Raw genomic sequence first — 115343 nt, forward strand, 5'->3', positions numbered from 1 at the left:
GCGATCACATCAATGACCGCCGCGCCGACGACCATCACCGGCTGACGCGAGGTTAATTCAGGCAGCAGCGTGTGTAATCGAGCGTCGCTCATACCGCCTCCCGTTGTTGACGATATTTCGCCAGCGCTGTGGCATAGCGGTTGAAATCAAGCTGATTTACCGCATCCAGTTCCGCCTTTAATGCAGGATCGATAGCGTTAACGCCATGCAACGCGCCGCAAATCGCCGTCGCCATAGCGCCGATGGTGTCTGTGTCGCCGCCAAGGTTAGCGCACAGGACGGCGCAGCGATTCGGGTCGGTTTGTGCCAGTTCAACCAGCGCAATGGCGCACGGAACGGACTCAATAGTGCTGGTACCTGCGCCAACGACCTGGTAAAGCTGTTCGCTGGCGGATTCGGTGCCGTCGGCATTGCGCACAATTTTCAGCGCAATCTCCAGCCGCGCCGCCAGTGAGGCGCTGAACGTAGTGATGCGTTTTTGCTGTGCATGTCGCGCAATTGAAGGCAGGGAATCAACAATCGCTGACCAGCTTTCTCCGTCAATGGCACGAGAAATCGCCCATGCGATGACTACCGCGCCTGCAACCGCCAGATCGGATTTATGGGTCGGGCTGGACGCCAGCGCTACATCATCAATAAAGGAATCAACATCACGCGCCGGAAGCAAACAACCTAATGGCGAGACGCGCATCGCTGCGCCGTTGGTCACGCCGTTGTTTTCCAGTTCAGCAACGGGTTTACCGTCGCGAATGGCGTTAAGCGCAATCTTCGAGGTCGGACCTAGTACGTTTTTGTTAAAGGCGTCGAAACGCAGCGCCCAGTCGAGAATATTACGCCCAATCAGATCCGGATCGATCTTGCCTTCACGTTCCAGTAACGCATCCGCCAGACACAGCGCCATCGAGGTATCGTCGGTGAATTCGGCGCGGTTAAAATAACAGGCCGCGTTATTCTCCTTTGGTCCAGGAAGAAAACGGTCAATCCAGCCAAAGTGTGCTTTAACGCGGCTGCGTGGCCAAAGCTCGGAGGGCATCCCCATCGCATCCCCTAACGCCTGCCCATAAAGAGCACCGAGAATACGTTCTGTTTTCATTTAACTTCCCCTTGTGTCAACGCAATATCGCGATCATCGACCTTGATAGCCGTAATTTCGTTGTCGGATTCGCGGAAAAAAATCATGAACAGCACGGCGATAATGGCAATCATCACCGCGCCGAAAGTCCACATCCCGGACCAGTTGAAAGTCAGTCCGTTTACCGGTTCCTGATAAGCGAACATCTTTTCCATCATCACACCGCCAAGACGATAGCCGAGCAAACTGCCGAAGCCCTGGCAGCAGAGCGTGATCAGCCCCTGCGCAGCGGTACGCATATGCACGGGGGCTTTTTTATCGACATAGATGTAAGCGGTAACGTAGTAAAAATCGTAACTTACGCCGTGAAGCAAAATACCGAGGAACAGTAACGCGTAGGTGAAATATTCATCCGCACTACCGTAAATAAAGAAGCCATAGCGGATCGCAGCGGTGACCAGACCAAGCAATAATACCTTTTTGATACCAAAGCGTTTAGTGAAAAACGGCAATGCCAGCATAAAGAAGATTTCAGAGAACTGGCCGAGCGTCATCCAGCCGGTGGCGTTTTTCATGCCAACTTCGGTCAGATAACCGTTGGCAAAGATGTAATAGAACGCTAGTGGCATCGCAAACAGGAATGAACAGAAGAAAAAGACGAGGAAGTTTTTATCGCGCAGCAGGATCAGCGCATCCAGGCCGAGCATGACTTTAATATCCATTTTGCCGGTGCTTTTTGGTGGCGTGTCGGGCAGGAAAAACGCAAACACACCGAGCAGAGCAGAACTTCCGGCGGTAATCAGCAGCGGGATGTTAGTCGGTGAGATATCGGCATACCCCAGTATTTGCGGCAAGAAACCACATGCCAGACCGGAGGCAATCCAGCCGATAGTGCCCATCACACGAATGCGCGGGAAATCACGCTCAACATCCGGCACGTTGGCAAAAGCGATGCTGTTAGTCAGCGCAATGGTCGGCATATAGGTTAGCGAGTAGGCCAGCAGTAACGGGAAGAACCCGGCAAAAGTGGTCTGTTGCGCAGCGAAATACATCAGCAGCGCGCCTGCGAACATCAATACCGCCAGCACTTTCTGCGCCGAGAAAAAGCGGTCAGTGATGGAGCCAACCAGAATTGGCGACAGGATCGCCGCAATGGCGGTACAGGCATACGACCAGCCAATTTCTCCGGCACTAAAACCGCTTTTACTTAACCACAACCACAATGGCACAAACCACGCGCCCCAGATAAACCATTCAACAAACATCATGAACGACAGCTTTGCTGTTGTTTTCATCTTTTAATTCCTTCATGACAGGTAATGTAAGGTACGCGATGACAATACCACTTAATAATACCTTTTAAATACCTTTGCGGTGAAAACTTGACCGCGCTAACATTTTTTCTGATGAATCGAGCCAACAGAAAACGCTGAAAAAACATCCAAAAGATGGAAAAACTCGCCCGTAACGACCAGGATTATGATTGCCCGCAAAAGGCGGGCCAGGAAAATCCATAGCCGATATCCAATCGGAATTTACGGGAGCATAGTAATGACAGATATTGCGCAGTTGCTTGGCAAAGACGCCGACAACCTTTTACAGCACCGTTGTATGACTATTCCTTCTGACCAGCTTTATCTCCCCGGACATGACTACGTAGACCGCGTGATGATTGACAATAATCGCCCGCCTGCGGTGTTACGTAATATGCAGACGTTGTACAACACCGGGCGTCTGGCTGGCACAGGATATCTTTCTATTCTGCCGGTTGACCAGGGCGTTGAGCACTCTGCCGGAGCTTCATTTGCTGCTAACCCGCTCTACTTTGACCCGAAAAACATTGTTGAACTGGCGATCGAAGCGGGCTGTAACTGTGTGGCGTCAACTTACGGCGTGCTGGCGTCGGTATCGCGGCGTTATGCGCATCGCATTCCATTCCTCGTCAAACTTAATCACAACGAGACGCTAAGTTACCCGAATACCTACGATCAAACACTGTATGCCAGCGTGGAGCAGGCGTTCAACATGGGCGCGGTTGCGGTTGGTGCGACTATCTATTTTGGCTCGGAAGAGTCACGTCGCCAGATTGAAGAAATTTCTGCGGCTTTTGAACGTGCGCACGAGCTGGGCATGGTGACAGTGCTGTGGGCCTATTTGCGTAACTCCGCCTTTAAGAAAGATGGCGTTGATTACCATGTTTCCGCCGACCTGACTGGTCAGGCGAACCATCTGGCGGCGACCATTGGCGCGGACATCGTCAAACAGAAAATGGCGGAAAATAACGGCGGTTATAAAGCGATTAATTACGGTTATACCGACGATCGCGTGTACAGCAAGTTAACCAGCGAAAACCCGATTGATCTGGTGCGTTATCAGTTAGCTAACTGCTATATGGGCCGGGCTGGGTTGATAAACTCCGGCGGTGCTGCGGGCGGTGAAACTGACCTCAGTGATGCAGTGCGTACTGCGGTTATCAACAAACGCGCTGGCGGAATGGGGCTGATTCTTGGACGTAAAGCGTTCAAGAAATCGATGGCTGACGGCGTGAAACTGATTAACGCCGTGCAGGACGTTTATCTCGATAGCAAAATTACTATCGCCTGATACGCCTTATACGAACAACACCACCCCGTAGGACGGATAAGGCGTTTACGCTGCATCCGGCAACCTATGCCTGATGCGACGCTGAAGCGTCTTATCATGCCTACATAGCACTGCCACGTATGTTTACACCGCATCCGGCATAAAAACACGCGCACTTTGCTACGGCTTCCCTATCGGGAGGCCGTTTTTTTGCCTTTCACTCCTCGAACAATTTTCATATTGTCGTTTTTGTGATCGTTATCTCGATATTTAAAAACAAATAATTTCATTATATTTTGAAATCGAAAACAAACGACAGGATATGAAAATGTACGTGGTATCGACAAAGCAGATGCTGAACAACGCACAGCGCGGCGGTTATGCGGTTCCGGCATTCAATATTCACAATCTCGAAACGATGCAAGTGGTGGTAGAAACCGCTGCCAACCTGCATGCGCCGGTCATCATCGCCGGAACGCCTGGCACATTTACTCATGCTGGTACAGAAAATCTGTTGGCGCTGGTCAGCGCGATGGCGAAGCAATATCACCATCCACTGGCAATTCATCTCGACCATCACACGAAATTTGACGATATCGCTCAGAAGGTTCGTTCTGGCGTGCGCTCAGTCATGATTGACGCCTCGCATTTGCCTTTTGCGCAAAATATTTCACGGGTCAAAGAGGTGGTGGATTTTTGCCATCGCTTTGATGTCAGCGTCGAGGCGGAGCTGGGGCAACTTGGCGGCCAGGAAGATGATGTGCAAGTCAATGAAGCCGATGCGTTGTACACCAACCCCGCTCAGGCGCGTGAATTTGCCGAGGCAACCGGAATTGATTCCCTGGCGGTCGCCATCGGCACGGCTCATGGGATGTATGCCAGCGCACCGGCGCTTGATTTTTCTAGACTGGAGAACATTCGCCAGTGGGTGAACTTACCGCTGGTGCTGCATGGCGCGTCAGGGTTATCGACTAAGGATATTCAGCAAACCATCAAACTGGGGATATGCAAAATCAACGTTGCAACGGAGCTGAAAAATGCCTTCTCGCAGGCGTTAAAAAATTACCTGACCGAGCACCCTGAAGCGACCGATCCCCGGGATTATTTGCAGTCGGCTAAATCCGCAATGCGCGATGTGGTGAGCAAAGTGATTGCCGATTGTGGCTGCGAGGGCAGGGCATAACGCACCTGCCATTTAACAAGGAAAAAACATGAAAACGTTAATTGCCCGGCATAAAGCTGGTGAACATATCGGCATATGTTCAGTCTGTTCTGCCCATCCGTTGGTTATCGAAGCGGCGCTGGCATTTGATCGCAACAGCACGCGCAAAGTGCTGATTGAAGCAACGTCAAACCAGGTCAATCAATTTGGCGGTTATACCGGAATGACACCGGCAGACTTTCGCGAATTTGTTTTTACGATTGCCGATAAAGTTGGGTTTGCACGCGAACGCATTATTCTCGGCGGCGATCATCTGGGGCCAAACTGCTGGCAGCAAGAAAATGCGGATGCGGCGATGGAAAAATCCGTCGAGCTGGTAAAGGAATATGTTCGTGCCGGCTTCAGTAAAATTCATCTTGATGCGTCAATGTCCTGCGCGGGGGATCCCATACCGTTAGCACCAGAAACGGTTGCGGAACGAGCTGCTGTGCTTTGCTTTGCTGCGGAAAGTGTGGCGACAGATTGCCAGCGTGAGCAACTGAGCTATGTCATTGGCACCGAAGTTCCGGTTCCGGGCGGTGAGGCCAGCGCCATTCAGTCAGTACACATCACCCATGTTGAAGATGCCGCCAATACTTTACGTACGCATCAAAAGGCCTTTATTGCCCGTGGGCTGACAGAGGCGTTAACACGTGTGATTGCCATCGTGGTGCAGCCGGGTGTGGAATTTGATCACAGCAATATTATCCATTATCAGCCGCAGGAAGCGCAGCCGCTGGCGCAATGGATAGAAAACACCCGAATGGTTTATGAAGCACATTCTACCGATTACCAGACCCGGACGGCTTATTGGGAATTAGTCCGCGATCACTTTGCAATATTGAAAGTCGGTCCCGCATTAACCTTTGCTTTACGCGAGGCGATATTTGCACTGGCACAAATTGAGCAGGAACTTATCGCCCCTGAAAATCGCAGCGGTTGCCTGGCGGTAATTGAAGAAGTGATGCTCGACGAACCGCAATACTGGAAAAAATATTATCTTACGGGTTTTAACGATTCATTACTGGATATTCGTTACAGCCTGTCGGATCGTATTCGTTATTACTGGCCGCATAGTCGGATTAAAAATAGCGTCGATACGATGATGGTGAATCTTGAAGGCGTGGACATCCCACTGGGCATGATTAGTCAGTATCTTCCCAAACAATTTGAACGCATTCAGTCCGGGGAATTATCAGCAATACCGCATCAGCTGATTATGGATAAAATTTATGATGTTTTGCGCGCCTATCGCTACGGCTGTGCGGAATAAGGACGGTATATGACTAACCTGTTTGTTCGTAGCGGAATTTCTTTTGTCGATCGTAGCGAAGTTTTAACCCATATCGGTAATGAGATGCTCGCCAAAGGTGTGGTTCATGATACCTGGCCACAGGCATTAATTGCCAGAGAAGCAGAATTCCCTATCGGGATAATGCTTGAGCAGCACGCTATTGCAATACCGCATTGTGAGGCGATTCATGCTAAGTCGTCAGCCATTTATCTGTTAAGGCCAACAAATAAAGGGTGATGCTGCCAACTTACTGATTTAGTGTATGATGGTGTTTTTGAGGTGCTCCAGTGGCTTCTGTTTCTATCAGCTGTCCCTCCTGTTCAGCTACTGACGGGGTGGTGCGTAACGGCAAAAGCACCGCCGGACATCAGCGCTATCTCTGCTCTCACTGCCGTAAAACATGGCAACTGCAGTTCACTTACACCGCTTCTCAACCCGGTACGCACCAGAAAATCATTGATATGGCCATGAATGGCGTTGGATGCCGGGCAACAGCCCGCATTATGGGCGTTGGCCTCAACACGATTTTACGTCACTTAAAAAACTCAGGCCGCAGTCGGTAACCTCGCGCATACAGCCGGGCAGTGACGTCATCGTCTGCGCGGAAATGGACGAACAGTGGGGCTATGTCGGGGCTAAATCGCGCCAGCGCTGGCTGTTTTACGCGTATGACAGGCTCCGGAAGACGGTTGTTGCGCACGTATTCGGTGAACGCACTATGGCGACGCTGGGGCGTCTTATGAGCCTGCTGTCACCCTTTGACGTGGTGATATGGATGACGGATGGCTGGCCGCTGTATGAATCCCGCCTGAAGGGAAAGCTGCACGTAATCAGCAAGCGATATACGCAGCGAATTGAGCGGCATAACCTGAATCTGAGGCAGCACCTGGCACGGCTGGGACGGAAGTCGCTGTCGTTCTCAAAATCGGTGGAGCTGCATGACAAAGTCATCGGGCATTATCTGAACATAAAACACTATCAATAAGTTGGAGTCATTACCCGCTGTCGCGCTGGGAGCAAAGAGTGTGACGGCGATCGACATTAGTTCAGAAAAACTGGCACTGGCAAAATCTTTCGGTGCGATGCAAACATTTAACAGTAGCGAAATGAGCGCGCCGCAAATGCAGAGCGTTTTACGCGAACTGCGCTTTAATCAGCTTATCCTCGAGACGGCTGGCGTACCGCAAACTGTCGAACTGGCGGTAGAGATTGCCGGTCCTCATGCCCAACTGGCGCTGGTGGGCACGTTGCATCAGGATCTGCATTTAACATCGGCAACGTTTGGCAAAATATTGCGTAAAGAGCTGACGGTTATCGGCAGTTGGATGAACTACTCCAGCCCTTGGCCGGGGCAGGAGTGGGAAACGGCGAGCCGGTTGCTGACAGAACGTAAGTTAAGCCTGGAGCCATTAATCGCTCACCGTGGAAGCTTTGAAAGCTTCGCCCAGGCGGTGCGTGACATCGCTCGTAATGCTATGCCGGGCAAAGTGTTGCTCATTCCCTGAAACCGCGGGCCAGCGTGATGCTGGCCCGGTATTGTGCAAAACAGATCATTCACCAATGGTCCCCCTTCGTTTACACTAGCCACAATTGAATATGGGTAAATGACGATGAATTCATTCGAGCGAAGGAATAAGATCATCCAATTAGTGAATGAACAGGGAACCGTGCTTGTTCAGGATCTGGCGGGAGTATTTGCTGCCTCGGAAGCGACAATCCGTGCCGATTTGCGCTTTCTCGAACAAAAAGGCGTGGTTACGCGCTTTCATGGCGGTGCGGCGAAAATAATGTCTGGTAATAGTGAAACCGAGACCCAGGAAGTCGGGTTTAAAGAGCGATTTCAGCTCGCCAGCGCGCCAAAAAACAGAATAGCGCAGGCGGCAGTCAAAATGATCCACGAAGGGATGACCGTTATTCTCGACAGCGGAAGTACGACAATGCTTATCGCCGAAGGATTAATGACCGCCAAAAATATCACGGTGATTACCAACAGTCTCCCGGCAGCGTTTGCCCTTTCCGAAAATAAAGACATTACTCTGGTCGTCTGTGGTGGCACGGTCCGCCATAAAACGCGCTCGATGCATGGTTCCATTGCCGAGCGTTCATTACAGGATATTAATGCCGATTTAATGTTTGTCGGTGCTGATGGTATTGATGCGGTTAATGGTATTACGACCTTTAATGAAGGTTATTCTATTAGCGGTGCGATGGTCACAGCCGCTAATAAAGTGATTGCCGTTCTCGATTCATCGAAATTTAACCGTCGCGGTTTTAATCAGGTACTACCAATCGAAAAAATTGACATTATTATTACCGATGATGCTGTGTCAGAGGTGGATAAACTGGCATTGCAGAAGACGCGGGTAAAATTAATTACGGTGTAGTATTGTTCTGTATGCCGGATAAGGTGTTTACACCGCATCCGGCATTACGGATTCTCCCTGGTTCAAGAGAGAATAGTTTGATTAACGCAACAGTGGACAATCTGGTGGTAATCGACAACGCAACGCTGCCGGAAGTATTTCAATATGAAAATTTTGCCCACTCAACGGTTCGCCATCAAGATTAAAGGTGATGTCGTGTGGTGCCTGAATATCAAACCACGACGAAGCGCCTTCGATAATATTCGGGTTATCTTCGTCAGATTTTAAGGTTGATACGAGAGCCGGAAGTATTTCATCGCCGGTAAAAATGCGCAGTTGCAGCAAGCCATCGTTAATTAACGCGTTCGGACACAATTGCTGACCGCCACCGGCCTGACGCCCGTTACCAATACCAATGACCAGGGCGTCACCTTGCCAGTGAAAGTTTTCACCGCGGATTTCACAACGGTCCGGTTGCAGAGTATCCATACGCATTAAGCCATGAATGATGTAAGAGACGCTACCCAGCGCGGCTTTTAATTTTTCCGGCGTTTCTGTGGTAATACGCGTCCCAAATCCGCCTGTCGCCATATTAATAAAACAGGTTTGTTTGTTGACCTGCGCCATATCTATCGCAATGGCGTCACCGGCAATTGCCAGTTTCAGCGCCTTATCCAGTGCCTCAGGAATCCCTACACTGGTGGCAAAATCATTGGCGGTTCCTAATGGCAAAATTCCCAGCGCGGGTATGTCATCCCCCTCACACTGAATCAACGCCGTAGAAACTTCATTAATGGTGCCATCGCCACCACCGGCAATCACCGTTGCGACGCCCAACTTCCGGGCCTCCTCTACATATCGTGCGGCATCGCCTTTCTCCCAGGTGACCCGCACATGGATCGTCATTCCTTCCTCACGCAACAGCATAATTGCTTCGCGCAAGGGTAGATTGTCAGTACTTTTGCCATTAAGAATCAGTAAGCTGGCGGGAAATTCTGCCATGATCGTATGTGCCTTTATGATTGGTCTGTAGATAGTGTAGAGCAGAAAACAAAAGGTGGAGTCAGAACAGGATGAAAGTCGGAGGATAAAAAGTCAGTTCAAGTATGGAGGATTCAGTGGTTACCACCAGGAGCTTGCAATGGGGACAGCGAATACTAACGGCTGCCACCGATAAATTTCAAAAAAGAGCATATACCTAATATTCAACTAAACAGTGGCATCTTCAATATAATATATTAAAGCCCCCATGGAGTTACCCTGAAGGGCCTCAATGTCCGTAATTCCTACTTATGTAGGAAATGTTGTACAGAACATTTATTATAATCCTATTCAATTATAATAATCATGCCATTATTATATTTAAACACTAGAGAGTGTCGTTGGTATTTAATGGGGGAAGGTGAGATGAAAAAGATAGCTGCTATATCATTAATTAGTATTTTTATTATGTCTGGTTGTGCTGTGCATAATGATGAGACAAGTATCGGTAAATTTGGTCTTGCATATAAAAGTAATATTCAGCGTAAACTCGATAACCAATACTACACCGAAGCCGAAGCTTCTTTAGCCAGGGGTAGAATATCTGGTGCAGAAAATATAGTAAAAAATGATGCAACTCATTTCTGTGTTACTCAGGGCAAAAAAATGCAAATAGTTGAGCTGAAGACAGAAGGTGTAGGATTACATGGTGTCGCTCGTCTGACATTCAAATGTGGAGAGTGAGAATATTTTTTGGTAAGCGTCAAATATGCGCGTTCTGGCTGTGCGTAGCCGGAACCTGTGGGAGCACGATGCCGATAAGTGAAAGGCATCGTGCTATGAAGGAGGATTCTATCGATGTGGTCAATGGAAGACGGTTACCAGAGATAGGGCTTATGCATAAAAAAATAAGCCCGTGTAAGGGAGATTACACAGGCTAAGGAGGTGGTTCCTGGTACAGCTAGCATTTTATGGGTTATGTTTTTCAGCGAAACGGATGATAACCTTAATAAATGCAGCTGTATGTGATCGGTTTCTAAGAATTTTCCATCCGGGAAAAATAATCGAAATTAATCACTTACCGTGTGGGTTACGCGTGGTTTCCCCGGAGAAATTACGCATCAGCAGAGCGTAATTGAGCTCAAGATCCTGCGGGACCGGGAGCCACACAGTATAACCATCGCCTGGTGCGACCGGCATCGCTTCACCTTTGGCGTTTTCCATGTGCTCAAGGGTAAAGTTAATGTTGCCTTGCGGCGTCATCAGCTCAAGGCTGTCGCCAACGGAGAATTTATTTTTCACCGCTACCGCCGCGAGGTCCCCCTTGCGCTCACCGGTAAACTCACCAACAAACTGCTGGCGGTCAGAAACTGAATAACCGTATTCGTAGTTCTGATAATCGTCGTGAGTATGACGACGCAGGAAACCTTCGGTATAGCCACGATGCGCCAGACCTTCCAGAGTTTCCAGCAGGCTGGTATCGAACGGTTTGCCCGCAGCGGCGTCATCGATAGCTTTACGGTAAACCTGTGCGGTGCGTGCGCAATAGTAGAAAGATTTAGTACGGCCTTCGATTTTCAGCGAATGCACGCCCATTTTGGTCAGGCGTTCTACATGGGCGATGGCGCGCAGATCTTTCGAGTTCATGATGTAAGTGCCGTGCTCATCTTCAAACGCGGTCATATACTCGCCCGGACGCTGGGCTTCTTCGATCATAAACACTTTGTCGGTTGGCGCGCCGATACCCAGCGTCGGCTCAACATTTTGCACCGGAATCGGCTCGTACTTGTGTACGATGTTGCCAACGTCATCTTCTTTCCCTTCCTGGACGTTGTACTCCCAGCGGCAGGCGTTGGTGCAGGTACCCTGGTTCGGATCGCGCTTGTTGATATAGCCAGAGAGCAGGCAGCGACCGGAGTAGGCCATGCACAGTGCGCCGTGAACGAAGATCTCGATCTCCATATCCGGCACCTGATTGCGGATCTCTTCAATCTCTTCCAGCGACAGCTCGCGAGAGAGGATCACGCGGGTCAGGCCCATTTGCTGCCAGAATTTCACCGTCGCCCAGTTTACGGCGTTAGCCTGCACCGAGAGGTGGATCGGCATTTCAGGGAAGTGCTCACGCACCAGCATAATCAGCCCTGGATCGGACATAATCAGCGCATCCGGCCCCATTTCCACCACCGGTTTCAGGTCACGGATAAAGGTTTTCAGCTTGGCGTTGTGCGGTGCAATGTTGACCACGACATAAAACTTTTTCCCCAGCGCGTGGGCTTCATTGATGCCGAGCTGAAGATTTTCGTGGTTGAATTCGTTGTTGCGCACACGCAGGGAGTAACGCGGCTGGCCCGCATAAACAGCATCTGCGCCATAAGCGAAAGCGTAACGCATATTTTTCAGCGTTCCCGCCGGGGAAAGGAGTTCCGGTTTAAACATAATTCTCTCGTTCTGATGACAGGTCAGATCCGCTTCACCTGATGAAGCGGTTAGGGGAGTGCCCCCACTTTAAGGGCGGGCATTGTAGCGCTGTGGGGGGATCTGGTAAAGCGCCGGACGCCAACAACCCACGCCCGGCATCGTAATTACGTATTGTCTTTCACCGTCTGGCTTGTGCCATTGGCTTTAACGGAGGCAATTCCGGTTTCACGAGATTGCGCGGTGGCGTACATCTGGCTGGAGCCGATAATTTGATGATTAGCGGCTTTCAGATTGAAATAGAATTTGCCGTTACTTGCCGTTTTTTTCTCATAGCGTTCTTCTTGCGGGCTGTTGCTACGCACCGACGCGATGCCCTTTTCCGCAGAGGCTTTTGAGGTATAAAGCTCGCTGGTGAGGATAGTCTCACCATTGCCCGCTTTTAGCACAAACCGGAACTGATTATCACTGCTCTTACTGAGTTCAAACCAACCAGCCATAATGACTCCTTGATTGAAATTGTGTATCGAAAACAGCATCTAAAGGTGCTGTTTACCGATTAAAGTATGAGCGATTTTCTGATGCCTGCCAGGGCGGAGAGATAATGTCAGTTTGCTGACCATGCGTGGGATAATGTTGCCGGATCTGGTCTGAACGCCATCTCCGGCTAACAAAATAATGTCGCTAAAACTAAACGATGCGGCAGGCGTCGGCTTCCCAGCGGTAACCGACGCCATAAACGGCGCGGATAAATGACTGTTCGGCGTCGAGAGATTCCAGCTTGCGGCGCAGGTTTTTAATGTGGCTGTCGATGGTGCGGTCGGTTACTACGCGGTAGTCGTCATAAAGATGATTGAGCAATTGCTCGCGGGAGAACACTTTTCCTGGTTCGTGAGAGAGCGTTTTCAGCAGACGAAATTCCGCAGGCGTCAGGTCAAGCATTTTACCGCGCCATGAAGCCTGAAAACGACCTTCGTCGATAATCAACGGGCTTTCAGCATCCTGTTGCTGCAACTCGCGCTGCGGTTTGCAACGGCGCAAAATGGTTTTGACGCGCGCTACCACTTCCCGTGGGCTGTACGGCTTACAGATATAATCATCTGCGCCAATCTCCAGCCCCAGCAGGCGATCGATCTCTTCGATTTTTGCCGTCACCATCACGATCGGAATGTCAGAAAAACGACGAATTTCCCGGCACAGCGTCAGGCCATCGGTGCCAGGGAGCATCAGATCTAACAGGATCAGATCCGGTGGTGTCTGGCGCACATACGGCAGTACCTGATCGCCGTGGCTGATAAGCGTCGGCGCATAGCTCGCAGCACGCAGATAATCAATGAGCAACTGCCCCAGCTTCGGTTCATCTTCCACGATCAAAATACGCGGTGTGTTTTCGTCGATTGGTAACTCGGTCATACTTCTCTCTGTAAATCCCGTTCCAGCGGTAACTCTACTGTAATGCTTACCCCGCCAAAAGGCGAATGGGCAGCAATAATGCGACCATTATGTGCTTCAACAATGTTCAGGCAAATCGCCAGCCCCAGCCCGGAACCGCCGCTGGCACGGTTGCGGGAACCTTCGGTGCGATAAAAACGTTCAAACAATTTTTGTAGCTGATCGTCACTGACACCTGGCGCACTGTCGGCAAAGGTCAGGCGCACCGTTTTGTCGCGCTGCCCGGCAGAGATTTGCAGGCTGCCGCCGCTGTCAGTGTAGCGCAGGCTGTTTTCCAGTAAGTTATTGAATAACTGCATTAAACGGTCGCGATCGCCAAATACGGTAATACTGTCTGGCAGGGAAAATTGCAGTTTCAGGCCACGACTGGCGAATCGTTCGCGAAATGCGCCGCCCGCCACTTCCAGCAGTGGGATCAAATCTACCGGTGCTTTTTGATAGGCGAGAGCGCCTTCATCAGACATCGACAACTGATGGAGATCGTCAACCAGTTTGGTCAGTGTACCGACCTCCGCCTGTAAAGACGCCACCGTCTCCGGCGTGAATTTACGCACGCCATCCTGAATGGCTTCCAGTTCACCGCGCAGCACCGCTAATGGCGTACGCAGTTCGTGAGAAATATCGGCCATAAAATCGCGCCGCATTTGCTGGTTTTTCTCCAGTGTGCTGGCAAGCTGGTTGAAGTCTTGCGCCAGTTTGCCCAGTTCATCTTCACTGGTGGGCGTTACGCGGGTAGTGAAATCGCCCGCCGCCAGTTTGTGCGTGCCATCGACAAGTCGTTTTACCGGTGCCAGTAAACCGCGCGCCAGCAGAAAAGTGGCAAGTGCCGCGAGTAACGTTGCCAGGGCGACAATCAACCAGCTGGTTTGCCGCTGTTGTTTATCGAAATTGATATCAGTATTGCGCGTTAACCGCTCAACGGGGGAGGCGATCACCGCGCCAACTTCCGCACCGTTGACCAGAATGGGTCGCCGTGTACCGTCAGGTGGAATCGGCGCTCGCGGACCAACCAGCACTTTGTTGTTTTGATCAACCACCCAGAACTGGGTACGCCAGCCGTGCGGTGGCATACCCGGGCCGGGTTTATCTTCCGAATTATCGTGTTCAAATGAACGCAGGATCTGAAAGACAAAGCGATCATTGTTGCGCAGGAAGCGCCAGTTGCCATGCTGCGCATACTGCTCGCCAAGCGCATCACTTAACAGTTGTAATCGCTGTTCATTACCATGCTTGATGTAATCAATAAAGCCACGCTCAAAACTGATACGCACCGCCCAGTGCATACTGATCAGCAAGACAATGCAGGTGGCGAAAATCGCCAGAAACAGTTTGCCGGTAATACCGGGTCGCCAGAACTTCATTGCGCGCTCCTTTTTCGCCGCGAAATAGCTACATTTTGATGCGTATCGTTCGGCACTCTGGCAAAGATGAACGCCGGAAGGGCGATGATCAACGCCATGCTAAGCCAGGTGTACATAAAGACGGTTTGTGTGGTGCCGCTGTCGACGCTGACATGCTGTGAACCAAAAAGTCCCAGCAACAGCCCGGCGATAGTGACGCCGATACTCATCGACAATTGCATAATCATCGACAGCAGGCTGTTGCCGCTGCTCGCCAGATTGTCCGGGAGATCTTTCAGCGTCAGGGTGTTCATGGAGGAGAAACGCGTCGAGTTGACCATCCCTTGTAAAAACAGGACGAACGGCAAAACGTAGTACCAGCCCAGCAGGGCGGTAGTCATAAACAACAGGGTGACCAGCGACAGACCCAGCGTGGTCGCTACCAGTACCCGACGATAACCAAAGCGATTCACCACCTGTACCACAATTCGCTTCATTCCCATGCTGCCAAGCACCATCGGGATCATCATCAGTCCGGCATGAAACGGCGAGAAACCGAGGCCAATTTGCAGGAAAACCGGTGTCATAAAGGGCAACATGCCACTGCCAATACGTCCGGCAAAGCTCCCCGCCAGGCCCAGCGAAAAGGTACGAGTACGGAACAGTTTCAGACTGAACAGGGCACGGTTGTTATTTCTGGCGTGCAGCAGATAAAGCACCAGTGCCACCACGCCAACTGCGACCAGGCCTGCAATCGTCAGCGGCGATAAACCTGTACCTTTACTGCCGTCCAGCGCCAGGGTTAATACCGCCATGCCAACCGCCAGCAATAAAAATCCGGAGAGATCAAAGCGCCGCGTCTGCATGGTGTAGTTCGGCATTAACAGCAATGTGGCGATCGCACCGATAATCCCCACCGGAATGTTGATCAAAAAGATCCAGTGCCACGATGCGTACTCCACCAGCAGACCGCCGAGCGCCGGACCGAGCAGCGGACCGACCTGACCGGGTAACGTGACAAAGGTCATCGCCGCCATATATTGCTCGCGCGGTACGATTTTCATCACCGTCAATCTGCCGACCGGCACCATCATCGCGCCGCCAACGCCCTGTAACGCGCGTGCCAGCAACAGTTCGTTCAGCGTGCCGGAAAGCGCGCAAAACAGTGAACCGAGAGTAAACAGCACGATGGCGGTAAAGAAAATATTGCGCACGCCGACTTTGTCCGCCAGCCAGCCGCTGGCGGGCAGCATCACCGCCACGGTCAGCACATAAGAGACAATGACCATGTGCATATGCAACGGACTTTCCCCGAGGCTTTGCGCCATTGAGGGAAGGGCGGTGTTTACGATGGTGGTGTCCAGCGACTGCATAAAGAAGCCGAAAGCCACAATCCACAATTGCCAACGGGTGCTGTCGGGAAGATCTGTCATTTACTCGGTTACCGTTTGTTTAGGTTTACGCGAAAAACGCAGCCGCAGACGGTCGAAAAAGAGATACACCACCGGCGTGGTATACAGCGTAAGGAGCTGGCTCATTACCAGTCCGCCGACAATGGTGATCCCCAGGGGTTGCCGCAGCTCCGAGCCGTCGCCGCCCGACAATACCAGCGGCAGCGCACCAAACAGCGCCGCCAGGGTAGTCATCATAATCGGGCGAAAACGCAGCAGACAGGCCTGGAAAATAGCTTCCTGCGGCGTCAGGTTACCGTGCCGTTGGGCTTCAAGCGCAAAATCGACCATCATAATGGCGTTTTTCTTCACGATGCCGATTAATAGCATGATCCCTATCAGGGCGATTAGGCTGAACGGGGCATTGAACAGCTCCAGCGCCAACAGCGCTCCAACGCCCGCCGAGGGCAGGGTGGAGAGAATCGTCAGCGGATGTACGTAACTCTCGTAAAGGATACCCAGCACGATATACACCGTGGCGATGGCGGCGATAATCAGGATCACCTGCGAGTTCATCGTCTCCTGGAACACCTGCGCCGTGCCGGCAAAACTGCCGCGCACCGTCGAAGGCACACCAAGCTGGGTCATTGCGCGATCGATCGCCGCACTGGCGTCCGAGAGCGATTTTCCGGTCGGCAGGTTAAACGAAATGGTCGAGGCCGCCGATAATCCCTGATGATTCACCGATAGTGGGGCATTCGCCGGTTGCCATTTAGCGAAATACGACAGCGGGATCGCTTTGCCTTCGTTATTGATAACGAACATTTTTTCCAGCGCACTGATGTCCTGGGTATAGCGCGGATCCACTTCCATCACCACTTTATACTGGTTCATCGGCTGGTAAATGGTCGAGATTTGCCGCTGACCGAAGGCGTTATTTAACAGACTGTTGGCGGCTTGTACGTCGATTCCCAGCCGTGCCATGGTGTCGCGGTCGTAAACCAGATTCATCTCCGCGCCGTTATCCTGCTGATCGGAGTTCACGTCCGCCAGTTCCGGCAACGTCGCCAGTTTTTTGCGGATTTTCGGCTCCCATTCTCGCAGTGCCGCCAGGTCGTCGGATAACAACGTGTACTGGTAGCTGGCGTTCGACTGACGCCCACCAACGCGAATATCCTGTACCGCCATCAGGAACAGATTCGCCCCCGGTTCTTTCGCCAGTTTTACGCGCAGACGGTCGATAATTTGCTGCGCCGTTTCGCTGCGTTCGTCGCGTGGCTTGAGGGTGATAAACATCATCCCGCTGTTCACTCGCGAACCGCCTGTAAAGCCGGTGACATTATCCACTGCCGGATCGTCACGGATAATTTTCATGAAATCCTGCAACTTACCGCGCATCGCCTGAAACGAAATACTCTGATCCGCCTGAATCCCGCCCATCAACACGCCAGTGTCCTGCTCCGGGAAGAAGGTTTTCGGGATCGAGATATACAGCCAGATATTCAGCGCAATGGTGCCAAGCAGCACCACGCCCACCAGACGGGTATGATTGAGCACCCATTTCAGTGACTTGCCGTAGCCTTGTTGCAGGGCTACCAACATGCGACCAAAACCACGCAGTCGCTTTTGCTCGCGCGGCTTGCTGGCTTTCAGCATCCAGCCACACATCATTGGCGTTAATGTCAGAGAAACCAGCAACGATATACCAATGGCGACAGAAAGCGTCACGGCAAATTCGCGTAACAGTCGGCCCGGCAATCCGCCCATCAACAGCAGCGGCAGGAACACCGCCACCAGTGACAGACTCATCGACAGCACCGTAAAACCGACTTCGCGAGTACCTTGCAGTGCGGCTTGCAACGGTTTCATTCCCGCTTCCAGATGACGTGCAATGTTTTCCAGCACCACGATGGCGTCATCCACCACGAAACCAGTAGCGATGGTGAGCGCCATTAACGAAAGGTTATTGAGACTGAATCCGCACAGGTACATCGCCGCAAACGTACCAATCAGCGAAACCGGCACCGAAACGGCGGGAATAATAGTGGCGCGACCCGAGCGCAGGAATAAAAACACCACCAGAATCACCAGCGCCACCGAGATAATCAGCGTTTGCTCGACTTCTTCCAGCGAGGCGCGAATGGTGGGGGAGCGATCCTGGGCAATTTGCAGATCAATCGCCGCCGGAATGGTTTCCTGCAACTCCGGTAATTTTGCCCGGATGCTGTCAACCGTCTGGATAATATTGGCTTCCGGCAGTTTGCGGATCATCAGTAAAATAGCCGGTTTGGCGTTGGTCATCCCGGCGTTGCGCACATCCTGCACTGAGTCGGTCACCGTCGCCACATCGCCCAGACGAACCGCGCCGCCGTTGTTGTAGTGAATAATCAACGGCTGATATTCAGCGGCGGTTTTTAGCTCATCATTGGTCTGGATCTGCCAGCGGTGAGTGCCATCTTCCAGCGCGCCCTGCGGTTTACGCACGTTGGCATTGCTGACGGCGGTGCGTACGTCGTCCAGCGACACGCCCTGATTAAACAGCGCCTGCGGATTCAGCCCGACGCGTACGGCGGGCAGTGAGCTGCCTCCGACATCGACATCACCAACACCGTCGATTTGCGAAATCGTCGGAGCCAGCTGCGTCGAGGCGAAATCGTACAGTTCACCCTGCGAATAAGTATCGGACGTCAGCGTGAGGATCATAATTGGCGCATCCGACGGGTTCGCTTTGCGATAGGTCGGGCGGCTGGGCATCCCACTGGGCAGCAAACTTTGTGCAGCGTTGATCGCCGCCTGCACATCACGCGCTGCGCCGTTGATATCCCGGTCAAAATCAAACTGCAAAATAATACGCGTGCTGCCGAGCGAACTGCTGGAGGTCATTTCACTGACTCCGGCAATGCGCCCAAGTGAGCGCTCCAGCGGCGTGGCAACGGAAGACGCCATTGTTTCTGGTGACGCACCGGGCAGCGAGGCGCTGACGATAATCACCGGAAAATCGACCTGCGGCAGCGGGGCGACCGGCAGCATACGGAAGCCCAGTATGCCGCACAGGGTAATGGCAACCGACAGTAAAATCGTCGCCACCGGGCGGTAAATGAAGAGGGCAAAAAACTTCACTTACGCCTCCTCTTCATGACGGGCAAAGCGGCTTTTGGTCCACAATGCCAGGCGGTCGAACAGCAAATAAATCACCGGCGTGGTAAACAGCGTCAGCACCTGGCTGACAATCAGACCGCCGACCATGCCGATACCTAACGGACGACGCAGTTCCGCGCCGACCCCGGTACTCAACATCAGCGGCAGCGCGCCAAGCAGAGCCGCCAGAGTGGTCATCAGGATCGGACGAAAACGCAACAGACAAGCCTGGTAGATTGCCTCGCGCGGCGACATGCCTTGCTCGCGCTCAGCAGCCAGCGCGAAGTCGATCATCATGATGGCGTTCTTCTTCACGATACCGATCAGCAAAATAATGCCGATAATCGCAATCACATCCAGTTCGCTACCGGCAATCATTAACGCCAGCAGGGCGCCAACACCTGCCGTGGGTAGCGTCGAGAGAATGGTGATCGGGTGAATAAAGCTCTCGTACAGAATGCCGAGCACGATATACATCGCCACCACCGCCGCGACAATCAGCCAGACAGTGCTGCCCAGCGCCGACTGGAAGGCGAGGGTGCTGCCCTGGAACTGCGTGGTGATATCCACCGGCAGATTCAGCGTCTTTTCGGTGTCCATAATCGCCTGCACCGCATCGCCCAGCGAATAGTTATCTGGCACGTTAAAAGAGATGGTCGTTACCGGGAACTGATCCAGATGGTTGATGGAAAGCGGCGCAAAACGCTGTTCAACTTTGGCAATTGAGCTTAACGGCACCACGCCGCCGTCGCTGCTGGTCAGGCGAATGGTATCTAGCGCCGCAAGCCCTGGGGTATTTTCGGTGTTGTGCTCCAGCACCACGCGATACTGGTTGGCCTGAGTATAAATAGTGGAAATCAGCCGCTGACCAAACGCGTTGTACAGGGCGTTATCGACATCCGCCATGCTGATCCCCAGACGGCTGGCGCTGTCGCGATCAACATTGACATACGCCACCAGCCCTTTGTCCTGCCAGTCGCTGGAGACATCAGAAAGCTGTGGCAGTTGCTGGAGTTTTTCCATCAACTGTGGCACCCAGGTACTGAGCGCATCCAGTGACGTGGCCTGCAAGGTAAACTGGTACTGGGTGCGGCTGACCTGAGTATCAATAGTCAGATCCTGCGTTGGTTGCAGGAAGAGATCGACGCCCGGCACTTTATCTACCGCCGTTTGCAGACGGGCGATGACTTTTTGCACCCGATCATCACGTTCATCCAACGGTTTGAGGTTGATTTGTAAACGTGCACTGTTCAGCGACGGGTTAGTGCCATCAACGCCAACAAATGAGGTCAGGCTTTGCACTGCCGGATCCTGCAAAATCACGTCCGCGACCTGGCGTTGTCGCTGGGCCATATTGGCAAAGGAGCTGGATTGCGGTGCCTGCAAAGTGCCCTGAATAATGCCATTGTCCTGTACCGGGAAGAAACCTTTCGGAATGAACACCCACAGCAGCACGCTAAGCAGCAGCGTGCTGAGTGCCACGCTTAAGGTCAGCCACGGATGATTCAGCACTTTCGCCAGTCCACGACCATAGGCGGCGATTATCCTGTCGAACATTTTTTCCGAGGCACGGGAGAAGCGGTTCTGTTTACGCAACGACTCCTGGCTGAGCATCCGCGCGCACATCATCGGTGTCAGGGTCAGCGACACCACCGCTGAGATCAAAATCGCTACCGCCAGGGTAATAGCAAATTCTCGGAACAGTCGCCCGACGATATCGCCCATAAACAGCAGTGGGATCAACACCGCAATCAGTGAGAAGGTCAGCGAGATAATGGTAAAGCCGATTTCACCTGCGCCCTTGAGCGCCGCCGCCAACGGTTTTTCGCCTTTTTCGATATAGCGGGAAATGTTTTCGATCACCACGATGGCGTCATCGACCACGAACCCGGTGGCGATAGTTAACGCCATCAGCGTCAGGTTATTGATTGAAAAATCGAGAAACACCATAACCGCGAAAGTGCCGATTAACGACAGCGGTACAGCAACACCGGGAATGATGGTCGCCGGAATATTGCGCAAAAACAGGTAGATAATCATGACTACCAGCGCGATAGCCATCATCAATTCAAACTGAGTATCATCGACGGATGCGCGGATATTGGTGGTGCGATCGGAAAGCACTGTCACCTTCACCGATTTCGGCAGACTCTCAGTGAGCTGTGGCAGCATCTGCCGAATGCTGTCGGCGGTGGAGATAATGTTAGCACCGGGCTGGCGCTGAACATTCATCACAATGGCCTGTTCTTTGTTCGCCCACGCGCCGAGCCAGCTGTTTTCTGCACCTTGCTCTACAGTTGCGACATCGCCCAGACGAATTGGCGCGCCGTTCTGGTAGGCGATGATTAGCTGGCGATACTCTTCGGCGGATTGCATCTGGTCGTTCGCGGAAAGCGTGACCGCACGGGAAGGGCCGTCGAGGCTACCTTTTGCCGAGTTAACGTTAGCGCCGGTAATGGCGGTGCGCACGGTTTCGCTGGTCAGGCCGAGGGCGGCAATCGCCTGAGCGTTAAGTTTGACGCGAACAGCCGGACGCTGACCGCCGGAAAGCGTCACCAGGCCGACGCCGGAAATCTGCGAGATTTTCTGCGCGACGCGGGTTTCCACCATATCTTCCACTTGCGTCATCGGCATGGCGGTTGAGGTGACGGCGAGCGTCATGATCGGCGGATCTGCCGGGTTCACTTTGCTGTAAACCGGCGGGTTAGGCAGATCGCTCGGCAACAAGTTGGTCGCAGCGTTAATCGCGGCCTGCACTTCCTGCTCGGCGACATCGAGCGGTAATGTTAGCTGGAACTGCAAAGTGATAACTGACGCACCGCCGGAACTTTGCGACGACATCTGTTTCAGGCCAGACATCTGCCCGAACTGGCGTTCTAGCGGCGCGGTAACGGCAGAGGTCATGACATCCGGGCTGGCACCTGGGTAGAGCGTGACCACCTGAATGGTCGGATAGTCCACTTCCGGCAGCGCCGAAACGGGCAGGGCGCGATAACCGATAATCCCGGCGAGTAAGATCGCCACCATCAGCAGCGTGGTGGCCACAGGACGCATAATAAACAGGCGCGACGGGCCGCCTGTGCTGCTCGGGGGTAACACCTGCATCAGGAGCGTGCTCCTTTTTTCGCGTATTCGCGGCTGGTGGCTTTCTCTTCCGGAGTAGTGGCGCTCTGGGCTTCCACCACTTCCACTTTCGCCCCTTCGGTCAGGCGATCAATGCCGTCTGTCACCACGCGATCGCCCGCAGAAATACCTGCACGGATCACCACTTTCTGACTGTCCTGAATGCCCGGCGTCACCAGATGTTTGCTGACCTTGTTTTCGCTATTCAGCACCCAGACAAAATGGCCTTCATTGCCCATTTGCAGGGCGGCTGTTGGGATCACTACGGCGTTTTGTTCGGTGTCGACTAACATGCGCGCGTTAACAAACTGATTGGGAAACAGCGCATCATCCTGATTATTAAAGCGTGCTTTCACTTTAATCGTACCGGTAGTGGCATCGATTTGGTTATCTAGACTTAACAGCGTGCCTTCACTTAATTTCTTCGAGTTGGTGCGATCCCAGGCTTCTACCACCAGCGGTTTTCCGGCTTTCTGCGCCTGCACTACGGTAGCGATATCGCTTTCCGGCAGGGTAAAGACTAAATCGATAGGATGCGTCTGGGTGATCACCACGATCCCGGTGGTATCACCACTGGAGATTTGGTTACCAACATCAACCTGCTTGAGACCAACGCGACCATCGACTGGTGCGGTAATCCGGCTCCAGTCGAGTTGCAGCTGCGCGCTGGCAACGCTTGCTTCATCAGCCTTAATGGTGCCTTCGGTTTCACTGACCAGCGCCTGTTGGGCATCCAGCTCCTGGCGGGAAACGAGATTGGTTTTTGCCAGTTGTTGATAACGCGCCAGGTCACGGCGGGCGTTGGCAAGCGTGGCTTTATCTTTTGCCAGTTGGCCCTGGGCTTGTGCTAATGCAACTTTGAACTGGCTGGGGTCAATTTCTGCCAGTAAATCGCCTGCTTTGACCTGCTGGCCTTCCTGGAAATGTAACGCTATCAGTTGGCCGTCCACGCGGCTGCGCACCGTAACGGTATTAGCGGCGGTAATGGTGCCAAGCCCGGTGAGGTAACGCGGAACTGCCTGTTCTACGGCGGTCGCCGCCTGAACCGGGGCTAATGGGCCGGAACGCATACCACGTCGACCACCCGCTGGCGATTGCTGCGCTTGTTTCGTCGCCCCTGGGGCTGCACTCCGGGAGTCATTGCGGCCTTGCCAGAACCAGAATGCGGCGATGGCGGCGATAACCACCACGATTACGATTACCCAACGGGATTTATAACTACCTTTCATCGTTAAGAGTTTCTCTTCCTGAAACGTTTCGCGGAATGATACTAGTGTAGCCAGCCAATAAGGGAGAAAAATGGAGGAATTATGAAACACTGTCTGGAATCGTCTGAATGACGGGCACATTTGCGAGCACGCATCCAGTAATAACACAGGAAACTATTTTATCTACGCGTTAGCGATAGACTGCTTGCATGGCGAAAGGAGGTAAGCCGACGATTTCAGCGGGACGCTGAAACGGGAAAGCCCCTCCCGAGGAAGGGGCCATAAATAAGGAAAGGGTCATGATGAAGCTACTCATCATCGTGGTGCTCTTAGTCATAAGCTTCCCCGCTTACTAAGACTACCAGGGCGGGGGAAACCCCGCTCTACCCTCACTCCTGAAAGTATGCCTTCACGATAAGATTGTCAATCCGCAGGCTTTGTAGTCTGCGATCCTGCCAGCAAATATTCTTTGCGAGTCGTTACGCAATAATCACAGAGGAAACTATTTTATTCACGCGTTAGCGATAGACTGCATTCAGGGCGAAAGGAGGTAAGCCGATGATTTCAGCGGGACGCTGAAACGGGAAAGCCTCTCCCGGAGAAGAGGGCTTTTAATAAGGAAAGGGTTATGATGAAGCACGTCATCATACTGGTGATACTCTTAGTGATTAGCTTCCAGGCTTACTAAGAACACCAGGGGGAGGGGGAAACCTCTCCCTAACCCTCACTCCTGAAATTATGTCACTCCGCCCTTAGTGTCAATCGACGGCTCTCCGTTCTTGCGAGGCGAATAGCAAAATTTTCTGCGCCGCCGGGCCTAATTCTGAAAGTTTCTTCGTTTGCTCTTATTTCATTATTGCAGTCGGTATGATACCGGACCTCGATAATTCTCTAAGAAAGGATTTCTTATGAGCGAACAAATCACGTTTGCCACCAGCGATTTTGCCAGTAACCCGGAACCACGTTGCCCCTGCATTTTGCTGCTGGATGTTTCTGGTTCTATGAACGGTAGACCTATTAATGAACTTAACGCCGGATTGGTTACCTTTCGTGATGAACTGCTTGCTGATCCGCTGGCTTTAAAAAGAGTGGAACTCGGCATTGTGACGTTCGGCCCGGTGCATGTGGAACAACCCTTTACCAGCGCCGCTAATTTTTTTCCGCCCATCCTGTTTGCCCAGGGCGATACACCAATGGGTGCGGCCATTACCAAAGCCCTGGATATGGTAGAGGAGCGGAAACGTGAGTATCGTGCAAATGGTATTTCGTATTATCGCCCGTGGATTTTCCTGATTACCGATGGTGCACCAACCGATGAGTGGCAGGCTGCAGCCAACAAAGTGTTTCTGGGGGAAGAAGATAAAAGGTTTGCTTTCTTTTCCATCGGTGTTCAGGGGGCGGATATGAAGACGCTGGCACAAATTAGCGTTCGTCAGCCTTTGCCTCTGCAAGGATTACAATTCCGTGAACTGTTTAGCTGGTTATCCAGTTCGCTGCGTTCGGTTTCCCGCTCCACGCCGGGAACGGAAGTTGTGCTGGAAGCGCCAAAAGGCTGGACGTCAGTGTGAGCTGGCGTCTGGTCTATGCATCAACCGTTGGAACGTCGCACATCAGCGCGGACTTGCCTTGTCAGGATGCCTGCCAGATGCAGATTGCCTGGTTAAATGACCAGCAGCCATTATTGTCGGTATTTGTCGCTGATGGCGCAGGCAGTGTCTCGCAGGGTGGCGAAGGCGCGATGCTCGCCGTCAATGAAGCGATGGCTTATATGTCGCAAAAAGTGCAGGGCGGGGAATTGGGGCTTAATGATGTCCTCGCCACAAATATGGTACTGACCATTCGTCAACGACTTTTTGCCGAGGCGGAAGCCAAAGAATTAGCGGTTCGCGATTTTGCCTGCACATTTCTGGGACTGATTTCATCGCCTGACGGCACCTTGATTATGCAGATTGGCGATGGCGGCGTGGTGGTAGATTTGGGTCACGGTCTGCAATTGCCTCTCACGCCGATGGCGGGTGAATATGCCAACATGACGCACTTCATTACCGACGAAGATGCCGTTTCCAGACTGGAAACTTTCACCAGCACTGGGCGTGCGCACAAAGTTGCAGCATTTACGGATGGTATCCAGCGACTGGCGTTAAATATGCTGGATAATTCTCCTCATGTGCCTTTCTTTACCCCGTTTTTCAATGGACTGGCGGCAGCAACGCAGGAACAACTCGATTTATTACCTGAATTGTTAAAGCAGTTTTTGTCCAGCCCGGCGGTAAACGAGCGTACGGATGATGATAAAACGTTGGCACTGGCGCTGTGGGCAGAGTGAGTTTCTCATGGCGGTTGAAGACAACAATTCAACCGCCAGTTTAAACAATAAATATAACGGCTGATTAGCGAACTAATTTTGCTCTTAGCTCGTCGGCTTCTTCTTTTGGATAGGTGACCAATAAAGGATCAATGGTATAACCGCCGTAAATTTTATCCCCGCGCGTATACATCCAGTCTGAAATATCTTCTTTCTTGATTTTCCACTCCTGGCCATATTCTACGTTTGTAACAATACCAGGGTCATTGCTGATTACGCCAATAAACATGCCGTTAGAATAAGTGACATCCGTAAGCCAGAAATGCTCGGTTCTTCCGTGATCGGTTATCGGGGCTTTGACTGCGAAAGTATCGGCATCTTTTTTATTCATAACCTCGATGAATTTATCGGTTTCTTTCCGCGCATGTTTAATCGCGTCAGACATCGCTTGTTTATCATAACCTCCCGTCACTAACGTATCCGAAACTTCACTAAAGCCCGCGGTAGTAAAAAATAGCAGACTCAACATAAGTAATATCTTTTTCATTTTTTCTCCAGAATCCCTTTGTAGTCAAAGTTAGCAAAAACCTGTGGAAGTTAATCATTATCAGGCCGAAATTGAATTGTATCCTGATAAAATTGCATTATCATTTTTATTCTTGAGTGGGTTTTCCCCATATGGAAATAATTTTAATGGTTAGTTGTTATTATTCATTGAAATATAATATAACTACCCGCGAAATATTATGAAAACAAATATAAAAGTATTTACATCGACAGGTGAATTGACCACTCTTGGCCGTGAACTGGGCAAAGGTGGTGAAGGCGCGGTTTATGATATCGAGGAGTTTGTCGATAGCGTCGCCAAGATTTATCACACGCCGCCACCCGCCTTAAAACAGGACAAACTTGCCTTTATGGCTGCGACAGCTGACGCGCAGTTGTTGAATTATGTCGCCTGGCCGCAGGCAACGCTTCACGGTGGACGAGGCGGAAAAGTTATCGGTTTTATGATGCCAAAAGTTTCTGGTAAAGAACCGATTCATATGATCTATAGCCCGGCACATCGTCGCCAGAGTTACCCTCATTGTGCGTGGGATTTTCTACTCTATGTTGCGCGCAATATTGCTTCATCTTTTGCTACGGTTCACGAGCACGGGCACGTCGTGGGTGACGTAAACCAGAACAGTTTTATGGTAGGTCGCGACAGCAAAGTGGTACTGATTGATAGCGACTCCTTTCAAATTAACGCCAATGGCACACTGCATTTATGCGAAGTCGGCGTGTCGCATTTTACGCCGCCAGAGCTACAAACCTTGCCATCATTTGTCGGTTTTGAACGCACAGAAAATCACGATAATTTTGGCCTTGCGTTGCTAATTTTTCACGTCTTGTTTGGTGGGCGGCATCCTTATTCTGGTGTGCCGCTTATCTCTGATGCGGGTAATGCGCTGGAGACGGATATTACCCATTTCCGTTATGCCTACGCGTCAGATAATCAGCGACGTGGTTTAAAACCGCCGCCACGATCTATTCCGCTATCGATGTTACCGAGTGATGTTGAAGCCATGTTTCAGCAGGCATTCACGGAAAGTGGCGTGGCAACCGGGCGTCCGACGGCTAAAGCGTGGGTAGCGGCACTGGACTCTCTACGCCAACAGTTAAAGAAATGTATCGTTTCAGCAATGCATGTTTACCCCGCTCATTTGACTGACTGCCCGTGGTGTGCGCTGGATAATCAAGGTGTTATCTATTTTATTGATCTCGGCGAAGAGGTCATTACCACCGGCGGGAATTTTGTGCTGGCGAAAGTCTGGGCGATGGTGATGGCGTCAGTAGCACCGCCAGCATTGCAACTGCCATTACCCGATCATTTCCAACCGACTGGCAGGCCGCTTCCTTTAGGCCTGTTACGGCGCGAATACATCATTCTGCTTGAGATCGCACTGTCAGCATTATCGCTGCTGCTTTGCGGCCTTCAGGCAGAACCGCGTTATATTATTTTGGTTCCTGTGCTGGCGGCTATCTGGATTATTGGCAGTCTGACAAGCAAAGCGTACAAAGCAGAAGTTCAGCAACGCCGTGAGGCATTTAATCGTGCGAAAATGGACTATGACCATTTAGTCCGCCAGATCCAGCAGGTAGGCGGCCTGGAAGGTTTTATCGCCAAACGGACGATGCTCGAAAAAATGAAGGACGAAATTCTCGGGTTACCGGAAGAAGAGAAACGCGCTCTGGCAGCACTTCATGACACTGCAAGGGAACGGCAGAAGCAGAAGTTTCTGGAGGGATTTTTTATTGATGTTGCCTCTATTCCCGGCGTTGGCCCTGCGCGTAAAGCGGCGTTACGGTCTTTTGGTATTGAAACAGCCGCAGATGTTACCCGTCGTGGCGTTAAGCAAGTGAAAGGGTTTGGCGACCATCTGACCCAGGCGGTTATCGACTGGAAAGCGAGCTGTGAACGCCGTTTTGTGTTCAGGCCGAATGAAGCGATAACGCCAGCAGACAGACAAGCGGTAATGGCGAAAATGACCGCCAAACGACATCGGCTGGAATCGGCGTTGACAGTCGGCGCGACAGAGTTGCAGCGATTCCGCCTTCATGCTCCAGCACGGACCATGCCGTTGATGGAACCGTTACGTCAGGCAGCAGAAAAACTGGCTCAGGCGCAGGCAGATTTAAGCCGCTGCTGAGCCATTTTTCAATTAACGAAACACCACTTCCGCCCAGCGTGCCAGCCCGGCGGTGACGGAGCCAAAGTCATCGCCGCCTGCAATCGGAATGCCCGGCAACTGTTCTGCCAGCGCTTTTTTAATCAGCGGAGAACGGGCGCTACCGCCGGTCAGGTAGATAACGTCCGGTTTTTCCTGGGCGTTATCCAGGGCCAGTTGCACCTGTTCCAGAATCCGCGTCAGTGGCTGGCTGAGGGCGCTTTCCAGCCCTCGCTGGCTAATCAGCGTAGCCAGTTCATTGCTGATAAACGGCAGTGAGGCGCGGGTTTCCGCTACGCTTGAAAGAGCAATTTTGCACTCTTCTGCGCTACGCACCAGGCGATAGCTTAAACGCTGACGCCAGACTTTCTGTAACAGGGCCACTTTTTCCGGTTCGCGGGCATCGCGTACCAGATCGTTAAGCAGACGACCGTTGGCACTACTGTAGAAATCACTCTGCGCAGGTACGTCGTTGATGGCAACCGCATTCCACCACGGCAGGATCGGCAGGGCGATGCCTTTTTCGGTTTCGCCACCCATACCCAGCAGTGGCATCAGGTTTTTAAACGCCAGGGCGATATCCAGATCGTTACCGCCAATACGACAACCACTGTGACCCAGCAGGCTGGCTTCACGATCGAGACGCGAACGCCACTGCGGCCCCATCAGCAGCAATGAACAGTCAGTCGTACCACCGCCGATATCCACCACCAGCACCCGTTTTTCTTCCTGCAAGGTGGCTTCGTAATCCAGCCCAGCCGCGACCGGCTCGTACTGGAATACCACGTCCCTGAATCCGGCACGCTTCGCCGCGCGTTCCAGAATCCCTTGCGCCTGGGCGTTTGCTTCATCGCCGCCCAGCCCCTGGAAGTTGATCGGGCGACCAATCACCGCCTGAGTAATCGCTTCTGGCAGCTGCGCCTGCGCCTGCTGGCGAATGTGCAACATCATTGCGCAGACCAGATCCTCAAACAGCGCTACCTGCTGCGGTTTTAAGCCGCTGGCACCGAGGAACGATTTTGGTGATTTCACAAACCACACTTCTTGTGGATCATCAATGTACTGTGCCAGTGAGGAAAGACCGAACTGCACGCTTTTCGCCGTAACATCGATATCTTCTTCGCGGTTATAACGAATCGCCCGACGTAACAGCGCCTGCGTTTCATCGTCGTCTGCCGGAACATCATGATGGCGGTACAGCCATTCACTTACTGCTTCACGCGTTGGCGCGCAAAGCATTGAAGGCAGCAGCGTGCTGTCGTTTTCCATTTTCAGTAATTGCGGTTTACCGTCACGCATGACCGCCACTGAACAGTTTGCTGTACCGTAATCAAAACCAATAAACACGAATTAATCCCCATGCCGGTGAAGAAGGGGCGTGACTTTAGCGAAATGTTGCCGTCGCGACAACCGGAATATGAAAGCAAAGCGTAGCGTCTGAATAACGTTTATGCTGAAAGCGGATGAATAAGGAGATGCGATGTATACCCTGAACTGGCAGCCGCCGTATGACTGGTCGTGGATGTTGGGATTTCTCGCCGCCCGTGCAGTGAGTGGTGTGGAAACGGTCGCTGACGATTATTATGCCCGTAGTCTGGCGGTGGGCGAATATCGCGGCGTGGTGACTGCTATTCCGGATATGGCCCGTCATACTCTGCACATAAATTTAAGTGCAGGTTTAGAACCTGTTGCCGCTGAGTGTCTGGCGAAAATGAGCCGCCTGCTTGATCTGCAATGTAACCCGCAGATTGTTAACGGTGCGTTGGGCAAGTTAGGCGCGGCGCGGCCCGGATTGCGTTTACCCGGCTGTGTTGATGCTTTTGAGCAGGGTGTGCGGGCGATTTTAGGCCAACTGGTGAGCGTGGCGATGGCGGCAAAATTGACTGCCAAAGTGGTACAGCTTTATGGCGAACGGCTGGATGATTTTCCGGAGTATATCTGCTTCCCGACGCCTCAGCGGCTGGCAGCAGCCGACCCGCAGGCATTAAAAGCGTTAGGTATGCCGTTGAAACGGGCAGAGGCGCTGATTCATCTGGCAAATGCGGCGCTGGAGGGCACCTTACCAATGACAATACCGGGCGATGTGGAGCAGGCGATGAAAACGCTGCAAACTTTTCCGGGTATCGGGCGCTGGACGGCGAATTATTTTGCTTTGCGTGGCTGGCAGGCGAAAGATGTTTTCCTGCCGGATGATTATCTGATTAAACAGCGATTTCCGGGAATGACACCGGCGCAAATCCGCCGTTATGCCGAGCGCTGGAAGCCCTGGCGTTCTTATGCGCTGTTGCATATCTGGTATACGGAAGGCTGGCAACCAGACGAAGCATGACGTTGGTCGCCGGATGCGGTGCGAGCGCCTTATCCGGCCTGGGGAATGAGCGATTTGTAGGCATGATAAGACGCGTTAGCGTCGCATCAGGCGATGGGGAAGCACGCCTCAGTTAATCGCGAAATAACTACTATTCACCAGCAAATCCAGCGGTTGGGCATCGGCAATCACCTCACCATAAATCAGATCGACGCCGATGCCAGAAAGCGTATCCATCACTAAGGGTAAAACGACTGGCCCGGCGATGGTTTTCATCCCGAGTCGCTGAGCGTGCCCCTGAATAATCGTAATCAGCATCTCATCCATCAAATTACCCTGCACGTTGGCGCATAACTCACCATCAAGTAGCAGGTAATCTGCCATATTCGCTTTCAGCGAGTTGAAGATTTGCAGATCGCGGCCCACCTGGCTGAGCACTATCCGACATCCCGCCAGCCGCAGTTTTTGCACGCTTTCTGCGTGATCTAAAATCGCTTCAGCCGGAATAATCAGATGTAATAACCGTGGTGGTAGAGGGCTATTTTCCAGCTGCTCAAGCAGATCATTCACCAGCGTGGCGCTACTCAAACCGGCAACGGAAAGGGGGAGGGCGATGCTTATGCCTTTACTGGCAACCGCTTTTGCGGCCTGCTGGAAAAATTCGTGGAATACCCGGCGGTCAAGAGCATGGCTAAGCGCCGGATCGCTGAAGCTACGACGAAATGTTTGTTCATCAATAATCTCGCCTTCGCAACTCCAGAGCTTAAGTGAAATCAGCCACAAATTACGCGCTTCCGGGATCCGTGGCGAAGCGACACCGTGGGCGAGCATCATCAACTGATTCTCTTTAATCATCCGCCACTGTTCATCAAGCGACATCGCCGCCCGTTCGCTATGTGCGGCAGCTTGCTGCGGTTCGTAAACCGTCACCCGGCCCCGGCCACCATTTTTGGAGGCATAACAGGCGATATCAGCCTGCGACATCACTTCTGCCGCCTGATGATTGTTGTCATCGATCAAGGTAATCCCGGCGCTGGCACCTACCCGATGTACCCGGCCTTCCCATATAAAGTGATAGTCATTCACAGCACTGATAATACGTGTAGCGATAAAACGAGCGCTTTCAACATTGCAGTCTGGCAGCAGCAGACCAAATTCATCACCGCCGAGCCGCGCCAGCACGTCACTGGAGCGCAGCATACTCAGCATCAACGACGCCAGTTCGCGCAGCAAAGCGTCGCCCGCCGCATGCCCGGCGCTGTCATTCACCGCTTTAAAGCGATCAAGATCGATAAACACCAGGGCATGTCGCTGATGTGTACTGTTTACCGTTTGCAGCAGGATACGCAGTTGTTTCTCAAAACTGGCGCGGTTGGCGAGATGCGTCAGTGCATCATGGGAGGCGCTGTAGCTCAGCTGGCGCAGCATTTTGCGTGATTCGGTAACGTCCTGAATCACCAGAACCGAACCAATATTGCTGCCGTCCAGAGTACTTAACGGCGTAATACTGTAATGCACGTCGTAACTGCCGCCGCTCCGACAGTGCAACACCACATCTTGCTCGATCGCGGAATGTGAGGTGTCGGCACTGTAAATGTTCTCCATTAATGGTCCGTTGTCGCCAAAAGTAATATGCAACACCGTCAGGAGCGGAACACCTAACGCTTCTTCCTGCGTCCAGCCGCTCATCTTCTCCGCCACTGGATTCATAAAGGTAATTTTCATCGCCATATCAATACAGACCACGGCTTCACCGATGGAATCAAGCGTAATGTGCAGGCGCTCTTTTTCCTGAAACAATGCCTCGTTAAGCTGTTTCACTTCGGTCATATCCATATTGATGCCGAGGAGACGTTCGACTTCGCCTTCTTTATTCAGTACCCGGTTGGCGAGGGCGCGGATATGGCGAATACCGTCTTTTACGGTAATGCGAAATTCCAGTTTAAAGGGCGAGCGTGATTGCAACGAATCACGAATCACTTTTTCGGCATGCTGGCGATCTTCCGGCAGCACGCACTCGTACCACACCTGCCAGTTCGGTTTGATATGTGGAGGAATTTCATACAGCTCGAACATCCGCTTATCCCAGCTAAAAATATTCGGCTTCAACTCCCACTCCCAGATGCCAATCCCGCCCGCTTCGTTAGCCAGAGTGATGCGCTCCATCAGTTGCTGATTGACCTGTTCGGTGCGTTTTAGCTCGTTAATGTCTTCAATCTGAGCGATAAAATAGAGCGGCGTGCCATCCGTGTGGCGCACCAGTGAGACGGCAAGCAACGCCCAGACAACATCGCCATTGCGGTTGTAGTAGCGTTTTTCCATTGAATAGGTGTTTATTTCACCGCTTATCAGCTTTTCAACCTGTTGGAGATCTTTATTGAGATCCTCCGGCCAGGTCAGTTGCTGAAAGGTGAGTCCGCGCAGCTCTTCCTGACTGTACCCGAGAAACTGGCAGAGCGCTTTGTTGGTTTGCAGCCATTGTCCCTCGGTGCCCACTAACGCCATACCGATAGCGGAATATTCCATCGCGTTCCGAAAGTGGGTTTCGCTTTCGGAAATGTGTTTGCGTTCCGCACGAAAGGCATACATCACCATGGTCATGATGTTGGCGGGCAGCAGGATCAGCAAAAACGGTAGCCACGGCATATGGCTCATCAGGTACGTACGCGGCGTAGCAAGCAGGGAGGGATCCGCGGCCATCATCAGCGACACCATCATCACCGTGGTAAGGAAGATCAAAAAGGCTTCCATTCGTGGCAGACGCACGGCGCTCCACATCAACAGCACAATAATGAAAGTAAAAGGCCACGGCAGATACAGCATCGAAAGCCAGCTTAACGTCAGTGTGATGGCTAACGTGAGCAGCGACTCAAAAAGCAACCGTGGGTTGCGATGGCGCAGCAGATAGTGTGGTTTAAATAACAATCCCAGCGGCACCAGTGCCAGAGCGCCGATGGATTCTGACAGTACCCATATCAAAAATGCCCTGAGAGGATCGTCTCCGGGCGTCAGCAGGACAACCAGAACACCCCCCAACAGAGGCGGAACAATGGCGCTGCCGAGTGCCAGACGCAGCCAGTCAGCCAGATTTTGCAAGGGGTTATACCACGGCAGCAATTTACGTAGCAGCACTGCCCCGACCACGGCTTCAACAATATTGATGGTCGTCCAGGTCATGTTCAGCGAGCTGGTGGAAAAAAGCAGGATGGATGCGGCGATATTTCCCAGCGAACAGCTCAGCGCAATTCCCGGCCACATGCGCCCGGCATGGCGATAAAACGCCACCATCATGATGGACGTCGGGAACCACAGTGGGGCGAGTTGGGTGCCAAACTGCGAAAGCTCAAGCGAGAAAAGGGTAAAGATAAACGAGACTAAACCTAAACTGACCAGGTGAAGCAGCGGGTGGGGCAGGGCAATTAATACATGCTGTGATTGTTTGCTCATTACCGCTTTATCCGCAAGACCTGGTCGCCAGTATTCGTTTCTGTGTTTATGCTAGTACAAAAGTTTTACATTTTATATGCGAATTGCTCATAAAGTGACGTAAAGGCGGATAATTTGCGCAACTGCGTATAACATTTTTTACCTTACATAAAACTGATCAACGTAATTTGCCCCCGGGAATTCTTTGTCAACAATTAACTCTGAGCGCGCGGCAACGCTATTCGACTGGTATCAGACGGATGAAATCCCTATAATTGCCGCGTTTGGCGCTTCGTCGCCCCCTTCCTAACATCCAGGTTAATCAGGTCGCTAAATATATGACTGATCAGTCTCATCAGTGCGTCATTATCGGTATCGCTGGCGCATCGGCTTCCGGCAAGAGTCTTATTGCCAGTACCCTTTATCGTGAATTGCGTGAGCAAGTCGGTGATGAACACATCGGCGTAATTCCCGAAGACTGCTATTACAAAGATCAAAGCCATCTGTCGATGGAAGAACGCGTTAAGACCAACTACGACCATCCCAGCGCGATGGATCACAGTCTGCTGCTTGAGCATTTACAAGCGTTGAAACGCGGCTCGGCAATTGACCTGCCGGTTTACAGCTATGTTGAACATACGCGTATGAAAGAAACGGTGACGGTTGAGCCGAAGAAGGTCATCATTCTCGAAGGCATTTTGTTGCTGACGGATGCGCGTTTGCGTGACGAACTTAACTTCTCCATTTTCGTTGATACCCCGCTGGATATCTGCCTGATGCGCCGCATCAAGCGTGACGTTAACGAGCGTGGGCGTTCAATGGATTCAGTGATGGCGCAATATCAAAAAACCGTGCGCCCGATGTTCCTGCAATTCATTGAGCCTTCTAAACAATATGCGGACATTATCGTGCCGCGCGGCGGGAAAAACCGCATCGCGATCGATATATTGAAAGCGAAAATAAGTCAGTTCTTTGAATAAGCTTGATAAATTGTGTACCGTTCAGTGATAACCTGGTATGCCCTTGACGTAATTGGCGTTAAGGGAGTGATGCGCGAAAGGAGAAAATGCCATGCGTCTGTGTGACCGAGATATTGAAGCCTGGCTTGATGAAGGCCGTTTGTCGATCAACCCACGTCCGCCAGTGGAGCGTATTAACGGCGCGACGGTGGATGTACGCCTGGGCAATAAATTTCGTACCTTCCGTGGTCACACGGCAGCGTTTATCGATCTGAGCGGTCCCAAAGATGAAGTGAGCGCCGCGCTTGACCGCGTGATGAGCGATGAGATCGTTCTCGACGAGGGCGAGGCGTTCTATCTTCACCCAGGAGAGCTGGCGCTGGCGGTGACGCTGGAGTCGGTGACGCTGCCAGCCGATCTGGTGGGCTGGCTGGACGGGCGTTCCTCACTGGCGCGTCTGGGGCTGATGGTGCACGTCACCGCGCACCGCATCGATCCGGGCTGGTCTGGTTGCATTGTGCTGGAGTTCTACAACTCCGGTAAGCTGCCGCTGGCGCTGCGTCCGGGCATGTTAATTGGTGCGCTGAGCTTTGAGCCGCTTTCCGGCCCGGCGGCGCGACCTTACAACCGCCGTGAAGATGCGAAATATCGCAACCAGCAGGGCGCGGTAGCCAGCCGAATCGATAAAGACTAATTCAGGCCCATTGAGGATACCATGAGACGATTTCTGACGACGCTGATGATACTCCTGGTCGTGCTGGTGGCCGGGTTATCTGCGTTAGTGTTGCTGGTGAATCCGAATGATTTCCGCGACTATATGGTCAAGCAAGTTGCTGCACGTAGCGGTTATCAATTGCAGCTCGACGGGCCACTGCGTTGGCACGTCTGGCCGCAGCTTAGTATCCTCTCCGGGCGAATGTCTCTCACCGCCCAGGGCGCAAGCCAGCCACTGGTTCGCGCCGACAACATGCGTCTGGACGTGGCGCTTTTACCACTACTGAGTCATCAACTGAGCGTTAAGCAGGTGATGCTAAAAGGGGCAGTGATCCAACTGACGCCGCAGACGGAAGCGGTGCGCAGTGAAGACGCTCCGGTTGCACCGCGCGACAATACCTTGCCGGATCTGTCAGACGATCGCGGATGGTCGTTTGATATATCCAGTCTTAAGGTGGCGGACAGCGTGCTGGTGTTCCAGCATGAAGATGACGAGCAGGTGACAATCCGCAATATTCGCCTGCAAATGGAACAAGATCCCCAACATCGTGGTTCATTTGAGTTCTCCGGGCGGGTTAATCGCGATCAGCGCGATCTCACGATATCCCTTAACGGTACGGTAGATGCTTCTGATTATCCGCATGATTTAACGGCGGCTATTGAACAAATTAACTGGCAGTTGCAGGGTGCCGATTTACCAAAACAAGGTATTCAGGGGCAGGGGAGTTTCCAGGCCCAGTGGCAGGAGTCACATAAACGCCTTTCATTTAACCAAATTAGTTTGACCGCCAATGATAGTACGCTAAGCGGGCAAGCACAGGTTACGCTGACAGAGAAACCGGAATGGCAGCTGAGGCTGCAATTCCCGCAACTGAATCTTGACAACCTCATCCCGCTTAATGAAACCGCGAATGGTGAAAACGGTGCCGCGCAGCAGGGGCAGAGCCAATCAACGTTGCCGCGCCCGGTCATTTCTTCGCGTATTGATGAACCGGCCTATCAGGGACTGCAAGGCTTTACGGCTGATATTTTGTTGCAGGCCAGTAACGTGCGCTGGCGCGGAATGAATTTTACAGATGTTGCCACGCAAATGACCAACAAGTCGGGTTTGCTGGAAATTACTCAACTGCAGGGCAAACTTAACGGTGGACAGGTTTCACTGCCGGGCACGCTGGACGCGACATCAATAAATCCGCGGATAAACTTCCAGCCACGGCTGGAAAACGTTGAGATTGGTACCATTCTGAAGGCGTTTAACTATCCGATTTCGTTGACCGGAAAAATGTCACTGGCTGGTGATTTCTCCGGTGCTGACATAGATGCCGACGCATTCCGCCACAACTGGCAAGGACAGGCACATGTCGAAATGACCGACACGCGCATGGAAGGGATGAACTTCCAGCAGATGATTCAGCAAGCGGTAGAGCGTAATGGCGGTGATGTGAAGGCCGCTGAAAACTTTGATAACGTGACGCGGCTTGACCGCTTTACCACCGATTTGACGTTGAAGGATGGCGTCGTGACGTTAAACGACATGCAAGGTCAATCGCCTGTGCTGGCGCTGACAGGGGAAGGCATGTTGAATCTGGCAGATCAAACCTGCGACACCCAGTTTGATATTCGGGTCGTGGGTGGCTGGAACGGGGAAAGCAAACTGATTGATTTCCTGAAAGAAACGCCAGTACCGCTGCGGGTTTATGGCAACTGGCAGCAACTCAATTACAGCCTGCAAGTGGATCAGTTACTGCGCAAACATCTACAGGACGAAGCGAAACGTCGCCTGAATGACTGGGCCGAGCGGAATAAAGATTCCCGTAATGGCAAAGATGTGAAGAAGTTGCTGGAGAAGATGTAGGTTACCAGGTGACCAGTCCTGTAGGCCTGATAAGACGCGTAAAGCGTCGCATCAGGCGTTCGTGGCGGCATCATTATATTCTGAATATGTAAGATCGAAGGCTGTTCCGTTCACTTGATGTTCCTCGCTACTATGGAACGCTCAAGCCGGTGAACGTGCCAGGGTGGCTCAATCTCCACCACCCTGGCAACCCGGGCTCCCGGCGGTAAATCGCCGATGGCGCGGTTCCCTCATCTTATTCCTTTCGGCTATTGGGTAAAATGACCGATACCATCACACCTCGTACTCCATCTCGCCATCCTTACGCAGCGGTATAATCTGCACCTTCTGCACGCGATGGCTTTCTACCTGCAACGTTTTAAGCAAATAATCCCCCACCTGAACTTCTTCGCCAGGTTTTGGAATACGCTGCAAATACTCCATCAACAGCCCGGCAATGGTGTGATATTCACGTTTTTCATCCAGCGGCAGCGGCACATATTGCACCAGATCCTCCAGCGGCATATGACCATTCGCCGTCCAGGAACCGTCCGCATTCTTCTGAATATCATGGCGGGCGTCGATCTCTTCCACTTCGTTCGGTAAGTTACCGGCAATGGTTTCAGTGACGTCACTTAATGTCACAATCCCTTCCACCGAGCCAAACTCATCCACCACAAAAGCAAAGTGCGTGCGGGCATTACGGAACTGCTCCAGGGCAGGTAACAACGGCAAGGTTTCCGGGAACACCAGCGGCTGGCGAATCAACACCCGCAGGTTGAGCGGTTCGCCGCGCAGAGACTGTTGTAGCAGGTCGATAACGTGAACAACACCGAGCAAATCTTCTGCGTCATCACCGTCGGTAACCACCAGCCGCGTATGCTGATTTCGCTCCAGCAACTGGCGGATTTCTTCTTCCGGCGCGTTGAGATCGATATGCTCAATATCGTGGCGCGACGTCATAATGCTGCTGACGGTACGCTGGTTAAGATTAAGTACCCGCTCAATCATCCGCCGTTCCTGCGGATTAAAGATCTGCTGGTTACCATGATCCACCAGCATGGACGCGGTTTCGGCGTCCAGTTCCGCATCTTCTTTTTGCCCGCTAAGCAGGCGCATTACCGCTTCGGTAGTCCGCTGGCGCAGCGTCTGGTTAGCGGAAAGAAAACGTCGCCGGTTAAAGATAGCCAACTGATTGAGCGCCTCGATCATCACCGAGAAACCAATGGCAGCGTACAGGTAGCCTTTCGGAATGACGAAGCCGAAACCTTCTGCCACCAGGCTAAAGCCAATCATCAACAGGAAGCTTAAGCAGAGAATAACGATCGTCGGGTGACTGTTAACAAATTGCGTTAACGGCTTGCTGGCCATCAACATCAGGCTGATAGCGATAACCACGGCGGCCATCATGACCAGTAAATGGTCGACCATCCCGACGGCGGTAATCACTGAGTCGAGTGAGAAAATGGCGTCCAGTACCACAATTTGCGTCACCACGCCCCAGAACTTCGCACCTTTGCGTTGTGTGGGATTATTGCTGTCTTTCCCTTCCAGCCGTTCGTTCAGCTCCATCGTGGCTTTGAACAACAGGAAGAAACCACCAAACAGCATGATTAAGTCGCGGGCGCTAAAGGTAAACGAGCGGAAGCTGAACAGCGGTTGAGTCAGGGTGACCAGCCAGGAGATTGACGCCAGCAGTAACAGGCGCATTAACATTGCCAGCAGCAGCCCGGTAACCCGTGCGCGGTCACGCTGCTTCGGCGGTAGTTTTTCGGCGAGGATGGCAATAAAGACCAGGTTATCAATGCCGAGGACCAGTTCGATCACAATCAGCGTGATTAACCCGGCCCAGATAGACGGATCGGCAATCCATTCCATAGTAAGTACAAAACCTATTCGTTGTATGACAAATGTCACAATTCGATCATGGATAAATCGGGGCAAAAATGCAATGTTGCAGCACTATTTATCTCATATTATTTGAGGGTAATAACCTCACATTATCCCTGAATTAAAAGTGGTAATAATAAAACATTATTTAAGAAATATCGCATGTGGAGACACTATATTAAATATTGTCAACCTAAAGAAACTCCTAAAAACCATATTGAATGACACTTAATATAATTCTTAAAAATAGCCAATTACCGAATTGTTATCTTGCCTGCTATTCCGTTAGCTGTAACACTTCCTCCTGCATTATTGGAAAGCCAATATTCAATTACCATAATGTCACCTTATATTCGGAAGTTAATTTCCGTAATAACCCTTTCTCATCAACGACTGCATGCTGAGAGGGTGTGAAAAATTAAACTAAATCAGTGTATTGGTAGCTAAAAAGCCAGGGGCGGTAGCGTGTCTGGATGCCTGAAAGACCAGTCTGAATTATTCTGTCAATAGCCTGCGGATGAAATCAATTTTTTTAGGACTGATGCCAGTTAAATTTTTATTCAATTAACTGCAAGGTAAATGTGCATGGCGACATTGCTATTAATAGTGCACAGGATAATTACTCTGCCAAAGTGATAAATAAACAATGATGAAATCCAAAATGAAATTGATGCCATTATTGGTGTCAGTAACCTTGATAAGCGGTTGCACAGTACTTCCGGGCAGCAATATGTCGACGATGGGCAAAGACGTCATCAAACAGCAGGACGCTGATTTCGATCTCGACAAAATGGTGAATGTTTATCCGCTGACCCCGCGCCTGATTGACCAATTACGCCCACGCCCGAATGTAGCGCGCCCCAATATGACGCTGGAAAGTGAGATCGCGAATTACCAGTATCGCGTCGGGCCGGGGGACGTTCTTAATGTCACCGTCTGGGATCACCCGGAACTCACCACGCCAGCCGGTCAGTACCGCAGCTCCAGCGACACCGGCAACTGGGTACAGCCTGACGGCACTATGTTTTACCCGTATATCGGCAAGGTCCACGTAGTCGGGAAAACGCTCGCTGAAATCCGCAGTGATATTACCGGGCGCTTAGCGACGTACATCGCTGACCCGCAGGTGGACGTTAATATCGCCGCCTTCCGCTCACAAAAGGCCTATATCTCCGGTCAGGTGAATAAATCCGGTCAACAGGCGATCACCAACGTGCCACTGACTATTCTCGACGCCATCAACGCCGCAGGTGGCCTGACCGACACCGCTGACTGGCGCAACGTGGTGCTAACACACAATGGTCGTGAAGAGCGCATTTCTTTGCAGGCGCTGATGCAAAACGGCGACCTCAACCAGAATCGCCTGCTTTACCCCGGCGATATTCTCTACGTGCCACGTAATGATGATCTGAAAGTATTTGTGATGGGTGAAGTGAAGAAACAGAGCACCCTGAAAATGGACTTTAGCGGCATGACCCTGACTGAAGCCCTGGGCAATGCTGAAGGCATTGACATGACCACCTCCAACGCCAGCGGCATCTTTGTCATTCGTCCGCTGAAAGGCGAGGGCGGGCGTAACGGCAAGATTGCCAATATCTACCAGCTGGATATGTCCGATGCCACGTCGCTGGTGATGGCGACAGAATTCCGCCTGCAACCTTATGACGTGGTGTATGTCACCACCGCCCCGGTTTCCCGCTGGAACCGTCTGATCAATCAGTTGCTGCCAACTATTAGCGGTGTCCGTTACATGACGGATACAGCCAGCGACATTCATAACTGGTAATCGTCATGTTTAACAACATCTTAGTTGTCTGTGTCGGCAATATTTGCCGTTCCCCGACGGCGGAACGCTTACTGCAACGTTATCACCCGGAGCTGAAAGTGGAGTCCGCTGGACTCGGCGCGCTGGTCGGTAAGGGCGCTGATCCTACCGCTATCAGCGTCGCCGCAGAACATCAACTGTCTCTGGAAGGTCACTGTGCCCGTCAAATCAGCCGCCGTCTGTGTCGCAACTACGACCTGATTTTGACCATGGAAAAGCGCCATATCGAACGCTTATGCGAGATGGCACCGGAGATGCGCGGCAAAGTGATGCTGTTTGGTCACTGGGATAACGAATGTGAAATCCCCGATCCGTATCGCAAAAGCCGGGAAACGTTTGCAGCGGTGTACACATTACTTGAACGGTCTGCCCGCCAGTGGGCGCAGGCATTGAACGCAGAGCAGGTATAAGAATGACAGAAAAAGTAAAACAACATGCCGCTCCGGTAACGGGCAGTGATGAAATCGATATTGGTCGCCTGGTCGGCACCGTCATTGAAGCGCGCTGGTGGGTGATTGGCATCACCACCGTATTCGCCCTCTGTGCCGTGGTTTACACCTTCTTCGCCACGCCGATTTATAGTGCCGACGCACTGGTACAAATCGAGCAAAACAGCGGCAATTCGTTAGTGCAGGACATTGGTTCGGCATTAGCCAACAAACCGCCTGCATCGGACGCCGAGATCCAGTTGATTCGTTCGCGTCTGGTGCTTGGTAAAACGGTGGACGATCTCGACCTCGATATTGCAGTGAGCAAAAACACGTTCCCGATTTTCGGTGCGGGCTGGGATCGCCTGATGGGACGTCAGAACGAGACGGTGAAAGTGACCACCTTTAACCGCCCGAAAGAGATGGCGGATCAGGTGTTTACGCTTAATGTGCTGGACAACAAAAACTACACCCTGAGCAGCGACGGCGGCTTTAGCGCCCGGGGGCAAGCGGGCCAGATGCTGAAAAAAGAAGGCGTCACGCTGATGGTTGAAGCCATTCACGCCAGCCCGGGCAGTGAGTTTACCGTCACCAAATACTCCACGCTGGGGATGATCAACCAACTGCAAAACAGCCTGACGGTAACGGAGAACGGCAAAGACGCTGGCGTTTTGAGCCTGACTTATACCGGTGAAGAGCGTGAACAGATCCGCGACATTCTTAACAGCATCGCCCGTAACTATCAGGAACAAAATATTGAGCGCAAATCGGCGGAAGCGTCGAAAAGCCTCGCCTTCCTCGCGCAACAGTTACCGGAAGTACGTAGCCGCTTGGATGTTGCCGAAAACAAACTGAATGCCTTCCGTCAGGATAAAGATTCTGTTGATCTGCCGCTGGAAGCAAAAGCGGTGCTCGATTCGATGGTGAACATCGATGCGCAGTTGAACGAACTGACCTTTAAAGAGGCGGAAATCTCCAAGCTGTACACCAAAGTTCACCCGGCGTACCGCACGCTGCTGGAGAAACGTCAGGCGCTGGAAGACGAAAAAGCCAAACTTAACGGTCGCGTAACGGCGATGCCGAAAACCCAGCAGGAGATTGTCCGTCTGACCCGCGATGTCGAGTCTGGTCAGCAGGTCTATATGCAACTGCTGAATAAAGAGCAGGAGCTGAAAATCACCGAGGCCAGCACCGTCGGCGATGTGCGCATTGTTGACCCGGCAATCACTCAGCCTGGCGTGCTGAAACCGAAGAAAGGGCTGATTATCCTCGGCGCGATTATCCTTGGCCTGATGCTTTCTATCGTGGGTGTGCTGCTGCGCTCGTTGTTTAATCGCGGCATTGAAAGCCCGCAAGTACTGGAAGAACACGGTATTAGCGTCTATGCCAGCATCCCGCTGTCGGAATGGCAGAAAGCGCGTGATAGCGTCAAAACCATCAAAGGGATTAAACGCTATAAACAGAGCCAGCTACTGGCGGTGGGGAATCCAACCGATCTGGCGATTGAAGCCATCCGTAGTCTGCGTACCAGTTTGCACTTCGCGATGATGCAGGCACAGAACAATGTGTTGATGATGACCGGGGTTAGCCCGTCAATTGGTAAAACCTTTGTCTGCGCCAACCTGGCGGCAGTGATCAGCCAGACCAATAAACGCGTGTTGTTGATCGACTGCGATATGCGCAAAGGCTACACCCACGAGCTGTTGGGCACTAATAACGTTAATGGCCTGTCGGAAATTCTGATTGGTCAGGGCGATATTACTACCGCTGCTAAACCGACCTCTATTGCCAAATTTGACCTGATCCCGCGCGGTCAGGTGCCGCCAAATCCTTCTGAACTGTTGATGAGCGAACGCTTTGCCGAACTGGTGAACTGGGCGAGTAAAAACTATGACCTGGTGTTGATTGATACGCCGCCGATTCTGGCAGTGACCGATGCGGCAATTGTTGGTCGTCATGTCGGAACCACGTTAATGGTGGCGCGTTATGCGGTCAACACATTGAAAGAAGTGGAAACCAGTCTGAGCCGCTTTGAGCAAAACGGTATTCCGGTGAAAGGGGTGATTCTGAACTCCATCTTCCGCCGCGCCAGCGCGTATCAGGATTATGGCTATTACGAATACGAATATAAGTCGGATGCGAAATAACGACGCCTGCATTCGCACCGCCCCGTAGGCCGGATAAGGCGTTCACGCCGCATCCGGCAAGCAAACCAGCTCATAAGCCGGGAGAACAACCTATGAAAGACAATCCGCTGATCTCAATCTATATGCCGACCTGGAACCGCCAACAACTGGCGATTCGGGCAATAAAATCGGTTTTGCGCCAGGACTACAGCAACTGGGAGATGATCATCGTGGATGATTGCTCCACCTCCTGGGAACAACTGCAACAGTACGTCACCGCCCTCAACGATCCGCGTATCACTTACATTCACAACGACATTAACAGCGGGGCGTGCGCGGTACGTAACCAGGCGATTATGCTGGCGCAAGGGGAATATATCACCGGGATTGATGACGATGACGAATGGACACCCAACCGTCTGAGCGTCTTCCTCGCCCATAAACAGCAACTGGTCACACACGCCTTTTTGTACGCTAACGACTACGTTTGCCAGGGCGAAGTCTATTCCCAACCGGCAAGCTTGCCGCTGTATCCCAAATCGCCGTATTCACGCCGCCTGTTCTACAAACGCAATATCATTGGCAACCAGGTCTTTACCTGGGCATGGCGTTTCAAAGAGTGTTTGTTCGATACCGAACTGAAAGCGGCACAGGATTACGACATCTTCCTGCGGATGGTGGTGGAGTACGGCGAACCGTGGAAAGTAGAAGAGGCGACGCAGATCCTGCATATCAATCACGGTGAAATGCAGATCACCTCGTCACCGAAAAAATTCTCCGGGTACTTCCACTTTTACCGCAAGCACAAAGACAAATTCGACCGCGCCAGCAAAAAATATCAGCTGTTTACCCTCTACCAGATCCGCAATAAACGTATGACCTGGCGCACTTTGCTGACGCTGCTGTCGGTGCGTAACGGCAAACGTCTGGCTGATGGTATTCGGGGGCGCTAAAGATGCTGGAAGATCTGCGCGCCAACAGCTGGAGTTTACGCCCGTGCTGCATGGTTCTTGCCTATCGTGTTGCTCATTTTTGTTCGGTGTGGCGCAAAAAGAACGTCCTCAACAATCTGTGGGCGGCCCCGCTGCTGGTGCTGTATCGCATTATCACCGAATGCTTTTTCGGTTATGAAATCCAGGCTGCCGCGACCATTGGCCGCCGCTTTACTATCCATCACGGTTACGCCGTCGTGATCAATAAAAACGTGGTAGCGGGGGATGATTTTACCATTCGCCACGGCGTCACTATCGGCAATCGTGGTGCCGATAACATGGCATGTCCACACATTGGCAACGGCGTCGAACTCGGTGCCAACGTCATTATTCTTGGTGATATCACGCTTGGTAACAACGTCACCGTGGGCGCGGGCAGCGTGGTGCTCGACTCTGTCCCGGACAACGCGCTGGTGGTGGGAGAAAAAGCGCGAGTGAAGGTAATTAAATGAATATTTTGCAATTTAATGTGCGACTGGCGGAAGGCGGGGCAGCAGGTGTGGCGTTAGATCTCCACCAGCGTGCGCTGCAACAGGGGCTGGCGTCACATTTTGTCTACGGTTACGGCAAAGGCGGCAAAGAGAGCGTCAGCCATCAGAACTATCCGCAGGTCATCAAACATACGCCGCGGATGACCGCGATGGCGAATATTGCTCTGTTTCGTCTGTTTAATCGCGATCTGTTTGGCAATTTCAATGAGTTATATCGCACCATTACTCGCACAGCGGGTCCGGTGGTCCTGCATTTTCATGTGCTGCACAGCTACTGGCTAAATCTTAAGAGCGTGGTGCGCTTTTGCGAAAAAGTGAAAAACCATAAACCGGAGGTCACTCTGGTCTGGACGCTGCACGACCACTGGAGTGTTACCGGACGCTGCGCCTTTACCGACGGTTGCGAAGGCTGGAAAACAGGCTGCCAGAAATGCCCGACCTTAAATAACTATCCGCCGGTGAAGATTGATCGCGCACACCAACTGGTGGCGGGCAAACGCCAGTTATTCCGTGAGATGCTGGCGCTGGGCTGTCAGTTTATTTCCCCCAGCCAGCATGTGGCTGACGCTTTCAATAGCCTGTACGGTCCAGGGCGTTGCCGGATTATCAATAATGGCATTGATATGGCAACTGAAGCGATTCTGGCGGACTTGCCTCCGGTGCGCGAAACCCAGGGCAAGCCGAAAATCGCGGTGGTGGCGCATGATCTGCGTTACGACGGCAAAACTAACCAGCAACTGGTACGCGAGATGATGGCGCTGGGCGACAAAATTGAACTGCATACCTTTGGTAAGTTCTCGCCGTTCACCGCTGGCAACGTGGTTAATCACGGCTTTGAAACCGACAAACGTAAGCTGATGAGCGCGCTCAATCAGATGGATGCGCTGGTATTCAGTTCTCGCGTCGATAACTACCCGCTGATTTTGTGTGAGGCGCTATCGATTGGCGTGCCGGTGATTGCCACCCATAGCGATGCGGCGCGGGAAGTGTTGCAAAAATCCGGCGGTAAAACCGTCAGCGAAGAAGAGGTGCTGCAACTGGTGCAGTTAAGCAAACCGGAAATCGCGCAGGCGATATTTGGTACCACGCTGGCTGAGTTCAGCCAACGCAGCCGCGCCGCCTACAGTGGACAACAGATGCTGGAGGAGTATGTCAACTTCTATCAGAATCTGTAGCTACCTGTTGCTGCCGCTGATTTATCTGCTGGTTAACGTCAAAATCGCCCAGCTTGGCGAAAGTTTCCCCATCACCATCGTCACTTTTTTACCTGTCTTGTTACTGCTGTTTTTAGAACGCATCAGCGTTAAAAAATTGATGATTGCCTTAGGGATTGGCGCGGGACTCACGGCGTTTAACTATCTGTTTGGTCAGTCGCTGGATGCCAGTAAATACGTCACTTCAACTATGCTGTTTGTCTATATTGTGATCATTATTGGCATGGTGTGGAGTATTCGTTTTAAAACAATTTCGCCACACAACCATCGCAAGATATTACGTTTCTTTTATCTGGTGGTCGGGCTGGTGGTGGCGCTGGCGGCGGTGGAGATGGCACAAATTATCCTCACCGGTGGCAGCAGTATTATGGAGTCGATTTCGAAATATCTGATTTACAGCAACAGCTATGTGCTGAATTTCATTAAATTCGGCGGCAAGCGCACGACAGCACTTTATTTCGAACCGGCATTTTTCGCTCTGGCATTAATCTCAATTTGGCTCAGCATCAAACAGTTTGGTATCAAAACGCCTAAAACAGATGCTATGATTCTCGCAGGGATAATATTATCCGGATCGTTTTCAGGGGTTATGACCTTTATCCTGTTTTATTTGCTGGAGTGGGCATTTCAATATCTGAATAAAGAGGCGATTAAGAAAAAGTTACCGTTAGCATTGATTTCTCTGGCTGTATTCCTGGTTGGTGTGGTAATCGCGTTTCCTTATATTTCCACCCGTCTGGGCGATTTAGGTAAGGAAGGATCGTCGTCATATTATCGTATTGTCGGTCCGCTGGTGATGGTCGGTTATTCTTTGACCCATATTGACGGTGTAGTCAGATTTGGCTCACTTTATGAATATGTCGCATCATTCGGAATATTTAACGGTGCGGATGTCGGAAAAACCATAGACAATGGTTTGTATCTGCTGATTATTTATTTTTCCTGGTTCGCGGTGTTTTTATCGCTGTGGTACATGGGGAAAGTGATAAAAATGATGATCAACGCTTTTGGTGATAACCGCAATTTTCGCGTGCAATTATATCTTTTTACTCCGGTTTCGCTGTTTTTTACCGGTTCGATATTTAGCCCGGAATATGCATTTTTAATCGTCTGTCCGTTTATTTTGCGAAAAGCGTTAAATATTACGAGGTAAGAATAAGAACATGTTGCTTAGCATAATCACTGTCGCGTTTCGTAACCTCGAAGGGATAGTCAAAACACATGCCTCGCTGGCGCATCTGGCGCAGGCGGACGATATCAGCTTCGAATGGATTGTTGTCGATGGCGGTTCCAACGACGGTACCCGTGAGTATCTGGAGAATCTCAATAGTATCTATAACCTACGCTTTGTCAGCGAGCCAGATAACGGTATCTACGACGCCATGAACAAGGGCATTGCGATGGCACAAGGCAAGTTCGCGTTGTTTCTCAACTCGGGCGATATTTTTCATCAGGATGCCGCAAATTTTGTTCGTAAGTTAAAAATGCAAAAAGATAACGTGATGATCACCGGCGATGCGCTGCTGGATTTTGGCGACGGGCATAAAATTAAGCGTAGTGCTAAACCGGGTTGGTATATTTATCACAGCCTGCCCGCCAGCCATCAGGCGATATTTTTCCCGGTATCCGGTTTGAAAAAATGGCGTTATGACCTGGAATATAAAGTTTCTTCTGATTACGCGCTGGCAGCTAAAATGTATAAAGCAGGTTATGCATTTAAAAAACTCAATGGCCTGGTGTCTGAATTTTCTATGGGTGGGGTATCAACCACCAATAATATGGAATTGTGTGCTGACGCCAAAAAAGTCCAACGGCAAATATTACATGTGCCTGGCTTCTGGGCAGAATTATCCTGGCATTTACGCCAGCGTACTACCTCAAAGACGAAAGCCTTATATAACAAAAGCTGAATATACTCGTCATACTTCAAGTTGCATGTGCTGCGGATGCGTTCGTTCACCCCAGTCACTTACTTATGTAAGCTCCTGGGGATTCACTCTCTTGCCGCCTTCCTGCAACTCGAATTATTTAGAGTACATAAGGAAAACCAATGCAAGATTTAAGCGGTTTCTCGGTGCCGAAAGGGTTCCGGGGCGGCAACGCTATTAAAGTGCAATTATGGTGGGCAGTACAGGCAACAATATTTGCCTGGTCGCCACAAGTATTGTATCGCTGGCGGGCTTTTTTATTACGTTTATTCGGAGCAAAAATAGGAAAAAACGTAGTTATTCGTCCGTCAGTAAAAATTACCTATCCGTGGAAATTAACCTTAGGTGATTACGCGTGGGTCGGCGATGACGTCAATTTATATACCCTCGGTGAAATAACCATTGGCGCACATTCGGTGATATCGCAAAAAAGTTATTTATGCACCGGTAGCCACGACCATGCAAGTCAACATTTCACCATTAACGCCACGCCTATTGTGATTGGCGAGAAATGCTGGCTGGCAACCGATGTCTTTGTTGCCCCAGGCGTCACAATCGGCGACGGCACCGTCGTGGGTGCACGAAGCAGTGTTTTTAAATCGCTTCCGGCAAATGTGGTTTGCCGGGGGAATCCCGCAGTGGTGATACGCGAACGCGTTGAAACTGAATAAATTCAAAAATACAGAGGAATAATACATGTCAAAAGTCGCTCTCATCACCGGTGTAACCGGACAAGACGGTTCTTACCTGGCAGAGTTTCTGCTGGAAAAAGGTTACGAGGTGCATGGTATTAAGCGTCGCGCATCGTCATTCAACACCGAGCGCGTGGATCACATTTATCAGGATCCGCACACCTGCAACCCGAAATTCCATCTGCATTATGGCGACCTGAGTGATACCTCTAACCTGACGCGCATTTTGCGTGAAGTACAGCCGGATGAAGTGTACAACCTGGGCGCAATGAGCCACGTTGCGGTCTCTTTTGAGTCACCAGAATATACCGCTGACGTCGACGCGATGGGTACGCTGCGCCTGCTGGAGGCGATCCGCTTCCTCGGTCTGGAAAAGAAAACTCGTTTCTATCAGGCTTCCACCTCTGAACTGTATGGTCTGGTGCAGGAAATTCCGCAGAAAGAGACCACGCCGTTCTACCCGCGATCTCCGTATGCGGTCGCCAAACTGTACGCCTACTGGATCACCGTTAACTACCGTGAATCCTACGGCATGTACGCCTGTAACGGAATTCTCTTCAACCATGAATCCCCGCGCCGCGGCGAAACCTTCGTTACCCGCAAAATCACCCGCGCAATCGCCAACATCGCCCAGGGGCTGGAGTCGTGCCTGTACCTCGGCAATATGGATTCCCTGCGTGACTGGGGCCACGCCAAAGACTACGTAAAAATGCAGTGGATGATGCTGCAACAGGAACAGCCGGAAGATTTCGTTATCGCGACCGGAGTTCAGTACTCCGTGCGTCAGTTCGTGGAAATGGCGGCAGCACAGCTGGGCATCAAACTGCGCTTTGAAGGCACGGGCGTTGAAGAGAAGGGCATTGTGGTTTCCGTCACCGGGCATGACGCGCCGGGCGTTAAACCGGGTGATGTGATTATCGCTGTTGACCCGCGTTACTTCCGTCCGGCAGAAGTTGAAACGCTGCTCGGCGACCCGACCAAAGCGCACGAAAAACTGGGCTGGAAACCGGAAATCACCCTCAGAGAGATGGTGTCTGAAATGGTGGCTAATGACCTCGAAGCGGCGAAAAAACACTCTCTGCTGAAATCTCACGGCTACGACGTGGCGATCGCGCTGGAGTCATAAGCATGAGTAAACAACGCATTTTTATTGCTGGCCATCGCGGAATGGTCGGTTCCGCCATCAGGCGACAGCTCGAACAGCGCGGTGATGTGGAGCTGGTATTACGCACCCGCGATGAACTGAACCTGCTGGACAGCCGCGCCGTGCATGATTTCTTTGCCAGCGAAAGCATTGACCAGGTCTATCTGGCGGCGGCGAAAGTGGGCGGCATTGTTGCCAACAACACCTATCCGGCGGATTTCATCTACCAGAACATGATGATTGAGAGCAACATCATTCACGCCGCGCATCAGAACGACGTGAACAAACTGCTGTTTCTCGGATCGTCCTGCATCTACCCGAAACTGGCAAAACAGCCGATGGCAGAAAGCGAGTTGTTGCAGGGCACGCTGGAGCCGACTAACGAGCCTTATGCTATTGCCAAAATCGCCGGGATCAAACTGTGCGAATCATACAATCGCCAGTATGGACGCGATTACCGCTCAGTCATGCCGACCAACCTGTATGGCCCGCATGACAACTTCCACCCGAGTAATTCGCATGTGATCCCTGCATTGCTGCGTCGCTTCCACGAGGCGACGGCACAGAATGCACCGGACGTGGTGGTGTGGGGTAGCGGTACACCGATGCGTGAATTCCTGCACGTCGATGATATGGCGGCGGCGAGCATTCATGTCATGGAGCTGGCGCATGAAGTCTGGCTGGAGAACACCCAGCCGATGCTGTCGCACATTAACGTCGGCACGGGCGTTGACTGCACTATCCGCGAGCTGGCGCAAACCATCGCCAAAGTGGTGGGTTACAAAGGTCGGGTGGTTTTTGATGCCAGCAAGCCGGATGGTACGCCGCGCAAACTGCTGGATGTGACGCGCCTGCATCAGCTTGGCTGGTATCACGAAATCTCACTGGAAGCGGGGCTTGCCAGCACTTACCAGTGGTTCCTTGAGAATCAAGACCGCTTTCGGGGGTAATGATGTTTTTACGTCAGGAAGACTTTGCCACGGTAGTGCGCTCCACTCCGCTTGTCTCTCTCGACTTTATTATCGAGAACAGTCGCGGCGAGTTTCTGCTTGGTAAAAGAACCAACCGCCCGGCGCAGGGTTACTGGTTTGTGCCGGGAGGGCGCGTGCAGAAAGATGAAACGCTGGAAGCCGCATTTGAGCGGCTGACGATGGCGGAACTGGGGCTGCGTCTGCCGATAACAGCAGGCCAGTTCTACGGTGTCTGGCAGCACTTTTATGACGATAACTTCTCCGGCAAGGATTTCACCACTCACTATGTGGTGCTCGGTTTTCGCTTCAGAGTAGCGGAAGAAGAGCTGTTACTGCCGGATGAGCAGCATGACGATTACCGCTGGCTGACGCCGGACGCACTGCTCGCCAGTGACAATGTTCACGCTAACAGCCGCGCCTATTTTCTCGCTGAGAAGCGTGCCGGAGTACCCGGATTATGAAAATACTGGTCTACGGCATTAACTACTCGCCGGAGTTAACCGGCATCGGCAAATACACCGGAGAGATGGTGGAATGGCTGGCGGCACAAGGTCATGAGGTGCGGGTTATTACCGCACCGCCTTACTACCCGCAATGGCAGGTGGGCGAGAACTATTCCGCCTGGCGGTACAAACGAGAAGAGGGGGCCGCCACGGTGTGGCGCTGCCCGCTGTACGTGCCAAAACAGCCGAGCACCCTGAAACGCCTGTTACATCTCGGCAGTTTTGCCGTCAGCAGTTTCTTTCCTCTGATGGCGCAACGTCGCTGGAAGCCGGATCGCATTATCGGCGTGGTGCCAACGCTGTTTTGCACGCCGGGAATGCGCCTGCTGGCGAAACTCTCTGGTGCGCGTACCGTGCTGCATATTCAGGATTACGAAGTAGATGCCATGCTGGGGCTGGGCCTTGCCGGAAAAGGCAAAGGCGGCAAAGTGGCACAGCTGGCGACGGCGTTCGAACGTAGCGGACTGCATAACGTCGATAACGTCTCCACGATTTCGCGTTCGATGATGAATAAAGCCATCGATAAAGGCGTGGCGGCGGAAAACGTCATCTTCTTCCCCAACTGGTCGGAAATTGCCCGTTTTCAGCATATTGCAGATGCCGATGTTGATGCCCTTCGTAACCAGCTTGGCCTGCCGGATAACAAAAAAATCATTCTTTACTCCGGCAATATTGGTGAAAAGCAGGGGCTGGAAAACGTTATTGAAGCTGCCGATCTCCTGCGCGATGAACCGCTGATTTTTGCCATTGTCGGGCAGGGCGGCGGCAAAGCGCGGCTGGAAAAAATGGCGCAACAGCGTGGTCTGCGCAACATGCAATTTTTTCCGCTGCAATCGTATGACGCTTTACCCGCACTGCTGAAGATGGGCGATTGCCATCTGGTGGTGCAAAAACGCGGCGCGGCAGATGCCGTATTGCCGTCGAAACTGACCAATATTCTGGCGGTAGGCGGTAACGCGGTGATTACTGCAGAAGCCCACACAGAACTGGGACAGCTTTGCGAAACCTTTCCGGGCATTGCGGTTTGCGTTGAACCGGAATCGGTCGAGGCGCTGGTGGCGGGGATCCGTCAGGCGCTCCTGCTGCCCAAACACAACACGGTGGCACGTGAATATGCCGAACGCACACTCGATAAAGAGAACGTGTTACGTCAATTTATAAATGATATTCGGGGATAATTATGGCGCAGTCGAAACTCTATCCAGTTGTGATGGCAGGTGGCTCTGGTAGCCGCTTATGGCCGCTTTCCCGCGTACTTTACCCCAAGCAGTTTTTATGCCTGAAAGGCGATCTCACCATGCTGCAAACCACCATCTGCCGCCTGAACGGCGTGGAGTGCGAAAGCCCAGTGGTGATTTGCAATGAGCAGCACCGCTTTATTGTCGCGGAACAGCTGCGTCAACTGAACAAACTTACCGAGAACATTATTCTCGAACCGGCAGGGCGAAACACGGCACCTGCCATTGCGCTGGCGGCGCTGGCGGCAACACGTCATAGCCCGGAGAGCGACCCGTTAATGCTGGTATTGGCGGCGGATCATGTGATTGCCGATGAAGACGCGTTCCGTGCCGCCGTGCGTAATGCCATGCCGTATGCCGAAGCGGGCAAGCTGGTGACCTTCGGCATTGTGCCGGATCTACCAGAAACCGGTTATGGCTATATTCGTCGCGGTGAAGTGTCTGCGGGTGAGCAGGATACGGTGGCCTTTGAAGTGGCGCAGTTTGTCGAAAAACCGAATCTGGAAACCGCCCAGGCCTATGTGGCAAGCGGCGAATATTACTGGAACAGCGGCATGTTCCTGTTCCGCGCCGGACGCTATCTCGAAGAACTGAAAAAATATCGCCCGGATATTCTCGATGCCTGTGAAAAAGCGATGAGCGCCATTGATTCGGATCTCGATTTTATTCGCGTGGATGAAGAAGCGTTTCTCGCCTGCCCGGAAGAGTCGGTGGATTACGCGGTCATGGAACGTACGGCAGATGCTGTTGTGGTGCCGATGGATGCGGGCTGGAGCGATGTCGGCTCCTGGTCCTCATTATGGGAAATTAGCGCCCACACCGCCGAGGGCAACGTTTGCCATGGCGATGTGATTAATCACAAAACTGAAAACAGCTATGTGTACGCCGAATCTGGCCTGGTCACCACCGTCGGGGTGAAAGATCTGGTGGTGGTGCAGACCAAAGATGCGGTGCTGATTGCCGACCGTAACGCGGTGCAGGATGTGAAAAAAGTGGTCGAGCAGATCAAAGCCGATGGTCGCCATGAGCATCGGGTACATCGCGAAGTGTATCGTCCGTGGGGCAAATATGACTCTATCGACGCGGGCGACCGCTACCAGGTGAAACGCATCACCGTGAAACCGGGCGAAGGCTTGTCGGTACAGATGCACCATCACCGTGCGGAACACTGGGTGGTTGTCGCGGGAACGGCAAAAGTCACCATTGACGGTGATATCAAACTGCTTGGTGAAAACGAGTCCATTTATATTCCGCTGGGGGCGACGCACTGCCTGGAAAACCCGGGGAAAATTCCGCTCGATTTAATTGAAGTGCGCTCCGGCTCTTATCTCGAAGAGGATGATGTGGTGCGCTTCGCGGATCGCTACGGACGGGTGTAAACGTCGCATCAGGAGCTGTTTGTCGGATGCGGCGTGAACGCCTTATCCGACCTACGGTTCGGATTTGTAGGCCTGATAAGACGCGGCAGCGTCGCATCAGGCAATGAATGCGAAACCGCGGTGTAAATAACGACAAAAACAAAATTGGCCGCTTCGGTCAGGGCCAACTATTGCCTGAAAAAGGGTAACGATATGAAAAAATTAACCTGCTTTAAAGCCTATGATATTCGCGGGAAATTAGGCGAAGAACTGAATGAAGATATTGCCTGGCGCATTGGTCGCGCTTATGGCGAATTTCACAAACCGAAAACCATTGTGTTAGGCGGTGATGTCCGCCTCACCAGCGAAACCTTAAAACTGGCGCTGGCGAGAGGTTTACAGGATGCGGGCGTCGATGTGCTGGATATCGGCATGTCCGGCACCGAAGAGATCTATTTCGCCACGTTCCATCTCGGCGTGGATGGCGGCATTGAAGTTACCGCCAGCCATAATCCGATGGATTATAACGGCATGAAGCTGGTTCGCGAGGGGGCTCGCCCGATCAGCGGCGATACCGGACTGCGCGATGTCCAGCGTCTGGCTGAAGCCAACGACTTTCCTCCCGTCGATGAAACCAAACGCGGTCGCTATCAGCAAATCAATCTGCGTGACGCTTACGTTGATCACCTGTTCGGTTATATCAACGTCAAAAACCTTACGCCGCTCAAGCTGGTGATCAACTCCGGAAACGGCGCAGCGGGTCCGGTAGTTGACGCCATCGAAGCCCGCTTTAAAGCCCTCGGCGCACCCGTGGAATTGATCAAAGTGCACAACACGCCCGACGGCAATTTCCCCAACGGTATTCCTAACCCGCTGCTGCCGGAATGTCGCGACGACACCCGCAATGCGGTCATTAAACACGGCGCGGATATGGGCATTGCCTTTGACGGTGATTTTGATCGCTGTTTCCTGTTTGACGAAAAAGGGCAGTTTATCGAGGGCTACTACATTGTCGGCCTGCTGGCAGAAGCGTTCCTCGAAAAAAATCCCGGCGCGAAGATCATCCACGATCCACGTCTCTCCTGGAATACCGTTGATGTGGTGACCGCCGCGGGCGGCACTCCGGTAATGTCGAAAACCGGACACGCCTTTATTAAAGAACGGATGCGCAAGGAAGACGCCATCTACGGTGGCGAAATGAGCGCCCACCATTACTTCCGTGATTTCGCTTACTGCGACAGCGGCATGATCCCGTGGCTGCTGGTCGCCGAACTGGTGTGCCTGAAAGGAAAAACGCTGGGCGAACTGGTGCGCGACCGGATGGCTGCGTTTCCGGCAAGCGGTGAGATCAACAGCAAACTGGCGCAACCCGTTGAGGCGATTAATCGCGTCGAACAGCATTTTAGCCGTGAGGCGCTGGCGGTGGATCGTACCGATGGCATCAGCATGACCTTTGCCGACTGGCGCTTTAACCTGCGCACCTCCAACACCGAACCGGTGGTGCGCCTGAATGTGGAATCGCGCGGTGATGTGCCGCTGATGGAAGCGCGAACGCGAACTCTGCTGACGTTGCTGAATGAGTAATGTCGGATCTTCCCTTACCCCACTGCGGGTAAGGGGCTAATAACAGGAACAACGATGACAAATCTAAAAAAGCGCGAGCGAGCGAAAACCAATGCATCGTTAATCTCTATGGTGCAACGCTTTTCAGATATCACCATCATGTTTGCCGGACTATGGCTGGTTTGCGAAGTGAGCGGACTGTCATTCCTCTACATGCACCTGTTGGTGGCGCTGATTACGCTGGTGGTGTTCCAGATGTTGGGCGGCATCACCGATTTTTATCGCTCATGGCGCGGTGTTCGGGCAGCGACAGAATTTGCCCTGTTGCTACAAAACTGGACCTTAAGCGTGATTTTCAGCGCCGGACTGGTGGCGTTCAACAATGATTTCGACACGCAACTGAAAATCTGGCTGGCGTGGTATGGGCTGACCAGTATCGGACTGGTGGTTTGCCGTTCGTGTATTCGCATTGGGGCGGGCTGGCTGCGTAATCATGGCTATAACAAGCGCATGGTCGCGGTGGCGGGGGATTTAGCCGCCGGGCAAATGCTGATGGAGAGCTTCCGTAATCAGCCGTGGTTAGGGTTTGAAGTGGTGGGGGTTTACCACGACCCGAAACCGGGCGGCGTTTCTAACGACTGGGCGGGTAACCTGCAACAGCTGGTCGAGGATGCGAAAGCGGGCAAGATTCATAACGTCTATATCGCGATGCAAATGTGCGACGGCGCGCGAGTGAAAAAACTGGTCCATCAATTGGCGGACACCACCTGTTCGGTGCTGCTGATCCCCGACGTCTTTACTTTCAACATTCTCCATTCACGTCTCGAAGAGATGAACGGCGTTCCGGTGGTGCCGCTGTATGACACGCCACTTTCCGGGGTTAACCGCTTGCTAAAACGTGCGGAAGACATTGTGCTGGCGACGCTTATTCTGCTGCTGATCTCCCCGGTGCTGTGCTGTATTGCGCTGGCGGTGAAACTCAGTTCACCAGGGCCGGTTATTTTCCGCCAGACTCGCTATGGCATGGATGGCAAGCCGATCAAAGTGTGGAAGTTTCGTTCCATGAAAGTGATGGAGAACGACAAAGTGGTGACCCAGGCGACGCAGAACGATCCGCGCGTCACCAAAGTGGGGAACTTTCTGCGCCGCACCTCGCTGGATGAATTGCCGCAGTTTATCAATGTGCTGACCGGCGGGATGTCGATTGTCGGGCCACGTCCGCACGCAGTAGCGCATAACGAACAGTATCGCCAGCTCATTGAAGGCTACATGCTGCGCCACAAAGTGAAACCGGGCATTACCGGCTGGGCGCAGATTAACGGCTGGCGCGGCGAAACCGACACGCTGGAGAAAATGGAAAAACGCGTCGAGTTCGACCTTGAGTACATCCGCGAATGGAGCGTCTGGTTCGATATCAAAATCGTTTTCCTGACGGTATTCAAAGGCTTCGTTAACAAAGCGGCATATTGATATGAGCTTACGTGAAAAAACCATCAGCGGCGCGAAGTGGTCGGCGATTGCTACGGTGATCATCATCGGCCTCGGGCTGGTACAGATGACCGTGCTGGCGCGGATTATCGACAACCACCAGTTCGGTTTGCTTACCGTGTCGCTGGTGATCATCGCGCTGGCAGATACGCTTTCTGACTTCGGTATCGCTAACTCGATTATTCAGCGAAAAGAAATCAGTCACCTTGAACTCACCACGTTGTACTGGCTGAACGTCGGGCTGGGGATCGTGGTGTGCGTGGCGGTGTTTTTGTTGAGTGATCTCATCGGCGACGTGCTGAATAACCCGGACCTGGCACCGTTGATTAAAACATTGTCGCTGGCGTTTGTGGTAATCCCCCACGGGCAACAGTTCCGCGCGTTGATGCAGAAGGAGCTGGAGTTCAACAAAATCGGCATGATCGAAACCAGCGCGGTGCTGGCGGGCTTCACTTTTACGGTGGTTAGCGCCCATTTCTGGCCGCTGGCGATGACCGCGATCCTCGGTTATCTGGTCAATAGTGCGGTGAGAACGCTGCTGTTTGGCTACTTTGGCCGCAAAATTTATCGCCCCGGTCTGCATTTCTCGCTGGCGTCGGTGGCACCGAACTTACGCTTTGGTGCCTGGCTGACGGCGGACAGCATCATCAACTATCTCAATACCAACCTTTCAACGCTGGTGCTGGCGCGTATTCTCGGCGCGGGCGTGGCAGGGGGCTACAACCTGGCGTACAACGTGGCCGTTGTGCCACCGATGAAGCTGAACCCAATCATCACCCGCGTGTTATTTCCGGCGTTTGCCAAAATTCAGGACGACACCGAAAAGCTGCGCGTTAACTTCTACAAGCTGCTGTCGGTAGTGGGGATTATCAATTTTCCGGCGCTGCTGGGGCTGATGGTGGTGGCGAATAACTTTGTACCGCTAGTATTTGGTGAGAAGTGGAACAGCATTATTCCGGTGCTGCAATTGCTGTGTGTGGTGGGTCTGCTGCGTTCGGTGGGTAACCCGATTGGTTCGCTGCTGATGGCGAAAGCGCGGGTCGATATCAGCTTTAAATTCAACGTATTCAAAACATTTCTGTTTATTCCGGCGATTGTTATTGGTGGGCAGATGGCGGGCGCAATCGGCGTCACGCTCGGTTTCCTGCTGGTGCAGATTATCAACACCATTCTGAGTTACTTCGTGATGATTAAACCGGTTCTTGGTTCCAGTTATCGCCAGTACATCCTGAGTTTATGGCTGCCGTTTTATCTCTCGCTGCCGACGCTGGGGGGCAGTTATGCGCTGGGCATTGTGCTGAAAGGGCAACTGGCGCTGGGGATGCTGCTGGCGGTGCAAATAGCCGCGGGCGTGCTGGCGTTTGTGGTGATGATTGTGCTGTCGCGCCATCCGCTGGTGGTGGAAGTGAAGCGTCAGTTTTGTCGCAGCGAAAAAATGAAAATGCTTTTACGGGCGGGGTGAGTTGTTGTTTTCGGTTCCGACAACGGTTGCCGGGTGCAGCGTAAAACGCCTTATCCATCCTACGGTTCTGTGCTCGGGACCTGTAGGCCTGATAAGACGCGTCAGCGTCGCATCAGGCACTGAATGCCGGATGCGGCGTGAACGCCTTATCCGGCCTACGGTTCAGGGCTTGGATCTTGTAGGCCCGATAAGACGCGCCAGCGTCGCATCAGGCACTGAATGCCGGATGCGGCGTAAAACGCCTTATCCGGCCTACGGTTCTGTGCTCGGGTCTTGTAGGCCTGATAAGACGCGCCAGCGTCGCATCAGGCACTGAATGCCGGATGCGGCGTGAACGCCTTATCCATCCTACGGTTCTGTGCTCGGGACCTGTAGGCCTGATAAGACGCGTCAGCGTCGCATCAGGCACTGAATGCCGGATGCGGCGTGAACGCCTTATCCGGCCTACGGTTCTGTGCTCGGGTCTTGTAGGCCTGATAAGACGCGGCCAGCGTCGCATCAGGCAAAAAACGGCAATGAACACAACAAACACAGCCTCACCTGGCATCAAATTTATGAGGAAAAAATGAAATTACTTATTCTGGGCAACCACACTTGCGGCAATCGCGGCGACAGCGCCATCTTGCGCGGCTTACTTGATGCCATCAACATCCTCAATCCGCATGCCGAAGTGGACGTCATGAGCCGCTATCCGGTCAGTTCTTCCTGGCTGCTCAACCGCCCGGTAATGGGCGATCCGCTGTTCCTGCAAATGAAACAACACAACAGCGCGGCGGGTGTTGTCGGGCGCGTTAAAAAAGTCCTCCGTCGCCGCTATCAACACCAGGTATTGCTCTCGCGCGTCACCGACACTGGCAAGCTGCGCAATATTGCCATCGCCCAGGGATTCACTGACTTCGTGCGCCTGCTGTCAGGTTACGATGCCATTATCCAGGTCGGCGGATCGTTTTTTGTCGATCTCTACGGCGTGCCGCAGTTTGAACATGCACTTTGCACATTTATGGCGAAAAAGCCGCTGTTTATGATTGGTCACAGCGTCGGTCCCTTCCAGGATGAGCAATTTAACCAACTGGCGAACTATGTCTTTGGTCATTGCGACGCGCTGATCCTGCGCGAATCGGTCAGCCTTGATTTGATGAAACGCAGCAATATCACTACCGCAAAAGTGGAACATGGCGTCGATACCGCGTGGCTGGTCGATCACCACACCGAAGACTTCACTGCCAGCTATGCCGTTCAACACTGGCTGGACGTTGCCGCACAACAGAAAACGGTGGCAATTACCCTGCGCGAACTGGCACCGTTCGACAAACGTCTCGGCACCACTCAGCAAGCGTATGAAAAAGCCTTTGCCGGGGTGGTCAATCGCATTCTCGACGAAGGCTATCAGGTCATTGCGCTCTCCACCTGTACGGGCATCGACAGCTATAACAAAGACGACCGCATGGTGGCGCTCAACCTGCGCCAGCATATCAGCTATCCTGCCCGTTACCACGTAGTGATGGATGAACTCAACGATCTGGAAATGGGCAAAATTCTCGGTGCCTGTGAACTCACCGTCGGTACGCGCCTGCACTCCGCCATTATCTCAATGAACTTTGCTACTCCGGCGATTGCCATCAACTATGAACATAAATCCGCCGGGATTATGCAACAACTGGGGCTACCAGAGATGGCAATTGATATCCGTCATTTACTGGACGGCAGCTTGCAAGCGATGGTTGCGGATACCTTAGGCCAGCTTCCGGCGCTGAACACACGACTTAACGAAGCCGTCAGTCGCGAACGCCAGGCAGGAATGCAGATGGTGCAATCTGTGCTTGAGCTCATCGGGGAGGCGAAATGAAGGTCGGCTTCTTTTTACTGAAATTTCCGCTGTCGTCGGAAACCTTCGTTCTCAACCAAATCACTGCGTTTATTGATATGGGCTTTGAGGTGGAGATTGTCGCGTTGCAAAAAGGCGATACAGAGAACACCCACGCGGCATGGACGAAATACAACCTTGCAGCCAGAACCCGCTGGTTACAGGACGAACCTACGGGCAAAGTGGCGAAGCTGCGCCACCGCGCCAGCCAGACGTTACGCGGCATTCATCGTAAAAATACCTGGCAGGCGCTCAACCTCAAACGCTATGGCGCAGAGTCGCGGAACCTGATTTTGTCTGCCATTTGCGGCCAGGTTGCAACACCGTTTCATGCTGATGTGTTCATCGCTCATTTTGGCCCTGCGGGGGTAACCGCAGCAAAACTACGCGAACTGGGTGTCATTCGCGGCAAAATTGCCACCATCTTCCACGGTATTGATATCTCCAGTCGGGAAGTGCTCAACCATTACACTCCCGAATATCAGCAACTGTTTCGACGTGGCGACCTGATGTTACCGATAAGTAATCTGTGGGCCGGAAGGCTGCAAAAAATGGGCTGCCCGAGGGAAAAAATCGCCGTATCGCGCATGGGCGTGGACATGACGCGCTTTAGCCCGCGTCCGGTGAAAGCGCCTGCAACGCCGCTGGAAATCATTTCCGTCGCACGCTTAACCGAGAAAAAAGGCCTGCATGTGGCGATCGAAGCCTGCCGTCAGTTGAAAGAGCAGGGCGTGGCATTTCGCTATCGCATCCTCGGCATTGGCCCGTGGGAACGACGCCTGCGCACCCTCATCGAACAATATCAACTGGAAGATGTGGTGGAGATGCCGGGCTTTAAACCGAGCCACGAAGTGAAAGCGATGCTCGACAACGCGGATGTCTTCCTGTTGCCATCGGTTACAGGTGCGGATGGCGATATGGAAGGCATTCCAGTGGCGCTAATGGAAGCGATGGCGGTCGGCATTCCGGTGGTTTCTACTCTGCATAGCGGAATACCGGAACTGGTGGAGGCTGACAAATCCGGCTGGCTGGTGCCTGAGAACGATGCTCGCGCACTGGCGCAACGACTGGCGGCGTTTAGCCAACTGGACACCGACGAATTGGCTCCGGTCGTCAAACGCGCGCGCGAAAAAGTTGAACACGATTTTAACCAGCAGGTGATTAATCGAGAACTCGCCAGCTTGCTGCAGGCTTTATAGAGGAGAACGCATGCCATTTAAAAAACTCTCCCGACGCACCTTCCTGACGGCAAGCTCGGCGCTTGCCTTCCTCCATACCCCTTTCGCTCGCGCACTTCCCGCCCGACAAAGCGTTAACATTAACGACTACAACCCTCACGACTGGATCGCCTCATTTAAACAAGCCTTCAGCGAAGGGCAAACGGTCGTCGTGCCTGCTGGATTCGTTTGTGACAATATCAACACCGGCATCTTCATCCCTCCCGGCAAAACGTTACACATCCTTGGAAGCCTGCGCGGCAACGGCAGAGGGCGATTTGTCTTACAGGACGGCAGCCAGGTGACAGGGGAGGAGGGCGGCAGTATGCATAACATCACCCTGGATGTGCGTGGTTCTGACTGCACCATCAAAGGGCTGGCGATGAGCGGCTTTGGCCCGGTAACGCAGATTTATATCGGCGGCAAAAACAAACGGGTCATGCGCAACCTGACCATCGATAACCTCACTGTCAGCCACGCTAATTACGCCATCTTACGCCAGGGATTTCATAACCAGATTATCGGTGCCAACATCACCAATTGTAAGTTCAGCGACTTACAGGGGGACGCTATTGAATGGAACGTGGCGATTAACGACAGTGATATTTTGATATCTGACCATGTCATCGAGCGCATCAACTGTACCAACGGCAAAATCAACTGGGGCATCGGCATAGGCCTTGCGGGAAGCACTTACGATAATAATTACCCGGAAGACCAGGCAGTGAAAAACTTTGTCGTGGCGAATATCACGGGATCGGATTGTCGGCAGTTGATCCATGTTGAAAATGGTAAACATTTTGTTATTCGTAATATCAAAGCCCGCAATATCACACCGGATTTCAGTAAGAAAGCAGGTATTGATAACGCCACAGTCGCTATTTACGGTTGTGACAATTTTGTGATTGATAATATTGAAATGATTAATAGCGCCGGGATGTTAATCGGCTATGGGGTAATTAAAGGCAAATATCTCTCGATACCGCAAAATTTCCGAGTGAATAATATTCAGCTGGATAACACCCATCTTGCTTATAAATTGCGCGGCATTCAAATCTCTGCCGGGAATGCCGTCTCCTTTGTGGCACTGACTAACATTGAGATGAAGCGTGCGTCTCTGGAGTTACACAACAAACCGCAACATCTTTTTATGCGTAATATCAAAGTGATGCAGGAATCCTCTGTTGGACCAGCATTGAGCATGAACTTTGACATGCGCAAAGACGTTCGCGGTGTCTTTATGGCGAAAAAAGAAACACTGCTGTCACTTGCAAATGTTCATGCGATGAATGAAAGAGGGCAAAGCTCCGTCGACATCGACAGGATTAATCACCATATTGTTAATGTGGAAAAGATTAACTTTAGATTGCCGGAACGGAGGGAGTAGATTTGCGACCATTCATAAACTTACTGGATATAATGTTCTAAAAGATTATAATCCTCACACTAACTGTTAAAGCTGGGGCTGGGCAGCATTGACTACTCAGGGAAGGTACTCATCTTTATCTTGTGTTTCTTACGTAACAACCAGACTAAAGTGATTTATGAACGATAACGTTTTGCTCATAGGAGCTTCCGGATTCGTAGGAACCCGACTACTTGAAACGGCAATTGCTGACTTTAATATCAAGAACCTGGACAAACAGCAGAGCCACTTTTATCCAGAAATCACACAGATTGGCGATGTTCGTGATCAACAGGCACTCGACCAGGCGTTAGCCGGTTTTGACACTGTTGTACTACTGGCAGCGGAACACCGCGATGACGTCAGCCCTACTTCTCTCTATTATGATGTCAACGTTCAGGGTACCCGCAATGTGCTGGCGGCCATGGAAAAAAATGGCGTTAAAAATATCATCTTTACCAGTTCCGTTGCTGTTTATGGTTTGAACAAACACAACCCTGACGAAAACCATCCACACGACCCTTTCAACCACTACGGCAAAAGTAAGTGGCAGGCAGAGGAAGTGCTGCGTGAATGGTATAACAAAGCACCAACAGAACGTTCATTAACCATCATCCGTCCTACCGTTATCTTCGGTGAACGCAACCGCGGTAACGTCTATAACTTGCTGAAACAGATCGCTGGCGGCAAGTTTATGATGGTGGGCGCAGGGACTAACTATAAGTCCATGGCTTATGTTGGAAACATTGTTGAGTTTATCAAGTACAAACTGAAGAATGTTGCCGCAGGTTATGAGGTTTATAATTACGTTGATAAGCCAGATCTGAACATGAACCAGTTGGTTGCTGAAGTTGAACAAAGTCTGAACAAAAAGATCCCTTCTATGCACTTGCCTTACCCACTAGGAATGTTGGGTGGATATTGCTTTGATATCCTGAGCAAAATTACGGGCAAAAAATACGCTGTCAGCTCTGTGCGCGTGAAAAAATTCTGCGCAACAACACAGTTTGACGCAACGAAAGTGCATTCTTCAGGTTTTGTGGCACCGTATACGCTGTCGCAAGGTCTGGATCGAACTCTGCAGTATGAATTCGTTCATGCCAAAAAAGACGACATAACGTTTGTTTCTGAGTAATGCAGACGAGTCAGAGAAAAAAGGACCAGGTTGGACTACGATTATTCGGAAAGAGGTACTGTGATCTTACCCAGCAATAGTGGACACGCGGCTAAGTGAGTAAACTCTCAGTCAGAGGTGACTCACATGACAAAAACAGTATCAACCAGTAAAAAACCCCGTAAACAGCATTCGCCTGAATTTCGCAGTGAAGCCCTGAAGCTTGCTGAACGCATCGGTGTTACTGCCGCAGCCCGTGAACTCAGCCTGTATGAATCACAACTCTACAACTGGCGCAGTAAACAGCAAAATCAGCAGACGTCTTCTGAACGTGAACTGGAGATGTCTACCGAGATTGCACGTCTCAAACGCCAGCTGGCAGAACGGGATGAAGAGCTGGCTATCCTCCAAAAGGCCGCGACATACTTCGCGAAGCGCCTGAAATGAAGTATGTCTTTATTGAAAAACATCAGGCTGAGTTCAGCATCAAAGCAATGTGCCGCGTGCTCCGGGTGGCCCGCAGCGGCTGGTATACGTGGTGTCAGCGGCGGACAAGGATAAGCACGCGTCAGCAGTTCCGCCAACACTGCGACAGCGTTGTCCTCGCGGCTTTTACCCGGTCAAAACAGCGTTACGGTGCCCCACGCCTGACGGATGAACTGCGTGCTCAGGGTTACCCCTTTAACGTAAAAACCGTGGCGGCAAGCCTGCGCCGTCAGGGACTGAGGGCAAAGGCCTCCCGGAAGTTCAGCCCGGTCAGCTACCGCGCACACGGCCTGCCTGTGTCAGAAAATCTGTTGGAGCAGGATTTTTACGCCAGTGGCCCGAACCAGAAGTGGGCAGGAGACATCACGTACTTACGTACAGATGAAGGCTGGCTGTATCTGGCAGTGGTCATTGACCTGTGGTCACGTGCCGTTATTGGCTGGTCAATGTCGCCACGCATGACGGCGCAACTGGCCTGCGATGCCCTGCAGATGGCGCTGTGGCGGCGTAAGAGGCCCCGGAACGTTATCGTTCACACGGACCGTGGAGGCCAGTACTGTTCAGCAGATTATCAGGCGCAACTGAAGCGGCATAATCTGCGTGGAAGTATGAGCGCAAAAGGTTGCTGCTACGATAATGCCTGCGTGGAAAGCTTCTTTCATTCGCTGAAAGTGGAATGTATCCATGGAGAACACTTTATCAGCCGGGAAATAATGCGGGCAACGGTGTTTAATTATATCGAATGTGATTACAATCGGTGGCGGCGGCACAGTTGGTGTGGCGGCCTCAGTCCGGAACAATTTGAAAACAAGAACCTCGCTTAGGCCTGTGTCCATATTACGTGGGTAGGATCACTGATTAAATTATCAGTATGCGGAATTCCGAGTAATCCGAGTAACCCAGATGCTGATGGTGTGTAGTGTTATCCTAAGGTTTAAGTAAAGTTATGCGGAACTAAGCTTTGGTATATAGCCATAACGTTTGGCTAACCTATGGCAATAATTTACGCACTATCAGCCACTTAGAGGTAGGAAAAGAATGACGAATTTAAAAGCAGTTATACCGGTAGCAGGTCTTGGGATGCATATGTTGCCTGCCACTAAGGCGATTCCCAAAGAGATGCTACCGATCGTCGACAAGCCAATGATTCAGTACATTGTTGACGAGATTGTGGCTGCAGGGATCAAAGAAATCCTCCTGGTAACTCACGCGTCCAAGAACGCGGTCGAAAACCACTTCGACACCTCATATGAATTAGAATCTCTCCTTGAGCAGCGCGTGAAGCGTCAACTGCTTGCGGAAGTGCAGTCCATCTGTCCACCGGGCGTGACCATTATGAACGTGCGTCAGGGCGAACCTTTAGGTTTAGGCCACTCCATTTTGTGTGCACGACCCGCCATTGGTGACAACCCATTTGTCGTGGTGCTGCCAGACGTTGTGATCGACGATGCCAGCGCCGACCCGCTACGCTACAACCTTGCTGCCATGATTGCGCGCTTCAATGAAACGGGCCGTAGCCAAGTGCTGGCAAAACGTATGCCGGGTGACCTCTCTGAATACTCCGTCATCCAGACCAAAGAACCGCTGGACCGTGAAGGCAAAGTCAGCCGCATTGTTGAATTCATCGAAAAGCCGGATCAGCCGCAGACGCTGGACTCAGACGTCATGGCCGTTGGTCGCTATGTGCTTTCTGCCGATATTTGGCCGGAACTTGAACGTACTCAGCCTGGTGCGTGGGGACGTATTCAGCTGACAGATGCAATTGCTGAGCTGGCGAAAAAACAGTCCGTTGATGCAATGCTGATGACCGGCGACAGTTACGACTGCGGTAAAAAAATGGGCTATATGCAGGCGTTTGTGAAGTATGGACTACGCAACCTCAAAGAAGGGGCGAAGTTCCGTAAAGGTATTGAGAAGCTGTTAAGCGAATAATGAAAATCTGACCGAATGTAACGGTTGATAGGAAAATTATAACGGCGGTGAAGATTCGTGACGAAAGTAATTTGGAGCGAATCTTCGGGACGTTATTTGTAAATTTTCATAATAACAAAGAGTTATCAATAGTATTTTAGTCAAAGTTTTCAGGATTTTCCTTGTTTCCAGAGCGGATTGGTAAGACAATTAGCTTTTGAATCTTTCGGGTTTGGCGCGGGTGGACAACGCTCGTCACATCGTAGACATGCATGCAGTGCTCTGGTAGCTGTAAAGCCAGGGGCGGTAGCATGCATTAATACCTCTATCAATCAAACTGAGAGCCGCTTATTTCACAGCATGCTCTGAAGTAATATGGAATAAATTAAGTGAAAATACTTGTTACTGGTGGCGCAGGATTTATTGGTTCTGCTGTAGTTCGTCACATTATAAATAATACGCAGGATAGTGTTGTTAATGTCGATAAATTAACGTACGCCGGAAACCTGGAATCACTTGCTGATGTGTCTGATTCTGAACGCTATATTTTTGAACATGCGGATATTTGCGATGCTGCTGCAATGGCACGGATTTTTGCTCAGCATCAGCCGGATGCAGTGATGCACTTGGCTGCTGAAAGCCATGTTGACCGTTCAATTACAGGTCCTGCGGCATTTATTGAAACCAATATTGTTGGTACTTATGTCCTTTTGGAAGCCGCTCGCAATTACTGGTCTGCTCTTGATAGCGACAAGAAAAATAGCTTCCGTTTTCATCATATTTCTACTGACGAAGTCTATGGTGATTTGCCTCATCCAGATGAAGTAAATAATAACGAAGAATTACCCTTATTTACTGAGACGACAGCTTACGCACCAAGCAGCCCTTATTCCGCATCAAAAGCATCCAGCGATCATTTAGTCCGCGCGTGGAAACGTACCTATGGTTTACCGACCATTGTGACTAACTGTTCGAATAACTACGGTCCTTATCACTTTCCGGAAAAATTGATTCCACTAGTAATTCTTAATGCTCTGGAAAGTAAGGCATTACCTATTTATGGCAAAGGGGATCAAATTCGTGACTGGCTGTATGTTGAAGATCATGCGCGTGCGTTATATACCGTCGTAACCGAAGGTAAAGCGGGTGAAACTTATAACATTGGTGGACACAACGAAAAGAAAAACATCGATGTAGTGCTCACTATTTGTGATTTGTTGGATGAGATTGTACCGAAAGAGAAATCTTATCGTGAGCAAATTACTTATGTTGCCGATCGCCCGGGACACGATCGCCGTTATGCGATTGATGCAGAGAAGATTAGCCGCGAATTGGGCTGGAAACCGCAGGAAACGTTTGAGAGCGGGATTCGGAAGACAGTGGAATGGTACCTGTCCAATACAAAATGGGTTGATAATGTGAAAAGTGGTGCCTATCAATCGTGGATTGAACAGAACTATGAGGGCCGCCAGTAATGAATATCCTCCTTTTCGGCAAAACAGGGCAGGTAGGTTGGGAACTACAGCGTGCTCTGGCACCTCTGGGTAATTTGATTGCTCTTGATGTTCATTCCACTGATTACTGTGGTGATTTTAGTAATCCTGAAGGTGTAGCTGAAACCGTCAAAAAAATTCGCCCTGATGTTATTGTTAATGCTGCTGCTCATACCGCAGTAGATAAGGCTGAGTCAGAACCCGAATTTGCACAATTACTCAATGCGACCAGCGTTGAATCAATTGCAAAAGCGGCTAATGAAGTTGGGGCCTGGGTAATTCATTTCTCAACTGATTACGTATTCCCTGGAAATGGCGACACGCCATGGCTGGAGACTGATGCAACTGCACCGCTTAATGTTTACGGTGAAACCAAGTTAGCTGGAGAAAAAGCATTACAAGAGCAGTGTGCGAAGCACCTTATTTTCCGTACCAGCTGGGTATATGCAGGTAAAGGAAACAATTTTGCCAAGACAATGTTACGTCTGGCAAAAGAGCGTGAAGAATTAGCCGTTATTAATGATCAGTTTGGTGCGCCAACTGGCGCAGAGTTGCTGGCTGATTGTACGGCACATGCCATTCGTGTGGCACTGAATAAACCGGAAGTCGCAGGTTTGTACCATCTGGTAGCCAGTGGTACCACAACCTGGCACGATTATGCTGCGCTGGTTTTTGAAGAGGCGCGCAAAGCAGGCATACCCCTTGCACTCAACAAGCTCAACGCAGTAGCAACAACAGCCTATCCTACACCAGCTCGTCGTCCACATAACTCTCGCCTTAATACAGAAAAATTTCAGCAGAATTTTGCGCTTGTTTTGCCTGACTGGCAGGTTGGCGTGAAACGAATGCTCAACGAATTATTTACGACTACAGTAATTTAATAGTTTTTGCATCTTGTTCGTGATGATGGAGCAAGATGAATTGAAAGGAATGATGAAATGAAAACGCGTAAAGGTATTATTTTAGCGGGTGGTTCTGGTACTCGTCTTTATCCTGTGACTATGGCTGTCAGTAAACAGCTATTACCTATATATGATAAGCCGATGATCTATTACCCGCTTTCTACACTGATGTTAGCGGGTATTCGCGATATTTTGATTATCAGTACGCCACAGGATACTCCTCGTTTTCAACAACTGCTTGGTGACGGTAGCCAGTGGGGGCTAAATCTTCAGTACAAAGTGCAACCGAGTCCAGATGGTCTTGCGCAGGCATTTATCATCGGTGAAGAGTTTATCGGTGGTGATGATTGTGCTTTGGTTCTCGGTGATAATATCTTTTACGGTCACGATCTGCCGAAGTTAATGGATGTCGCTGTTAACAAAGAAAGTGGCGCAACGGTATTTGCCTATCACGTTAATGATCCTGAACGCTACGGTGTCGTTGAGTTTGATAAAAACGGTACGGCAATAAGCCTGGAAGAAAAACCGTTACAACCAAAAAGTAATTATGCGGTAACTGGGCTTTATTTCTATGATAATGACGTTGTCGAAATGGCGAAAAACCTTAAGCCTTCTGCCCGTGGCGAACTGGAAATTACCGATATTAACCGTATATATATGGAGCAGGGGCGTTTATCTGTTGCCATGATGGGACGTGGTTATGCATGGCTGGACACGGGGACACATCAAAGTCTTATTGAAGCAAGTAACTTCATTGCAACAATTGAAGAGCGTCAGGGGCTGAAAGTTTCCTGTCCGGAAGAAATTGCTTACCGTAAAGGCTTTATTAATGCTGAACAAGTGCAAGTGTTAGCTGAATCGCTAAAGAAAAATGCTTATGGGCAGTATTTATTAAAGATGGTTGAAGGTTATTAATAAAATGAAAGTCATAAAAACTAGTATTCCGGATGTTTTAATTTTTGAACCAAAAGTATATGGAGATGAACGTGGCTTTTTTATGGAAAGCTTTAATCAAAAAGTTTTCGATGAGGCTGTAGGGCGTAAAATTGAATTTGTGCAGGATAACCACTCTCAATCTAGTAAAGGCGCGTTGCGAGGGTTACATTATCAATTAGAACCTTATGCTCAAGGAAAGCTTGTTCGCTGTGTTGAAGGTGAAGTATTTGACGTCGCAGTTGACATACGTAAATCATCACCCACTTTTGGACAGTGGGTAGGTGTATATTTAAATGCTAAAAACAAGCGACAATTATGGATACCGGAAGGATTTGCTCATGGATTTATTGTAACTAGCGAAAAAGCCACATTCCTTTATAAAGCAACTAATTACTATATGCCCTCTCATGAAGGTGGGATAATATGGAACGATAAATCATTGAATATACAATGGCCTTTAATGAGAGAAATGATTATATCAGCAAAAGATCAACAGCAAATATCGCTGACTGAATATTTAGAAATTGAATCATCAAAAAAATGATGAGTTGGTATAAACCCAAACCAAAACTAACTAATGATTAGAGATTTCATGTTAAGATTCTTTTCTAACAAAGTAAAAGATCATGATTTTTTGAAGGTGTTTACCAATGCGTCATATTTAACCATATCACAAGGGGTATCTTATTTGATACCCTTAATTACTTTAAGTTATGTTATATCTCTATTAGGATTAGAAAAATTTGGTCGTTACTCTGTAATTCTAATAACTGCGACATTACTTCAAGTCGTGACAGATTATGGTTTTATGTTTATCTCACCAAAAGAAATATCTATTGCAGGTGATAATAAGCAAAGAGTATCAGAAGTATATATATCAACCACTATATTAAAGTCGTTATTTCTACTGTTGATTTTTGTTTTTTATACAATAGTATGTTATTTAATAATAGATGAATATGATTTATTAATTAATTTTCTACTTGGTTATTTGATTGTAATATCACAATCTTTATATCCTACTTGGTTTTTCCAAGGGATACAGAAAATGAAAATAATAGCAGGACTTTCTATAATTGCAAAAATTATAAACTGCTTATTAGTTATATTTTTTTTGAAAATTAGTGCAGAGATAAATATTCTAATATTATCACAAGCTTTTCCAATGTTTGTTGTGTCATTTTATGCAAATTTAATTATAATAAAAAAATATATATATCTCGTGAAACCTTCTTGGACTTCGATTCGAACGTTATTTCTTGAAGGTAGTGGTTTATTTTTGGCCAATATATCATCAGCAATTCTTACAAACTCAACAATTCCTATACTATCTATATATGCAACTCCGACACAGTTAGGTGCGTATGCAGCAATTGAAAGGATAATAAAATCAATTTATACAATTTTTTTTCCTATATCACAAGCGATATATCCTTATAATTGTAAACGTTTCTCATATAGCCTGAGTGATGGAATTACTGCTGTAAAAAAAACCGGCATACCGATGGTGGTATTTGCTTTGATCACTAGTGTTTCTATTGTGATTACTTTTTATGTCATGAGAAATTATATTGATATATACATTTATCAATATGTATTAGTTGTAATTTTCCTAAGTCTATGGCTTATTGTCGGGGTGATTAATAATGTCTTAGGGATACAATTTCTATGCGCATACAATTGTAAGGATTTTTATAGTAAAGCTTTTTTTGTATCATCTTCATTAACGATACCTTTTATGTTTTGGTTTAGTTCTTGGATACCTGCAATCGGTACTTCGTTTGCCGTTTTGATGGGTGAATCATTACTAGGGGTAATACTTTTTATAAAGATCTACAATATTAATAAAAGGGTGAAATTAAGTGATTAATGTAGTTTTCTGTATAAGGAAAGACTGGAAGGAGCGTCCTGGAGGAGATGTGATTCAATTGGTTGAGACTAAGAACGCAATTGAGTCAGCGTATAAATGCTCTATTAACATTATCAGTGATCCGGATGAAATTTTGAATATTCACCCTGATATTGTCCACATATTCAATATGCAAACTTTTGAGGAAAGTAAGTTATTTCTTACAAAAGCAAAGCAAATCGGCGCATTTTGTGTTCTTTCTACCGTTTATTGGGATATGCATGATGCATTCTTTGTTAATGCAATGCAAAAAATGCATATTTATCCTAGTGGAAAATATTTTGAACTTTTAAAAAGAGTATTTCATTTAACGTGTAAAGTAAGTGTTTCTATTATTAATAAGCCATATTCGCTTACAAATAAGTATAGAAAAGATATGGCTAACTTTCTAGGGGAGTTTGATGCATGGTTACCGAATTCAGAAGAGGAGTATGAAATAATTCAGAGAGAGTTCAGATTAAAAAAGGAAAAATATATAGCCTTAAATGCCGTAAGTAATAATGTTTTTTGTTTTAATTATAATGAGAATAGAAATGGCATATTATGTGTTGGAAGATTTGAACCAATAAAAAATCAGTTATCTGTATGCAAAGCATTATTAAATACAGAACTCAATTTGATATTAATTGGAGCTGCTCACGCACATAATAAAGATTACTTAAAAAAAATACAAAAAGTCAATGCTGTTAATAATAATATTCACATAATCACTAAAAATATCGAGCAATATGAATTAAATAGTTATTACAATAAATGCCGTGTCCATGTATTAGCTTCTTTTCGTGAATCTCCTGGTTTAAGTTCATTAGAAGCTTTAGCCACCGGTGCAAATATTGTTGTATCTTCAAGCCAGTTTTGTCCAATTGATACTTACTTTAAAGAGATAATTGGGAAACATGTCTTTTTATGTAATCCATACTCCATAAGTTCTATAAGAAAAGCCATTGAGGATGCTTATAATGCACCGCTAATGCGTAAATCCATTAATAGATTTTCATGGGATCTAACAGCAAAGCAGACCTATTTGGCTTATCAAGAGATAATAAATAACAGAGATTGATATTAAAATGACTACAAAAATAATGTTAGTATTTGGTACAAGACCTGAAGCCATTAAAATGGCTCCTTTAGTAAATTTATTAAAAAGAGATTCTCGATATGAATGTAAGGTTTGTGTAACTGGTCAGCATAGAGAAATGTTACATAGTGTATTGGATTTATTTGATATTACACCAGATTACAATTTAAATATAATGCGGCCGGAACAAAGTTTATCGACAATTACAGTCGATATAATTAATGGTATGTCAGAAATATTTAAAAATTTCAAGCCAGAGCTAATAGCAATTCATGGTGACACGTCAACTTCATTCGCTGCCTCGTTATCAGCATACTATCATCAAATTAAAATTGCACATATTGAAGCTGGGCTCAGAACTGGCAATTTATATTCTCCTTGGCCTGAAGAGGGTAATAGAAAATTAACAGGAGTGCTTGCGGACTTCCATTTTTGCCCTACCGAATTAACTAAACAGAATTTAATTAGAGAAGGCGTTGAGTTAAACAAACTGTTTATAACAGGAAATACGGTAATTGATTCTTTAATTTATATAATTAATAAAATTAAAAAAGATGGTGAATTGCTAAATTACTTACATGAGAAATTTTCATTTATTGATCAATATCGCAAAATGATACTCATTACCGGTCATCGGCGTGAAAATTTTGGTACTGGATTTAAAAATATTTGTCAGGCTATAAAAAATCTCGCAATTAGTAATCCAGATATAATATTTGTTTATCCGGTTCATTTAAATCCTAATGTTCAAGAACCAGTCAATTATTACTTAAAAGATGTTGATAATGTAAAATTAATTCCACCTCAAGAATATCTTCCATTTGTTTATTTAATGGAACGTTCATATATTATCTTAACTGATTCAGGAGGTATTCAAGAAGAAGCTCCTTCCTTGGGCAAACCTGTTCTCGTTATGCGTGAAACTACTGAAAGGCTAGAAGCTTTAAATGCGGGTACCGTGAAGTTAGTTGGTACAAATTATGATACTATCATTAAGGAATTTGAGTATCTAATGAACGATAAGTCACATTATGAAAGTATGTCAAAATCTACTAATCCATACGGAAATGGTAATTCATCAATTAAAATTAAAGAAATAATTGATAATTATTTTTTTAATTCCTTACAAGGATGAGAATATGAATAAACCTAAAGTTGCTGTTTTACTGGCTACATACAATGGAGAGTGTTGGATCAGTGCACAAATCGATAGCATTCTTGCACAAAGAGATGTCGACGTTACAATTTATATAAGTGATGATTGCTCAACTGATAAAACAAAAGAGATTTGCAGTAACTATTCAGAAAGATTTAATAATATTAAGCTACTTTCAAATTCAGAACGGATGGGGGGCGCAAGTGCTAATTTTTTCCGATTATTGCTTTCAAATGAGTATGATCAACATGATTTTGTTGCTTTATCTGATCAAGATGATATTTGGAAAGAAAACAAACTTATTCATGCAATTAAACAAATTGGAACTGACGGCTTTTATTCCAGTAATGTAACTGCATTTTATAGCGATGGAAGACAAGTTTTAATAAATAAATCCCAGAAGATGACCTCCTATGATTATTTTTTTGAAGGTGGGGGGCCCGGTTGTACTTACGTCTTTTCAGTTGAAAATGCATTCAAACTTAGGGAATTTCTAGTTAAACATGTTAATATTCTTAAAAATATAACCTATCATGATTGGTTTATATATGCTTTTGCAAGATCAAATAATTATAAATGGATCATTGATCCTTGGCCCTCAATGTATTACCGACAGCACAGCAATAATCAAATAGGTGCTAACTCTTCTTTTGGTGGAATCATTAAAAGATTAAAAATGATTAGATCAAAATGGTATAGAAAACAAGTAACTTTGATCGCTAATACTTTAGAAGCAGCGGATTCTTCTAAAATACAAAAAAATCTCAATAGAAATTACTATGGAAATCTATTGTTTTCAGTTAACTTTTATAAGTTGCGACGCTCATATAAAGATAAGATTTTTATTTTAATCTTTATGTTGTTGTATCTATTTTGATTATGATAATTATATAAGATGGAACATATGAACAGAGTTTACTGTTTGAATACAACTTTCTTAAACCCATTAATTCCTATATTATTAATGGTAGCTGTTTTCATATTATCATCTTTTTTGTATAAGGTTGATAGTAGTTCACTTGTTATTATTATCTCAACCTTCTTGGTTATTTCCTTTATCCCATTATCATTCTGTTTTTCAAGTAAATATTATGTCAATACATCAAACCTAAGTCTGAAGTCATTTCCGTTACCGTATACGACAACAATCATTATAATTCTATCAAGCAGTGTTGAATATTTTAAGTTAGGAATTCCTCTTTTTGGACATGTTATATATGCAGAGTTTGGGTATCCTTTTTTGCACCATGTTTCAGTTATGTCATGGTTATTATTATTTACATGTAATTCCTTTAAGAATAGAATAATTTTTATACTTGTAATGGTTTTTGCATTTGTTAATCCATTGTTGATGATTAATCGTGATTTAATGCTATTAACTTGTTTTGTTTTTATTTTTATCCTTTTAGGAAAACGAAAGGTTAGTCTAAAACCGATACTTATTTTAGGGAGTATATTTCTTTTTGTTTTTGGTTTGATCGGTGAATACAGAAGTCCAGGTGTAATACATACAGTTGATTTACCTTTTTCTTTCAACTATGAAAAAATGCCAGCAACGATAGCATGGCTTTTTCTATATTTTACTTCTTCTAGTTTTAATATGTATTATAATATTAAAACATTAGGCTTGAATTTATATGCAAGTAATATAAATGTTTTCCCAGAACCCTATTACTGGTCATCTTTTTTTGATAGCTTTATTTTTTTTCCTATTGTCATTATTTTGTATTTTATTTTACTGTTATCAATTAGACATTATCTTTTAACAAAAAAGACTTCAGAATTAACATTGGCATTATACCTTTATTGTATCTACCAAGTGTATACGGGATTATTTGCTGTAAAAGTTTTTAATACACATACATTATTTGTTATGCTTTTTCTAGGAGTAATCCAATTCTGTAATATTCTTTTACCTAAAAAGAGACGTTCATAACATGCATAAACAAAGAGTAGCTATTCTCCTATCTCATTATAATGGAAGTGATTATTTAAGAGAACAGTTAAATTCTATTCTCAACCAGAATGCAGATAATTTTTCTATTGATATATATGTCAGGGATGATGGTTCTAATAATGTTAATTTGGTAAACCTTCGGCAAATGACATCCTGTTTACCTATTAATGTTTTTGAGGGAAGCAATATAGGTGTGACTAAAAGTTTTTTTACTCTCTTGGAGCAGGTTGATTCATATGATTATTATGCCTTTTGCGATCAGGATGATGTTTGGCTTGATGATAAAATTTCAAGCGCAGTGACCATGATGAAGGATTCCGAAGGTCCAGTATTATACTGTTCAGCTTATACCTTGGTTGATGCAAAATTAAATTTGATAAATTTTGAAAATCACGTCAATGATTCTTTTGAAAATGCATTATTTAAAAACTTTTGCACAGGTTGTACATGTTTGATAAATAATAAGTTACGCTCGATTATTTTGAAAACTGATTATACTAAAAATGTACCAATGCACGATTGGTGGATGTTGATGGTTGCATATTTAACAGGAACGGTTATTTTTGATCAACAATCCCATATCCTTTATCGGCAACATGGAGGTAATGTTGTCGGTGGTCGAACTAGTTTTATAAAAAAAACAAGAAGATTTATGTTTAATATTTTATCTAATGATGAAACCAGATCAAAAATGTATCAGCAACTATTGATAAGTAAAGAATTGTATAATTCTGAGAAAGTAGCGTTATTGGAGCTTATACTGAACAGTAAAAGAAATATTTTTCTTAGAATTAAGTTGGTTATGGGCTTAGGGGTTAAATATGCTAAGAAATACGAAAGTATTCTAGTTAAGTTTCTTATTTTAATTGGTAGGTTCTAATATACCTTAAATAGCTGCGCGGAATAGTAGATCACTTTAAGGGAACTTAGCCCGGATTGTTTGATCTGATCAATCACCAAATCAAAACAAATCACCAACCGGACTGAGCGATGCCGATCATAGCACCAATTCCCCGTGACGAACGACGCCTGATGCAGAAAGCAATCCAGAAAACGCACGATAAAAATTATGCCCGCAGACTGATGGCCATACTGATGCTGCATCGGGCGACCTCGTTAGCGATGTTGGCAGAATGCTCTGCCGTGGCAGTTCCTTCGTCGGACGCTGAATTAATTGGTTCACGCTGTCGGGTGTTGCAAGACTGAAATCATTATCTGCCGGACGACCCCACGCTGGCCTTTTGAGCATATCTGCACTTTATTACGTGAGCTGGTAAACATGCTCACGGCGATTTTGGCTACCAGCGCTCAGGCTTGAGTACAGAACTTCTGGCAATAAAAATCAATGAGATAACCGGCTGCCAGTTATATGCCGGGACCGTTTGCCGCTGGTTGCCGTCTGCAGGGCTTGTGTGGCGAAGGGCCGCACCAACCCTGCGTATCAGTGACCCGCATAAAGATGAAAAGATGGCGGCAATCCACAAAGCACTGGACGAATGCTGCGCAGAGCATCCGGTCTTTTATGAAGATGAAGTGTATATCCATCTTAATCCCAAAATCGGTGCAGACTGGCAGCTACGTGGACAACAGAAACGCGTGGTAACACCGGGGCAGAAGGAAAAATATTATCTGGCCGGCAACAGCAAAAGTTCAACGCTGTTCATCAGCCTGCTGAAGCGGCTTAAAGCGACATACCGTCGGGCGAAAACCATCACGCTGATCGTGGACAACTACATTATCCATAAAAGCCGGGAAACACAGCGCTGGCTGAAGGAGAACCGAAGTTCAGAGTTATTTATCAGCCGGTTTACTCGCCATTGGTGCATCATGTAGAACGGCTATGGCAGGCACTTCGCGACACAATAACGCGCAATCATCAGTGCCGGTCAATATGGCAACTGCTGAAAAAAGTTCGCCATGTTATGGAAACCGTCAGCCATGCCCTAAGGCAAACATGGGCTGGCAAAAGTGTAGCGGTATTAGGCGCAGCTATTTATAAGATTATAAAACTAATCTATTTAACTTAAAATTTACTACCTATAAACTCATAGTTGAATCGAAATTTAATTCTTAAACTACACCTCTTCATGATCCCCCTGACTGGAGTAAACAATGTCAAAGCAACAGATCGGCGTAGTCGGTATGGCAGTGATGGGGCGCAACCTTGCGCTCAACATCGAAAGCCGTGGTTATACCGTCTCTATTTTCAACCGTTCCCGTGAGAAGACGGAAGAAGTGATTGCCGAAAATCCAGGCAAAAAACTGGTTCCTTACTATACGGTGAAAGAGTTTGTTGAATCTCTGGAAACGCCTCGTCGCATCCTGTTAATGGTGAAAGCAGGTGCAGGCACGGATGCTGCTATTGATTCCCTCAAGCCTTACCTCGATAAAGGTGACATCATCATTGATGGTGGCAATACCTTCTTCCAGGACACCATTCGTCGTAACCGTGAACTTTCTGCCGAAGGCTTTAACTTCATTGGTACCGGTGTCTCCGGTGGTGAAGAAGGCGCGCTGAAAGGTCCTTCTATTATGCCTGGTGGGCAGAAAGAAGCCTATGAACTGGTTGTACCAATCCTGACCAAAATCGCCGCAGTAGCTGAAGACGGGGAGCCATGCGTTACCTATATTGGTGCCGATGGTGCAGGTCACTATGTGAAGATGGTTCACAACGGTATTGAATACGGCGATATGCAGCTGATTGCTGAAGCCTATTCTCTGCTTAAAGGTGGCCTGAATCTTTCCAACGAAGAACTGGCGCAGACCTTTACCGAGTGGAATAACGGTGAACTGAGCAGCTACCTGATCGACATCACCAAAGATATCTTCACCAAAAAAGATGAAGACGGTAACTACCTGGTTGATGTGATCCTGGATGAAGCAGCAAACAAAGGTACGGGCAAATGGACCAGCCAGAGTGCGCTGGATCTTGGCGAACCGCTGTCGCTGATTACCGAGTCTGTTTTTGCACGTTATATCTCTTCTCTGAAAGATCAGCGTGTTGCCGCGTCTAAAGTTCTCTCTGGTCCGCAAGCGCAGCCAGCAGGCGACAAAGCTGAGTTCATCGAAAAAGTTCGTCGTGCGCTGTATCTGGGCAAAATCGTTTCTTACGCGCAGGGTTTCTCTCAGCTGCGTGCTGCGTCTGAAGAGTACAACTGGGATCTGAACTACGGCGAAATCGCGAAGATTTTCCGTGCTGGCTGCATCATCCGTGCGCAGTTCCTGCAGAAAATCACCGATGCTTATGCCGAAAATCCGCAGATCGCTAACCTGCTGCTGGCTCCGTACTTCAAGCAAATTGCCGATGACTACCAGCAGGCGCTGCGTGATGTCGTTGCTTATGCAGTACAGAACGGTATCCCGGTTCCGACCTTCGCGGCAGCGGTTGCCTATTATGACAGCTACCGCGCCGTAGTTCTGCCTGCAAACCTGATCCAGGCACAGCGTGACTATTTCGGTGCGCATACTTATAAGCGCATTGATAAAGAAGGTGTGTTCCATACTGAATGGCTGGATTAATCTGATTTAACCAACAATAAAATTGAGGCCCGGCGTATATTGCACCGGGCTTTTTTTTGCCAAATATCTTATAGACTAAATTTCACTGCTTAATATTAACTTAATAAATATCAGCTATTCTTATAAAGAAAATCTGAATTGTTTTTCGTTGCGTTGACCATCTGACAACGTAGCGTTAAAACTTTTAGCTCTTATCAGGATGCTAAAAACATCATGATTCACAGTTAAGTTAATTCTGAGAGCATGAAATGAAAATCACCATTTCCGGTACTGGCTATGTAGGCTTATCAAACGGGCTTCTAATCGCACAAAATCATGAGGTTGTGGCATTAGATATTTTACCGTCACGCGTTGCTATGCTGAATGATCGGATATCTCCTATTGTCGATAAGGAAATTCAGCAGTTTTTGCAATCAGATAAAATACACTTTAATGCCACATTAGATAAAAATGAAGCCTACCGGGGTGCTGATTATGTCATCATCGCCACTCCAACCGACTATGATCCTAAAACTAATTATTTCAATACATCCAGTGTAGAATCAGTAATTAAAGACGTAGTTGAGATAAACCCTTATGCGGTTATGGTCATCAAATCAACGGTTCCCGTTGGTTTTACCGCAGCGATGCATAAAAAATATCGTACTGAAAATATTATATTCTCCCCAGAATTTCTCCGTGAGGGTAAAGCCCTTTACGATAACCTTCATCCGTCACGTATTGTCATCGGTGAGCGTTCAGAACGCGCAGAACGTTTTGCTGCGTTGTTACAGGAAGGCGCGATTAAGCAAAATATCCCGACCCTGTTTACCGACTCCACTGAAGCAGAAGCGATTAAACTTTTCGCTAATACCTATCTGGCGATGCGCGTGGCGTACTTTAACGAACTGGATAGCTATGCAGAAAGTTTGGGTCTGAATACGCGTCAGATTATCGAAGGTGTTTGTCTCGACCCGCGTATCGGCAACCATTACAACAATCCGTCGTTTGGTTATGGTGGTTATTGTTTGCCGAAAGATACCAAACAGTTACTGGCGAATTATCAGTCTGTGCCGAATAACCTGATTTCGGCAATTGTCGATGCTAACCGCACGCGTAAAGATTTTATTGCCGATGCCATTTTGTCACGCAAGCCGCAAGTGGTGGGTATTTATCGTCTGATTATGAAGAGCGGTTCAGACAACTTCCGCGCGTCTTCCATTCAGGGGATTATGAAACGTATCAAGGCGAAAGGCGTTGAAGTCATCATTTACGAACCGGTGATGAAAGAAAACTCATTCTTCAACTCTCGCCTGGAACGAGATCTCGCCACTTTCAAACAACAAGCTGACGTCATTATCTCCAATCGTATGGCAGAAGAGCTTAAGGATGTGGCAGATAAGGTATACACCCGCGATCTCTTTGGCAGCGACTAACATCTTGTTATCAGGGCTATTTACGCCCTGATTGTCTTTTGTTACTTCCTCAACAATTCTTTATTTTTATCACTTATCCTATAGCATTCACGAGGATTATCGCTAAACTATGCGGACTTGGAAATTTCCGTCAGTTAGGGTAATGATGAGAGTAGAAAATAATAATGTTTCTGGGCAAAACCATGACCCGGAACAGATTGATTTGATTGATTTACTAGTGCAGTTGTGGCGTGGCAAGATGACAATCATCATTTCCGTCATTGTGGCTATTGCCCTGGCTATTGGATATTTGGTAGTAGCGAAGGAGAAATGGACGTCAACAGCAATTATCACTCAGCCCGACGTGGGGCAAATTGCTGGCTATAACAATGCCATGAATGTTATCTATGGTCAGGCTGCACCTAAAGTGCCGGATTTACAGGAGGCGTTAATTGGTCGCTTCAGTTCTGCCTTCTCTGCATTAGCAGAAACGCTGGATAATCAGAAAGAACCAGAAAAACTTACCATCGAACCTTCTGTAAAGAACCAGCAATTACCATTGACTGTTTCTTATGTTGGGCAAACTGCAGAGGACGCACAAATGAAATTGGCCCAATACATTCAGCAAGTTGATGATAAAGTAAATCAAGAGCTAGAAAAGGATCTCAAGGACAACCTTGCTTTGGGACGGAAAAACTTGCAGGACTCTTTAAGAACTCAGGAAGTGGTTGCGCAGGCGCAGAAAGATCTGCGTATCCGTCAGATTCAGGAAGCGTTGCAGTATGCGAATCAGGCGCAGGTGACAAAACCGCAGATTCAACAGACTGGCGAAGATATCACACAAGATACGTTGTTCCTTTTGGGGAGCGAAGCGCTGGAGTCGATGATTAAGCATGAGGCAACTCGTCCGTTGGTGTTTTCGCCAGACTACTATCAGACTCGTCAAAACCTGCTGGATATCGAAAACTTAAAGGTTGACGATCTTGATATTCATGCTTACCGTTATGTGATGAAACCGACGTTACCTATTCGTCGCGATAGCCCGAAAAAGGCAATTACCTTGATTCTGGCGGTGCTGCTGGGCGGCATGGTTGGCGCGGGGATTGTGTTGGGGCGTAATGCTCTGCGTAATTACAACTCGAAGTAATCTTTTCGGTTTTAAAGAAAATGGGCAGGGTGGTGACACCTTGCCCGTTTTTTTTGCCGGATGCGACGACAATATCGCATCCGCTTACCCCGCAACTCACTGATGCCGTTTACGCAGGTTCTCAATCACCGTCGTTAAGTCCAGATCCTGATCCTGCAATAGCACCAGCAGGTGATACATCAAATCAGATGCCTCGTTGGTCAGCTCAAAGCGGTCATGTACTGTCGCTGCCAGTGCGGTTTCCACGCCTTCTTCGCCCACTTTCTGCGCAATGCGCTTGGTGCCGCTGGCATACAGTTTGGCGGTATAGGAGGTTTCCGGGTCGGCAGATTTACGTTCGGCGAGCAGTTGTTCCAGTTGATACAGGAACAGCCACTGGTGAGCGGTGTCGCCGAAGCAGCTGCTGGTGCCTTTGTGGCAGGTCGGGCCGATGGGATTCGCCAGCAACAGTAACGTGTCGTTGTCGCAGTCCGGCGTAATATTTACTACGTTGAGGAAATTGCCCGACGTTTCGCCTTTGGTCCACAGTCGCTGTTTAGTGCGCGAGAAGAAGGTGACTTTACCGCTTTCGATGGTTTTGTCCAGGGCTTGCGGGTTCATATAGCCCAGCATTAACACTTCACCGGATACCGCGTGTTGCACAATCACCGGCATAAGTCCGTCGGTTTTTTCCCAGTCCAGTTCGCGACGTTGTTGTTCTGTTAACATATCCTGATCTCCACGCCCTGTGTTGCCAGGTACGCTTTTAATTCACCAATATTGATTATTTGTTTGTGGAATACGGAAGCTGCCAGCGCGCCGTCAACGTCGGCATCGCGGAAGGCTTCGAGGAAGTGTTCCATGGTGCCCGCGCCACCGGAGGCAATCAGCGGGACGTGGCAAACTTCACGCACTTTTTTCAGCTGCTCGAGGTCGTAACCGTTACGCACACCGTCCTGATTCATCATGTTGAGGACGATTTCTCCGGCACCGCGTTTTTGCACTTCCTCTACCCAGTCGAGTGTTTCCCACTGAGTGACGCGGGTGCGGCTTTCATCGCCGGTATATTGATTCACATGATATTTACCGGTTTCGCCGTCGTACCAGGTATCAATACCGACCACAATACACTGCACGCCAAAGCGATCCGCCAGGCGAGTAATTAACGTCGGGTCCGCCAGTGCAGGGGAGTTAATGGAGATTTTATCCGCGCCAAAGGAAAGAATTTTCGCGGCATCTTCCAGAGACTTAATCCCACCCGCCACGCAGAACGGGATGTCGATCACTTCTGCTACGCGAGATACCCAGCTTTTATCTACCACACGGCCATCGCTGGAAGCGGTGATATCGTAGAACACCAGTTCGTCTGCACCTTCTTCAGCGTAGCGTTTTGCCAGCGGCACGATATCGCCAATGATTTCATGGTTGCGAAACTGTACGCCTTTCACCACCTGACCATCACGAACGTCGAGACACGGAATTATGCGTTTTGCCAGCATGCGATGGCCTCCTTCACGGTGAATTTACCTTCCAGTAATGCACGACCAACTATTACGCCGCGCACGCCAGTACCACGCAGGGCAGCAACATCGTTAATGTCGCCAATACCGCCGGAGGACTGAAATGCCACCTGCGGGTATCTGGCGCACACTTCTTCATATAAAGAGACGTTAGAGCCTGCCAGCGTGCCGTCGCGCGAGATATCGGTACACAGCACATGTTTCAGGCCGACGGGCAGATAGGTTTCCACCAGTTGTTCCAGTGAAACGCCCGAGTTCTCTTGCCAGCCGCTGACCGCCACCTGCTTGTTGCCTTGCTCGTCAATACGGACATCCAGCGCCAGCACTAAGGCATCGGCACCGAAGCGTTCAAACCAGCCTTTCACAATTTCTGGTGATTTTACCGCGGTGGAGCCGACCACCACGCGCGCAACGCCTGCTTCAAGTAACACCGCCACATCTTCTTCGCTACGCACGCCACCGCCAACCTGCACCGGAACGTTAACGCCCGCGACCAGGGTTTTAATCAGCGGGATTTGACGTTTTGCCGGATCTTTTGCCCCGGTCAGATCCACCAGATGCAACACTTCGGCACCTTGCGCAGCGTAATCCTGTAAGCGTGGCAGCGGGTCGTTACCGTAATCGCGTTGTTTGCCGTAATCGCCCTGATGGAGACGCACCACAGTGCCGTCAATTAAATCTAATGCCGGAATAATCATCACATCTCCAGGAAGTTTTTCAGCAACTTAGCGCCAGCGGCACCAGAACGCTCCGGGTGGAACTGCACGCCGTAGAAGTTATCTTTTTGTACTGCCGCGGTGAACGGTTCGCCGTAATTACACTGGGCGATGGTCCACGGATTGACTGGCATTGCGTAGCTGTGAACAAAGTAAAAGTACGCGCCGTCTTCAATCCCCTGAAACAGGCGGTTGCCTGCCTGCGGGTAAACGCGGTTCCAGCCCATATGTGGCAGTGGCAGACCAAAGTCGGTCATTTTCGGCACGTCTTCGTCGATGATGCCCAGCAAGTCGACGCCGTTGCTCTCTTCGCTGCGCCGCCCCAGCAGTTGCATCCCTAAGCAGATGCCCAGCACCGGTTGGGTACAGGCTTTGATGAGATCAAACAGCTCGCGCTCACGCACCTGATCCATCGCTGCTTGTGCGGTGCCAACGCCGGGTAAAAATAGTTTATCGGCCAGCAACACGACGTCCGGGTCACGGCTGACTTTGGGTTCATAACCGTGGCGCGCAATGGCAGACTTCACCGAGTTCAGATTGGCGCAGCCAGTATCAAGGATCACCACGTTCATTACAGCACTCCTTTCGACGAGGGCAGGGTGTCGCCTTCCACGCGGATGGCCTGGCGCAGGGTGCGACCAAAGGCTTTGAACAGACTCTCTACACGGTGATGATCGTTTTTACCTTTGGTTTTCAGGTGTAGCGTCACGCCCATGGTGTATGAGAGCGAACGGAAGAAGTGCTCGATCATTTCGGTGCTGAGATCGCCCACGCGCTGGTAGGTAAACTCGGCTTTATATTCCAGGTGCGGGCGACCAGAGATATCCAGCGCGCAGCGGGCAAGGCATTCGTCCATCGGTAGCACAAAACCAAAGCGGCAAATACCGCGTTTGTCTCCGAGGGCGATTTTTAGCGCTTCGCCCAGCGCCAGGCCGGTATCTTCGACGGTGTGGTGATCGTCGATATAGAGGTCGCCTTTGACGTTGATTTCCATGCGGAAACCGCCGTGGGTGGCGATCTGATCCAGCATGTGATCAAAGAAGCCAACACCGGTGTTAATCTTGCTGCCACCTTCGCGATCCAGCCACACCTGGACGTCAATTTGCGTCTCTTTGGTGTTGCGCACTACATGGGCGTAACGGTCTCGTTTAGTGAGTTGCTCGCCAATCATCGGCCAGTTCAGGATTTCGCGGTCGTAGCGTAAACCATTAATGCCCATGTTTTCCGCCAGTTGAATGTCGGTCGCGCGATCGCCAATCACATAACTGTTGGCACGGTCCATCGCTTGCTCAGCCAGATAACGCTCCACCAGTTTTACTTTCGGCTTACGGCAGTCGCACTCATCGGCGGGCAGGTGAGGGCAAATCAGCACTTCATCAAACTGCACGCCCTGTGAGGTGAAGATCTGCATCATCAGGTTGTGCGGGCCATCGAAATCCGCCTGCGGGAAACTTTGTGTTCCCAGACCATCCTGATTAGTGATCATCACCAGCTTGTAGCCCGCTTTTTGCAGCTTCAGCAGTTCCGGGATCACGCCCGGTTCAAAGGCGAGTTTGTCAAAACGGTCCACCTGAAAATCACTCGGCGGTTCGCTAATCAGGGTTCCATCGCGATCGATAAAAAGATACTTCTGACTCATCAAACTTGCTCCGCACGTAAGGCGTCAATGACGCGCTGGCTTTCTTCACGGGTTCCGACGGTAATTCGCAGGCAGCCGCTTAAAGAGAGTTGTTTATTCTGATCACGTAAGATAATGCCCTGATCCCACAAAGATTTAAACACTGCACTGGAGGCTTTAAAGCGCGCCAGAATGTAGTTGGTTTCAGAGTCAAAAACCTGCTCCACGCAGGGGATCTCTTTCAATGCGGCAATCAGATATTCGCGTTCTGCAATAATTTGCGCCACCCGCTCACGCATGGCGACGATCCCCTGCGGGCTTAACGCCTGGGCCGCAATGTCGGCAACCGGCGTCGAGAGCGGGTAGGGGGCGATCACTTTCATTAACAGGTTGATGACCTCTTCGTTTGCCAGCGTAAATCCGCAACGAAGCCCCGCCAGAGCAAAAGCTTTCGACAGTGTGCGCAAAATAGCCAGGTGCGGATATTCCGCCAGCCAGCCAGCCAGCGATGCCTGTGGACAAAACTCTATATAGGCTTCATCGGCAACCACAATCGCCTTACCGCGCGTTAACTCCAGCAGGGTGCGAAAATCCTGCGGGTTGATCAGTTGCCCGGTCGGGTTGTTGGGGCTGCAAACATAGACCACTTTTACGCCGTCCAGCTTGTCGGAAATGCCCTGTAAGTCCAGTTGCCAGTTGTCCAGCGTCGGCACTGTGCGGCACTCGACGCCAATCGTTTCGGCGCTGACGCTGTACATGCCGTACGTTGGCGGGCAGTAGAGGATGGCGTCTTTACCCGGTTCGCAAAAAGCGCGAATCAGCAGTTCAATACCTTCGTCCGCGCCACGGCTGACCAGCACCTGCTCCGGTTTTACGCCTGCATATTGCGCGTAATTTTCAATCACCGCTTTCGGCTGGCATTCCGGGTAGCGGTTGAGCGTTTGCTGAGTAAGCTGAAACTCCACGGCAGTGGGGTATTCGTTGGCGTTCAGCCAGACATCGCCGTTACCGCCCAGACGACGCGCTGACTGATACGGCGTCAGGTTGCGGACGTTTTCACGCGCTAAATCGGTAATAGTCACGGTGCTCATGCTTGCTCCTTAAGGGCGTTAACACGCAAAGTAACGGCATTTTTATGGGCGGTCAGGCGCTCGGCGGAGGCCAGTGTTTCAATGGTCGAAGCCAGCGCGGAAAAGCCTTCTTTCGAGAGTTCCTGCACGGTCATGCGCTTCTGGAAATCTGCCAGCCCGAGGCTGGAACAGGTGGCGGTGTAACCGTAAGTCGGTAGAACATGGTTAGTGCCAGAGGCATAGTCGCCTGCCGATTCCGGTGACCAGTCACCAAGAAATACCGAACCGGCGCTGGTGATGCCATCGACCAGTTCGCGGGCGTTGCGGGTCTGAATGATCAGGTGCTCCGGGCCGTACTGGTTGGAAATCTCTACGCACTGCGCTAAATCTTTAGTCACGATCAGGCGGCTGGCGCTCAGTGCCTGACGTGCGGTTTCGGCACGCGGCAGTTCTGCCAGCTGGCGTTCGACAGCTTCGGCAACGCGACGCGCCATATCAGCATCGGGCGTCAGTAAAATCACCTGAGAGTCCGGGCCGTGTTCTGCCTGAGAAAGCAAATCAGAAGCCACGAAATCTGGCGTAGCGCCGCTGTCGGCAATCACCAGCACTTCCGACGGGCCTGCGGGCATATCGATCGCCGCACCGTCCAGACGCTGGCTTACCTGGCGTTTTGCCTCGGTGACAAAGGCGTTGCCTGGCCCGAAGATTTTGTCCACTTTTGGCACAGATTCAGTACCAAACGCCAGTGCGGCAATGGCCTGTGCGCCGCCGACGTTAAACACGTCCTGTACACCGCACAGCTGCGCCGCATAAAGGATCTCATCGGCAATCGGCGGCGGTGAGCACAGCACCACTTTTTTACAGCCCGCAATACGCGCCGGAGTTGCCAACATTAATACCGTTGAGAAGAGCGGGGCGGAGCCGCCAGGAATATACAAACCAACTGAAGCTACCGGGCGCGTGACTTGCTTGCAACGTACGCCTGGCTGCGTTTCTACATCTACCGGCGGTAGTTTTTGCGCAGTGTGGAAGGTTTCAATATTTTTTACTGCCACCGCCATCGCCTGTTTTAGCTCGTCGCTAAGGCGTTCGCTGGCGGCGGCGATCTCCTCAGCAGACACCTTCAGCGCGGTAACCGTGGTTTTATCAAACTTCGCGCTGTATTCCCGCAGGGCGTCATCGCCGCGTGCTTTCACGTTATCGAGAATATCGTTAACGGTGCGGGTAATGCTTTCAGAAGCGGAGATCGCCGGGCGCATTAACAGCTGGCGTTGTTGCTTTGCAGTACAGCTATTCCAGTCAATGATTGTGTTAAAGCTCATGGCGATCACTCCATCATCTTCTCAATCGGCAGGACCAGGATTGAACTGGCTCCCAGCGCTTTCAGTTTTTCCATCGTTTCCCAGAACAGGGTTTCACTGCTGACCATGTGCATCGCTACGCGTTGTTGGTCACCCGCCAGCGGCAGAATGGTTGGGCGTTCGGCACCTGGCAGCAGGGCGATGACTTCATCCAGACGTTCGGTCGGTGCGTGCATCATGATGTATTTTGATTCGCGCGCCTGGATCACACCCTGAATACGGGTCAGCAGTTTGTCGATCAGTTGCTGTTTGGATTCTTCCATTTCGCCATCGCGTTGTATCAGGCAGGCTTTCGAGCGATAGATAACTTCGACTTCGCGCAGGCCGTTAGCTTCCAGCGTGGCACCGGTGGAAACCAGATCGCAAATCGCATCCGCCAGTCCGGCGCGCGGGGCGACTTCAACAGAACCGTTCAGTAAGCAGGATTTAAAAGAGATGCCTTTCTGGTCGAGATAACGCTTGAGCAGGTGAGGATAAGAGGTGGCGATACGTTTACCATTTAAGGAGAGCGGGCCGTCCCAGGCTTCATCAACCGGCGTTGCCAGTGAAAGTCGGCAGCCGCCGAAATCCAGACGACGCAGGGTAAAGTAGCGCGGATCTTCACCCTGGGCGCGGCGGTTAAGCAGCTCTTCTTCCAGCACGTTTTCGCCGATAATCCCAAGGTCTACCACGCCATCCATTACCAGACCGGGAATGTCGTCGTCACGCACGCGCAGAATATCAATCGGCATGTTTTCTGCCATCGCGATCAGGCGCTGGGTGTGAAGATTGATTTTAATGCCACAGCGCGCCAGCAATTCGCGTGAGTCATCACTTAAACGGCCGGATTTCTGCATAGCTATGCGTAAACGAGTGTTGTCTGTCATTTTGTTATTCCTCTTTAAACCTGTCTGAATCGTTATCAACCGCGCAATAAAAAAGCCCCCGGAAGGTGATCTTCCGGGGGCTTTCTCATGCGTTCATGCACCACTGGAAGATCTGAATGTCTTCCAGCACACATCGCCTGAAAGACTAGTCAGGATGATGGTGATGATGGTGATGTTTAAATTGAACGCGTGTCATAAAAGTCTCTGTGAATGTTTATTCAACTGATGTCTTTTAACCTAAACCACTTTCACGTTAGAAAGCAAGGGCTTTTTTATATATTTTATGGCGATGGATTTGTTTAATGAATGAGCGGGGAAAGGTGGGGGCCTGGAGTGACTACGTTAGAAAAGTAATCGTGAAAATATGTCTTTAAAACCCTCAAGAACATTGTGTTCTGTAACTAAAGTGGGCTTTGTTCCTGCCGGATGCGGCGTGAATGCCTTATCAGGTCTACAAATGTTGCCTAAATTCAATATATTGATGTTTTGTAGGACTGATAAGCGGAGCGCATCAGGCAATGGTATATTTGCTAACAGTTTCGATTTCATTCATAGAATGAATTGTCAGTTTTGATACGCTAGCGTAGCCTTATAGATCTAAGGTGTATCAGGAGATAACGGATGAAAAAGGTCGCAATTGTCGGGTTAGGGTGGTTAGGCATGCCGCTGGCGATGTCACTTTCAGCGCGAGGCTGGCAAGTCACCGGGAGTAAAACCACACAAGATGGTGTCGAAGCGGCCCGAATGAGTGGCATTGACAGCTATCTGCTTCGCATGGAGCCTGAGTTAGTTTGCGATTCTGACGATCTGGATGCCCTGATGGATGCCGATGCGCTGGTCATTACGCTTCCGGCACGTCGTAGCGGCCCCGGCGATGAGTTCTATTTACAAGCGGTACAAGAGTTAGTGGATAGCGCGCTGGCCCATCGTATTCCCCGAATTATTTTTACCAGCTCAACATCTGTCTATGGCGATGCGCAAGGCATGGTGAAAGAAACTACCCCGCGTAATCCGGTAACCAACAGTGGACGAGTATTAGAAGAACTCGAAGACTGGCTGCACAATTTACCCGGTACTTCGGTCGATATTCTGCGTCTTGCGGGCCTGGTCGGACCGGGACGTCATCCCGGACGCTTCTTTGCCGGAAAAACCGCGCCTGATGGTGAACATGGTGTTAATTTAGTCCATTTAGAAGATGTTATTGGCGCTATCACTCTGTTGTTACAGGCACCTAAAGGCGGACACATCTATAATATATGTGCGCCAGCTCACCCTGCGCGTAATGTTTTCTATCCGCAGATGGCCCGTTTACTGGGGCTGGAACCTCCGCAGTTCAGAAATAGTCTGGACAGCGGCAAAGGTAAGATTATTGATGGCAGTCGGATTTGTAATGAACTGGGATTTGAATACCAGTATCCCGATCCGCTGGTAATGCCGCTGGAGTAAACGATCACGCCAGCAGGACGCCGCATGCACTGCAAGGGGGCGTGTATGAAACCACTGCTGGATGTGTTGATGATCCTCGATGCCTTAGAAAAAGAAGGCAGTTTTGCGGCGGCGTCGGCCAAACTCTACAAGACGCCGTCCGCTCTGAGTTACACCGTTCACAAGCTGGAAAGCGACCTTAATATTCAATTGCTTGATCGTAGCGGACACAGCGCTAAATTCACCCGCACCGGAAAAATGTTATTAGAGAAAGGGCGGGAAGTTCTGCATACCGTGCGAGAACTGGAAAAGCAGGCGATCAAACTGCATGAAGGCTGGGAAAACGAGCTGGTGATTGGCGTGGACGACACGTTTCCTTTTTCTCTGCTTGCGCCACTCATTGAAGCTTTTTATCAACATCATAGCGTGACGCGCCTGAAGTTTATCAATGGCGTACTCGGTGGTTCATGGGATGCCCTGACTCAGGGGCGAGCGGATATTATTGTTGGCGCGATGCATGAGCCACCATCTTCCAGTGAGTTTGGTTTTTCACGGTTGGGCGATCTGGAACAAGTCTTTGCGGTCGCGCCTCATCATCCGTTAGCCCTGGAAGAAGAGCCGTTAAATCGTCGTATTATTAAGCGATATCGGGCGATTGTGGTGGGGGATACTGCGCAGGCAGGCGCTTCTACGGCATCACAACTTCTCGACGAACAAGAAGCCATTACCGTTTTCGATTTTAAAACCAAACTGGAGCTGCAAATTAGCGGCCTCGGCTGCGGCTATTTACCCCGTTATCTGGCGCAACGTTTTCTCGATAGTGGCGCGTTAATCGAGAAGAAAGTGGTCGCCCAAACTCTCTTTGAACCCGTCTGGATTGGCTGGAACGAACAGACCGCAGGACTTGCCAGTGGCTGGTGGCGGGATGAAATTTTAGCAAATAGTGCGATCGCCGGTGTTTATGCAAAATCTGATGACGGAAAATCAGCCATTTAAAGAAAAATTATTCTGACAAGCCTCTCATTCTCTTGTCATTTCCCCCCCATTTAGGCACAATGCGCCGCTGTCAAAAAATGACTAAAAACCGACGTTTCATCAGCGTCGGTTATTTTTTGCTTCAAACCAATCATTCATACCAAGAGGCCGGGCTTCGTACCGGATAGATATTTACTAAAAATCGACAGTTGTTGTCGCTGAGGAATCCAAAAAAATGGGGCAATTTTTTGCTTACGCGACGGTTATCACCGTAAAGGAGAATGACCATGTCGCATAACGTTACTCCAAACACCTCTCGCGTGGAATTGCGTAAAACGCTTACGTTAGTTCCGGTTGTAATGATGGGTCTTGCCTATATGCAGCCGATGACGCTGTTTGATACTTTTGGTATCGTTTCAGGCCTCACGGATGGTCATGTGCCGACAGCCTATGCGTTCGCATTGATTGCGATCCTGTTTACGGCTCTGAGCTACGGGAAGCTGGTTCGCCGCTATCCTTCTGCTGGCTCTGCATACACTTACGCCCAGAAATCCATTAGCCCGACTGTCGGCTTTATGGTGGGTTGGTCTTCTCTGCTCGACTATCTGTTCGCGCCGATGATCAACATTCTACTGGCGAAAATCTATTTTGAAGCTCTGGTGCCTTCCATCCCATCGTGGATGTTTGTGGTGGCGCTGGTGGCCTTTATGACCGCCTTTAACCTGCGTAGTCTGAAATCCGTAGCGAACTTCAACACTGTAATCGTCGTGTTGCAGGTAGTGCTGATCGCGGTGATTCTGGGCATGGTTGTTTATGGCGTATTTGAAGGTGAAGGCGCTGGTACGCTGGCGAGCACTCGTCCATTCTGGTCTGGCGATGCGCATGTTATCCCGATGATTACCGGGGCGACAATCCTGTGCTTCTCCTTTACCGGCTTTGACGGCATCAGCAACCTGTCGGAAGAAACCAAAGATGCAGAGCGCGTGATCCCGCGTGCGATTTTCCTGACCGCGCTGATCGGCGGCATGATCTTCATCTTTGCAACTTACTTCCTGCAGCTGTACTTCCCGGATATCTCTCGCTTTAAAGATCCGGATGCGTCACAGCCTGAAATCATGCTGTACGTTGCGGGTAAAGCGTTCCAGGTTGGCGCGCTGATCTTCTCCACCATTACCGTACTGGCGTCCGGTATGGCGGCGCATGCAGGCGTAGCGCGTCTGATGTACGTAATGGGTCGTGACGGCGTATTCCCGAAAAGCTTCTTCGGTTATGTACACCCGAAATGGCGTACTCCGGCGATGAACATCATCCTGGTTGGCGCGATTGCCCTGCTGGCAATCAACTTCGACCTGGTAATGGCAACGGCGCTGATTAACTTTGGTGCGCTGGTGGCGTTCACTTTCGTTAACCTGTCGGTCATCTCGCAGTTCTGGATCCGTGAGAAGCGTAACAAGACGCTGAAAGATCACTTCCAGTATCTGTTCCTGCCGATGTGTGGTGCGCTGACCGTTGGTGCGCTGTGGGTTAACCTGGAAGAAAGCTCAATGGTTCTGGGTCTGATCTGGGCTGCTATCGGTCTGATTTACCTGGCTTGCGTCACCAAGAGCTTCCGTAATCCGGTTCCGCAGTACGAAGACGTAGCATAATCATCTTTTCTAATAATAAACCGGAGTCGAATGAACATTTGGCTCCGGTTTTTTTATTCTTTTGTATCGAACTCCTCATTAATAACCATTTGTTCTAATTTAGAGAATTTGGTTATTGGTCTGCATTCCACCAGTCATGAATAATTTCCTCATTAACATTCATCTGGTTAATTAATTTATGTTTTCAATGATATTAAGCGGGCTAATTTGTGGTGCTCTGCTGGGATTTGTCATGCAGCGTGGGCGTTTTTGCCTGACAGGTGGTTTTCGCGATATGTATATCGTGAAAAATAATCGCATGTTTTACGCCTTGCTGATTGCAATTTCGGTACAAAGCGTGGGGGTTTTTGCGTTAATTCAGGCGGGCCTACTGACTTACGAAGCCGGGGCGTTCCCGTGGCTTGGTACTGTTATAGGTGGGTATATCTTCGGGCTGGGAATTGTTCTGGCGGGTGGATGTGCCACCGGGACCTGGTATCGCGCGGGTGAGGGATTGATCGGCAGTTGGATCGCGCTTTTCACTTATATGGTGATGAGTGCGGTGATGCGTTCTCCACATGCCAGTGGTTTAAATCAAACCTTGCAGCACTACAGTACTGAACATAACTCTATTGCTGAGACTTTTAATTTGTCTGTGTGGCCGTTGGTTGCCGTTTTGCTGGTGATAACGCTCTGGGTGGTGATGAAAGAGTTGAAGAAGCCAAAACTCAAAGTCGCGACCTTACCGCCGCGCCGAACCGGGATCGCTCATATTCTGTTTGAAAAACGCTGGCATCCCTTTGTCACTGCTGTACTCATCGGTTTGATTGCGCTTTTAGCCTGGCCCCTGAGTGAAGCAACCGGACGCATGTTTGGGTTAGGAATCACTTCCCCAACGGCCAATATTCTGCAATTTCTGGTCGCGGGTGACATGAAATACATTAACTGGGGCGTTTTCCTGGTGTTAGGGATCTTCGTGGGGTCATTTATTGCAGCCAAAGCGAGCCGTGAGTTCCGCGTTCGCGCAGCTGATGCACAAACAACATTACGTAGCGGGTTAGGTGGTGTACTGATGGGCTTCGGTGCCAGTATTGCAGGTGGTTGCTCTATCGGTAATGGACTGGTTATGACTGCAATGATGACCTGGCAGGGCTGGATTGGCCTTGTATTTATGATTCTCGGAGTCTGGACTGCGTCCTGGCTTGTGTATGTTCGACCGCAGCGTAAGGCGCGACTGGCAACTGCTGCGGCAAATTAAGTAAGGTGTAAAGATGGTGATTAAAAAGCTGGATGTGGTGACGCAGGTCTGTCCGTTTCCACTCATAGAAGCAAAAGCAGCTCTGGCAGAAATGGTCAGCGGCGATGAGTTAGTGATTGAGTTTGATTGCACCCAGGCAACTGAAGCAATCCCACAGTGGGCGGCGGAAGAAGGACATGCCATCACCGATTATCAGCAGATTGGCGATGCAGCGTGGAGCATCACCGTTCAAAAAGCCTGACTCAACATTGTCCTCCGCCGTACCAGCGGCGGAGGCTTCAAATTAGACAATCTCTTCCGCGTACTGCCAAAGTGCTTTTAACAGCGCCACTTTCTCTTTGTCATCGGCATATTGTTGTACCAGCATCTGCAATTCATCAGCATAACCCTGCAAAAACTCTGGCGTGAAGACCTGGCGACGGTGCTCCAGCCAGCGTTGCTGCTCGGCATAATCCAGCGTCCCCGGGAAGTTGCGTGCCCGATAATTGAACAACAGCTTTTCAATCCGTTTATCAACAAAAGTGATATCCAGTGCCGGTAAATTACGCGGCTCGGTTTCCAGCACAATTTTCATTGCTGCACGATCTGCGTCACTGAAAAAGCCGTTATAAAGCTGTGCATCCACGTTATCTGAAGGCGTAAACGGTTCGGCTTCCGCGAATATCGCCACCACTTTTTCGCGCACTTGCGGATTTTCACGCAGAATTTTCAGGTTATCGAGGCAATGCTGACGATTAATTCCCAGTCGGTCGGCATCTTCCGGGCGTAGCGTATTCGCCTGGGCCAGCACCGGACATTTATTGATATGCACCAGCTTAACCGGAACGGCGGCGTTATCGCCAAGATCGGTTTTTGCGGTATATAAACGCTCGCGCAATGTGTCGCTATCCAGTTCCAGTAATGGCGAAATGTCTCCTGCCAAATCCACCATAATTACGGCATTGCGATTTTCAGGATGCCACGCCAGCGGTGCCACCCAGCTGGTATTGCCGCGCCATGCCCCAAACATTCCGGAAACGTGAACCAGGGGTTTCATCTGCGGAACATCAATCAACGCCATCAGTTTGTGTTTATTACGATGGGTAAAGAGATATTCAAACAGACGTGGCTGACGCGTTTTTACCAGTTTCGCCATCGCAATAGTGGCGTACACATCAGCCATCGCATCGTGGGCGTTGCTATGTTCAATTCCATTCGCTTTGGTTAAATGCTCAAGGCGAAAGCTCGGTAGACCGTCATCATTTTCAGGCCAGTTTATTCCTTCCGGGCGCAGGGCATAACAGGCACGCATAACATCCAGTAAATCCCAGCGCGAGTTATCATGCTGCCAGCTCCAGGCGTAAGGATCGTAGAAATTACGATAAAAAACGTTGCGTGTGACTTCGTCGTCGAAACGCACATTGTTGTAGCCCAGAATACAGGTCTTCGGTACGGTAAAAAGCGAGTGAATACGGGCGGCAAACGCGGCTTCGTTTTCTCCTTTCGCCCGTGCTTCCTGCGGGGTAATACCGGTAATTAATACGGCTCCTGGCTGGGGTAAATAGTCATCAGCGGGCTTGCAGTAAAAGACTTCGGGTTCGCCGATGACATTGAATTCGCTATCGGTGCGAATGGCTGCGAACTGTGCAGGGCGATCTAACGCGGGGTGCGTGCCAAAGGTTTCGTAATCGTGAAACAAAAAGGTAGATTGTTGCTTACCGTCATTCATCATTAGGTTAAATCCGTTATTTCTGCTGTCTGCCAGAGTATCAAATATCACCGTGCTAATCAGCTTTAGCGCCACAATTTGGCAGCGAGTGGCAACAGATCATGTCAGATAAAAATGAGAGGGTAGTCACATTTTCTTGCACTTTATTCCAGCCAGTTCATAAGTATTTCCGTAAAAAGAACAGCTATTTGAAACTCCTGAGGGTTTGCTGTTGAAACGCCGTCTTATTATTGCTGCTTCTTTGTTCGTTTTTAACTTATCGTCTGGTTTTGCGGCGGAAAACATTCCTTTTTCACCTCAGCCTCCAGAGATTCATGCCGGGTCCTGGGTATTGATGGATTACACCACCGGTCAGATCCTCACCGCGGGTAATGAGCATCAACAGCGCAATCCCGCCAGCCTGACAAAGCTGATGACGGGTTATGTCGTGGATCGCGCTATCGATAGTCATCGCATTACGCCAGACGATATTGTCACCGTGGGGCGCGATGCGTGGGCGAAAGATAATCCGGTGTTTGTCGGTTCTTCACTGATGTTTTTGAAAGAGGGCGATCGCGTATCGGTACGTGATTTAAGCCGTGGTTTAATTGTGGATTCCGGAAATGACGCTTGTGTTGCTCTGGCTGACTATATTGCCGGTGGGCAACGGCAGTTTGTTGAAATGATGAACAACTATGCCGAGAAGCTGCATCTCAAGGATACGCATTTTGAAACAGTGCATGGTCTGGATGCACCTGGCCAGCATAGCTCGGCTTATGATTTAGCTGTGCTTTCTCGTGCTATCATCCACGGCGAGCCCGAGTTTTATCATATGTACAGTGAGAAAAGTCTCACCTGGAACGGTATCACCCAGCAAAACCGTAACGGGTTGTTGTGGGATAAAACCATGAATGTTGACGGCCTGAAAACGGGTCATACTTCTGGTGCCGGGTTTAATCTCATTGCTTCGGCTGTAGATGGGCAGCGTCGTCTCATTGCAGTGGTAATGGGGGCTGACAGTGCAAAAGGTCGTGAGGAAGAGGCAAGAAAATTACTGCGTTGGGGGCAACAAAACTTTACTACGGTGCAAATTTTGCACCGTGGGAAAAAGGTCGGAACGGAACGCATCTGGTATGGCGATAAAGAAAATATCGACCTGGGAACGGAACAAGAGTTCTGGATGGTGCTACCGAAAGCCGAAATTCCACATATCAAAGCCAAATATACCCTTGATGGTAAAGAACTCACCGCGCCAATTAGCGCCCATCAGCGGGTAGGGGAAATTGAACTTTACGACCGTGATAAACAGGTGGCGCACTGGCCGCTGGTTACCCTGGAATCTGTCGGGGAAGGCAGCATGTTTTCTCGCCTGAGTGATTATTTCCACCATAAGGCCTGACCTTTCTTTTGCAGCAGACTGGCAGGAGTGCGAGTCTGCTCGCATAATCAACACTCATTCCTTGTGGTTTTAATTTTGCAACTATACTGTATATAAAAACAGTATCAATGGAGGCGTCATGAACTACGAGATTAAGCAGGAAGAGAAACGTACCGTTGCAGGTTTCCATCTCGTTGGCCCGTGGGAACAGACGGTAAAGAAAGGCTTTGAGCAGTTGATGATGTGGGTAGATAGCAAAAATATTGTGCCGAAGGAGTGGGTTGCTGTCTATTACGACAATCCAGATGAAACACCCGCCGAAAAATTACGCTGCGACACCGTCGTGACGGTGCCGGGTTACTTTACGCTTCCCGAAAACAGTGAGGGCGTCATTCTGACAGAAATTACAGGTGGTCAGTATGCGGTGGCGGTAGCTCGTGTAGTCGGTGATGATTTTGCTAAACCCTGGTATCAGTTCTTTAATAGTCTCTTGCAGGACAGTGCTTATGAAATGTTACCAAAGCCCTGCTTCGAGGTTTATTTGAACAATGGCGCGGAAGATGGGTACTGGGATATCGAAATGTATGTTGCGGTGCAGCCAAAACATCACTAATTCATCTCAGGGCGGTGTGTTAACGCGATGACCACTCTTTTTTTTGAAAGCGAAAAGAGTAAGATGCGCCTTTCAATTTTTTCGCTCCTGCCGGGAAATTACACTGTTCCCGGTTTGTCCGTCGGATAATTCAGAGGCGCGCCTTCTGGCCGACAGATGAGTTATGAGCGCTTTTAATCTCATTACGGAGTTTCTGCGTGCGTGCCGATAAGTCATTAAGCCCGTTTGAAATCCGGGTATACCGCCATTACCGCATTGTGCATGGTACTCGGGTCGCGCTGGCATTCCTGCTCACTTTTCTCATTATCCGCCTGTTTACTATCCCGGAAAGCACCTGGCCGCTGGTCACCATGGTGGTGATTATGGGGCCAATCTCGTTCTGGGGTAACGTTGTCCCTCGCGCCTTTGAGCGTATTGGCGGTACGGTGTTGGGTTCGATTTTAGGTCTTATCGCTCTGCAACTGGAGTTAATCTCGTTACCGCTGATGTTAGTCTGGTGCGCGGCGGCCATGTTCCTTTGCGGTTGGCTGGCGCTGGGCAAGAAACCGTATCAAGGTTTATTGATTGGGGTGACGCTGGCAATTGTTGTGGGTTCCCCGACAGGTGAAATTGATACGGCGTTATGGCGAAGCGGCGATGTGATCCTCGGCTCTTTACTGGCAATGTTGTTTACCGGTATCTGGCCACAACGGGCGTTCATCCACTGGCGCATTCAACTGGCGAAAAGTCTGACCGAGTATAATCGGGTCTATCAATCTGCATTCTCACCGAACTTACTCGAACGCCCACGTCTGGAAAGCCATCTACAAAAACTCCTGACCGATGCCGTGAAAATGCGTGGACTGATTGCGCCCGCCAGCAAAGAAACCCGTATTCCAAAATCGATATATGAAGGTATCCAGACCATTAACCGCAATCTGGTTTGTATGCTGGAGTTGCAAATCAATGCATACTGGGCCACGCGCCCCAGCCATTTCGTGTTATTGAACGCGCAAAAACTTCGTGATACCCAGCACATGATGCGTATTTTCATGAAAGGAGATCACTCAATAACTTCCATCGAGATCGGGTAATAACATTTGAACAGATCGCTGAATAACATCGATGGAGATCACTTTTGACTCATTTTGTTATTCAGTGATCTCCATCAATGTTATTGGAACTTCACAGGTGTGTTGATCTGTATCTTTTGCCATTCCGGTAAAGGATACCTATGCCAACAGTTCCAATTTCTATGAGAAAACTTAAAGAAATTCTTAGGCTTAAATACGGTGTTGGACTCAGCCATCGACAAATTGGTCGTAGTCTTGCAATCTCCCCTTCCGTTGTATCCAGATATGCTAATCGGGCGGCTCAACTTGGCATAAAGCAGTGGCCCTTACCTACAGGATGGGATGATACAAAACTAAAACATGCGTTCCTTCAGACCCAGGTTAAGATGAAGAAGCACTCTCTGCCTGACTGGGCTACAGTACACCGGGAACTGCGTAATAAATGCGTGACGCTGCAGCTACTCTGGGAAGAATACTGTGAGCGTAATCCAGGCGGTTTTTACAGCTATAACCATTACTGCCGGATGTACCGTGAATGGCTCAAAACCACTTCACCATCAATGCGTCAGGTACATAAAGCTGGCGAAAAACTTTTCGTTGATTACTGTGGACCTACCGTTGGCGTTACCGACCCTGAGACCGGAGAAATAAGAACTGCTCAGGTCATCGTAGCTGTTCTCGGGGCATCAAGTTACACATGGGCAGAGGCCACCTGGTCTCAGCAGCTTGAAGACTGGGTGATGAGTCATGTTCGCTGCTTCCAGTGGTTGGGTGGCGTTCCTGAACTTGTTGTTCCGGACAATCTGAAAAGCGCCACATCCAGGGCATGTAAGTATGATCCTGACGTTAACCCTACCTACCAGCAGATGCTTGAGCATTATAATGTCGCAGTTTTGCCTGCGCGGCCACGTAAACCGAAAGATAAAGCCAAAGCTGAAGTTGGCGTTCAGGTTGTTGAACGCTGGATCATGGCCCGAATCAGGCATGAGATCTTCTACAGCCTTGCATCGCTTAATCAGCGCATTCGGGAGTTGCTGGAAAGACTGAATAACAAAATAATGCAGAAGTTGGGTTATTCACGTGCAGAACTCTTCATCCAGCTTGATAAACCCGCACTGAAGCCTCTTCCTGAAGCCAGTTACAGTTACACCCTGGTGAAGAAAGTCAGAGTTCATGCCGATTACCACGTGGAAATCGACAAACATTACTACTCGGTTCCATGTTCGCTGTTAGGCCAGCAACTGGAAGCATGGATCTCCGGAGAACTGGTAAGACTCTTCAATCAGGGGCAGGAGGTTGCTGTGCACCCGCGCAAGCGTACTTATGGCTACAGTACCCGCAACGAGCACATGCCTGAAGCTCATCGACAGCATGCCACCTGGACGCCAGAGCGTCTTCTGGAATGGGCGGGGCACATAGGCAGTGAAACTCATAGTTATGTGCTTCATATACTGAACTCTCGTCCACATCCGGAACAAAGCTATCGCTTCTGCCTTGGACTCCTGAACCTTCATAAAAAATACAGTAAAGCCAGACTTAATGCAGCATGTGCAAGAGCTCTGAAAACAAAGGTATGGCGTCTGTCAGGTATTAAATCGATCCTGGAAAAAGGTCTGGATAAACAACCTGTTCAGGATCCAAAACCAGATCTGTTATCCACGATGGAACACGAAAACGTACGCGGCAGTGAGTATTACCACTGATACGGGATCCAATGATGAATCATCTTTACGAACAACTGACCGCACTTAAACTCACCGGCTTCCGTGATGCGCTTAAAAAGCAACTTGCTCAGCCGGGCACATACCAGGAGCTGGGCTTCGAAGAACGCCTGTCATTACTGACAGCAGAAGAACTAACCTGCCGTGAAAACAGGAAGGCAGAGCGTCTGATCAAACATGCACGGTTCAGACTTAATGCTGAGTTATCAAAGCTGGATTATCGTAACAATAGAGGGCTGGACAGGGCCTTCATCCGTTCACTCAGTCAGGGAAACTGGTTAACCCTGAAACAAAATATTTTACTGACCGGGGCCACCGGCAGCGGTAAAACGTTCCTGGCATGTGCACTTGGTCATAATGCCTGCCGACAGGGATACAAGGTCTACTATTATCGCCTTAAAGCGCTGATGGAACAGTGCTATCAGGGGCATGCTGATGGAAGATACAGCAAACTTTTGACCAGGCTGAATAATAGCGATCTGCTGCTTCTGGATGACTGGGGGCTGGAACCTCTCTCATCAGAACAGCGTAGCGACCTGCTGGAAATAGTGGATCTGATGTACCAACGAGGCTCAATCATCGTAGTGAGCCAGTTGCCGGTGGAAAACTGGTACAAAATGATCGGAGACTCCACACATGCGGATGCCATCCTAGATCGACTGGTTCATGGCAGTATCAAGATCGAACTTAAAGGAGAATCAATGCGGAAAATACAATCTCCGTTGACCGAAGGAGATCAGTGAAGGTAATTTAAAAACGGTTCTGTGAAAGTGACACGAACCGATCTCCATCGATGTTACTCACCGATCTCCTTCACGGTAATACGCAACACATGATGCAGCAAATACTGCTGAGCCTTGTTCATGCGCTGTACGAAGGTAATCCGCAGCCGGTTTTTGCCAATACGGAAAAATTGAACGATGCTGTGGAAGAGCTGCGTCAGTTGCTCAATAACCACCATGACCTGAAGGTTGTGGAAACACCAATCTATGGTTATGTGTGGCTGAACATGGAAACGGCGCATCAGCTTGAGTTGCTATCGAATCTGATTTGCCGGGCCTTGCGCAAATAATTCCTGAACTTCAGAATCATCTTGCTGCTGCTTCGATTCAGCAAGGATAAAGGGTATGATAGTGAAAAGGGATAAAAGCATTGTCATCTGCGGCAGCTATGAGTAATGTTGGCCCTAACGAATAGCGGTTGCTTAAACGAATCCGACTCTCACATTATCAGGGGTATAAAAATGGAAACTACCAAGCCTTCATTCCAGGACGTACTGGAATTTGTTCGTCTGTTCCGTCGTAAGAACAAACTGCAACGTGAAATTCAGGACGTTGAGAAAAAGATCCGTGACAACCAGAAGCGCGTCCTGCTGCTGGACAACCTGAGCGATTACATCAAGCCGGGGATGAGCGTTGAAGCAATCCAGGGCATCATCGCCAGCATGAAAGGTGACTATGAAGATCGCGTTGACGATTACATCATCAAAAATGCCGAGCTCTCCAAAGAACGCCGCGATATCTCCAAAAAGCTGAAAGCTATGGGCGAAATGAAAAACGGCGAAGCGAAGTAATTCCCGTTTTATTCAATGAGGGTTGCCTGGCAACCCTCATTGCTCATTGATTCTTATCTGTGTATCACCGTCATCATTCTCATCCGAGAACCAATCGAAATTAACAACAGCCTTCTTCTGTATGCAGCAAGGCAAAAAGTTCTGTAACTCCATTGTTATTAACTGCACTGGTTACTAACACGTTGTGCGCTCCAGCTTCCCGTAACCAACTTTTCACCAAAGATATTTGTTCCATGCTGGCTAAATCTGCTTTGGTTACTACTCCAATGACCGGGTGATTCATGGCCCGGTAGGGCGTTTTTACCTCTAATTCCTGCTTCAGCGCTGAGATTCCTGCTTGTTGCCAGAAAAGCAGGCACCTGCCGTCTGAACGGTATCGATCCGGAAGCGTATCTGCGCCATATTCTGAGCATACTGCCGGAATGGCCCTCCAACCGTGTTGACGAACTCCTGCCATGGAACGTAGTTCTCACCAATAAATAAGCGTCAATACGGTGCTCCGTTGACGCTTACTTTAATCCGTTTTCTGAGCTTAGATTTTTCTGTTCCTACCCAGACCGTGGATTTGGAATTCATTTTTTGTCAGGTCAATGCTAATCGTTAAAACGGCCATAACGCACCTCCACTGGAAGGTTTATCAGTAATATCCTACCGTTGCTTCATGGTCGGGGCGTCCATTCCATTATTATCGGTTTTCCTTTCTGTTTATAAATGAAAACGCCAGCTGTATTCAGGCTGGCGTCAGGAGAAATGAAGCCTGTTGAGTGAGATTCACCGGTTCTGGTGCAGAAGCTGCAGATGGCGCAGGGTAAGGACATCTTCTCTTGCCTGCTTAATACAGGACAACAGTGCTGTTTCTGTGGTTAATGGCACTATACCCTGTATCACTGCATTGTCTTACAGCAACTGGTGAGGGCTGGCATAAGTTGCCGGTGTTTCGGTAGAGTCACGGTCATCCACCACGCGGAGTGAATAACCGTTTTCAGCGGCCTTATTAATCAGTTCAGTGATATTAACACCATCAATGTCAACGACAATGTGCCCCATATCCAGCGCCTGTACGTTAACGCTGTCGGCTTCCAGTGTCATCATTTCGCCTCCGGATACTTACCCAGGGTAATGTTATTTACCGTTCTGTAATTGTCGCGGGTCATCAGGCCGGTCGCCCTGCGAGCCCGGAGGATATCGATGCTGTTTATTAACTGAGAGCGGGTACAGGCGCTGAATCCCGGCTGGTCGGTACGCACCAGCGCGTATTTTTCCACGAGAAAGTTCACCGCATCACACAGTGAAATGCCTGCCTCAATATGCTGCTCAATCACACGTTCATCGGCAAAAGGTGTGTCATTCAGTGTGAGGCCATAGTGCTGGTCCAGCAGTCGGGACAGCAGTATCTGCCAGATTTCAACAGGAGACGGGCGAGAACTGGCCGCCTGCCCGGGTAATACAGGTAATGTTTTCATACTGAAGATTTTCCTGATATGCAGATATAAAAATGGAAAAGTGGCGTGGTGAAAACACCAGGCCGTAGCAGAAGGCTATTCTGGAGAGTTAATTTTTCATTTCGGGCGTCGGATAAACAGCCAGATAAACGTAACCACAACTGCTGAGGGTATCGGCTTTGCAGGTCAGCCCTTTTGCATACAGCGTGACGGTATGCTGATGGCGGGGATTCAGTTCACCGCTGGTGAGCATGAGTTCCAGTTGTTTCATCAGCAGCGGAAAGGCCTGGTCCAGGTGGTACGCATCTGCATCGCTGAACAGGCCTCTGATACCGGCGCGGTCGGCAAGGTAATGCAACCGGTTACCCTCCTGCACCAGACGTGCCCCGAAACAGGGCGTCACGGTGCAGGGCAGCCCCCACCAGGGGCGGTCGTGATTGTCGTCGGGAAGTGTTGTCCCGGGGAGTGTGTCTGACACGATAAAATCCTTACAGAAAATCGGCTAAGAATGGTCCGGTAGTGGCGATAATTCTGCTCATCAGAATTCCCACTCAGTTCAGGGTGACGCTCATCAGCCGGACATACGGACCAAAACTGTCCTTACGGCGTTCAGCAAACACGGCCAGCACACCGGGAATATCCTGCACTTCACGACCGGTATACGCTTCAGCACTGCCGTGCCAGCGGTATTTACCGGTACAGAACGGAAAAAGACGGGATGTCGGATGTTGTTGGTGAATACGCATGGCTTCACCACGGGTGATAATTTTCATAATGGGATACCTCTGAAGACAGAAGATAAAAGTGAAAACAGGTGTGATGTGGTTGTGAAGGGTTAAAGCAGACCATGTTCGGCAAAGGAGAAAACCTGGTTGCCACCGACTATCAGATGGTCCGGCACCCGGATATCCACCAGGCCCAGTGCCTGTACCAGACGTTCGGTGATAAGCCGGTCTGCCTTACTGGGTGTGACTTCACCGGACGGGTGATTGTGTGCCAGTACCACGGCAGCGGCATTGTGGTACAGGGCGCGTTTAATCACTTCCCGGGGATGGACTTCCGTGCGGTTGATGGTGCCGGTGGGTAATGACTCCAACTTATTGATAGTGTTTTATGTTCAGATAATGCCCGATGACTTTGTCATGCAGCTCCACCGATTTTGAGAACGACAGCGACTTCCGTCCCAGCCGTGCCAGGTGCTGCCTCAGATTCAGGTTATGCCGCTCAATTCGCTGCGTATATCGCTTGCTGATTACGTGCAGCTTTCCCTTCAGGCGGGATTCATACAGCGGCCAGCCATCCGTCATCCATATCACCACGTCAAAGGGTGACAGCAGGCTCATAAGACGCCCCAGCGTCGCCATAGTGCGTTCACCGAATACGTGCGCAACAACCGTCTTCCGGAGCCTGTCATACGCGTAAAACAGCCAGCGCTGGCGCGATTTAGCCCCGACATAGCCCCACTGTTCGTCCATTTCCGCGCAGACGATGACGTCACTGCCCGGCTGTATGCGCGAGGTTACCGACTGCGGCCTGAGTTTTTTAAGTGACGTAAAATCGTGTTGAGGCCAACGCCCATAATGCGGGCTGTTGCCCGGCATCCAACGCCATTCATGGCCATATCAATGATTTTCTGGTGCGTACCGGGTTGAGAAGCGGTGTAAGTGAACTGCAGTTGCCATGTTTTACGGCAGTGAGAGCAGAGATAGCGCTGATGTCCGGCGGTGCTTTTGCCGTTACGCACCACCCCGTCAGTAGCTGAACAGGAGGGACAGCTGATAGAAACAGAAGCCACTGGAGCACCTCAAAAACACCATCATACACTAAATCAGTAAGTTGGCAGCATCACCAGTGATCTGTACCTACTTTTGTTATGAAATAAACATCAGTATCGGCAAAGCTTGCTGCCAGCGCCTGGTTACAGCCTTTTCCCCCCGGTGAAAATATAAAATTACTTGCCAGAAGCGATTCTCCGATAGTGGGAAGCCTCGGCAAATAACTGATGATATCAACATTAAACGAACCAATAACGCATACTTGACTTTTCATAGTTGAGTGGCCTTTTTTTATTCCCTGGGCTGTATCATAATTTTCAAGCGCATAAGCGATTTCATTTTTCGCAATAGTATCAAGCGAGTCTAGGACGATAAAAGCACCGCCATGACATCGAGTCAGATAGCCAAGCCTGGCAAGTTCATTAAGATCTGAACGAATAGTTTCTTTCGTTACATTGAGGCTATTGGACAGATCGGATACTTTTACAGAACCGAATTTACTGAGTCGTTTCAATATTTCATGATGGCGTTCAAATTTCATGCTTCACCTCACTTCAGTTACGTTAATATCTATCGATGTATATTGATGTGATAATCACCATAAAGTGGCGGGGAAAAGCAAAAAAAAGCAAAAATAGCCTGAGAAAAGGTAAGCGTTAATGGAGAATCATATTGATGCTTATTTATTGGTGAGAACTACGTTCCATGGCAGGAGTTCATCAATACGGTTGGAAGGTTATTCCGGCAGTACGCTCAGGATATGGCGCAGATACGCTTCCGGATCAATGTCGTTCAGAAGGCAAGTGCCGATAAGCCCATACAACAGTGCACTGCGCTCGCCGCCGAAGAACATAAAGTTTTTATTTCCGAGACAGATGGCACAAAGGGCTTTTTCCGCGGCATTATGTCTGCCTCCGCCTGACCGTCAACACTGTAATAACAGAGTGCGCCCCACTGATTCAGTACACAGCTGAACCATTCTCCCAGTCTGGATTTTTGGATAGCGTGGCATTTTTCTCCACCATGCATGCAGTGAGTCCAGTAACAGTTTGCTCTTCTTCTGCCTGACCACAAGATGTGCTGGACTGGTAAACGATGGGGATACCTGCTTACGCGAGAGCAATAAGTGGCTGGCCACAATTCTCGGTACAAAACTCTGCTGAATAGCAGCGATTTTCCCAGCGTGGTGCGTCGTTTGCATTTTACTGGTTCTAAGTTAACAATTATCTGTTCACTAATGACTACTCTAAAAACTTGTATCAGGACTATCACTTATTTAAGTGATATTGGTTGTCTGGAGATTCAGGGGGCCAGTCTATAAACTTTTTACAAAAGGATGAATGCAGAAGGTTACTCTAATGGCCAGAGTGATGACAATGATGGTCAGACGTTGACCTGCAGAAACTGCATTTTAATTGGTCTATAAAGTCTGCAAGAGGAATCAGGGTCAGATCAGTGAGTCTTATCGCGGCCCGAAGCTATGACTGAAAGAAGGCTGGATACAGAATTGCAACAATTTGGCAATGTCAGAACACAGAAGCTTTGCAAGCAGGTGAAAGGTTATGTCTAGCAAAAGGAGTATATCAGAATATATCTACTGATGTACAAAACACAACAATAGCTTCATGATATATAAATACGTGATGACGAGTGGTACTCCGCATGGTTATTTAACTTCTCAGCACCACTAATGATCCTGAGCAACTTCGTATTTGGGCCATTGCCATGGAGTAGAAAGCTGTGTCTGAGAATGCAGAATTTGAGAAAAGAATTCGCTTTCTTGGAGAGCTTCTGAAAATGGCACGCTAACAACGTTTTGTTAAAAAATGTGAATCACTTGCCGGGGCTGCATTTTCTATTCGAGGAGAATGTTGACGTAGATATTACAGAAATCTCAGCGCATCAGGATAAACTGCTACCTTAGGTCAACCACCAAAAGAAAATACAATACGTCCAGTTTGTATGCCTTTAATAACACATCTTCTAAATGTTGAAGAATTATCCCGCCTGCTGAAGAACGTTGCTCTGAGTGTGATAAACCTTTTTATTCTTGATGATGTCAGCGAGAAGATGGAATATATCCCCGACTGGGTCGTGGTTACCCGGTTAAACATCTGGTGGCGCTAATAAATCTGGCAAGTCACATTCTGTTGAATGCTGTGACAGTGCCTTACCGAGAGAGCGAAATTGTGGTGTTCTAGTGCATAGTCGCCACCATTCCGGATAATTCTATTACGTTGTTTTACAAGTTCTTTTACAGCGCAGATCTGTCGCTGACGTTGAATCAATAGCCTGGATTTCAGAACACAATGCCCGTTTGCTGGTTGTTCCGGCAGTAGCATTAATTCATTATCTGAATGAAATGTGTCAATCCACAGAAACCGCTGTCAATGACGCATTTTGTCGGACGTTAACACGAGAAAGTCTGGCTATTCCGTAATGCCATCTTATTTCGTAATGGATTGAGACTGCTGGATTTTTAATTATATTACGCGCAGTATTAATCGCGTAAATGTTTTGCGGTCAGCAACGGTGGGGGATCCATTGTTCTGTTCAATGAATACCATCATACATTTGAATCAGGAGTCGGTATGATGATTTTGGTGACGGGGGGCGCACGGAGCGGGAAGAGTCGCCACGCAGAGGCGCTTATTGGGGACTCTTCACAGGTTCTGTATATCGCTACCTCGCAAATCCTTGATGATGAGATGGCTGCACGGATAGAACATCATCGGCAAGGCCGCCCGGAGCACTGGCGCACAGTGGAGCGCTGGCAACATCTTGATGAATTAATTCATGCAGACATTAACCCGAATGAGGTTGTGTTGCTTGAATGCGTTACCACAATGGTGACTAATCTGTTGTTTGATTATGGCGGCGATAAAGACCCTGATGAATGGGATTATCAGGCGATGGAACAGGCGATTAATGCTGAGATTCAGTCGTTGATTGCTGCCTGCCAACGTTGCCCCGCAAAGGTTGTATTAGTGACTAACGAAGTGGGAATGGGGATTGTGCCGGAGAGTCGTCTGGCACGACATTTTCGTGATATTGCCGGGCGGGTAAATCAGCAGTTGGCCGCTGCGGCAAATGAAGTATGGCTGGTGGTTTCGGGTATTGGAGTAAAAATCAAATGAGTAAATTATTTTGGGCGATGCTCTCATTTATTACGCGTCTGCCTGTACCACGTCGCTGGTCCCAGAGACTGGATTTCGAGCATTATTCTCGCGGTATTATTACTTTTCCTTTGATTGGATTATTGCTTGGCGCGATTAGCGGGCTGGTCTTCATGGTGCTGCAGGCATGGTGTGGCGCACCACTGGCGGCACTGTTTAGCGTACTTGTGCTGGTGCTGATGACCGGGGGATTCCATCTGGACGGCCTCGCTGATACCTGTGATGGCGTATTTTCTGCACGTAGCCGCGATCGCATGTTGGAAATCATGCGTGATAGCCGTTTAGGCACCCACGGCGGTCTGGCATTGATTTTTGTGGTACTGGCAAAGATTCTGGTGTTAAGCGAGTTGGCTCTGCGTGGCGAATCGATCCTTGCATCGCTGGCGGCAGCATGTGCGGTCAGCCGCGGGACTGCCGCATTATTGATGTATCGTCATCGTTATGCGCGGGAAGAAGGGCTTGGCAATGTGTTCATTGGCAAAATTGATGGGCGACAAACCTGCGTCACACTCGGCTTAGCCGCTATTTTTGCTGCCGTATTATTGCCGGGTATGCATGGTGTGGCTGCTATGGTGGTGACGATGGTGGCGATTTTCATCCTCGGTCAGCTTCTCAAACGTACGCTGGGCGGGCAAACGGGCGATACGCTGGGAGCAGCCATAGAGCTTGGTGAACTGGTCTTCCTGCTGGCACTGCTATAAAGAGACGTGACATGCAAATACTTGCCGATTTACTGAATACGATCCCAGCCATCGATTCTGCCGCTATGTCGCGTGCACAACGGCATATTGACGGGTTACTCAAACCTGTTGGTAGCCTGGGAAAGCTGGAGGCGCTTGCCATACAACTGGCAGGAATGCCGGGGTTGAATGGCATACCGCATGTGGGCAAAAAAGCGGTACTGGTTATGTGTGCCGATCACGGCGTCTGGGAGGAAGGGGTCGCTATTTCTCCAAAAGAAGTGACAGCCATACAGGCTGAAAATATGACCCGTGGAACAACCGGCGTGTGTGTGCTGGCAGAACAAGCGGGCGCTAACGTCCACGTAATTGATGTTGGTATTGATACTGCTGAGCCTATCCCCGGGCTTATCAACATGCGTGTCGCACGAGGTAGCGGCAATATTGCTTCAGCTCCGGCAATGAGTCGCCGTCAGGCTGAAAAGTTGCTTTTGGACGTCATATGTTATACGCAGGAGCTGGCAAAAAACGGTGTCACGCTGTTTGGTGTAGGTGAACTGGGGATGGCAAACACGACACCGGCAGCAGCAATAGTCAGCACAATCACTGGCCGGGATCCTGAAGAAGTGGTTGGGATTGGCGCAAACCTGCCGACAGATAAACTGGCTAATAAAATTGATGTTGTGCGTCGGGCGATTACGTTGAATCAACCAAATCCTCAGGATGGTATTGATGTCCTGGCAAAAGTGGGTGGATTTGATTTGGTCGGAATAGCTGGAGTGATGTTAGGTGCTGCTTCCTGCGGTTTACCCGTGTTGCTGGATGGATTTCTTTCTTATGCTGCTGCGCTCGCAGCCTGCCAGATGTCTCCTGCAATCAAACCGTATCTCATTCCTTCTCACTTGTCGGTAGAAAAAGGCGCGCGTATAGCGCTCTCGCATTTGGGGCTGGAGCCTTATCTCAATATGGATATGCGTTTAGGTGAGGGGAGTGGTGCAGCTCTGGCGATGCCCATCATCGAAGCCGCCTGTGCGATATACAACAACATGGGCGAACTTGCTGCCAGTAATATTGTTCTACCGGGGAATACGACTTCTGATTTGAACAGTTAAAAACGAAAAGTCTGATAAAAGCTATACTTAACGGATAGCTTTCGCGACATAGGAAAGGGACATGATGCGTCGTGTAAATATTCTTTGCTCATTTGCTCTGCTTTTTGCCAGCCATACTAGCCTGGCGGTAACTTATCCATTACCTCCAGAGGGTAGCCGTTTAGTGGGGCAGTCGTTTACTGTAACTGTTCCTGATCACAATACCCAGCCGCTGGAGACTTTTGCCGCACAATACGGGCAAGGGTTAAGTAACATGCTGGAAGCGAACCCGGGCGCTGATGTTTTTTTGCCGAAGTCTGGCTCGCAACTCACCATTCCGCAGCAACTGATTTTGCCCGCCACTGTTCGTAAAGGGATTGTTGTTAACGTCGCTGAGATGCGTCTTTATTACTACCCACCAGACAGTAATACTGTGGAAGTCTTTCCTATTGGTATCGGCCAGGCTGGGCGAGAAACCCCGCGTAACTGGGTGACTACCGTTGAACGTAAACAAGAAGCTCCAACCTGGACGCCAACGCCGAACACTCGGCGCGAATATGCGAAACGAGGGGAGAGTTTGCCCGCATTTGTTCCTGCGGGTTCCGATAATCCCATGGGGCTGTACGCGATTTATATTGGCAGGTTGTATGCCATCCATGGTACCAATGCCAATTTTGGTATTGGGCTCCGGGTAAGTCAGGGCTGTATTCGTCTGCGCAATGACGATATCAAATATCTGTTTGATAATGTTCCTGTTGGGACGCGTGTGCAAATTATCGACCAGCCAGTAAAATACACCACTGAACCAGATGGCTCCAACTGGCTGGAAGTTCATGAGCCGTTGTCGCGCAATCGTGCAGAATATGAGTCTGACCGAAAAGTGCCATTGCCGGTAACCCCATCTTTGCGGGCGTTTATCAACGGGCAAGAAGTTGATGTAAATCGCGCAAATGCTGCGTTGCAACGTCGATCGGGAATGCCTGTGCAAATTAGTTCTGGTTCAAGACAGATGTTTTAAGAGCGTTGGTAATTAGAAAGCAAAAAGCCTGCTAGAAAGCAGGCTTTTTTGAATTTGGCTCCTCTGACTGGACTCGAACCAGTGACATACGGATTAACAGTCCGCCGTTCTACCGACTGAACTACAGAGGAATCGTGTGAACGGGGCGCATATTAATGGCAGTGCATGGTGATGTCAAAGGGTGAAATGCATTTTTTTGTTTGTTTGCTGTCAATTTCAACAAAGTGGTGAGCTTTCAATCTTATTGGGTAATGAACCATCGTGGTGCATACCCTCCTTTTATAGGGCAGGGGAACGCGACAGCTGATTAAAGGAGCAAATGACGAATCTATCATAATCTCTTATTTGACAGTTGGTTAGCTTGTACATCAACACCAAAATAAAACTGGCAAGCATCTTGCAATCTGGTTGTAAGTAATGGCGGCACTTGGGCCGATTCTTAAAAACCGGAGGCAACATGAACTTCAGACGCCTGAAATACTTCGTAAAAATTGTAGATATTGGTAGCCTGACCCAGGCTGCTGAAGTATTGCATATCGCACAACCAGCGCTCAGCCAGCAGGTTGCCACACTGGAAGGTGAGTTAAATCAACAACTTTTGATCCGTACAAAGCGGGGCGTTACACCAACAGACGCCGGAAAAATTCTCTATACCCATGCGCGGGCCATTTTACGTCAGTGTGAACAGGCCCAACTGGCGGTGCATAACGTTGGTCAGGCATTATCGGGGCAAGTCTCGATTGGCTTTGCACCAGGAACCGCTGCGTCATCCATCACCATGCCCTTATTACAGGCGGTTCGCGCTGAATTTCCGGAGATCGTTATCTATCTTCATGAAAATAGTGGTGCAGTGCTTAACGAAAAATTGATAAATCACCAACTCGATATGGCGGTGATTTATGAGCATTCCCCTGTGGCTGGTGTATCCAGTCAGGCTTTGCTGAAAGAAGATCTTTTTCTGGTAGGAACTCAAGATTGCCCGGGGCAAAGCGTTGATGTGAATGCTATTGCGCAAATGAACCTCTTTCTCCCCAGTGATTACAGTGCTATTAGACTTCGTGTTGATGAGGCTTTTTCCCTACGGCGACTCACGGCAAAAGTTATTGGTGAAATTGAGTCTATTGCCACGCTTACCGCAGCGATTGCCAGCGGCATGGGCGTTGCAGTATTACCCGAATCGGCCGCGCGTTCGTTATGTGGCGCAGTAAATGGGTGGATGTCACGCATTACCACTCCTTCCATGAGTCTCTCTTTGTCATTAAATTTACCCGCCAGAGCGAACTTATCGCCACAGGCACAGGCAGTGAAAGAGTTGTTAATGTCAGTGATTAGTTCTCCAGTGATGGAAAAAAGGCAGTGGCAATTGGTGAGCTAAGTGTTATATCGGGATGGAATAAGATGCGGGTTTTTATTATTTGTTATGCCGGGCATTAGACTTTAACAATAACGGGAAATCTGAACTGCCCGGAGTTTACCGTGAATTTCCAACAACTAAAGATAATCCGCGAGGCTGCACGTCAGGATTACAACCTGACAGAGGTTGCGAATATGCTTTTTACCTCACAGTCAGGCGTCAGCCGTCATATTCGGGAACTGGAGGATGAACTTGGCATCGAAATATTTGTTCGACGAGGTAAGCGACTGCTGGGCATGACTGAACCGGGCAAAGCATTACTGGTCATTGCAGAACGTATTCTGAATGAAGCCAGTAATGTTCGTCGGCTTGCAGACCTGTTTACCAACGATACGTCTGGCGTTCTCACTATTGCAACGACGCATACTCAGGCACGTTATAGCTTGCCAGAGGTCATTAAAGCTTTTCGCGAACTTTTCCCGGAGGTTCGGCTCGAGCTAATCCAGGGGACGCCACAGGAAATTGCGACATTGTTGCAAAATGGCGAAGCTGATATTGGTATCGCCAGCGAGCGTTTGAGTAATGACCCGCAGCTCGTCGCCTTCCCGTGGTTTCGTTGGCACCATAGTTTGCTTGTTCCACACGATCATCCCTTGACGCAAATTTCACCATTGACGCTGGAATCAATAGCGAAGTGGCCGTTAATCACTTACCGACAGGGGATTACGGGGCGCTCACGTATTGATGACGCATTTGCCCGCAAAGGTTTGCTGGCAGATATTGTATTAAGTGCGCAGGATTCTGATGTCATTAAAACCTATGTTGCTCTTGGGCTTGGGATCGGATTAGTTGCCGAGCAATCCAGTGGCGAACAAGAGGAAGAGAATTTAATCCGCCTGGATACGCGGCATCTTTTTGATGCTAATACTGTCTGGTTGGGACTGAAGCGAGGACAACTTCAGCGTAACTATGTCTGGCGCTTTCTGGAACTTTGTAATGCAGGACTGTCAGTTGAGGATATCAAGCGGCAGGTGATGGAAAGCAGTGAAGAGGAAATTGATTATCAGATATAGCAAAAAGCCCGCTATAAAAGCGGGCTTTTCAGGAATTTGGCTCCTCTGACTGGACTCGAACCAGTGACATACGGATTAACAGTCCGCCGTTCTACCGACTGAACTACAGAGGAATCGCTGTTGAGGCACATCTTAACGGCGAAAAATCTTTTGTCAAACCCGATTTTTAAATTCCCCAACTGTTTGCCGTTTCTATCAACAGTTTGTTGCATTTGCAGACAATTTGTTGGCGAAAATCTTTGCAGCTTTGCTGATTCTCCCTCATTATTTGAAATGTGGTTTCACTTTCTGCAATTAAGGTCGGCTTTGAATATCTCCTCTGCTTTACGCCAGGTTGTTCACGGCACTCGCTGGCACGCTAAACGCAAGAGCTACAAAGTGTTGTTCTGGCGCGAGATAACCCCGCTTGCTGTTCCTATCTTCATGGAGAATGCCTGTGTCCTGTTGATGGGGGTTCTGAGCACTTTTCTGGTCAGCTGGCTGGGAAAAGATGCGATGGCCGGCGTGGGATTGGCGGACAGCTTCAATATGGTCATTATGGCTTTTTTTGCTGCTATCGATCTTGGTACTACTGTCGTTGTGGCATTTAGTCTCGGTAAGCGGGATCGACGACGAGCGAGGGTGGCGACGCGGCAGTCATTGGTGATCATGACGTTGTTTGCCGTACTGTTGGCAACG

General features: G+C 49.6%; 100 protein-coding genes, 2 tRNA genes, 13 pseudogenes and 1 other annotated feature (2 of these 116 running past the window's edge). Of the genes and pseudogenes, 77 read left to right on the top strand and 38 right to left on the bottom strand.

The annotated features are described in order from the left end of the window. The 3 genes in view from ACU8XX_RS08585 to ACU8XX_RS08595 are tightly spaced (each overlapping or abutting the next) and all read right to left on the bottom strand, a layout consistent with a single transcriptional unit that may run on beyond the window. A protein-coding gene (locus ACU8XX_RS08585; RefSeq protein WP_001278248.1) for a carbohydrate kinase family protein crosses the window boundary here: on the bottom strand, positions 1-92 show its beginning. Its footprint begins 874 nt before the window's first position; 92 of the gene's 966 nt are visible here — the first part of the coding sequence; the start codon lies at positions 90-92; its stop codon lies off the left edge, out of view. Continuing rightward, complete coding sequence (locus tag ACU8XX_RS08590) at positions 89-1093, bottom strand: ADP-ribosylglycohydrolase family protein (RefSeq protein ID WP_000846217.1); 1005 nt, start codon at positions 1091-1093, stop codon at positions 89-91. The genes ACU8XX_RS08585 and ACU8XX_RS08590 overlap by 4 nt, the downstream gene beginning before the upstream one ends. Next, positions 1090-2367 (bottom strand): nucleoside permease, encoded by a 1278-nt coding sequence (locus ACU8XX_RS08595; RefSeq protein ID WP_000858484.1) that lies wholly within the window; start codon positions 2365-2367, stop codon positions 1090-1092. The genes ACU8XX_RS08590 and ACU8XX_RS08595 overlap by 4 nt, the downstream gene beginning before the upstream one ends. A gap of 256 nt (positions 2368-2623) precedes the next feature. Between ACU8XX_RS08595 and fbaB the strand changes: the two genes are divergently transcribed. From fbaB to ACU8XX_RS08630, 7 genes and pseudogenes are all read left to right on the top strand, one after another. Continuing rightward, on the top strand, positions 2624-3676 hold the full coding sequence (gene fbaB, locus ACU8XX_RS08600; RefSeq protein ID WP_000129551.1) for a class I fructose-bisphosphate aldolase: 1053 nt from the start codon (positions 2624-2626) through the stop codon (positions 3674-3676). Between the two features lie 307 nt (positions 3677-3983). Next, positions 3984-4838 (top strand): tagatose-bisphosphate aldolase subunit GatY, encoded by an 855-nt coding sequence (gatY, locus tag ACU8XX_RS08605; protein WP_001307281.1) that lies wholly within the window; start codon positions 3984-3986, stop codon positions 4836-4838. A 28-nt stretch (positions 4839-4866) separates the two neighbouring features. After that, positions 4867-6129 carry a tagatose-bisphosphate aldolase subunit GatZ gene (gatZ, locus tag ACU8XX_RS08610; protein ID WP_446908495.1) on the top strand — a complete coding sequence of 421 codons (1263 nt, stop codon included), beginning with the start codon at positions 4867-4869 and terminating at the stop codon, positions 6127-6129. 9 nt (positions 6130-6138) lie between these two features. Then, positions 6139-6381 (top strand): annotated as a pseudogene (gene gatA / locus ACU8XX_RS08615) (PTS galactitol transporter subunit IIA); the annotation flags it as partial. A gap of 56 nt (positions 6382-6437) precedes the next feature. Further along, positions 6438-7135 (top strand): IS1-like element IS1A family transposase gene (locus ACU8XX_RS08620; RefSeq protein ID WP_103215986.1). Its coding sequence is split into 2 segments (ribosomal slippage): positions 6438-6687 and positions 6687-7135, totalling 699 coding nucleotides; the frame shifts between segments, so codons are not numbered across the junction. A 10-nt stretch (positions 7136-7145) separates the two neighbouring features. Further along, positions 7146-7655: pseudogene (locus ACU8XX_RS08625) on the top strand (zinc-binding dehydrogenase); the annotation flags it as partial. Between the two features lie 105 nt (positions 7656-7760). Next, a complete protein-coding gene (locus ACU8XX_RS08630; protein WP_001295426.1) occupies positions 7761-8534 on the top strand; it encodes a DeoR/GlpR family DNA-binding transcription regulator in 774 nt (257 codons plus the stop codon). An 81-nt stretch (positions 8535-8615) separates the two neighbouring features. On the opposite strand, the gene yegS is transcribed toward ACU8XX_RS08630, so the two are convergent. Further along, on the bottom strand, positions 8616-9515 hold the full coding sequence (yegS, locus tag ACU8XX_RS08635; RefSeq protein ID WP_000807356.1) for a lipid kinase YegS: 900 nt from the start codon (positions 9513-9515) through the stop codon (positions 8616-8618). A gap of 405 nt (positions 9516-9920) precedes the next feature. Here yegS and yegR point away from each other — a divergent pair, with 405 nt between their 5' ends. Beyond that, positions 9921-10238: a protein YegR gene (yegR, locus tag ACU8XX_RS08640; protein ID WP_001318299.1), complete on the top strand. Its 318-nt coding sequence runs from the start codon at positions 9921-9923 to the stop codon at positions 10236-10238. Positions 10239-10568: 330 nt separating this feature from the next. Here the strand turns inward: yegR and trhP are convergent, their stop codons facing one another. From trhP to mdtA, 8 genes are all read right to left on the bottom strand, one after another. After that, positions 10569-11930: a prephenate-dependent tRNA uridine(34) hydroxylase TrhP gene (gene trhP, locus ACU8XX_RS08645; protein WP_000476014.1), complete on the bottom strand. Its 1362-nt coding sequence runs from the start codon at positions 11928-11930 to the stop codon at positions 10569-10571. A gap of 146 nt (positions 11931-12076) precedes the next feature. Beyond that, positions 12077-12409, bottom strand: coding sequence for a YegP family protein (locus tag ACU8XX_RS08650; RefSeq protein ID WP_000929408.1), 333 nt, complete (start codon positions 12407-12409; stop codon positions 12077-12079). A gap of 190 nt (positions 12410-12599) precedes the next feature. Beyond that, positions 12600-13322, bottom strand: coding sequence for an envelope stress response regulator BaeR (gene baeR / locus ACU8XX_RS08655; RefSeq protein ID WP_000137877.1), 723 nt, complete (start codon positions 13320-13322; stop codon positions 12600-12602). Further along, a complete protein-coding gene (baeS, locus tag ACU8XX_RS08660; RefSeq protein WP_000675150.1) occupies positions 13319-14722 on the bottom strand; it encodes an envelope stress sensor histidine kinase BaeS in 1404 nt (467 codons plus the stop codon). Before baeS ends, baeR begins: the two co-directional genes overlap by 4 nt. Next, positions 14719-16134, bottom strand: coding sequence for an MFS transporter (gene mdtD, locus ACU8XX_RS08665; RefSeq protein ID WP_000130850.1), 1416 nt, complete (start codon positions 16132-16134; stop codon positions 14719-14721). Before mdtD ends, baeS begins: the two co-directional genes overlap by 4 nt. Then, positions 16135-19212 (bottom strand): multidrug efflux RND transporter permease subunit MdtC, encoded by a 3078-nt coding sequence (gene mdtC / locus ACU8XX_RS08670; RefSeq protein ID WP_000667481.1) that lies wholly within the window; start codon positions 19210-19212, stop codon positions 16135-16137. Then, positions 19213-22335: a multidrug efflux RND transporter permease subunit MdtB gene (gene mdtB / locus ACU8XX_RS08675; RefSeq protein WP_001197881.1), complete on the bottom strand. Its 3123-nt coding sequence runs from the start codon at positions 22333-22335 to the stop codon at positions 19213-19215. Further along, entirely contained in the window at positions 22335-23582 is a 1248-nt protein-coding gene (gene mdtA, locus ACU8XX_RS08680; protein WP_000678989.1) for a multidrug efflux RND transporter subunit MdtA, read from the bottom strand. Before mdtA ends, mdtB begins: the two co-directional genes overlap by 1 nt. A gap of 278 nt (positions 23583-23860) precedes the next feature. Between mdtA and ACU8XX_RS08685 the strand changes: the two genes are divergently transcribed. The 4 genes from ACU8XX_RS08685 (at position 23861) to pphC (ending at position 25887) form a co-directional block, all read left to right on the top strand. After that, positions 23861-23917: a type I toxin-antitoxin system Ibs family toxin gene (locus tag ACU8XX_RS08685; RefSeq protein WP_001386899.1), complete on the top strand. Its 57-nt coding sequence runs from the start codon at positions 23861-23863 to the stop codon at positions 23915-23917. 272 nt (positions 23918-24189) lie between these two features. Further along, complete coding sequence (gene ibsA / locus ACU8XX_RS08690; protein ID WP_010723109.1) at positions 24190-24249, top strand: type I toxin-antitoxin system toxin IbsA; 60 nt, start codon at positions 24190-24192, stop codon at positions 24247-24249. Between the two features lie 220 nt (positions 24250-24469). After that, positions 24470-25129 carry a vWA domain-containing protein gene (locus ACU8XX_RS08695; RefSeq protein ID WP_016242256.1) on the top strand — a complete coding sequence of 220 codons (660 nt, stop codon included), beginning with the start codon at positions 24470-24472 and terminating at the stop codon, positions 25127-25129. Then, entirely contained in the window at positions 25126-25887 is a 762-nt protein-coding gene (pphC, locus tag ACU8XX_RS08700; RefSeq protein ID WP_000119090.1) for a protein-serine/threonine phosphatase PphC, read from the top strand. The genes ACU8XX_RS08695 and pphC overlap by 4 nt, the downstream gene beginning before the upstream one ends. Before the next feature lie 64 nt (positions 25888-25951). Here the strand turns inward: pphC and ACU8XX_RS08705 are convergent, their stop codons facing one another. Next, on the bottom strand, positions 25952-26413 hold the full coding sequence (locus ACU8XX_RS08705) for a YegJ family protein (RefSeq protein ID WP_000722348.1): 462 nt from the start codon (positions 26411-26413) through the stop codon (positions 25952-25954). A 199-nt stretch (positions 26414-26612) separates the two neighbouring features. Here ACU8XX_RS08705 and yegI point away from each other — a divergent pair, with 199 nt between their 5' ends. Beyond that, positions 26613-28559, top strand: coding sequence for a protein kinase YegI (gene yegI / locus ACU8XX_RS08710; RefSeq protein ID WP_000856081.1), 1947 nt, complete (start codon positions 26613-26615; stop codon positions 28557-28559). Between the two features lie 12 nt (positions 28560-28571). Here the strand turns inward: yegI and yegD are convergent, their stop codons facing one another. Further along, positions 28572-29924, bottom strand: a complete 1353-nt coding sequence (gene yegD, locus ACU8XX_RS08715; RefSeq protein WP_063614765.1) for a molecular chaperone — start codon at positions 29922-29924, stop codon at positions 28572-28574. Between the two features lie 133 nt (positions 29925-30057). On the opposite strand from yegD, the gene alkA reads away from it, so the two are divergent. After that, on the top strand, positions 30058-30906 hold the full coding sequence (gene alkA / locus ACU8XX_RS08720; protein ID WP_016239575.1) for a DNA-3-methyladenine glycosylase 2: 849 nt from the start codon (positions 30058-30060) through the stop codon (positions 30904-30906). A gap of 108 nt (positions 30907-31014) precedes the next feature. On the opposite strand, the gene ACU8XX_RS08725 is transcribed toward alkA, so the two are convergent. Beyond that, complete coding sequence (locus ACU8XX_RS08725) at positions 31015-34332, bottom strand: diguanylate cyclase (protein WP_032170041.1); 3318 nt, start codon at positions 34330-34332, stop codon at positions 31015-31017. Positions 34333-34649: 317 nt separating this feature from the next. Here ACU8XX_RS08725 and udk point away from each other — a divergent pair, with 317 nt between their 5' ends. The 3 genes from udk (at position 34650) to asmA (ending at position 37839) form a co-directional block, all read left to right on the top strand. After that, positions 34650-35291 carry a uridine kinase gene (gene udk / locus ACU8XX_RS08730; RefSeq protein ID WP_001295424.1) on the top strand — a complete coding sequence of 214 codons (642 nt, stop codon included), beginning with the start codon at positions 34650-34652 and terminating at the stop codon, positions 35289-35291. Between the two features lie 91 nt (positions 35292-35382). Next, entirely contained in the window at positions 35383-35964 is a 582-nt protein-coding gene (dcd, locus tag ACU8XX_RS08735) for a dCTP deaminase (protein ID WP_001234767.1), read from the top strand. Between the two features lie 21 nt (positions 35965-35985). Continuing rightward, a complete protein-coding gene (gene asmA, locus ACU8XX_RS08740; protein ID WP_001252331.1) occupies positions 35986-37839 on the top strand; it encodes an outer membrane assembly protein AsmA in 1854 nt (617 codons plus the stop codon). A 273-nt stretch (positions 37840-38112) separates the two neighbouring features. Here asmA and ACU8XX_RS08745 read toward each other — a convergent pair whose 3' ends face one another. Further along, entirely contained in the window at positions 38113-39696 is a 1584-nt protein-coding gene (locus tag ACU8XX_RS08745; protein WP_000454701.1) for a TerC family protein, read from the bottom strand. A 658-nt stretch (positions 39697-40354) separates the two neighbouring features. On the opposite strand from ACU8XX_RS08745, the gene wza reads away from it, so the two are divergent. The 37 genes and pseudogenes from wza to wzzB all read left to right on the top strand — a co-directional run bounded on the left by wza (position 40355) and on the right by wzzB (position 82619). After that, a complete protein-coding gene (gene wza, locus ACU8XX_RS08750) occupies positions 40355-41494 on the top strand; it encodes a polysaccharide export protein Wza (protein ID WP_000978094.1) in 1140 nt (379 codons plus the stop codon). 5 nt (positions 41495-41499) lie between these two features. Next, positions 41500-41943 (top strand): low molecular weight protein-tyrosine-phosphatase Wzb, encoded by a 444-nt coding sequence (wzb, locus tag ACU8XX_RS08755; protein ID WP_000482901.1) that lies wholly within the window; start codon positions 41500-41502, stop codon positions 41941-41943. A gap of 2 nt (positions 41944-41945) precedes the next feature. After that, complete coding sequence (gene wzc, locus ACU8XX_RS08760; protein WP_094323976.1) at positions 41946-44108, top strand: tyrosine-protein kinase Wzc; 2163 nt, start codon at positions 41946-41948, stop codon at positions 44106-44108. Between the two features lie 92 nt (positions 44109-44200). Next, positions 44201-45040, top strand: coding sequence for a colanic acid biosynthesis glycosyltransferase WcaA (wcaA, locus tag ACU8XX_RS08765; RefSeq protein WP_000654503.1), 840 nt, complete (start codon positions 44201-44203; stop codon positions 45038-45040). Between the two features lie 2 nt (positions 45041-45042). Continuing rightward, positions 45043-45531: a colanic acid biosynthesis acetyltransferase WcaB gene (gene wcaB / locus ACU8XX_RS08770; protein ID WP_000888740.1), complete on the top strand. Its 489-nt coding sequence runs from the start codon at positions 45043-45045 to the stop codon at positions 45529-45531. Continuing rightward, positions 45528-46745, top strand: coding sequence for a colanic acid biosynthesis glycosyltransferase WcaC (gene wcaC / locus ACU8XX_RS08775; protein ID WP_032170040.1), 1218 nt, complete (start codon positions 45528-45530; stop codon positions 46743-46745). Before wcaB ends, wcaC begins: the two co-directional genes overlap by 4 nt. Further along, positions 46720-47937: a colanic acid polymerase WcaD gene (wcaD, locus tag ACU8XX_RS08780; protein WP_032170039.1), complete on the top strand. Its 1218-nt coding sequence runs from the start codon at positions 46720-46722 to the stop codon at positions 47935-47937. The genes wcaC and wcaD overlap by 26 nt, the downstream gene beginning before the upstream one ends. Positions 47938-47947: 10 nt before the next feature. Continuing rightward, the gene (wcaE, locus tag ACU8XX_RS08785) at positions 47948-48694 is read left to right on the top strand and encodes a colanic acid biosynthesis glycosyltransferase WcaE (RefSeq protein WP_000927060.1); all 747 of its coding nucleotides are present in this window, start codon (positions 47948-47950) and stop codon (positions 48692-48694) included. A gap of 140 nt (positions 48695-48834) precedes the next feature. Continuing rightward, a complete protein-coding gene (gene wcaF, locus ACU8XX_RS08790; protein ID WP_001153547.1) occupies positions 48835-49383 on the top strand; it encodes a colanic acid biosynthesis acetyltransferase WcaF in 549 nt (182 codons plus the stop codon). 25 nt (positions 49384-49408) lie between these two features. Further along, on the top strand, positions 49409-50530 hold the full coding sequence (gmd, locus tag ACU8XX_RS08795) for a GDP-mannose 4,6-dehydratase (RefSeq protein WP_000048190.1): 1122 nt from the start codon (positions 49409-49411) through the stop codon (positions 50528-50530). 2 nt (positions 50531-50532) lie between these two features. After that, on the top strand, positions 50533-51498 hold the full coding sequence (gene fcl / locus ACU8XX_RS08800) for a GDP-L-fucose synthase (protein ID WP_000043615.1): 966 nt from the start codon (positions 50533-50535) through the stop codon (positions 51496-51498). A 2-nt stretch (positions 51499-51500) separates the two neighbouring features. Further along, positions 51501-51980: a GDP-mannose mannosyl hydrolase gene (gmm, locus tag ACU8XX_RS08805; RefSeq protein WP_000479827.1), complete on the top strand. Its 480-nt coding sequence runs from the start codon at positions 51501-51503 to the stop codon at positions 51978-51980. Then, a complete protein-coding gene (gene wcaI / locus ACU8XX_RS08810) occupies positions 51977-53200 on the top strand; it encodes a colanic acid biosynthesis fucosyltransferase WcaI (RefSeq protein ID WP_000699700.1) in 1224 nt (407 codons plus the stop codon). The genes gmm and wcaI overlap by 4 nt, the downstream gene beginning before the upstream one ends. Before the next feature lie 2 nt (positions 53201-53202). Continuing rightward, entirely contained in the window at positions 53203-54639 is a 1437-nt protein-coding gene (gene cpsB, locus ACU8XX_RS08815) for a mannose-1-phosphate guanyltransferase (RefSeq protein ID WP_000079308.1), read from the top strand. Positions 54640-54831: 192 nt separating this feature from the next. Further along, positions 54832-56202, top strand: coding sequence for a colanic acid biosynthesis phosphomannomutase CpsG (cpsG, locus tag ACU8XX_RS08820; protein ID WP_077526400.1), 1371 nt, complete (start codon positions 54832-54834; stop codon positions 56200-56202). 54 nt (positions 56203-56256) lie between these two features. Further along, a complete protein-coding gene (gene wcaJ / locus ACU8XX_RS08825) occupies positions 56257-57651 on the top strand; it encodes an undecaprenyl-phosphate glucose phosphotransferase (protein WP_000183130.1) in 1395 nt (464 codons plus the stop codon). Between the two features lies 1 nt (position 57652). Further along, the gene (gene wzxC, locus ACU8XX_RS08830; protein WP_016242252.1) at positions 57653-59131 is read left to right on the top strand and encodes a colanic acid undecaprenyl disphosphate flippase WzxC; all 1479 of its coding nucleotides are present in this window, start codon (positions 57653-57655) and stop codon (positions 59129-59131) included. Between the two features lie 565 nt (positions 59132-59696). Then, positions 59697-60977, top strand: a complete 1281-nt coding sequence (gene wcaK / locus ACU8XX_RS08835; RefSeq protein WP_032170514.1) for a colanic acid biosynthesis pyruvyl transferase WcaK — start codon at positions 59697-59699, stop codon at positions 60975-60977. Then, the gene (wcaL, locus tag ACU8XX_RS08840) at positions 60974-62194 is read left to right on the top strand and encodes a colanic acid biosynthesis glycosyltransferase WcaL (protein WP_001459900.1); all 1221 of its coding nucleotides are present in this window, start codon (positions 60974-60976) and stop codon (positions 62192-62194) included. The genes wcaK and wcaL overlap by 4 nt, the downstream gene beginning before the upstream one ends. A 10-nt stretch (positions 62195-62204) precedes the next feature. Continuing rightward, positions 62205-63599, top strand: a complete 1395-nt coding sequence (gene wcaM / locus ACU8XX_RS08845; RefSeq protein WP_032170515.1) for a colanic acid biosynthesis protein WcaM — start codon at positions 62205-62207, stop codon at positions 63597-63599. Between the two features lie 157 nt (positions 63600-63756). Then, complete coding sequence (locus ACU8XX_RS08850; RefSeq protein WP_000999466.1) at positions 63757-64752, top strand: N-acetyl-alpha-D-glucosaminyl-diphospho-ditrans,octacis-undecaprenol 4-epimerase; 996 nt, start codon at positions 63757-63759, stop codon at positions 64750-64752. Positions 64753-64878: 126 nt separating this feature from the next. Beyond that, a protein-coding gene (locus tag ACU8XX_RS08855) for an IS3-like element IS3 family transposase (RefSeq protein WP_085947771.1) occupies positions 64879-66041 on the top strand; the annotation gives its coding sequence in 2 pieces (ribosomal slippage) (positions 64879-65140 and positions 65140-66041; 1164 coding nt in all). Positions 66042-66255: 214 nt separating this feature from the next. After that, a complete protein-coding gene (gene galF / locus ACU8XX_RS08860; protein ID WP_001598539.1) occupies positions 66256-67149 on the top strand; it encodes a UTP--glucose-1-phosphate uridylyltransferase GalF in 894 nt (297 codons plus the stop codon). 368 nt (positions 67150-67517) lie between these two features. Further along, a complete protein-coding gene (gene rfbB, locus ACU8XX_RS08865; RefSeq protein ID WP_001374049.1) occupies positions 67518-68603 on the top strand; it encodes a dTDP-glucose 4,6-dehydratase in 1086 nt (361 codons plus the stop codon). Next, the gene (gene rfbD / locus ACU8XX_RS08870) at positions 68603-69502 is read left to right on the top strand and encodes a dTDP-4-dehydrorhamnose reductase (protein ID WP_001374048.1); all 900 of its coding nucleotides are present in this window, start codon (positions 68603-68605) and stop codon (positions 69500-69502) included. Before rfbB ends, rfbD begins: the two co-directional genes overlap by 1 nt. 57 nt (positions 69503-69559) lie before the next feature. Next, entirely contained in the window at positions 69560-70438 is an 879-nt protein-coding gene (gene rfbA, locus ACU8XX_RS08875) for a glucose-1-phosphate thymidylyltransferase RfbA (protein WP_001471777.1), read from the top strand. Between the two features lie 4 nt (positions 70439-70442). Beyond that, the gene (gene rfbC, locus ACU8XX_RS08880) at positions 70443-71003 is read left to right on the top strand and encodes a dTDP-4-dehydrorhamnose 3,5-epimerase (RefSeq protein ID WP_240765451.1); all 561 of its coding nucleotides are present in this window, start codon (positions 70443-70445) and stop codon (positions 71001-71003) included. Between the two features lie 33 nt (positions 71004-71036). Further along, positions 71037-72329: an O154 family O-antigen flippase gene (gene wzx / locus ACU8XX_RS08885; RefSeq protein ID WP_158227894.1), complete on the top strand. Its 1293-nt coding sequence runs from the start codon at positions 71037-71039 to the stop codon at positions 72327-72329. Then, positions 72322-73428, top strand: coding sequence for a glycosyltransferase (locus tag ACU8XX_RS08890; RefSeq protein WP_024192789.1), 1107 nt, complete (start codon positions 72322-72324; stop codon positions 73426-73428). The genes wzx and ACU8XX_RS08890 overlap by 8 nt, the downstream gene beginning before the upstream one ends. A 7-nt stretch (positions 73429-73435) precedes the next feature. Next, positions 73436-74581 carry a non-hydrolyzing UDP-N-acetylglucosamine 2-epimerase gene (gene wecB / locus ACU8XX_RS08895; protein WP_001598534.1) on the top strand — a complete coding sequence of 382 codons (1146 nt, stop codon included), beginning with the start codon at positions 73436-73438 and terminating at the stop codon, positions 74579-74581. Between the two features lie 4 nt (positions 74582-74585). Then, positions 74586-75479 (top strand): glycosyltransferase, encoded by an 894-nt coding sequence (locus tag ACU8XX_RS08900; RefSeq protein ID WP_240765453.1) that lies wholly within the window; start codon positions 74586-74588, stop codon positions 75477-75479. Between the two features lie 18 nt (positions 75480-75497). Continuing rightward, entirely contained in the window at positions 75498-76538 is a 1041-nt protein-coding gene (wzy, locus tag ACU8XX_RS08905; protein ID WP_158642113.1) for an O154 family O-antigen polymerase, read from the top strand. 1 nt (position 76539) lies between these two features. Further along, positions 76540-77439: a glycosyltransferase family 2 protein gene (locus ACU8XX_RS08910; protein ID WP_001598530.1), complete on the top strand. Its 900-nt coding sequence runs from the start codon at positions 76540-76542 to the stop codon at positions 77437-77439. A 110-nt stretch (positions 77440-77549) separates the two neighbouring features. After that, positions 77550-78533: pseudogene (locus ACU8XX_RS08915) on the top strand (IS630 family transposase). Between the two features lie 138 nt (positions 78534-78671). Then, positions 78672-80078, top strand: coding sequence for an NADP-dependent phosphogluconate dehydrogenase (gene gndA, locus ACU8XX_RS08920; RefSeq protein ID WP_001598526.1), 1407 nt, complete (start codon positions 78672-78674; stop codon positions 80076-80078). A gap of 248 nt (positions 80079-80326) precedes the next feature. Then, positions 80327-81493 carry a UDP-glucose 6-dehydrogenase gene (gene ugd, locus ACU8XX_RS08925; RefSeq protein ID WP_001598525.1) on the top strand — a complete coding sequence of 389 codons (1167 nt, stop codon included), beginning with the start codon at positions 80327-80329 and terminating at the stop codon, positions 81491-81493. Positions 81494-81638: 145 nt separating this feature from the next. After that, positions 81639-82619, top strand: coding sequence for an LPS O-antigen chain length determinant protein WzzB (wzzB, locus tag ACU8XX_RS08930; protein WP_032170033.1), 981 nt, complete (start codon positions 81639-81641; stop codon positions 82617-82619). Between the two features lie 96 nt (positions 82620-82715). Here wzzB and hisIE read toward each other — a convergent pair whose 3' ends face one another. The 9 genes from hisIE to hisL all read right to left on the bottom strand — a co-directional run bounded on the left by hisIE (position 82716) and on the right by hisL (position 89945). Then, positions 82716-83327, bottom strand: a complete 612-nt coding sequence (gene hisIE, locus ACU8XX_RS08935; RefSeq protein ID WP_000954919.1) for a bifunctional phosphoribosyl-AMP cyclohydrolase/phosphoribosyl-ATP diphosphatase HisIE — start codon at positions 83325-83327, stop codon at positions 82716-82718. After that, positions 83321-84097 (bottom strand): imidazole glycerol phosphate synthase subunit HisF, encoded by a 777-nt coding sequence (hisF, locus tag ACU8XX_RS08940; protein WP_000880192.1) that lies wholly within the window; start codon positions 84095-84097, stop codon positions 83321-83323. The genes hisIE and hisF overlap by 7 nt, the downstream gene beginning before the upstream one ends. Beyond that, entirely contained in the window at positions 84079-84816 is a 738-nt protein-coding gene (gene hisA / locus ACU8XX_RS08945; protein ID WP_001610382.1) for a 1-(5-phosphoribosyl)-5-[(5-phosphoribosylamino)methylideneamino]imidazole-4-carboxamide isomerase, read from the bottom strand. Before hisA ends, hisF begins: the two co-directional genes overlap by 19 nt. Beyond that, positions 84816-85406, bottom strand: a complete 591-nt coding sequence (gene hisH, locus ACU8XX_RS08950) for an imidazole glycerol phosphate synthase subunit HisH (RefSeq protein WP_001103560.1) — start codon at positions 85404-85406, stop codon at positions 84816-84818. The genes hisA and hisH overlap by 1 nt, the downstream gene beginning before the upstream one ends. Then, a complete protein-coding gene (gene hisB / locus ACU8XX_RS08955) occupies positions 85406-86473 on the bottom strand; it encodes a bifunctional histidinol-phosphatase/imidazoleglycerol-phosphate dehydratase HisB (protein WP_000080085.1) in 1068 nt (355 codons plus the stop codon). The genes hisH and hisB overlap by 1 nt, the downstream gene beginning before the upstream one ends. Next, the gene (hisC, locus tag ACU8XX_RS08960; RefSeq protein WP_000108940.1) at positions 86473-87543 is read right to left on the bottom strand and encodes a histidinol-phosphate transaminase; all 1071 of its coding nucleotides are present in this window, start codon (positions 87541-87543) and stop codon (positions 86473-86475) included. Before hisC ends, hisB begins: the two co-directional genes overlap by 1 nt. Continuing rightward, the gene (gene hisD, locus ACU8XX_RS08965; RefSeq protein ID WP_032170028.1) at positions 87540-88844 is read right to left on the bottom strand and encodes a histidinol dehydrogenase; all 1305 of its coding nucleotides are present in this window, start codon (positions 88842-88844) and stop codon (positions 87540-87542) included. Before hisD ends, hisC begins: the two co-directional genes overlap by 4 nt. 5 nt (positions 88845-88849) lie before the next feature. Beyond that, a complete protein-coding gene (hisG, locus tag ACU8XX_RS08970; RefSeq protein ID WP_000131782.1) occupies positions 88850-89749 on the bottom strand; it encodes an ATP phosphoribosyltransferase in 900 nt (299 codons plus the stop codon). A 46-nt stretch (positions 89750-89795) separates the two neighbouring features. Further along, positions 89796-89919: a sequence feature (His leader region), on the bottom strand. After that, positions 89895-89945, bottom strand: a complete 51-nt coding sequence (gene hisL, locus ACU8XX_RS08975; RefSeq protein ID WP_001364200.1) for a his operon leader peptide — start codon at positions 89943-89945, stop codon at positions 89895-89897. Its footprint overlaps the feature before it by 25 nt. Positions 89946-90370: 425 nt before the next feature. On the opposite strand from hisL, the gene ACU8XX_RS08980 reads away from it, so the two are divergent. From ACU8XX_RS08980 to tsuB, 6 genes are all read left to right on the top strand, one after another. Further along, on the top strand, positions 90371-91195 hold the full coding sequence (locus ACU8XX_RS08980) for an SDR family oxidoreductase (RefSeq protein ID WP_032170027.1): 825 nt from the start codon (positions 90371-90373) through the stop codon (positions 91193-91195). Between the two features lie 45 nt (positions 91196-91240). Continuing rightward, the gene (locus ACU8XX_RS08985) at positions 91241-92170 is read left to right on the top strand and encodes a LysR substrate-binding domain-containing protein (protein ID WP_032170025.1); all 930 of its coding nucleotides are present in this window, start codon (positions 91241-91243) and stop codon (positions 92168-92170) included. Positions 92171-92384: 214 nt separating this feature from the next. Then, a complete protein-coding gene (yoeI, locus tag ACU8XX_RS08990) occupies positions 92385-92447 on the top strand; it encodes a membrane protein YoeI (protein ID WP_010723108.1) in 63 nt (20 codons plus the stop codon). Next, positions 92437-93795, top strand: coding sequence for a putrescine/proton symporter PlaP (gene plaP, locus ACU8XX_RS08995; RefSeq protein WP_000019197.1), 1359 nt, complete (start codon positions 92437-92439; stop codon positions 93793-93795). The genes yoeI and plaP overlap by 11 nt, the downstream gene beginning before the upstream one ends. 178 nt (positions 93796-93973) lie before the next feature. Continuing rightward, positions 93974-95032 carry a thiosulfate utilization transporter TsuA/YeeE gene (tsuA, locus tag ACU8XX_RS09000; protein WP_000492339.1) on the top strand — a complete coding sequence of 353 codons (1059 nt, stop codon included), beginning with the start codon at positions 93974-93976 and terminating at the stop codon, positions 95030-95032. Positions 95033-95045: 13 nt separating this feature from the next. Then, a complete protein-coding gene (gene tsuB / locus ACU8XX_RS09005; protein ID WP_000234896.1) occupies positions 95046-95273 on the top strand; it encodes a thiosulfate utilization sulfurtransferase TsuB/YeeD in 228 nt (75 codons plus the stop codon). Positions 95274-95315: 42 nt separating this feature from the next. Here tsuB and sbcB read toward each other — a convergent pair whose 3' ends face one another. Then, positions 95316-96743: an exodeoxyribonuclease I gene (gene sbcB, locus ACU8XX_RS09010; RefSeq protein WP_077527041.1), complete on the bottom strand. Its 1428-nt coding sequence runs from the start codon at positions 96741-96743 to the stop codon at positions 95316-95318. Between the two features lie 208 nt (positions 96744-96951). Between sbcB and dacD the strand changes: the two genes are divergently transcribed. The 7 genes and pseudogenes from dacD to ACU8XX_RS09045 all read left to right on the top strand — a co-directional run bounded on the left by dacD (position 96952) and on the right by ACU8XX_RS09045 (position 103056). Continuing rightward, positions 96952-98118 (top strand): serine-type D-Ala-D-Ala carboxypeptidase DacD, encoded by a 1167-nt coding sequence (gene dacD / locus ACU8XX_RS09015; protein ID WP_000830156.1) that lies wholly within the window; start codon positions 96952-96954, stop codon positions 98116-98118. 118 nt (positions 98119-98236) lie between these two features. Further along, the gene (gene sbmC / locus ACU8XX_RS09020; RefSeq protein WP_001105415.1) at positions 98237-98710 is read left to right on the top strand and encodes a DNA gyrase inhibitor SbmC; all 474 of its coding nucleotides are present in this window, start codon (positions 98237-98239) and stop codon (positions 98708-98710) included. 197 nt (positions 98711-98907) lie between these two features. Next, positions 98908-99735: pseudogene (locus tag ACU8XX_RS09025) on the top strand (FUSC family protein); the annotation flags it as partial. A 188-nt stretch (positions 99736-99923) separates the two neighbouring features. Beyond that, on the top strand, positions 99924-101465 hold the full coding sequence (gene istA / locus ACU8XX_RS09030) for an IS21-like element ISEc12 family transposase (protein WP_001298859.1): 1542 nt from the start codon (positions 99924-99926) through the stop codon (positions 101463-101465). Positions 101466-101479: 14 nt separating this feature from the next. Next, the gene (istB, locus tag ACU8XX_RS09035) at positions 101480-102226 is read left to right on the top strand and encodes an IS21-like element ISEc12 family helper ATPase IstB (protein WP_240765510.1); all 747 of its coding nucleotides are present in this window, start codon (positions 101480-101482) and stop codon (positions 102224-102226) included. A 77-nt stretch (positions 102227-102303) separates the two neighbouring features. Then, positions 102304-102555 (top strand): annotated as a pseudogene (locus tag ACU8XX_RS09040) (hypothetical protein); the annotation flags it as partial. A gap of 171 nt (positions 102556-102726) precedes the next feature. Next, a complete protein-coding gene (locus ACU8XX_RS09045; protein ID WP_000450409.1) occupies positions 102727-103056 on the top strand; it encodes a DUF496 family protein in 330 nt (109 codons plus the stop codon). A 100-nt stretch (positions 103057-103156) separates the two neighbouring features. Here ACU8XX_RS09045 and ACU8XX_RS09050 read toward each other — a convergent pair whose 3' ends face one another. Next, positions 103157-103339: a EutP/PduV family microcompartment system protein gene (locus ACU8XX_RS09050; RefSeq protein WP_001016348.1), complete on the bottom strand. Its 183-nt coding sequence runs from the start codon at positions 103337-103339 to the stop codon at positions 103157-103159. A gap of 71 nt (positions 103340-103410) precedes the next feature. Here ACU8XX_RS09050 and ACU8XX_RS09055 point away from each other — a divergent pair. Further along, a pseudogene (locus tag ACU8XX_RS09055) lies at positions 103411-103539 on the top strand (transposase domain-containing protein); the annotation flags it as partial. A 288-nt stretch (positions 103540-103827) separates the two neighbouring features. Here the strand turns inward: ACU8XX_RS09055 and ACU8XX_RS09060 are convergent. From ACU8XX_RS09060 to ACU8XX_RS09100, 9 genes and pseudogenes are all read right to left on the bottom strand, one after another. Next, positions 103828-103920 (bottom strand): annotated as a pseudogene (locus ACU8XX_RS09060) (DUF957 domain-containing protein); the annotation flags it as partial. Between the two features lie 33 nt (positions 103921-103953). Next, the gene (locus tag ACU8XX_RS09065) at positions 103954-104148 is read right to left on the bottom strand and encodes a DUF5983 family protein (protein ID WP_000988600.1); all 195 of its coding nucleotides are present in this window, start codon (positions 104146-104148) and stop codon (positions 103954-103956) included. After that, positions 104145-104519 (bottom strand): type IV toxin-antitoxin system cytoskeleton-binding toxin CbtA, encoded by a 375-nt coding sequence (cbtA, locus tag ACU8XX_RS09070; protein ID WP_000854814.1) that lies wholly within the window; start codon positions 104517-104519, stop codon positions 104145-104147. The genes ACU8XX_RS09065 and cbtA overlap by 4 nt, the downstream gene beginning before the upstream one ends. Before the next feature lie 88 nt (positions 104520-104607). Further along, the gene (gene cbeA / locus ACU8XX_RS09075; RefSeq protein WP_001285585.1) at positions 104608-104976 is read right to left on the bottom strand and encodes a type IV toxin-antitoxin system cytoskeleton bundling-enhancing antitoxin CbeA; all 369 of its coding nucleotides are present in this window, start codon (positions 104974-104976) and stop codon (positions 104608-104610) included. A gap of 73 nt (positions 104977-105049) precedes the next feature. After that, positions 105050-105271 carry a DUF987 domain-containing protein gene (locus ACU8XX_RS09080; RefSeq protein ID WP_000692323.1) on the bottom strand — a complete coding sequence of 74 codons (222 nt, stop codon included), beginning with the start codon at positions 105269-105271 and terminating at the stop codon, positions 105050-105052. Between the two features lie 62 nt (positions 105272-105333). After that, positions 105334-105591, bottom strand: a pseudogene (locus ACU8XX_RS09085) (JAB domain-containing protein); the annotation flags it as partial. A 4-nt stretch (positions 105592-105595) separates the two neighbouring features. Further along, positions 105596-106293, bottom strand: a protein-coding gene (locus ACU8XX_RS09090; protein ID WP_103215986.1) for an IS1-like element IS1A family transposase whose coding sequence is annotated in 2 segments (ribosomal slippage) — positions 105596-106044 and positions 106044-106293 — 699 coding nt in all. Because the reading frame shifts where the segments join, the coding sequence is not laid out codon by codon here. 53 nt (positions 106294-106346) lie between these two features. Next, positions 106347-106814: pseudogene (locus ACU8XX_RS09095) on the bottom strand (PfkB family carbohydrate kinase); the annotation flags it as partial. Positions 106815-107009: 195 nt separating this feature from the next. Then, a pseudogene (locus tag ACU8XX_RS09100) lies at positions 107010-107348 on the bottom strand (IS66 family transposase); the annotation flags it as partial. Positions 107349-108372: 1024 nt separating this feature from the next. On the opposite strand from ACU8XX_RS09100, the pseudogene ACU8XX_RS09105 reads away from it, so the two are divergent. From ACU8XX_RS09105 to ldtA, 6 genes and pseudogenes are all read left to right on the top strand, one after another. Continuing rightward, positions 108373-108561: pseudogene (locus ACU8XX_RS09105) on the top strand (IS4 family transposase); the annotation flags it as partial. Positions 108562-108569: 8 nt separating this feature from the next. Further along, positions 108570-108713, top strand: a pseudogene (locus tag ACU8XX_RS09110) (cobalamin biosynthesis protein); the annotation flags it as partial. Positions 108714-108864: 151 nt separating this feature from the next. Next, positions 108865-109410: a bifunctional adenosylcobinamide kinase/adenosylcobinamide-phosphate guanylyltransferase gene (gene cobU / locus ACU8XX_RS09115; RefSeq protein WP_000973176.1), complete on the top strand. Its 546-nt coding sequence runs from the start codon at positions 108865-108867 to the stop codon at positions 109408-109410. Beyond that, complete coding sequence (gene cobS, locus ACU8XX_RS09120; RefSeq protein WP_112034163.1) at positions 109407-110150, top strand: adenosylcobinamide-GDP ribazoletransferase; 744 nt, start codon at positions 109407-109409, stop codon at positions 110148-110150. Before cobU ends, cobS begins: the two co-directional genes overlap by 4 nt. Positions 110151-110161: 11 nt before the next feature. Further along, a complete protein-coding gene (gene cobT, locus ACU8XX_RS09125; protein WP_001459858.1) occupies positions 110162-111241 on the top strand; it encodes a nicotinate-nucleotide--dimethylbenzimidazole phosphoribosyltransferase in 1080 nt (359 codons plus the stop codon). Between the two features lie 61 nt (positions 111242-111302). After that, entirely contained in the window at positions 111303-112238 is a 936-nt protein-coding gene (ldtA, locus tag ACU8XX_RS09130) for a L,D-transpeptidase (protein WP_072163087.1), read from the top strand. A 55-nt stretch (positions 112239-112293) separates the two neighbouring features. Here ldtA and ACU8XX_RS09135 read toward each other — a convergent pair. Then, positions 112294-112369 (bottom strand) — tRNA-Asn (locus ACU8XX_RS09135). Positions 112370-112695: 326 nt separating this feature from the next. On the opposite strand from ACU8XX_RS09135, the gene nac reads away from it, so the two are divergent. Together nac and cbl are read left to right on the top strand one after the other, a co-directional pair. Further along, on the top strand, positions 112696-113613 hold the full coding sequence (nac, locus tag ACU8XX_RS09140) for a nitrogen assimilation transcriptional regulator NAC (RefSeq protein ID WP_001011462.1): 918 nt from the start codon (positions 112696-112698) through the stop codon (positions 113611-113613). A 101-nt stretch (positions 113614-113714) separates the two neighbouring features. Further along, entirely contained in the window at positions 113715-114665 is a 951-nt protein-coding gene (gene cbl, locus ACU8XX_RS09145; RefSeq protein WP_001011008.1) for an HTH-type transcriptional regulator Cbl, read from the top strand. Between the two features lie 37 nt (positions 114666-114702). Here cbl and ACU8XX_RS09150 read toward each other — a convergent pair. Next, positions 114703-114778, bottom strand: a tRNA-Asn gene (locus ACU8XX_RS09150). 160 nt (positions 114779-114938) lie between these two features. Between ACU8XX_RS09150 and yeeO the strand changes: the two are divergent. Then, positions 114939-115343 (top strand): annotated as a pseudogene (gene yeeO, locus ACU8XX_RS09155) (toxic metabolite efflux MATE transporter YeeO); it runs 1083 nt beyond the window's last position.

The sequence above is a fragment of the Escherichia sp. MAL-1 genome (genome assembly GCF_052948035.1).

Coding starts and splice junctions, on each gene's coding strand:
- cobU (WP_000973176.1), top strand. CDS start 108,865: ATGATGATTTTGGTGACGGGGGGCGCACGGAGCGGGAAGAGTCGCCAC.
- ACU8XX_RS08725 (WP_032170041.1), bottom strand. CDS start 34,332: ATGAGCAAACAATCACAGCATGTATTAATTGCCCTGCCCCACCCGCTG.
- cbtA (WP_000854814.1), bottom strand. CDS start 104,519: ATGAAAACATTACCTGTATTACCCGGGCAGGCGGCCAGTTCTCGCCCG.
- sbmC (WP_001105415.1), top strand. CDS start 98,237: ATGAACTACGAGATTAAGCAGGAAGAGAAACGTACCGTTGCAGGTTTC.
- hisF (WP_000880192.1), bottom strand. CDS start 84,097: ATGCTGGCAAAACGCATAATTCCGTGTCTCGACGTTCGTGATGGTCAG.
- gmm (WP_000479827.1), top strand. CDS start 51,501: ATGTTTTTACGTCAGGAAGACTTTGCCACGGTAGTGCGCTCCACTCCG.
- sbcB (WP_077527041.1), bottom strand. CDS start 96,743: ATGATGAATGACGGTAAGCAACAATCTACCTTTTTGTTTCACGATTAC.
- cobS (WP_112034163.1), top strand. CDS start 109,407: ATGAGTAAATTATTTTGGGCGATGCTCTCATTTATTACGCGTCTGCCT.
- cpsG (WP_077526400.1), top strand. CDS start 54,832: ATGAAAAAATTAACCTGCTTTAAAGCCTATGATATTCGCGGGAAATTA.
- wcaL (WP_001459900.1), top strand. CDS start 60,974: ATGAAGGTCGGCTTCTTTTTACTGAAATTTCCGCTGTCGTCGGAAACC.
- wcaA (WP_000654503.1), top strand. CDS start 44,201: ATGAAAGACAATCCGCTGATCTCAATCTATATGCCGACCTGGAACCGC.
- ACU8XX_RS08630 (WP_001295426.1), top strand. CDS start 7,761: ATGAATTCATTCGAGCGAAGGAATAAGATCATCCAATTAGTGAATGAA.
- alkA (WP_016239575.1), top strand. CDS start 30,058: ATGTATACCCTGAACTGGCAGCCGCCGTATGACTGGTCGTGGATGTTG.
- galF (WP_001598539.1), top strand. CDS start 66,256: ATGACGAATTTAAAAGCAGTTATACCGGTAGCAGGTCTTGGGATGCAT.
- hisD (WP_032170028.1), bottom strand. CDS start 88,844: ATGAGCTTTAACACAATCATTGACTGGAATAGCTGTACTGCAAAGCAA.
- rfbC (WP_240765451.1), top strand. CDS start 70,443: ATGAAAGTCATAAAAACTAGTATTCCGGATGTTTTAATTTTTGAACCA.
- ACU8XX_RS08900 (WP_240765453.1), top strand. CDS start 74,586: ATGAATAAACCTAAAGTTGCTGTTTTACTGGCTACATACAATGGAGAG.
- ACU8XX_RS08650 (WP_000929408.1), bottom strand. CDS start 12,409: ATGGCTGGTTGGTTTGAACTCAGTAAGAGCAGTGATAATCAGTTCCGG.
- ACU8XX_RS09065 (WP_000988600.1), bottom strand. CDS start 104,148: ATGATGACACTGGAAGCCGACAGCGTTAACGTACAGGCGCTGGATATG.
- wcaE (WP_000927060.1), top strand. CDS start 47,948: ATGTTGCTTAGCATAATCACTGTCGCGTTTCGTAACCTCGAAGGGATA.
- yegI (WP_000856081.1), top strand. CDS start 26,613: ATGAAAACAAATATAAAAGTATTTACATCGACAGGTGAATTGACCACT.
- istA (WP_001298859.1), top strand. CDS start 99,924: ATGCCAACAGTTCCAATTTCTATGAGAAAACTTAAAGAAATTCTTAGG.
- wcaB (WP_000888740.1), top strand. CDS start 45,043: ATGCTGGAAGATCTGCGCGCCAACAGCTGGAGTTTACGCCCGTGCTGC.
- rfbA (WP_001471777.1), top strand. CDS start 69,560: ATGAAAACGCGTAAAGGTATTATTTTAGCGGGTGGTTCTGGTACTCGT.
- plaP (WP_000019197.1), top strand. CDS start 92,437: ATGTCGCATAACGTTACTCCAAACACCTCTCGCGTGGAATTGCGTAAA.
- hisIE (WP_000954919.1), bottom strand. CDS start 83,327: ATGTTAACAGAACAACAACGTCGCGAACTGGACTGGGAAAAAACCGAC.
- wzx (WP_158227894.1), top strand. CDS start 71,037: ATGATTAGAGATTTCATGTTAAGATTCTTTTCTAACAAAGTAAAAGAT.
- tsuB (WP_000234896.1), top strand. CDS start 95,046: ATGGTGATTAAAAAGCTGGATGTGGTGACGCAGGTCTGTCCGTTTCCA.
- baeS (WP_000675150.1), bottom strand. CDS start 14,722: ATGAAGTTCTGGCGACCCGGTATTACCGGCAAACTGTTTCTGGCGATT.
- mdtA (WP_000678989.1), bottom strand. CDS start 23,582: ATGAAAGGTAGTTATAAATCCCGTTGGGTAATCGTAATCGTGGTGGTT.
- ACU8XX_RS09080 (WP_000692323.1), bottom strand. CDS start 105,271: ATGAAAATTATCACCCGTGGTGAAGCCATGCGTATTCACCAACAACAT.
- ACU8XX_RS08985 (WP_032170025.1), top strand. CDS start 91,241: ATGAAACCACTGCTGGATGTGTTGATGATCCTCGATGCCTTAGAAAAA.
- ugd (WP_001598525.1), top strand. CDS start 80,327: ATGAAAATCACCATTTCCGGTACTGGCTATGTAGGCTTATCAAACGGG.
- istB (WP_240765510.1), top strand. CDS start 101,480: ATGAATCATCTTTACGAACAACTGACCGCACTTAAACTCACCGGCTTC.
- wcaI (WP_000699700.1), top strand. CDS start 51,977: ATGAAAATACTGGTCTACGGCATTAACTACTCGCCGGAGTTAACCGGC.
- dcd (WP_001234767.1), top strand. CDS start 35,383: ATGCGTCTGTGTGACCGAGATATTGAAGCCTGGCTTGATGAAGGCCGT.
- ACU8XX_RS08695 (WP_016242256.1), top strand. CDS start 24,470: ATGAGCGAACAAATCACGTTTGCCACCAGCGATTTTGCCAGTAACCCG.
- wecB (WP_001598534.1), top strand. CDS start 73,436: ATGACTACAAAAATAATGTTAGTATTTGGTACAAGACCTGAAGCCATT.
- wcaM (WP_032170515.1), top strand. CDS start 62,205: ATGCCATTTAAAAAACTCTCCCGACGCACCTTCCTGACGGCAAGCTCG.
- ACU8XX_RS08590 (WP_000846217.1), bottom strand. CDS start 1,093: ATGAAAACAGAACGTATTCTCGGTGCTCTTTATGGGCAGGCGTTAGGG.
- hisC (WP_000108940.1), bottom strand. CDS start 87,543: ATGAGCACCGTGACTATTACCGATTTAGCGCGTGAAAACGTCCGCAAC.
- gndA (WP_001598526.1), top strand. CDS start 78,672: ATGTCAAAGCAACAGATCGGCGTAGTCGGTATGGCAGTGATGGGGCGC.
- wcaJ (WP_000183130.1), top strand. CDS start 56,257: ATGACAAATCTAAAAAAGCGCGAGCGAGCGAAAACCAATGCATCGTTA.
- ACU8XX_RS08595 (WP_000858484.1), bottom strand. CDS start 2,367: ATGAAAACAACAGCAAAGCTGTCGTTCATGATGTTTGTTGAATGGTTT.
- hisH (WP_001103560.1), bottom strand. CDS start 85,406: ATGAACGTGGTGATCCTTGATACTGGCTGCGCCAATCTGAACTCGGTG.
- fcl (WP_000043615.1), top strand. CDS start 50,533: ATGAGTAAACAACGCATTTTTATTGCTGGCCATCGCGGAATGGTCGGT.
- yegR (WP_001318299.1), top strand. CDS start 9,921: ATGAAAAAGATAGCTGCTATATCATTAATTAGTATTTTTATTATGTCT.
- wzzB (WP_032170033.1), top strand. CDS start 81,639: ATGAGAGTAGAAAATAATAATGTTTCTGGGCAAAACCATGACCCGGAA.
- yegS (WP_000807356.1), bottom strand. CDS start 9,515: ATGGCAGAATTTCCCGCCAGCTTACTGATTCTTAATGGCAAAAGTACT.
- mdtB (WP_001197881.1), bottom strand. CDS start 22,335: ATGCAGGTGTTACCCCCGAGCAGCACAGGCGGCCCGTCGCGCCTGTTT.
- wzy (WP_158642113.1), top strand. CDS start 75,498: ATGGAACATATGAACAGAGTTTACTGTTTGAATACAACTTTCTTAAAC.
- hisB (WP_000080085.1), bottom strand. CDS start 86,473: ATGAGTCAGAAGTATCTTTTTATCGATCGCGATGGAACCCTGATTAGC.
- cobT (WP_001459858.1), top strand. CDS start 110,162: ATGCAAATACTTGCCGATTTACTGAATACGATCCCAGCCATCGATTCT.
- baeR (WP_000137877.1), bottom strand. CDS start 13,322: ATGACCGAGTTACCAATCGACGAAAACACACCGCGTATTTTGATCGTG.
- ACU8XX_RS08980 (WP_032170027.1), top strand. CDS start 90,371: ATGAAAAAGGTCGCAATTGTCGGGTTAGGGTGGTTAGGCATGCCGCTG.
- wzc (WP_094323976.1), top strand. CDS start 41,946: ATGACAGAAAAAGTAAAACAACATGCCGCTCCGGTAACGGGCAGTGAT.
- mdtD (WP_000130850.1), bottom strand. CDS start 16,134: ATGACAGATCTTCCCGACAGCACCCGTTGGCAATTGTGGATTGTGGCT.
- trhP (WP_000476014.1), bottom strand. CDS start 11,930: ATGTTTAAACCGGAACTCCTTTCCCCGGCGGGAACGCTGAAAAATATG.
- rfbD (WP_001374048.1), top strand. CDS start 68,603: ATGAATATCCTCCTTTTCGGCAAAACAGGGCAGGTAGGTTGGGAACTA.
- udk (WP_001295424.1), top strand. CDS start 34,650: ATGACTGATCAGTCTCATCAGTGCGTCATTATCGGTATCGCTGGCGCA.
- gatZ (WP_446908495.1), top strand. CDS start 4,867: ATGAAAACGTTAATTGCCCGGCATAAAGCTGGTGAACATATCGGCATA.
- ACU8XX_RS08705 (WP_000722348.1), bottom strand. CDS start 26,413: ATGAAAAAGATATTACTTATGTTGAGTCTGCTATTTTTTACTACCGCG.
- wcaC (WP_032170040.1), top strand. CDS start 45,528: ATGAATATTTTGCAATTTAATGTGCGACTGGCGGAAGGCGGGGCAGCA.
- wzxC (WP_016242252.1), top strand. CDS start 57,653: ATGAGCTTACGTGAAAAAACCATCAGCGGCGCGAAGTGGTCGGCGATT.
- nac (WP_001011462.1), top strand. CDS start 112,696: ATGAACTTCAGACGCCTGAAATACTTCGTAAAAATTGTAGATATTGGT.
- cpsB (WP_000079308.1), top strand. CDS start 53,203: ATGGCGCAGTCGAAACTCTATCCAGTTGTGATGGCAGGTGGCTCTGGT.
- ACU8XX_RS08850 (WP_000999466.1), top strand. CDS start 63,757: ATGAACGATAACGTTTTGCTCATAGGAGCTTCCGGATTCGTAGGAACC.
- wcaF (WP_001153547.1), top strand. CDS start 48,835: ATGCAAGATTTAAGCGGTTTCTCGGTGCCGAAAGGGTTCCGGGGCGGC.
- wcaK (WP_032170514.1), top strand. CDS start 59,697: ATGAAATTACTTATTCTGGGCAACCACACTTGCGGCAATCGCGGCGAC.
- wcaD (WP_032170039.1), top strand. CDS start 46,720: ATGTCAACTTCTATCAGAATCTGTAGCTACCTGTTGCTGCCGCTGATT.
- ACU8XX_RS08910 (WP_001598530.1), top strand. CDS start 76,540: ATGCATAAACAAAGAGTAGCTATTCTCCTATCTCATTATAATGGAAGT.
- gmd (WP_000048190.1), top strand. CDS start 49,409: ATGTCAAAAGTCGCTCTCATCACCGGTGTAACCGGACAAGACGGTTCT.
- ACU8XX_RS09045 (WP_000450409.1), top strand. CDS start 102,727: ATGGAAACTACCAAGCCTTCATTCCAGGACGTACTGGAATTTGTTCGT.
- asmA (WP_001252331.1), top strand. CDS start 35,986: ATGAGACGATTTCTGACGACGCTGATGATACTCCTGGTCGTGCTGGTG.
- ACU8XX_RS09050 (WP_001016348.1), bottom strand. CDS start 103,339: ATGAATCACCCGGTCATTGGAGTAGTAACCAAAGCAGATTTAGCCAGC.
- hisA (WP_001610382.1), bottom strand. CDS start 84,816: ATGATTATTCCGGCATTAGATTTAATTGACGGCACTGTGGTGCGTCTC.
- hisG (WP_000131782.1), bottom strand. CDS start 89,749: ATGACAGACAACACTCGTTTACGCATAGCTATGCAGAAATCCGGCCGT.
- gatY (WP_001307281.1), top strand. CDS start 3,984: ATGTACGTGGTATCGACAAAGCAGATGCTGAACAACGCACAGCGCGGC.
- ACU8XX_RS08745 (WP_000454701.1), bottom strand. CDS start 39,696: ATGGAATGGATTGCCGATCCGTCTATCTGGGCCGGGTTAATCACGCTG.
- fbaB (WP_000129551.1), top strand. CDS start 2,624: ATGACAGATATTGCGCAGTTGCTTGGCAAAGACGCCGACAACCTTTTA.
- wzb (WP_000482901.1), top strand. CDS start 41,500: ATGTTTAACAACATCTTAGTTGTCTGTGTCGGCAATATTTGCCGTTCC.
- tsuA (WP_000492339.1), top strand. CDS start 93,974: ATGTTTTCAATGATATTAAGCGGGCTAATTTGTGGTGCTCTGCTGGGA.
- wza (WP_000978094.1), top strand. CDS start 40,355: ATGATGAAATCCAAAATGAAATTGATGCCATTATTGGTGTCAGTAACC.
- ldtA (WP_072163087.1), top strand. CDS start 111,303: ATGATGCGTCGTGTAAATATTCTTTGCTCATTTGCTCTGCTTTTTGCC.